Here is a 112,925-nt window from a genome sequence, read left to right as displayed (position 1 = left end):
CCGGTGCCGCGGACGCCACGGTGCTCATCACGGGCGAGACGGCCCAGAACGCCGACATCCGCTCGGCCCTCGACCGCGACACGACCGCCATCGTGCTGCTGGTCCTGGCCATCGTCACGGCGGTCCTGATCCTGCTGCTGCGGTCGCTGCTCGCACCGCTCTACCTGGTGGCGACGCTCGTCCTGTCGTTCCTGGCCACGCTGGGCGTCACCACCTTCCTCACCGTGACCGTCCTGGGCGACGAGGGCATCGGCAACCGCGTCACCGCCTACATCTTCGTCTTCCTCGTCGCGCTCGGCGTGGACTACAACATCTTCCTCATGAGCCGGTTCAAGCAGGAGCTGCGCAACGCGCCACCGGCGCAGGCCATCAGCGCCGCGCTCACCCGCACCGGCGGCGTCGTCTCGTCGGCGGGCCTGATCCTCGCGGCGACGTTCGCCGTGCTGATGACGCAACCGATCCGCGAGCTGTTCCAGTTCGGCTTCGCCATGGCGTTCGGCGTGCTGCTGGACACCTTCCTGATCCGGCCGCTGCTGGTGCCCGCCATCGTGCGCCTCCTCGGCGACCGCGCCCTGTGGCCGGCGCGCCCTACTTCCCGCCGCCCGGCGCGAGGACGCCCAGACCGAACAGGTCGACGACCTGGTCGATCAGCGCATCGGCCCGGGACGCGTCGAGATAGCCGTCCACGAACATCTGCGAAAGGCCGTAGACCAGCGCCTGGGCCGCGATCCTGACCAGCTCGGGATCGGCCTTCCGCAACTCGCCGCGCCGCTGCCCCGCGACGATCAGTTCGGTGACGCGCCCGGTGAACGCGCGGTGCCCCTCCTCCAGCGCGGGCGTGCGATCCGCGCCGAAGACGGTGCCGCGCAGCAGCGCGAACCGGTGCGGGTAGTCCAGCGCGTACTGCACGAACGCCATGCCCAGCGCCCGGAACGGCACGGCGTCGGCCGCCTCCACCGCCGCCATCTGGATCTCGCCGAAGTCCACCGCGACGGCCTCGGCGACGGCGGCCAGCAGCGCCGCCCGGTCCGGAAAGTGCCGGAACGGCGCCGACGGGGACACCCCCGCCCGGCGCGCCACCTCCCGGACGACCACCGCCTCAGGGCCCGCCTCGTCCAGCAACCGGACGGCGTGCGCGACCAGCGTCTCGGGCAGCGAGCCGTGGTGGTAGGGCCGTCGGGTGCTCATTCAGCCAGTCGTACCACACCTTGACAACGGTCCCGCGAGCAGATGTGATCAGTGCTCACATGAATGTGTTCACTGATCACATTGGAGCGCGCATGGATCTGCGTCGCGGCGGCCGGGCCCGGGAGGCCGACGCCGAACTCCGCCCGAGCCAGGGGAGCGTCCCCGCGGACCTGGCCGGAACCCTCTACCGCAACGGTGCGGGCAACCACCTGTCCGACTACGTCATCGACGGGGACGGCCTGGTCAGCGCGGTGACGTTCGAGCCCGGCGCGCCGGTGCGCGTCCGCTCCCGCTACGTCCGCACCCCCTCCTACCGGGCCTCCCGCACCGCCCGGGACGGCGACGGGCCGCCGCTCCGGCTGGGCGGCTCCAACGCGGCGGGCGGCCGGCTCCGCAACATGTTGCTCCGCCCGGCCGCCTCGCAGGCCAACACGTCGGTGACGATGATCGACGGCAGGCTGCTGGCGCTCTGGGAGGGCGACCGGCCCTGGGAGCTGGACCCCGGCACGCTCGACACCCTCGGTCGTTGCGACCTCGGCGGCGCGCTGGAGCCGTCAGGACCCTTCGGCCGCCGGCTCGGCACGCCCTACTCGGCGCACCCGTGCTGGGACCCCGAGGCCGCCGAGTTGTGGAACTTCGGCTGCGTCTACGGCCCGCGCCCCCAGTTGGAGATCTACCGCTCCAGGCGGGGCCGTCCGACCGAGCACCTGCGCACGATCCGGCTGCCGCGCCGCTACATGGTCCACGACTTCGCCATGACGGCCACCCACCTGGTGTTCTGCCTCGGCCCCGTCATCCTCGACATGGCCGCCGTGGCGTCCGGCCGCGTCCCGGCGTTCCAGGCGATGCGCTGGCACGGCGACGAGGCCACGCGCATCCTGCTCGTCCCGCGCGCCGGCGGGCCGTTCCGCGTCGTGGAGACCGACCCGTGGTTCCAGTGGCACTTCGCCGGGGCCTACGACGACGGCGAGGACATCGTGTTCGACCTCGTCCGCTTCCGGTCCTGGACCGTCATGCACGAGGCCATCTCCAGCATGAGCCACCTCACCGACCCGGCCTGCCTCCCCGTCGGCCGCCTGTGGCGCTACCGCGTCGACGCCTCCGGCAAGGTCGAGTCGCACCAGCTCCACGCGCTGCCGCTGGAGTGGCCCACCATCGACCTGCGCCGGTCCACCACGGCGCACCGCAACGTCTACGGCGCGGCCGTCAGCGACGCGACCGGGGGCCTGTTCATGACGGCGGTCGCGCGCTACGACACCGAGCGCGGCGAAGCCGACGTCCACGACTACGGCCCCGGCCACCTGGTCAGCGAACCCCTCTTCGTGCCCCGCGCCGCCCAGCGGCTCGACGACCAGGGCTGGCTCATCGCCTACCAGACCCACCTCGCCACCGCGACGACGAACATCGTCATCTTCGACGCGCAGGCCGTCGCCGACGGCCCCGTCTGCACGCTGCCCGTCCCCGAAAGCCTCGGCCTCACCTTCCACGGGCAATGGATCCAACGCTCGACCGGCCACCCCCTCACCGCGTAGCGCGGCCCTTCCACCGAGGAGACCACGGCGCCCATGACCACCGAACACGACACCGGCCAGCAGCGGATCACCTCCTTCGAGCGCGACGGCCTGGTGTTCGACGTCGCCGACCAAGGACCGATCGGCGGGGACGTCGTCGTGCTGCTGCACGGCTTCCCCCAGACGTCCCGCTCCTGGGAGCGGCTCGCACCGCTGCTCCACGCGTCGGGATACCGCACGCTGGCACCCGACCAGCGTGGATATTCGCCCCGCGCGCGCCCGCGCGGGAGGTTCGCCTACCGCCTGTCCCAGCTCACCGAGGACGTCCTCGCCCTCATCCGGACGGCCGTGCCCGACGGCCGCAAGGTGCACGTCGTCGGGCACGACTGGGGCGCGTCGGTCGCCTGGACGCTCGCCGCCACCCGGCCCGACGTGGTGGCCACCGTGACCGCGCTGTCGGTCCCGCACCCCGCCGCGTTCATGCGCTCGCTGTTCACCAGCCGCCAGTGCCTGCTGTCCTGGTACATGTACCTCTTCCAGATCCCCTGGTTGCCCGAGCTGGTCCTGCGCGGGGTCGTCCGGCGGGCGAGGTCGCGGCTCATCGCCGGGCTGGCCACCGGTGGGCAGAGCGAGGCCAACGCCGCCAGGGACGTCGATCACCTGGTGGGTTCGGGGGCGCTGACCCCGGCGCTGCACTGGTACCGGGCCATGCCGTTCAACTCGCCGAAGCGGTTGGCCAGGGTCACGGTCCCGACCCTGTTCATCCGGAGCGACGAGGACCCGGCGCTGAGCCGTGCCGGGGCCGAGCTGACGCGCAGGTTCGTGACGGGCCCGTACGCCTTCCACACGCTGATCGGCTTCGGGCACTGGATTCCGGAGCAGGCCGCCGACGAGGTGGCCGAACTCCTGCGCGGCCACCTGGCCCGCTGACGGATTCCGCAAACGCTAAGGAGAACGGCTCGTCTCATCGCATCTGCGACCCCATTTAGGCCATAGTGCCGCATATAAGTGTGGAAGCCTTCCGCTCCGGGAACACTGGGCGGGAGGCTTCACATCGTTCGCAGCCTTGAGGCGAGGGGTCATCGATGCCGTCCACGATCGACAGGACCGGACTGCTCATCTCCACCACGGCACACCCCGCCGACCCCGCCCGGTCCACCCGCGCCTTCACCATGGACGACCTGCGGGACATGCCCCAGCGCGAGGCCGCCGTCACCTTCTCCTGCCGCCGGTCAGGAAGCAGACGCCACCACTTCACCGGCCCGCTCCTGGCCGACCTCGCGGCACGGGCCACCGCCATCCCGCCCGACCGCAGGGACCGCCTGCGCACCCTCATCACCGTGCACGGCGGCGACGGCCACAGCACCCTGCTCGCCTGGGCCGAACTCGACCCCGAGTTCGCCGCCACCCGCGTCCTGATCGCGGTGACGCGGGACGGCCGCGTCCTCGACGGCGAAGGACCTCAGCTCGTCGTCCCCGGCGACCACTGCGGCGCTCGCAACATCAGCGGGATCACCACCATCCACCTGTGCCTCGACGCCGCGCGCCCGAGGCGTCCAGGAGATCTCTGACGGCCTGGAGGACGGCGTCGGGGTGCTCCTGGTGAAGCCAGCCGTGCCCGGCGTCGAGCAGGCGGTGCTGCCCGCGCGGCACGGAGGCGGCGAGTCGCGCGTGCAGCTTCGTCTTGAGGTCGTTGATCTGCCGGAGCGTCTGGTCGGCCCACAGGTGCGCCTGGGTGTCGTCATGCCCGAGCGCGGTCAGGACGATCAGCGGCACGTCCGGGAGTTCCGGTCCCTGCCGTAGTTCTGCGGCGACCTGGTCGTAGAGGTTGCGGTCCTCCAGCAGCCCGGCCTTCCACGCGGCGGTGACGTGGTGGTCGATGAGCGGCTGCCGGACGTTCTCCGGCCAGGCGTCGAACATCGGCGCGATCTGGACGCGGGCCTGCTGTTCCTGTTCGGGCGTCAGTTCGGGGATCGGCTGGCGATGCATCTGCGCGAGCTGGTCGCGGGCTTGCTGGGGGCCGAGTTCGTACAGGTCCTCGTGGAAGGGATCCAGGAGAAGCAGCCCGGCCACGTCGTCAGGAAAGCGTTGAGCATAGTGCCGCGCGTAGGCCCCGCCCAGCGAGTGCCCCACCAGGATGTAAGGGGCGTCGATCTGAGCGACGCGCAGCAGGTCGCGTAGCTCGTCGGTGACGTCGGCGGCGGTGCGCGGCAGCTCGACGTGGTCGCTCCAGCCGGTGCCGCCCCGGTCGTAGAGAACGCTGCACGTCAGCTCCGCCACCCGATCGTGGACGGTGAGATAGTCCAAGCCGACCTGCCCGGCACCGGCCAGGAACACCACGGCCGGTCCGCCGGAGCCCGACCGGTGCAGCATCAGCCGCCGGTCCCGCACCTGGTGGCGGCTTCCCAGAGGCGGCGCGTTCCGATCTTCCGAAGCGAGGGACCCCATCACCACTCCTTGACCACGCGACGACCATTCGCAACTCTGCGAACGTTAGCAGATGTGCGATCATTCGGCGTGTGGACACCTTGGAACTGCTCGCCCATCCCGTGCGGCTGCGCATCGTCCAGGCCATGGCGGGCGGGCGGGTCCTCACCACCGCCCAGCTGGCCGACCGCATCCCCGACGTGCACAAGGCCACCGTCTACCGGCACGTCGGCCTGCTCGCCGAGGGCGGTGTCCTGGAGGTGGCGGAGGAGCAGCGCGTGCGCGGAGCCGTGGAGCGCCGCTACCGGTTGCAGCAGGAACGCGCCTCCGTCGGCCCCGACACGATCGCGGCGATGTCGGCGGCCGACCATCGTCGCGCGTTCACCGCCGCCATGGCCGCGCTGCTCGCCGAGTTCACCGGTTACCTGGAGCACGACGGCGTCGATCCCGTCACGGACCTGGTGGGCTACCGGCAGCACGTGCTCTGGCTGAGCCCGCGCGAACGCGCCGAGTTGATCGGCAAGATGCGGGACGCGATCACGGACCACCTGTCGCATCCGCCGTCGCCCGACCGCGCGCCCCACCTGCTCAGCCCCATCCTGTTCCCGCTGGCCGAAACCGACGAACAGCCGCAGTGAACGCCTCGAACCCGCAGACATCGCTGTTTTTCTAGAGTTACCCGCTCTTGCCCCGCCGTGCCGCGCCTCTGTACGTTGCCAGAGAACACTGGCAACGTGAGGAGACGCGGTGCGTGGAGCGAAGCAGGTTCTGCTGTCGGTCGTGCTGGCGGCCGGAGTCGTCGTGGCGCCGATGCCCGCGCACGCCGCACCGCCGGACGGCTGGCGCGAGGTCGAGCCGCCGTTCCTGTGGCCGCGCCGGACGTTGGAGTTCGTGGAGGCGGCCGGGCCCCGGGACGTGTGGGTCGCCGGGGCGCAGGGGAAGGTCGGGATCCCGCAGCCGACCGGCGGGACCTACTGGACGCTCGGCAACCCCGTCGTCCGCCGCATGAAGGACGGTCGCTGGTACGAGTACCCGCTCGACGGCTGGCCCGGGTTCAGCGTGCTGACCGGCCTCTCGCAGTACGGCGACGACGTGTTCGTCACCGGCGCGCCCGACCTGCCGTACGTCGCCAGGTTCGACGGGACGCGCTTCCGGCCCGTCCCGCTGCCCGCCGGTGTGCGGCGCGTGGAGGTGCGGACCGGGCCGGGCGGCACCTGGGCGGTCGCGGGCAAGTGGGCGGACCGTTCCCTGCTGCGTCTGGTCAACGGTGCCTTCCAGAAGGTGGACCTGCCCGCCGACCACCTCCTGCACGACGTCGTGGCCGTCGGGCCGTCCGACGTCTGGGCGGTCGGCCGCCGAACCGTGGGCGAGGAGACGGTGCCGGCGGCGGTGCACTGGGACGGTAAGACGTGGAAGTCGTTCCCGGTGCCCGAACTGTGGCTCAACGACTCGCTCGCGCAGGTCTCCGTCACGACGTCCGGCGAGGTGTGGGCGACCGACGCGAGCCGCGACACCACGGGCGGCATCCAGAACCTGGTGCGCTGGACGGGCTCGGCCTGGGTCAAGGTGACGCCGCCGCCGGACGCCCACGGCTCGCTCACCTCCGACGGCTCCGGCCGCCTCGTGGTCGCGGGCCAGACCCCGACCGACCCGGACCCCGACTCGGGCCTGGGCACCGGCGCCCTGTTCCGCTGGACCGGCTCCGGCTGGCAGACGACCGAGTTCCCGTCCTCGCCCAAAACCCGGATCTGGGACGTCGACGGCGCACCCGGCACCTCCGCCCTGTGGGCGGTCGGCCACCGCGACCTGACGCCGGTGGTGCTGACGAACGCTCCCTAGCCTGGGGCGCTGGGAAGTGAGTACCGATGTGAGTATCTGCGCCCATATCGGATCGTCGCCCGTCCGCGAAGCTGACCGGCGTGACGAACTCGACCTCACCTCCCGTCGCCCCGCCGCACCGCATCGGCGTGGGGTCCGACTTCCTGCTCGCCATCTGCCTGGGCGTCCTTCAGGTGTTGGTGCTCGGGTGGTTCTGGTTCGGGGCGGGCATGGAGGGCTGGGCGCGGAGCTACGGTGACCCGCGCGGCCGGTACGGTCCGGCATGGGACCAGGCGGTCACGGCCACCATCGTCTGCGCGGGTCTTGGCCTGCTGGCGGCCGTGCTGCTGGCGTGGCGGCGGCGAGCCTGGGTGACCGTCGCGACCCAGGCACTGGCGGCGGCCGTGCTGATCGGTGTCGCCATGATGGGACACCACCAGGCGCACCCGCCGACTCCGGCCCCGACGCCTTCACCGAGCAGCGACGGACCGTACACCTCCTGCCGAGCCCCCGCCCACGAAGGCTGCGGCCCACGGCCCTAAGAAGCGGATCAGACCGAGCGTTCTGGGGCTCTTCAACCTGTGGCACGACGTTGTAGAAGTATTTGTCAGCCGACGTGATGCAACAGTGCTGTTTGGACCGTGATTCATTTGGTGGATGGTCGTTGGTCGGGGTGTGACGAGCTTTGAGGAGCGGCTGGTGCCTGACCAGCTGTGGGAGTTGCTCCAGGGCGTGGTGCCGCCTTCGCCGTCCCGACCCTAAGAGGGACGGTGAACGATCGGCGGGTCCTGGCAGACGGCGCATCGCCGTTTCGCCGAGTGGAGTGCTGCGCAAGTGTGGGAGCGGCTGCAGCGGGTGGTGCTGGACGAGTTCGGTGCTCGCGGGGAGCTAGATTGAGCGCGGTGCGTGATCGACTCGGTCAGTGTCCGTGCCGTCAAAGGGGCTTTGAGCGGGCCCAGCCCAGTCGACCGCGGCAAGCCCCGCTCCAAGATCCATTTGATCGTCGACTGCGTCGGACCGCCGTTGGCGGTGGGGATCTCGACGGCCAACGCCCACGACAATCAAGCCCTTCAGCCGTTGGTGCGCAGCATCCCGCCCATCCGCTTGCGCCGCGGTCCGCGTTGGCGCCGCCCTGGAAAACTGCACGGCGACAAGGGCGAAGCTTACGCTCACCTGCGAGGTTTCCTGCGCAAGCGTGGTATCACCGCACGGATTGCCTACCGGGACACCGAGTCCTCGCAGCGGCTGGATCGGCACCGCTGGGGCGTGGAACGCACGGTGTCATGGCTGGGCGGCTTTCGCCGTCGGCACCGCCACTACGAACGCAAACCCAAGCACTTCCTGCAGTACCCCCCGGGGACTACCATGCATGGACGCCGAGATGCGCGCCTTCATGCGCACCTCGATCAAGCTCTGACCGAGGTCTTCCCGGTGGACTCTCATGCCATCCGCGGATCGTACTCTTCGCACCAGCGATAAAGACTCCAGATCCTGCCCATCCATACGGATGGCCGAGCTGCGGGAGCTGGCAAGTCTCCTGCTAGGACACCGCTCAGCCGCTCAGTGTCGATCACATCAGCTAGAGCCCAATCCTGGTCGGCGATGAGGCGGAGCATCTGACGACGCAAGTATGCCTCGTGCGCCACGTTCAAGAGTGTTGGATACGACGCCTTCCTGCGCAACCTGACTCTGTCTGGAAGCGATCCGCAGAGAGCCTCACGCAGGATTCCCTTCTCAATGCCGTCGCAGGACTTCATGGAACCGGGAATGTTCCATGCGTATTCAACGAGGTCCTGGTCGCAGAAAGGCACGCGTGCTTCCACGCTCCTGGCCATGCTGGCCCGGTCCTTCCTTTCCAGTTGGCCAGGGAGGAATCTCGTCAGATCCAAATAGGACATCACCCGGGAGTTATGTTGCCGCAGGTCCTCACCTTCGACCCTCTCGACCTCTCGGACGGAGTCTGCGAAGTTCTGCGCGACGTACTCGTCGAGATCTATTTGCGCGGCGGCATCGGGGCGAATGAAGTTCCTGTTGAAACACAGATAGGGCTGCCAGGGAAAGGATTGGAGGGGGCTCGTGAGCGCCTCACAAAACCACGGATATCCTCCGAACAGCTCGTCGGCGCCCTCACCAGTGATGCACACCGGAAAGTTCTCGCTTATGCGACCAAACAAAAGGATCAACGAAGCATCCATGTCTCCGGTATCCGGCAAATCCCGTGCGGCCAGTGCAGACATTTCTGCGGCATGGATATCTGCAGAATTCAGAACGAACTCCGTATGTGACGTTCCGAGAAACCTGCAAATATCATGCACGTACGGCTTGTCAAGGTCGGGCCTGAAAGGCGTGGAGACAAAATCGCGTTCCGAGTCTTCGTAATCCAGGCTGAACGTATTAACGGGATAGGTCTTCTTCCAGTGCGTCAAGGCGATGGTCACAAGCCCACTTGAGTCGAGACCACCAGAAAGGAGGAAGGCGAGAGGAACATCGGCCGTCAATTGGCTTGAAATTGCTGTGTCAAGCAATTGACCCACCCGCGCCACTGTTTCTTTCGGACCATCTGTGTGACGGAGACTCCGCAAGCCCCAGTAAGCCGTCCGTCTGGTTGTGTCTCTCCGAAACACTATGAGTTCGCCAGGTTTCACCTCCTTGACCCCTCGGTATATGCCATGACCAGGAGACTTGTACGGCCAGAGACCCAGCAACTCGGCTAGGCCTTCTCGGTCTACGGCAGCTTCAACCAGAGGATGACCCAACAAGCCTTTTGGCTCCGATGAGAACAAAACCCCGTTCGAATACTCGTAATAGAAAAGGGGCTTGATTCCCAACGGGTCACGAACTAGTAGAAGCAGCTGTTCTCTGGAGTCCCAGAGCGCGAAGGAGAACATGCCTCTAAGCCTGAGTGGCATGGAGGTTCCCCACTCGATGTATCCTCGTAGGATTACTTCCGTATCGGACTCTGTCCTGAATGAATGGCCCAGTGAAATAAGAGTCCGGCGCAGTTCGCGATAGTTGTATATCTCTCCGCCGAAGGAGAGTGCTATCGGCCGCTCCTCGTCGGGAGACGAGAGCATTGGTTGGCTGGCGTGGCGTGGATCAATAACAGCAAGACGGCAGTGTCCCAATGACATGGTCGCGTCTTCCCAGACGTCGATGCCATCTGGGCCTCTTGACAACATCACCTGAACCATGTCTCTCACTAGAGGGAGTTTTGGTTGATCAGCGACCTGCCAGGTGAGCCAACCGGCTATGCCACACATGCGGCAAGCATAACCCGCTCAGCAATAGTCCGAATAACGGTCTCACCAAAATTACTGTATCGGTGACTGAGCCTTTTTCATCCTCGGTTGGTCGGGCGATCGACTGAGGCGCCGAGGCGGTGACAGGAGGGCATCAGAGCATGAGGAAACCCCTGGTAGAGAGGTTGAACGACCAAGAACCACCATCTCCACCAGAGGTTCCATGTGCAGTTCTACCGTGCCGCGCTGCCGTTGTCGCGTTCGACCCTGGACTACCTGGCCAGTATGGTGCGGCGGCACCGCGCCAAGATCAGCACCCGCTGGCGGCGGCTGCACCCCGGCCGACAGGCATTGCTGGTGCTGATCTACCTGCACAAGGGCGAGACCTACGCCGAGATGGCCGCCCGTGCGCCCAAACTCCGTGCGGTGTTGCGCAAGGCCGCCGCGGACGGGCACCCCTACCTGGTCGTGGACGGCACGCTGATCCTGATCGACCGGGTCAAGGCCGATCGGCCGTTCTACTCGGGCAAGCACAAGAGACACGGCATGAACCTGCAGGTCATCGCCACCCCCGAAGGAGACATCGTATGGGTGTCGGGGGCGCTGCCCGGCAGCACCCACGACCTTGCGGCCGTGCGGATCTGGAGTGTGCTGCGCGAACTGGAGGCCGCCGGGCTAGTGGTGCTGGCTGACAAGGGCTACCACGGCGTCAAGGAGCTGGTCACGCCCTACAAGGGCAAGGGCAAGCCGCCGTCCCAGAAGGACGCCAACCGGGCCCACGCCAGGCTGCGCGGCCCAGGCGAACGTGCCAACGCCCAACTCAAGTCCTGGCGCGTCCTGCGCAAACTGCGCTGCTGCCCCTGGAAGGCCGAGCTGCTGGCCAAAGCCATCCACCTCCTACAGGTCCGCGGGCTTCAGGCCACATGAGGATGAAAAGCGCTCACTGTATGGTGCCTGTGGGGCAGGATGGTGCTTTTGCGGCCAGAGCGACGAGCCAAGTAGGCGTCAACAGCCTTGTGGCTTTTGCTCCGCGACCTTAGCCTGGGGAAGTGTCGACTAACAGCACGGGTCTTACGCCGCCCCGGCAACTGCCAGCGGATGCTGCTGTTTTCGTCGGACGCGAGCGTGAGTTGGGGCAGTTGAGTCGGCTCTTGGATGTAGCGCAAGAGCATAAATCGGCCCGGATGGCTGTCGTCTCGGCGCTCGCTGGCACAGGTGGTATCGGCAAAACGTGCGTGGCCCTCCACTGGGCCCACCAAAATGCTGAAATCTTCCCGGATGGACAGTTATATGTAAATCTCCGGGGATACGGGCCGACAGAATCTCCGCGGGATCCCGGCGATGTGCTCGGTGACTTTCTTCGCGCTCTCGGAATAGGGCCTGCGATGCTTCCGGATTCGGCAGAATCGCGAGCTGCGATGTTCCGTACTCTCGTTTCGGACAGGCGCATGCTCATCGTCCTCGACAATGCTCGCACTGCGGCTCAGGTCCGTCCGCTGCTTCCAGGGGCCGGCAACTGCTTTGTGCTGATCACCAGTAGAGATTCACTGACGAGCCTCGTTGTCCGCGATGACGCGTATCGAATCGATCTCGACGCCTTTGATATGGCAGATTCCATCGACTTGATCAAACGGACGCTGGCCCAATCGGCACATGATGGCGACGAAGAAATTCTGATGAACCTCGCCGATCTCTGCGGCAGATTGCCCTTGGCGCTCCGCATCGCAACGGAGAGGATTTCATCGGATCGTTCGTACAGTCTTGAAGATTTAGTCGAATCCCTGAGTATGGAACGGGACCGACTTGATATCCTTGCCACGCCGGACAACGATTCGACCACCGCGATGAAGAGTGTCTTCGACTGGTCGTACAAGGCGCTTCCCATCGAAATAGCGCGAATATTTCGCATTTGCTCTCTGCATCCAGGTCCGCATTTTAATGTTGGGGCTGCTGCGGCGCTCTCTGGTGTATCCGTGCGCGAAGTGGAGAGATCCCTGGAGGCTCTCATTTCGGCTAGCCTGCTGGAAAGAAATGGGTATGCAAAGACCTATCATTTCCACGACCTCGTACGGATCTTCGCTCAGCACTGCCTTATGAAGGACGAGACAGCGGCGGATCTCGGCGAGAGCCGGAGGCGCGAATGCTTGTGGTACGTCAATGCGACCGATGCTGCCAACCGTAAGCTCTCTCCTCATCGGACTCCCATTGACCTCAGGGGTTTGCCGTCAGCTGTGCCGGTTGAGGGGATCTCCACATTTGAGGATGCCCTCAGGTGGTTCGAATTTGAACGACTGAACCTGATGGGAGTACTCAAATGCGCGGAACTGTCTGAGATGTTCGACGTGGTCTGGAAGATGGCGACCGCCGCGTGGAGCTACTACGACTTGCGGAAGTACCTTCCGGATTGGATCGACAGTCACGAGCTGGGTCTCAACTGCGCCCGGCGAATCGGTGACGTGCGCGGTGAATGTCGCGTCCGTGACAATCTGGGAATAGCCTATCGCGAGGCCGGCCGCCTGGAAGATGCCGCCGAATGCCTTGAACGTGCCCTCGAGCAGTGGCGCTCAACCGGGTTCACCTATGGAGAGGCTGCCACCCTAGACAATCTGGGGTGCGTCTACCTAGAAGTCGGCGATCTCGATCGCGCCCAGGGGTATCTTGAAAGTGCAATTCTCCTAAATCGCCGGATCGATGACCGATGGGGAGAGGCCCGGGTGATGAACAACATCGGACGAGTATTTCTGAAGCGGAGTAACGGTGAGGAAGCCGAGTTGCGTTTTGCGGAGTCTGCAAGTGTGTATCGCCAGCTGAACGACATCGTAGGTGAGGCGCGGGTAGTCTCGAATTGGGGCCGAGCCCTCACCTTGGTTCAAGATCACGAGAGGGCTGCCGCGAAGTTCTCCTACAGTCTTGGTCTGCAGCGACGGGTGGGAGATCGCCACGGAGAAGCAGAAACACTGAGGTGTTTCGCGGAGCTTTCGATGCAACAGGGCGATATTCCGTACGCTATGGAACAGCTTAAGCAGTCGATGATTATTTTTCGAGAACTGGGAGACCCGCAGGAAGAGACCATCAGAAGACGTCTCGATGAGCTGATCGGGATGTATTCCAGCAGCGTGCAGTAGGCGGACTTATGTCCTGTCTCGGAAGATCAGTTTCAGGAGACGCCAAGCGCGGCGACGGCGGTCGGGCTCCTTTGAGAACAGATAGATGGAAGCTAGTCCGAACAGTCCGAGGGAAAGAATGATGGGTATCACTGTATAGACTTGCATCATTGGGTGACCTTTCGACGGTTGAGGTGATCTGATGTGGTCTTAATGCAAGTCTCAGCTTCCGAAGAAGGCCGCTTACAACCTGTTACAGGGACTTACGAATCTTTACGGACAGATACAGTTTCCCGCGTGAAGGTCGGTGGAGACGTTGAAAAGTCCGCTGGAGGAATTGAGGCACCGGATACAACGTCTCTACCGCAAGTCAGGAGAACCGAGCACCAGAGATATATCCGCTCGCACTCACAAGGCGATCAGCCACACGACGGTCGCTTCTGTTCTCAAGTGTCGTACGCTTCCCCGATGGGGTCAGGTAGAACTCGTGGTGGAGGCCCTCGCCGGAGCATCGGGGGTGGAAGAATTCAGGCAGCTCTGGGTGGCGGCGAGAGATGCCACAGATACGAGCGCCGAGGCTTCGTCGGCTGACACCACCTTCGGAGAAGTCGTACTCCGAGGTCACACTGACGCAGTGAACGCGCTCTCGTTCTCGCCTGATTCCACTCTCCTCGCCAGTGCAGGAGAGGACGGCCTGGTCCAACTGTGGGACGTGGTTTTGGGCACTCCGGCCCATCGCCTTCGGGATGGGTCGACTGCCGCAGTGAATGCGGTCGCCTTTTCGCCGGCAGGGGACTTCCTCGCCTGCTCGACGGAGGACGGGTCCATCTTGCTCTGGGATTTACCGGCGGCCACCACACTGGCGCGTGAGCTGACTGGGCATGCGGCCAGCACGTACGGCTTGTCCTTCTCTCCCGATGGGCGGTTGCTGGCCAGTGTCAGCCACGATCAAACACTGCGGCTGTGGCACATGCCCACGGGAACCCAGTTTGGCGAACCCCTCGCGGGTCACGAAGGAACGATCTATGGCGTCGCCTTTTCTCGTAGTGGTGAAATGGTGGCCACCTCCAGCTATGACAACACCATTGGCCTCTGGGATCCAACCTCCGGTGTACTCATCGGAAGCCGGCTGGTAGGACACACGGCGAGCGTTCACACAGTGGCCTTCTCTCCCATTGAGCGCCTTCTGGCCAGCGTCGGCCATGACGGAGCAGTGTGGATCTGGGACCTAATGACGAATCCAGTTGCGGGAACCCTGCTGACTCACCACGTCGGAGGTGCCTACGCGATTGCGTTTTCCCCCAATGGACGCTTGCTGGCAACCGGCGGCTACCACTCAGCGGTTCGGCTATGGGAGATCCGCACGCGAAAGCTCGTCCGCGAGATCTCCATCAGAGAGATGGCCGGGGTCAACGCCTTAGCCTTCTCTCCCGAGGGGCGCCTGCTTGCCTTAGCGTGCGCTGACGGTGCCATCGGCCTTTCGGCCGTTACTGGCTCCCATCTTGGATTATGATCAATTGCTGACGGCCGGTCAGCCTGGGGTATGCTCCAATCGCGCAAGATCGACAAGCACGACTCGTGAGCCAGGACGGTGACCGGCAAAGTCACGCAGCATGCCTGACGGCTCGATGATGTACTTCTAGGTTTGGCTCGATCTCTTCATCGGCGAGGCCAAGAAATTCCACATCGACAAATCCCCCTCTAGGGTCCATCTCCGTGGGCGGCTCTCTCACCAAGGCCTTGGGAACCGATCAAGAGCTGATCGCGAGAACCGAAGCGGGCCATGACGGGCTGGAATCTGCTGCTGCGGAGCCGGCTGGCCCAGCCCGACGAGGACCGGGGCGCGTTCGCCCAGCGGCGGATCCAGCGGACCGACTACCCCCTGATGCGCAGCAAGCCGCTGCGCGACCTGGTCGTCTTCGACGCCTACGCGGGCTCGCAGTACTCCTGCAGCCCGCGGGCGCTCTACGAGAAGATGCAGGAGATCCGTCCCGACCTGGAATTCGCCTGGGCGTCGAAGGACGGCCTCTTCCACGTGCCGGGCAACGCGCAGGTGGTCTACAACAACACGCGCGAGCACTACCAGGCGCTGGCCGACGCGCGTTACATCGTCGGCAACTTCGGCGTCCCGCACTGGTTCGTCAAGCGGCCCGACCAGCGCTACCTGCAGACCTGGCACGGCACGCCGCTCAAGCGCATCGGCCACGACCTGCGGGAGATGTCGTTCCGCCGCACCGAGTCGCTGGACTGGATGGACCACGAGATCCCGGCCTGGGACGCGCTGGTGTCGCCCAACCCGTTCACCAGCGAGGTCCTGCGGCGGGCGTTCCGGTACGACGGCGCCATCCTGGAGACCGGGTATCCGCGCAACGACATCCTCAACAGCCCCGAGCGCGCCGCCATCGCCGAAAGCGTGCGGGCACGGCTGGGCATCCCCCGGGACAAGAAGGTCGTGCTGTACGCGCCGACCTGGCGCGACGACCACCACACCGCACCCGGCAAGCGGGGCTTCTCGCTGGAGCTGGATTTGGCCCGGGCCCGGCAGACGCTGGGGGAGGACTACGTCATCCTGGTCCGCGCCCACTACCTGATCACCGACCGCACCTGGTCCCAGCGGGACGGCTCGGTGATCGACGTGTCCGGCTACCCCGACATCGCCGATCTGTACCTGCTCGCCGACATGCTGGTCACCGACTACTCCTCAGCCATGTTCGACTTCGCCGTCACCGGCAAGCCCCAGCTGTTCTTCACCTACGACCTGGAGGCCTACCGCGACACCGTGCGCGGCTTCTACTTCGACTTCGAGGCACAGGCCCCCGGCCCGCTGCTGCGCACCTCCGAGGAGGTCTTCGACGCGATCCGCCACGTCGACGACCGCGCCCCCGAGCACGCCGCCGCCTACGCGGCGTTCGTCGAGCGCTACTGCCCCTACGACGACGGACACGCTTCCGAACGCGTCATCAAGGCGTTCTTCGAGTCCGCCGAATGACGGGTCCGCAGCCGTCCCACCTTGATCGGGAGACGGCATTGAGCAGGGAAGACCTGTCGCCGGAGCAGCTCCAGCACGAGATCAAGCGGCTCAGGGACAAAGTGGCCGTCTACGAGGACCAGATCGACTCCCTGTACGCCGGTGTGAAGGCGCGCGAACAGCAGATCGACCTGCTGAAGAACTCCGCCTCCTATCGGGTCGAACGGCTGGTCGTCCAGGCCGGTCGGCGTCTGGGCGGCCGCCTGACGGCGCTGCGCTGAGTTCGGGCGAGCGGACGGGTAGCAGTGCGGGCGTCATGCCCGCGTCACCGTCCCGGAAGGCGCCACCGCAGGAAATGCATGATGCGCTTTGGGATGGCCGCGGCCTAGCATGTGGGCGTGTGAGTGGAAGATTGCGGCAGGTCGCGACCGCCAATGCGCAGATCGTCGCCGACGGTGAGTACACGACCGACGATGGCGCGAAAGTCGTCGTGGGCCCGGCGTTGGAAGCAGCGATTTCCAACACCGTGAGCCATCCGCCTTACGGGCCGATCGATGTGCCCCGCGCGGCGATAGTCGACCGGAAGCCGTTCGAGGTGACCGACGAGGACAGCCTCCAGGCCGCGCGGCGGCTGCACCTGGCCGGGGCCGACCGGATCGCCGTTCTGAACTTCGCCTCCGCGCGCAATCCCGGGGGCGGCTATCTCGGCGGTGCCAAGGCCCAGGAAGAGGACCTCTGCCGCAACGCCCTGCTGTATCCCTGCCTCTTGCAGGCCCCCGACTACTACACCGCCCACCGCGACTCTCCCGATCTGCTCTACAGCGACCGCGTCATCTGGTCCCCGGACGTCCCCGTGCACCGCGACGGCGACGGCCGCCTGCTGGCCGAGCCGTACCTCGTCTCGTTCCTGACCTCTCCCGCGCCGAACGCCGGAGAGGTGCTGCGCCGGGACCCGAGCGTGCGGGACCGGATCCCGCGCGTCCTGCACCAACGCGCGGAACGGGTCCTGGCCGTCGCCGCCCACCACGGCGCGCGCCAGCTGGTGCTCGGCGCTTGGGGATGCGGTGTGTTCCGGAACGACCCGGACGACGTCGCCGAGGCGTTCCACGCCCACCTCACCGCAGGCGGGGCGTTCTCAACGCTGTTCGAGCGGGTGGTCTTCGCGGTCTGGGACCGTTCGCCCGACTCCGCCAACCGGAGGGCGTTCGCCGACCGGTTCACCCCGGCGGACGATTCGGCCCCCGGATCGCCCTGAGGGCCGCACGCGCCGTGGATCCACCGGCCTCCGACCAGACCGTTCAGCTCTTCGCGGCCAGGACGATGGCGGCCGTGGTGAACGCCGTCGTCGCTGGCCAGCCGAACCGTTCGACGGCCGTGGCGCCGAAGGCCGTCCCCAGGCTTCCGCCGACGAAGTAGACGAGCATGTACGCGCTGTTGAACCGCGCGGGCGCTGCGGCGTCGAGCGCGAGGACGGTGCTCTGGTTCGCGACCTGCGCGGCGAACAGCCCCGCGTCGAACAGCGCCAGGCAGGTCAGGGCCACGGCGGCGTCCGGGAGGGCGAAGCCGAGGACCACCGTCGAGGCTCCGGCGATGGCCAGGCCGATGAGGATCACGCGGCGTGCGCCCACGCGGTCGGTGTACCTGCCCGCGATCCGGGTGGCGGGAATGCCGAGCAGTCCGGCAAGGGCGTACAGGCCGATGCGTTCTGCCGAGTACGAGTAGGGAGGCTCCGACAGCGCCACCGCCAGCCCGGACCACAGCGCGCAGAACGCGAAGAACCACAGGGCGCCCCGGGTGGCGGCCGACCGCAACGCCGAGTGCCGGACGAACAGCCCCGGAATCGATCGCAGCGTGGCGAGATAGCCGCGCTCGGCTCCCGGCCGGGTGCTCGGGACCACCAGCGGCAGGCCCACCGCGACGGCCGCGCAGACCCCGGCGAACACCATGAGCGTTCCGCGCCAGCCGATCGTTTCCGCGAGCCAGCCGCCGACGATCCGGCCGGCGAGGATGCCCGCCGATATCCCGGCCGTCACGATCCCCAGCGTCGCCGCGCGCCGATGGGGGAGCGCCAGCCGACCGACGACCGAACTGACGCCTGCGCCGACCGTCGAACAGGCCCCGATGACGCCGATCGTGGCACCCAACGCCCAGACATCACCGACGACGGCGCTCAACAACAAGGCGACCGCCAGGACGCCGACCTGAGCCGACAACACCCGCCTCGGCGGAAACCGATCGACCAGCGGAACCAGCAGACCAAGCCCGACGAGATACCCCAACGGCCCGCAGGCCAGCGCCGTCCCGACGGCGGCGAGCGAGGCGTCCAGCGAGTCCGCGACATCGGCGATGGCGGGCTGCAACGGATAGATCGTCGCCGTCCCGAGCGCGGCCGCCAGCGAGAGGAACCAGACGACGGGACCGGCCGGTTCGTGACGCCGATCGACATCAACAAGATCATTTTTCATGCGTGCGTGCGTCGAGGACGTGCAGCGAGTCGCCGTGCTTCCAGTTGGGCCACATCATCGTCACCCGGCCGCCCCCCACGTCCAGCCCGTCGACCGCGGGGCCGTCCAGCGCGGGGCACCGGTCTTCAGATCGACGGCGCTCAGGCGGCGACCGTCAAGGAGGACGCCCAGTCCGCCGCCGGTGGTGACGCCATTGTCCAGGAACGCCGCCGAGACACCGGCGGTGCGCCACAGTTCGCGGCCGTCGACGAGGCCGACCGCCGCGACGTCGGCGCAACTCTTGGCCCGCGTCGGCCTCGCCTGGCGGTAGGCGATCAGGGCGATCCCGACAGCGGCCACGAGCGTCCAGACGAGCACCACACGACCACCCCGACAGACGGCCTCCCACCACAACATGGGGAAGAACGGTGCTTCACTCCACTGCAGCAGCGGCGCGACATCGCCATCCGGTACGGCAAGGAACGCCGTGTGGACGTGATCGCGTCGAGAGCGCGCACGGACGGCCATGGTGTCCCATCTCAGTTTCGTGGCAGTAGGTCGGCCAGCCAGCTCGCGATGGGAATGCCCGGTTCCTCCAGTTCGGCCAGATCGAGAACGTCGCCGTTGTCAATGATCTGAGCCGCGCGAACGTGAGAGTAGCCGTGCGCGGGCCAGTGCCCCATGCCCATGAGCAGGTGCCGCAGATGGTGCGGGATGGTGTGGCTGACACCGACCGGGAACGGCCCTGCCACACCCACCGCAGTGAACGGGCAGATGTGCGCGGCGGCCATGGCCTGGTGGTCGCGGATCTGCTCGGCGAGCCGGTCGGGAGCCGCGCGGAACGGCAGGGACGACACGTTGACGATCATGCGCCCCACGGCGTCCGCGTCGAGCAGCACGATCACCTCGACCAGCCCGCTCTGACCGAGCAACTCCTTGCGGGCGATGTCGAACAGCAGGTCGGTGCGGTAGTCCAGCACCTCTGTAGTGAGCACGGCTCAACCCTGCGCGGTGGCCAGGACGCGGGCGATACGGCGGGTGGCCAGGGCCTTCTCGGTGACCGGGGCGATCGTCTGCCCCCATGGCCACTGGAAGTCCCCGCCCTCGATCCGGACGGTTTCGGTGAGCCGCGCGGCCTCGGGGTTGGTGACCACCAGTTCCAGGCGGTCGGGGGTCTCGGTCATGCGGGTGCGGAGGTGCTCGCTCTCCAACTGGGCTGCCAGTTCGCACAGATGATGCATCACGTCCATGAGCTGGGACTCCTCGGGAGTGTGAACAGGCGATTTCCCAAGAAGTTAGGGAAGTGTCTGTGGTCCAAGCCACAAACTTGCGATGACTTGCGCGCCTATCCGAGCGCCTCGATCGCCGAGGTGATGAGCGAGCGCGCTTCGCTGCCCGAGACCGCCAGGTCCGACATCTTCCCGAACGCCTTGACATAGAGACCGATCTCCGAGGGTGCAGTCACCGTGACCTGGGCTGACAGCAACTCCACGTGCACCCGGTGGTCATCAAAGATGGTGAAGGTCTCGACTGGCCACATCTCTCGCTGGCTGGCCGAGAATGGGATGACCGTCAGCGAGACCGAGGGCAGCGACATCATTGCGAGCAAGTGCCCGAGCTGGCCCGCCATGGCCTCGGCGTCGCCGATCCGGTGCCGCAGGACGCCTTCCTCCAGGACGATCCCGAAGCGGTGGTCTCCCTCGTACAGGACCCGGTTGCGTGCTATGCGCACCTCGACGGCCTGCTCCACCTCGTCAGGCACGCCAAGGAAGCTGGTGATGCTGCCCAGCAAGGCCGTGGCATAGGCAGGGGTCTGGAAGAAGCCCGGCACCACGTTGGAGCTGTAGACCCGGGTCAGCCGGGTCTGTTCATACAGCGGGACACGCGACTCCTGGATGCGACGCAGGCCGCTGCGGTTGAGCCGCTTCCACTCGATGTACGCCCGCTCGGCGGTACGGGAGGCAGCGATCAGATCGGGGATCTGCTCCTCGGCTCCGCAGACCCGGCACCAGGTGCGGATGTCCTCTTCCGTGAGCGCCTGCTTGGCCGACTCGATGCGGCTGGTCTTGGATTCGTGCCAGCCTGCGGCCTCGGACAGCGCCCGTGCGGTGAGCCGAGCGTCCAGCCGGATCTCACGGACCCGTGCCGCCAGCTCACGGCGTGCGCGCTGGACGCCCGACGATGGTGAGACAGCCATGGATGATCAGGCGGGCCGGTAGTCCTCGTGGTCGATGGCCCGATCCCATACCGCCTCGAAGGCTGAGGCGCACAGCTTGGCCAGCTCCGGGTCGTCCGACAGTTCGTCCTGGACGATCTCGCCGTTTCCTGAGAAGTGGTGAATGCGCACCAGGCGATCGTCGAAGAGCCAGAAGTCATGGGCGGGCAGCACCAGCCCCACGGCCTGCCGCCGAGGTAGCCAGCGCACCTGCTCTCCGGCGGCAAGGTTGAGGTCCTCGGTGGACTCATACTCGAACCGGATGAAGTCGCTGAGCGGTTCGGAGACCACACGGGCCCGGCGGAACATCACCCCCCTGGCCGTGTGCCGACGGACGGTCTCGTGCCAGCTCGGTAGCAGTGGCGAAGGCAGCGGCCTGCCCGCCTTCCACTCCAGGAACAGGGGGTCGCTCGGCGTGTAGGCGTCGCGCATCTCCAGGTGCACCGCCGAGCGCTCGGTCTGCGCGATCAGCTCACTGAACGGCGGGATCTTCGATGGCAAGGAGCGCCTCCAGGATCGGGGCTTTCATGCGGGCGGGCAGCCGTAGCACCGTCTCGTCGTCGCCGATCGGACTGTGTGCGCCGACCTGCTCGAGGACCGTGGCGTCGGTGACCGTCCAGCCCTGGAACACCAGGTCGCCGGTCTCCTCGTCCACGAACACCGCCGGGCAGTGGTCGCCATTGGTCTCGGGGTCGATCGTCAGGAAACGTAGCCGCATCACGAGCCTCCAGGATCGGGAGTTGCGACAGCTTGCGAGCACCTTGGCCACCCTCACCCGGACAGGCGACCGCAGTCAAGGAAAAGGGCCCAGAACACCGCAGCGTCCTAGGCTGGTTCTCTCCTTGCAGACTGTCCGTAACTCTCTCAGGGGGCGATGGCCGTCCCGCTGAGTCGGCTTGGCAACTGGCTTGAGCCCCACGAGGACGGGTCTCGGCTCGGGGACGGGCGGGGCGGTTTCAGCCTTGACGGGCTGTAGCCGACGGTATCTGGCGTGGTCAGGTGGGTTGGGTGCTGGCGGCGGTGTGGCCTGCGGGTGTCACCGTTACGGCCAGCAGGCGTTCGTCGCGCAGGTCGCGTTCGCGGCGGATCAGGTCGGCGGCCTCCAGGCGTTTGAGCAGGGGCGACAGCGTGCCCGGCTCCAGTTGGAGCAGGCCGCTCAGCTCCTTGACCGACAGCCGCTGGTGTTCCCACAACGCCAGCATCACCAGGTACTGCGGATGCGTCAGCCCCATCGGCTCACGTTCGCTGCGGTCGTAGGGCCGTCCCTCTCGCCATGCTCGGTAGGGGGTCTCCCATGGAGTAGGCGTCCCGCAGTTCCAGGTGGACGGCGGAGCGTTGGGCGCTGGCGAGCAGGCCCGTGAACTCCTCAAGCGTCGTGGACGCCCTGGTCACCGGTGGCCAGCCTGAAGAACTGCGTCATGCGGTCGGGGAGCTGATCGACATTGTCGTTCGAACTATTGGCTCTCCTGTCCGATGACAGCGAATCGTCCTCTGGCGCAGTCGTGACCTGTGGTGAGAAGTCTTCAGTGGCGGACTGAGCGGTGGCGAGGAGTCCTCATGGTGGGGGGCGGTGGGTGGCTTGCCATTGGATCTTGCCCGGTGTTGGCGGGCATCTGAGGGGCTGGCGCATGGTCGTGAGGCGACGTGTCGGTTGTGTCAATCGGCCGTGCCGGCGTGCACGGCGATGATTCGCCAGCCGTATCTGTCGTCGTGCAGCCACGTGCGGGTGTATCGCATCCTGGCCGCGAAAGGCGTCCCGGAGACGGTCCCCTCGACGGTGCCGAGAAACCAGGTCACCCCGGTACGTCCTTCGGCGAATACGGTCAACTCTTCCTCGGCCACCTTCGTCAGCACCTGCGCCCGAGTGCGGTGCATCTCCAGATCGTCGGCCTTGGTCTGAACGTTGGCGCCGAAGGTGAAGATCAGCCGATCGTCCAGCAGCCGGTCAAGTGCCTCGACATCTCCAGCCAGCTGCGCGGCTTGGAGTCGGCGTTCGGCGTCCCGCAAGTCTTCCATGAGGGTCACCCTCCCAGTCGGCGCCGTAGCCGCACCACAGTGTTCACGTTCGGCTGATCTTCGCAGTCTGTCCCACGGACTCCCGATCGCCGAGGGGACGCTGCGGAAAACGGAGTGGCAGAACCGACAGCGAGAGCAAGATTCACCGGCGCAGAGGAAACCCAACTGGCACGGGACGTCTCCGTCATGGTCGCCTGTCTTGCTGAGGTGTGCGCGGGAATGCTCGGTTCTCGCGTTGTCTCGTGGAGATCTCAGGTGGGTTGGGTGCTGGCGGCGGTGATGACTTGGGTCAGGGTCCGGTGCAGGTCTTGGAGTTCTTCCAGGCTCATGCCCAGGCGTTCCATGATCGTGGCGGGGATCTTCTCCGCCTGTTCGCGTAGGGCTTGGCCTGCGGGTGTCACCGTGACGGCCAGCAGGCGTTCGTCGCGCAGGTCGCGTTCGCGGCGGATCAGGTCGGCGGCCTCCAGGCGTTTGAGCAGGGGGGACAGCGTGCCCGGGTCCAGTTGGAGCAGGCCGCTGAGCTCCTTCACCGACAGCCGCCGGTGTTCCCACAACGCCAGCATCACCAGGTACTGCGGATGCGTCAGGCCCATCGGCTCCAGGATCGGCCGGTAGTGTGCGAGCACGGTGCGCGAGGCGACCACCAGGGCGAAGCACACCTGGTTCTCCAGGGCGAGCGGGTTGGGGGCGTTACTCAGATCACCGGCCACGGGACCTCCAGGCGGGGCGTTTCTCGGCTATAAAGATAGTACGGCAATGATTGGTGCACCAAGTATTGGTGCGCGAATCGATGCCCGGCCGCCGCCCCAGCGAACCGAGGAGACCGGATGCCCCTCCGACGACCGTCCTTCCTGCCGTCCCTGGACGAGCTGGAGGACCAGGCGCTGAAGAACTCGACCCGGCGCACCCGGCCCGGCTCCCAGTTCGATCACCCGGTGGCGAAGAACCTGCTGATCGTCGGGCTGGTGCTCACCGTCGTGGCGCACATCGTCGGCGGCATCCTCTTCGCGATCATCGGATTCTGAGCGCCGGACTCGGCTCGGTGCCGGTGTTGGCGAAGGTGGCCCGGTAGGTGTCGCGGATCCACGCCAGGTGCGGGGCCGGGTCGCCGGGGTCGGTGTCGCTCGGACGGTTCCAGTTGAGGATCGAGTCCCGTTGCGGATCGGCGGTGTCGCGGGGGCGGCCGGTTCACCGCCGGTCCGTAGGAGCCGATCTGGATGAGCGCCTGCTTGTTGACGTAGTCGCGCGAGCCGGTTCAGGTCAACGGTTTCCCGGGGATGATCCTGCGGCTCGGCGGGGAGATCGACGGCGCGGTGGCGGCCTCGTCACCGGGCTCTACTTCGTGCGCAATCCCGAGAAGTCGTCGTGCGCGGAGCAGGAGATGATGCTGAGCCGTTGAGGTTGCTCGGCCTGGCCGGACGGCTTCTGCCTCTTCCGATGCCCCGAACGCTTCGCGGTTCGGTCGGCATCTCAACGGTGGTGGTGCGGTGCGGGCCTCCGCACGCGCGCGAGCGCGTGCGGAGGCCGCGGCGTTCGCCGCCTGCCGGTCAGGCCGTCCAGACGGTCTTGACCGGGCTGCAGATCTCCCAGGTCCAGCTGTTGTCGACGCACTCCTGGACGGTGATCTTCCGCAGGCCCGCGCCGCCCTGGTTCGTCCAGGTGTGGTTGCGGCTGTCGGCCGCCACGTTCAGCTTGGTCTTGGTGATGCGGCCGGCCACGGTGCCGTACTTGATGACCCAGACGTAGGCGCCCTTCTGGTCGGCGGCGGTGTCCTTGGCGGTGACGTGCACCTCGGCCTTGTTCGCGCTGAGGGTGCGGCTCTTGCCGGAGGTCGCCACGCCGGCGGCCCCCGGCTGCAGGGTCCAGCTCTTCCACGGGCCCGCGGCGCGCGCGCCGACGGACGCCTCGGCCTGGGCGGGCGTGGCCAGGCCGACGGCGGTGGCGGCGGTCGCGCCGACGACGAGGGTGGCGAGCATTGCACGGGCCGACTTGTATGAGCGCATCGGGAGCCTCTCGTTGCTTGGGGGGTGGTCGCGGTCCTGATTTTCCGCCGTGCCGGGCACGGTCCGACCGGACCAAGATCATTATTAGCACGGAACTCGTTCTTCACGGAATCCGTAATATTTGGATTCGCTAAGCTTCGGCCCCATGACGTCCGGTGACTCCGACGACCGGCCGGGCCGGGACGAGGCGCTCGCGCAGCTGGCGGTGCAGGGACGGCTGCTGCATCTGGCGATGATGGGGCTGTCGACCGCCGCGGCCGCGCGGTTCGGGCTGCAGGTGATCGACCAGCAGTGCTCCGGGCTGCTGCACCAGACCGGCCCGATCAGCGTGGGCCGCCTGGCCGAACTCGCCGGCCTCACCCCCAGCTCGGTCACCGGCGTGGTCGACCGGCTGGAACGCGCCGACCTCCTGCGCCGCGAACCCGACCCGCACGACCGCCGCAAGGTCATCCTCGTCCCCCTGCGGTCGGTCGAGATCGAGGAGGTCTTCCAGCCGCTCGCCCAGCGGTTCCAGGCCATGTACGCCCGCTACGACGACCAGGAACTGGCGCTGCTGAACGACTTCCTGCTGCATATGACCGACAACATCCGGGCGCACATCACCACCTTGCGCACCCGGCGCTCACCCGACCCGGCCATCGGCTCCTGAGGAGCGCGGCCGGTGCCGGGACGCGCGTAGGGGCGCACGCCGGGCCGCGCGGCGCTCTCCGGGCGTCCGTCAGGGGCGCGGCGCCGGTCCGAGGGCCAACACCGTCGAACGCGCCAGCATTCGCCGCAAGCAGTTCCGCGCCGTCGCCACCCGCTACGACGAGCGCGCCTACACCTTCGCCGTCCTGCTCATCTGGCTCCGCAACTGATCCAAGAAACAGGCTCTAGCTCTGCGGGACGTCCTTGACGAACACGAGCCCGTCGATGCTTCCCAGGTGGGACGGGTCGAACGAGGCGTAACCGAACCAGGGGGAGACGCGGTGCGCGGGTCGCGTGTCGCCGAGGGCGGTGGTCAGCCGCGAGGTGTCGATGACGTAGCGGTCTTCGGGGAGCGCGTACAGGAGACCTTCGACGGTGTCCGACGGCGGGACGTCCACACCCTGGTGCCGGATCGTGCCGAGGGCCATGGCCACGAAGGCGTACTCCTCGCCGAGCCGGACGTTCACCAGCGCACCGGCGCTCCACCACTCCAGCGGCATCCCGCCCATCTGCATGGAACTCTTCTCCCGCTGGAGGTGGGAGTTGTGGGCGTAGACGAACGCCGGACCGTGGGCGGCGACGGCGAGCAGGTTGTGGGCCATCATCTGGTCCCGCACGCTCAGCAGCCAGGTCAGGCGGGCCGGTGAGGTGTCGGCCATCCAGTGGTGGTAGCGCAGCAGGCCGGTGGCGGTGCGCGCGTACAGGTGCGCCCGGTCCAGGTCGTCCTGCGAGGTGACCGCGAGCAGGTGCGGCGTCTGCGCTTCGAGCAGCGCCGCCAGGTCGTCCGCGAGCAGCCGCAGTTGAGCGGCCTCGGCCGACTGGCCGATGGACTGGGACGGGTCCATCATCGCGGCGGGATTGGTCCACCGGTCGTCGTCGCCGAGCAGGTGGTCGAGCTTTCCGGTGGTGCAGGGGAGCAGCGTCGCGTCCATGTGGGTTGCGAGGAAGCCGTGGAGCGCGGTGAGGGCCTGCCGGGGGCTCGCGGCGTGGGTGATCTCCAGCGGGCCGTCGAACCCGGCGAAGCGGACCTGCTCGGACGCAGGCCGGTCGTCGTTGTAGGCGTGCATCCAGCGCACGAGCTCGCGGTTGGCGGGGGAGGAGACGCCCCATTCGTGGCTGAACCCGCGCTCCACGACCTCGTCGAGGGTGCCTGGGCCCGAGGTGACGTAGTCGTCCACGATCAGGCCCGCCAGGCAGTCGCTTTCGAGCGCGATCGTGCGGTAGCCCTCCTGCTCGACGAGCTGGCGGAAGAGTTCGTTGCGCATGTCGAGCAGGCTGTCCTCGCGGTGGGTGGGCTCGCCCAGGGCGAGCAGCCGGGGCCGGTGGGGGAGGAGTCCCATGATGGAGGCGGCTTCGACGGCGTGGGCTGCGTTCTTGATGTCAATAGCCATGCCTTAAACGGTATCGTTGAACCTTCGATTGAAACTTAGACGCAATATCCTCGGGATTATGGCTCTGAACCCTCAAAACGGTGTGCAGCTCAGGCCGGTGGACCTGGCGCGCGAACACGGTCTGTCCACGCAAGCGGTCAGGAACTACGAGGAGGCGGGCATCCTTCCGGCCGCCGGTCGCACGCCCAGCGGCTACCGCACCTACACCCCGCTGCATGCCCTGGCCCTCGCCGCCTTCCTGGCCCTGATCCCCGGCCACGGCCACCAGACGGCGACGTCGATCATGCAGGCCGTGAACCGGGGCGCGGTCGATGAGGCGTTCCATCTGATCGACGAGAGCCACGCCCAGCTCCTCGAAGACCGGCGAACCCTTCAGGCGGTGGAGACCGCCCTTCGTGACCTGGGGTCCACGGCGATGTCTGACGGGACGTCCACCGTGCCCGGCGGCACGTTCGTCGGGCCGCTGGCGCGGAAGCTCGGCATCCAGCCCGCGACGCTGCGCAAGTGGGAGCGCGCCGGGCTGGTGCACCCGCGCCGCGACCCGCAGACCGGATACCGCGTCTACGACGAGGCCGCCGTGCGGGACGCCCGGCTCGCCCACCAGCTCAGGCGGGGCGGCTACCTGCTGGAGCAGATCGCGCCGCTGCTCGCCCAGGTACGGGCGGCCGGTGGGCTGGAGCCGCTGGAGGCCACACTGCGCGACTGGCATGGACGGCTGGCCGATCGTGGGCGCGCGATGTTGTCCGGGGCCGTCGAACTGGAGACGTACCTGCGAGAACACGAATGAACCAAGATGCATAAAGAGTTCATATAAGACTGTTATGCTTCAGTCATGAGTCGCCGAGATGTCACGCACGGCGCTTCCGAGGCCATCGGGTCGGCCCTCTACGGTCTGGCCACCAGGGCCGTGAGACGCCTTCCCCGCGACATGAGCCTGACGTCCGCCGCCACCCTGGCCACCCTGGACAAGACCGGGCCGCGACGGATCACCGATCTGGCGGTGGCCGAGGGCGTCACCCAGCCCGCGATGACCGTCCTGGTCCGGGTGATGGAGGAATCCGGGCTGGTCGAGCGGAAGGGCGACCCGTCCGACAGGCGGGTCACGCTGGTGTGCCTGACCGAGGCCGGCGCGTCGTACGTCCGGACGCGACGCCAGGCGGGCGTCGACGCGTACGCGCGGCTGATCGACGAACTCACCGGTGACGAGATCGAGGCCCTGGCGGCGGCCCTTCCGGCGCTGCTGCATCTGGCGGAACTCGAAAGCCAGGCCCGAGAGGAGCCGGACCGGTGAGCGCGGCCCAGCCGGTGAGCACTGCCCCGATACGTTCCGAGGCACGTCTGCTGGTCCCCGCCCTGATATTCGTCGCCCTGGTCGTGGCGGCGGTCGCCAGCCTCGGGACGCCGCTCATCACCAGCGTGGCGACCACGTTCCACGTCTCCCTCGACAGCGCGCAGTGGACGCTGACCATCGCCCTGCTCAGCGGCGCCGTCGCCACGCCCGTCCTCGGCCGGCTCGGAGCCGGTCCGCACCGGCGGGCCACGATCCTCGCCACGCTGGCGGTCGTCGTCGTCGGCAGCGCGTTCACCGTGCTGCCGCTGCCGTTCGCCTGGCTGCTGGTGGGCAGAGCGGCTCAGGGCGTCGGACTCGGTCTGACGGCGCTGATGATGGGGGTGGCCCGCGACCATCTTCCCGAGGAGCGCAGCGCGGCCACGATCGCCCTGATCTCGGTGGTCTCCATCATCGGAGCCGGTGTCGGCTACCCGCTGGCCGCGCTGCTCGCTGAGTTCGGCGGGCTGCGGGCCGCCTACGGCTTTGGTCTGCTGGTCACCGCCGTCGCCTTCGTGACCGCGTGGCGCTCCATGCCCGCGGCTCCCGAAGGCCGTTCCGCCCACGTGAACGTGGCCGGTGCGCTCCTCCTGGCGGGCGGACTGCTTCTCGTCCTGTTCCTGGCCGGCGAGAGGAACCTGTGGAGCCGGCACCTCGCCGTGGCGGTGGCCCTTGCCGTCGCCGCCGTGCTTCTGCTGTGCGTCTGGACCGTTTTCGAACTGCGGGCCAAGACGCCCCTGGTCGACGTCCGGGCGGTACGGCACCCGGCGGTCGCCGGGGCGAACATCGCCATGTTCGTCGGCGGGAGCGGCATGTACCTCCTGCTCACGCTCATCACCCGCTACGCGCAGACGCCGCACGGCACCGGCTACGGCTTCGGACTGAGCACCTTCGTGGCGGGGCTGGTCCTCATCCCGTTCTCCGTGCTGGGGTTCATCGCGGGCAAGCTCACGCCGCGGGTCCGCGAACGGATCGACGGCCCCCTGCTCCTGGCAGGCAGCGCGGCCATCGTCGGCGGCGGGTTCGTCCTGTTCGCCGCCGCCCGGTCCAACCTGGCCGAACTGCTCGCGGCCATGGGCGTGCTGGGCTTCGGCGTCGGCGGCTTCTCGGCCGCCATGCCCGGCGTCATCCTGGCCGTCACCCCCGAGAGCGAGACGTCGAGCGCCATGGGCTTCAACTACGTCGTCCGCAGCGTCGGGTACTCCCTGGGCAGCGCCATCGGCGGTCTGGTCCTGGCCGCCGGCACCGTCACGGGCCGCCTCTTCCCGAACGACGACGCCTACACGACCGCGGCGCTGGTCGGCGTCGCCGCGATGGCGATCACGGCGATGGCCTGCCTCGCCCTCGCCCGCCGACGCCCACTCGAGACCGAGCCGTCTCCGTCGGCTCGCTGACCCATAGCGCTCCGGCCATACTTCTGAGCATCGATTCCGAACACAGGAGGTAATTGTGGCCAAGGGCTACTGGGTCAGCGCCTACCGCACCATTGCGGACCCCGAGAAGCTGGCCGCCTACAACAAGCTGGCCGGTCCAGCCGTCAGGGCCGCTGGCGGACGGCTGCTCGCCCGCGACGGCCGGGTCGTCGCACACGACGCCGGAATCGCCGAGCGCACCGTCCTGATCGAGTTCGACAGCTTCGAACAGGCGGTCGCCGCACATGAGAGCGCGGCCTACCAGGAGGCGCTGGCGGTGCTTGCCGACGGCGTCGAGCGCGACTTCCGCATCATCGAAGGCTTCGACTGACGACCGAGGCCGTCGTCGCCGTAGGCGGCGGAGTTGGTCAGGCGGGTAGGTGTTCCCAGGCGAAGTCCGGCAGCAGCAGGTCGTGGTTCTCCTCGCCGTCGCCGCCCGGCCAGCCCGGTAGCTGGTTGCTCCAGATCAGGTGGCGGACGGTGCCGGGGCGCTTGATCGAGCCGAGGTGACGGTGGAACTCGCGGATCACCGGGCGGTTCGCCCTGTCGGCCGCCCACGTCTCGAACAGCACCGAGGTTGATGGGGGAGCCGTTCCGTGGACGTGTCGCCACGTCTTCTCGCTGCTCACCACCGTCCCGCGCCGGGGCGCGATCGCCTTCAGCGCCGTGAAGGCGCGTTCCAGGGCCGAGCCCGGCGGCAGCGTGACCAGGCCGTCGGCGATCCCGCCCTCCAGCGAGCGGAAGGTGATCAGCGCGCTGTAGGCCGGGTGGTAGAAGAGCTGCTCGATCACGCCCGCCGACGGGATCAGCGCCGGGTTCTGGGCGACCACCGACAGCCGGTTGCCCAGGCCCAGCGAGTTGCCGCCGGTGGTGCACTTGTAGACGACGATCTTGAGGTTCAGTCCGGCCAGGTCCCGGGCCTTCTTCAGCGCGGCGGCCGTCGGGCCGCTGCTGTTGGTGTACAGGCAGTCGTAGATCACAATGCGTTCGGCCCGGCTGACGTCGACCAAGCCGTGCAGCAACGTCTGGTTGAGGCCGTTGATGCCGGTGCTGTAGGCGGCCAGGACCCGGGTCCGGTAGGTGACCGGACGGCCCACGGCGGTCTCCAGCAGGCGGCGCAGGTCGGTCTCGGCGATGCCGACGCCCCAGCGGCGCGGCTGCTGCCGGTTCGGCTCGACGCCCGGCACCAGGATCAGCGCCGACGGCTCGGTCCGCGCCGCCACCGCCGTCCGCAACCCGTGCCGGTTCATCTCGACGCCGACGCCGTACAGGACCGAGACCTGGATCGGGCGATCCCACGGCTGGTCAGGCCTCAGCGTCGCCGCGTGCGCCGTCGTCGAGGGGGAGAGGAACAGCCAGGACGAGTGCGTGTCGGCCTCGCTCGCCGGGATGTTCGTTTGGAGGTTCGGTTCCCGCAGCAGGGGGTTGAAGCGGGGGTTGGCCTTGTTGCGGATCGGCTGGCGCAACGTCTGCGGCGTCTCGACCACGCCGCCGCCCGGCCCGGTGGTCACGGTGGTGAACCGGCTCTTGGACAGCAGCGGCGTCCCGCGCGGCTGGGCCGGGTCGATGGTGGCGGGCGTGTTCCTGGGGCCGAACTCGTCGGCGGTGTAGGCGTCCAGGATCAGCGAGGCGGGCATGGCGCGTGGTTCCACGAACGCTCCTAGCGGTGGGCCGGGGCCCCGGCCCGGAGGCCGGGGCCGCGCCGGGTCACGCCTGCTGGCCGGTCTTGGGGTCGTACTTGACCTGGACGGCGGCGACCTGGTCGGTCGGCAGGATCTCCACCCACTGGTCGAAGACCTGGTACGGCTCGGCGGGGCGGAACCCGCCCGACAGCGGGTCGAAGCCCGTCTCGAACGCCTCCTCGGTGGCCAGGGTGTTGGCCACGTCGGTGTTGGCGGCCTGCAACCCGCCGCCGACGATCTGGAGCACCTCGCCGACCTTCTTGCCCTGGTACTCGGGCGGGTCGCCGGGCTGGACGGGGTAGGGCAGGCCCAGCGCCGCCTCGCCCTCGACCTCGGCGAGCCAGGCGAGCGCGGCCAGCTCGTGGCCGGGCCGCACCGGCAGCACCGCCTTGACCCACGCGGCGTTGAGGAACTCGTTGCGCCGCTCGTCGCCGTCGTTCTGGACGAGCCAGCCCAGCGAGCTGCCCAGCGGGGCGGGCCGGGTGTCCTCGGTGATGAGGTAGTTCACCCGCCACTCGGGGACGGGCTGGCCCGACGGCCCGGCCGCGAACGTCTTGTCCGTGTGCGAGTACCAGCTCGCCACCGCGTCCCCGGCCAGGGGCGTCGTCTGGTCGGGGCCCCACGCGGGGGCGGGCACCGGGTACTTGCCGACGCTGTCCTGCGTCGGGTGCGCCACCGCGCCGGGCCGCCAGAAGTCGGGCGCGACGAAGTACAACATCTCGTCCACGTCGAAGATCTGCCGGATCAGCTCCGAGCCCAGGTGCGGGTCGTCGCCGAGCGACAACCGGCGGATGAGCTGCCCGAAGACGGTCTGCCGCTCCTCGCTGCGCAGGTCCTCGGCGCGCCGGGGCCGCATCGAGCTGACCAGCTTCAGGCGGTCCCGGACGGCGTTGGCGTACGCCTCGTGCTGGAGCTGGGCGACCTGCTTGGTGTAGGCGGCCTGCGCCTCGGCGTTGGCCTTGTCGATCTCCTGCATCGTCTGCTTGGTGGGCACGTAGACGAAGGAGGCGTCCAGCGGCAGGGACTTCTTGCGCTGCCAGTTGGCGTGCGTCAGGCGCAGCGCGAAGCTGTTCCTGGCCGGGTCGGGGTTGGTGCCGAGGTCGGGCGCGTCGGTGGTGAACTGGACCTGCGCGCCGTGGAAGTCGACGCCGGACAACTTGTGCAGCTCGAAGCCCGACGGCGGGGGCGGCAGCGTGTAGTCGAAGCGGAACTGGACGATGTCCTTCTCGCCGACGTCGGGGTCGAAGTACCCGTGGTTGATGTCGGCGCCCGGGTCGGCCTGGTAGGTGTTCTCCGCCTCGTCGTCGGCGCCCTGGTACAGGATGAACGGCACCGACAGCGTGTGGGTCACCTTCTGGTCGGCCGGGTACGGCACGGCGGCGGGCTTGGGGATCGTGGTCAGGTCCGGCGCGGGCACGACGTGCACCAGGTCGCCGAGCCCCAGGTCGCGGCCGGGGGCGTCGAAGTAGACCTGCCAGCTCAGCCGGGTGCCGATGTGCTGGAGCTGGACGCCGACCTTGCGCATCTTGCGCCGCAGCTCGTAGTTCACCAGCTCGTTGGTGGTGTTCTGCACCAGGTAACGGCGGCTGGAGGTGTCGGTGGTCTCCGACACCGTCCTGAACGTGGTCTTGAAGTTGCGCTTGATCTCGCTGGTGACCTTCGCGCTCTGCGTGCGCGAGTGCTTGTGGGTCTCCTCCGACGAGCGCCGGACCGTGGCCTGCGTGCTGAAGCTGGCGCTGGCGTCGGCGTGGTAGATCCCGGCGTTGACGCCGCCGGTGACGCTGACGCCGAGCTTGGTGTCGTTGGCGTTCTCCTCCTTGACGGCGTCGGCGACGTCGTCCTGCTCGGTCAGGCTCTCCTCGGATTTACGCGAGGACTCCTCCGACTGCTCGGCGGTCCGCTCCACCAGGGTGCGGCGCGTGCTGGTCTCCACGACCTCGACGGTGCCGCCGGGGCTGATCCACAGGTGCCCGGCGGGCGCGCCGAGGAAGGTGTCGAACTCGAAGAAGTACTGCCGGAACAGGTTCACCAGGCCGACGGGCGACAACACGCCCTGGGCGGCGGCGTCGAGACGTTCGGCGAGCGCGGCCAAGGCCTGCTCGTCCAGCGTGCGCGCGGCATGGCCGAAGAACGCGGTCTGGTCCAGCCCTTCGCCCGCGAACGTCCGCAGCGTGTTCTGCGCGCCGAACCACCCGGCCAGCGGCTGGTAGACGCCGAACACCTCGCTCGCGTACGGCAACGTCCCGGTGAAGTCGCTCACCGGACGGCCGTTGAACACCGGCGGCCCGGTGACCGGCGCGGTCAGCACCTGCACGTGGTTGGAGGGTCCGTTGGAGTTGGTGGCGAAGGGCACCGAGGACCACGGCTGGTTCGACGGGCCCTTGACCAGGAACATCTCGCAGGTCGACTCGGCGGCCGGGGCGACGAAGGAGATGGTCTGGGCGTTCTGGGAGGTGATGGTCCGGCCCACGTACTGGCGGCTGGAGGTCGCGTCGCGCTGGAGGAAGGAGTTGGCGAGCTGCGGGACGCCCGCGTAGGCGTCGGGGTTCTGCACGTCGACGTCGCGCGGCAGGCCGAGCGCGATGCGGTGGCCGGGCTGGAGGTCGCCGCCACCGCTCGGCTCGACCCGGTAGGACCAGATCTTGTAGGCCGCGCCCGCGCTGGGCATGGGCAGTGCGGTCTTTCCTGTGAACGTCACGACCAGAGCCATCGAAACCCCCGTTTCGGCCGGTTATCCCCGTGGCCCCCTAAATTCGCATGGAAATGGCTAGATCGGCGGTACCTGTCCGTTAACGGCCGTGCGGTGATTTAATGACGAAGATATAGGCCGGAAAAGGATCAGAAAGCCGCCGGGAAATGCGGGGCCCGGCGCACTTTCTGATCTTCCTCCGATCTCATTCCCCGGCGGCCGGTGTCAGGGAGGCGTTCCAGAAGTCGGCGTAGCGGCCGTTGTGGTGGAGGAGTTCGTCGTGGGTGCCTTGTTCGGTGATGTGGCCGTTGTCGAGGAAGGTGATGTGGTCGGCGTGTTGGATGGTGCGGAGGCGGTGGGCGACCATGACGACGGTTCGGTCGGCCATGAGGTGTTCGATGCCGTGGTGGACGGCGGTTTCGTTGATGGGGTCGAGGGCGGAGGTGACTTCGTCCAGGAGGATGACGGGTGCGTTTTTGAGGAGGGCTCGGGCGATGGAGACGCGTTGGCGTTCGCCGCCTGATAGGAGGGTGCCGCCTTCGCCGACGTTGGTGTCCCAGCCGCCGGGCAGTCGTTCGATCACCTCGTCCAGCCGCGCCGCCGTTGCTGCGGCGCGTACGTCGTCGGCGCTGGCGTCGGGGCAGCCGAGGCGGATGTTGTCTTCGATGGTGCCGTCGAAGAGGTAGACGTCCTGGAAGACGATGGCGATCTGTGCCATCAGTTCTTCGGTGGCGATGTCGCGCACGTCCACGCCGCCGATGCGCACCGCGCCCGCGTCCACGTCGTGGAACCGCGCGAGCAACTGCAGCAGGCTCGTCTTGCCGGAACCTGACGGTCCGACGATGGCGAGCCGCCGCCCCGCCGGGACGGACAACGACAGGCCGTCGATCACCGTGCGGTCATCGCGCCGGAAGGTGACGGAGTCGAACTCCAGGCCGTGGTCGGCCGGACGGAGGGGTTGGCGAGGTTCGGGCAGCGGTTCGGTGTGCAGGAACGCGTCGAGCCTGGCCAGCTCGGACTGCGCGGCGCGCAGCTTGCCGCCGATGTCGGTCAGCGACAGGACCGGATCGGCGCAGCGGGCGGCCAGCACCAGGATCGCCAGCACCTCCGCCGTCCCGACGGTCCCGCCCAGGGCGAGGTAGGCGCCCAGGGCCAGCACGCCGGTGAACACCGCCTGCACGGTGAGCGTCAGGCCCACCATGCCGGGCAGCGCCGACAGGACGGTGCGGCGGGACGCGCGCTGGAGTTCCCGCAGCGAGTCGTCGAGCAGTTCGAAACGTTCGGTGGTCCGGCCACCGGCACGCAGTACCGGCTGGGCCTGGAGGTACTCGATGACCCGTCCGGCGGCCTGCTGGTCGCGTTCGTGCCGCTCGGCGTCGGCTGCGGTCGTCGAACGTCCCGTCCAGACCTGGATCGCCGCCACGACCGGCACGGCGACCAGCGCCGCCAGTCCCATCTGCCAGTTGAAGGCGAACATCACGGCGACGATCGTCAGCGGGGTCACGCTGGCGGAGACGAACGGTGCCAGCAGGTGCGCGATCACGCTCATCGCCTGAAGGAGGCCCCGGCTGGCCAGCACGGACACCTCGCCGATCCGGCCCGCCCCGTACCAGCCGAGGGGCAGCCGGGCCAGGTGGTCGCCGAACCGGTGGTACATGCCGCGCAGGAGCGTGGTCCCGACGCGGAAGCCGGACAGGTCGCTGGCGTAGCGGAGGACGGCGTAGAGGGCGATCGCGGCTCCGAAGGCGGTCAGCCAGGGCCAGGCGTCGTCGGGGTCGTCCCCGAAAAGGGTCCCCAGGACTGGGACCAGGAGCGCGTAGGACAGGCCCTCGATGACGGCGGTCGCGGTCATCAGGGCGACGGTGCGGCGCACCGGCCGGGCGTACTGGTGTCCCAGCACGCGCAGCAGCATGCGGATCATCGGGCTTCCTGTTCTTGGGCGGCGGCGTGGTGGGTGCGCCAGAACGCGGCGAACTTTCCGCTGCGGGCCAGCAGGTCGGCGGGCTTGCCGTGCTCGACGACGGTTCCGTTCTCCAGCAGGACGACGGTGTCGGCGTCGGCGACCGTTTCCAGGCGGTGGGCGATCACCAGGACTGTGCGATCACCCGACAGCGTTGCGAGAGCGCTGCGCACCGCCTGTTCGGTGTGGGGGTCGGCGAAGGCGGTGGCCTCGTCGAGTACCAGAACGGGCGCGTCGGCGAGCAGGGCGCGGGCCAGGGAGACGCGCTGCGTCTCGCCGCCCGACAGGACGGCCTCTCCGCCGATCACGGTGTCGTAGCCGCGCGGTAGCTGGAGGATCCGTTCGTGGATGTTCGCCAGCCGGGCGGCGCGCACGATGTCGTCTCGGCTGGCGTGCGGGACGGCCAGCGCGATGTTGTCGGCGACCGATGCGCGCAGCAGGCGGACGTCCTGGAAGACGAACGAGACCGTGCGGTAGAGGTCGTGGCTGCTGAGTTCGCGCAGGTCGACGCCGCCGAGGGTGATCGAGCCGTGCGTTGGGTCGAAGAAGCGCGGCAGCAGTTGGACGAGCGTGGACTTGCCGCTGCCCGACGGTCCGACGAGTGCGGTGACCGTCCCGGGTTCGAGCACGAGGTTGATCCCGCACAGCACCTCACGATCGTCGTCGTAGCCGAAGCGGACGTCACGCAGCTCTACCCGGTGGCCCTGCGGCACGGCCGGACGGGCGGGCTCCGGCAGAGACGGCACTGCGAGCACGTCGCGGATGCGGCCGACCGCGCGCCGAGCGGCCTGCAAGTCGTCGAAACCGTGGCCCAGGGCCGCCACCGGGGCGGTCAGGCCCAGGCCCAGCAGCAGGAAGGGCAGCAGGTCGGCGGGGGTCAGGCCGCCGCCGGTGATCAGGGCGGTGCCGCCGATCAGCACGACCAGCAGCACGAACGGCGGCGACAACACCAGCTGCATCCCGGCGGCGATCGGGGACAACCCGCGCGCCCAGCGCAGGAAGGTGTCGGCGAACTCGTCGGTGGCGGTGCGGAACCGGCGATGGGCCCGCCCGCCCCCGCCGTACGCCTTGACCACCGCGATGCCCTGGACGAACTCGACGGCGGCGCTGGCGATCCGCTCCATGCCCGCGTCGAAGTCCTGCTGTTCGCGCAGCCGGGTCGGAGTCATCATCAGCGGGACGTGTGCCACCGCCAGCGCCACCGGGATCAGCGTGATCAACGTGAGCCGCCAGTCCACGGTGAACAGGTAGACCAGCGACACCAACGGCACCACGAACGCGGCGACCAACTCCCCGGGCGCATGCGCGATGAACGGGTGCACGGCGCTGACGTCCTCGCCCACCACCTTGGCCAGCCCACCAGTCCGACGCTGCGACAACCAGCCGATCGGCACCCGTCCCAGCCGCACCGCCAACAGCCGCCGGAACGACAACTGCACCCGGCCGTCGAGAACGTGCCCGATCCCGGACGACGCGGCCGTGAACACCAGCCGGACCAGCAGCCCCACCGCGCCCACGATCACCACGGTCCAGACGTGACCACGATCGACGGGCCCGGACGCCAGCAAGGTGCGGCCCAGCTCGACGACCGCCAGCAGCGGCGCGAGACCCGCGACGGCACCGACCACCTGGAGGATCACCACGGCCGCGAAACCGCCGACGTGCGGCCGCAACAGCCCGGCCATGCTCTGCTCCGCCGCAACACCGGCATCCGGCGGCGCGGATCTTTCCCTCGTCTCGGTGACGCTCATCGCGGCTCATCCCATCGCGTCGACCTCGGCCCACCTGGACCGCTAGAGTTTCGGAACATGTTCCGAAAGTACGGTGCACCGCCGCCTCCGGTCAACACGGGGACCACTTTCGCGCCCCGGGGCGAGGGGGCGGCATGATGGGACCGATGCCCCGACCAGACGCACCGAGCGGCCGCACCGGCAGGCCGCCGGTCACCGACCGCGCCCGGATCCTGGCGGCGGCCCGCCGGATCATCGAGCGGGACGGCTGGGAGAAGCTGACCGTCCGCCGCCTGGCGGCCGACCTCGGCATCGGGACGACGACCCTGTACCACCACGTGCGCGACCGCGAGGACCTGCTCGTCCAGCTCATCAACGAGGTCGCCGAGACGACGCTGCACCTCGACCTGCCCGAAGCGCCGCGCGACCGCGTCATCGCGGCGGCCACCGCGATCCACGACGCCCTCGCCGCCCTGCCCTGGGCGGCGGAGATCCTCATCACCGACGGTTTCCTCGGCCGCCTCGGCGAACCGGCCCTCCGGATGGTCGAGGTCATCGTGGCGGGGGCCGTCGAGTGCGGATGCACGCCGGAGCAGGCCGTCGACGTCTTCCGCAGCGTCTGGTACTACCTCGTCGGCGAGATCCTGGTGCGCGTCCACTCCGTCCGCAGGCAGGCGGGGAACGTGCGGCCCGCCGACGACGAGGCCTTCTTCGGCGACGATCTCGACATGTCCCAGATCCCGCACCTGGCCGCCCTCGGCGACCGGTGGGAGGAGTTGGCCGCGCGCGACACCTTTCCGCAGGGGATCGAGGCGTTCGTCGACGGCCTGCTCGCGCGGGCCACCCGCTAGGGCGCGGCGGCCGGAGCGAACTCAAGATCATTTTGAGGCGGGTTGGGTTTCGGTTGGCCCCCTCTTCGCGCGCCGCATGAGTAACTTGCGGCATCGCCGACCGACCACCACCTCAGGAGCAGCCGTGAACCACGGGGACGCTTTGCGCCGCGAGATCCTGACCGAGGGCGTCACCCCTCTCATCGGGGTGTACGACATGTTCTCCGCCTCCCTGGCGGCCCGGCACTACGACGGCATGTTCGTCTCGGGCTTCGGCTTCGCCGCCTCCCACTACGGCCTGCCGGACATCGGGTTCATCGCCTGGCCCGACATGGTGGCCTTCGTGCAGCGGTTGCGGCTCGCCTTCCCGCGCCAGCACCTGCTGGTCGACATCGACGACGGCTACGTGGACCCCGAGGTCGCCTGCCACGTCGTGGAGCACCTGGAGCGGATCGGCGCGTCCGGGGTGATCCTGGAGGACCAGCAGCGGCCGCGCCGTTGCGGGCACGTGGACGGCAAGCGCATCCTGCCGCTGGAGGAGTACCTCGCCAAGCTCGACCTGGTGCTGCGCACCCGCCGCGACCTGGTGGTGGTGGCCCGGACCGACGCGGGCACCGAGGAGGAGATCCTGCGGCGCGCCGCCGCGCTGGCCGAGACCGACGCCGACGTGGTGCTGGTGGACGGCGTCCGCAGCGTCGAGTGGATCCAGCGCGTCCGCGAGGTGCTGGGCGGCAAGCCGCTGCTGTTCAACCAGATCGGCGGCGGGAAGTCGCCGCGCCTGTCCCTGCCGGAGCTGGCCGAGCTGGGCGTGGACGTCGCGATCTACAGCACGCCGTGCCTGTTCGCCGCGCACGACGCCATCGAGGACGCGCTGGTGCGGCTCAAGCGCGAGGACGGGCGGCTGCCCGAGCCGTCGGCGGGCGCGGCGGGCGTCAAGGAGTCCATCGAGCTGCTGGAACGCAACATCAGCAGGCACCACGAGCGGCCCGCGCGCGTGCCCGCCCCTGCGGGCGAGGCCACCGTGTCCGCCGAGCGCGGCTCGCTGGTGTAGCCGCCGTGGCGGCCCGGTTCAAGCTCGACCCCTACGTGGCGTCGATCGCCCTGACGGCGGGCCTGGCCGCGCTGGTCCCGGCGCGCGGCCAGGCGGCGGCCGTCCTGGACGGCGTCGTGACGGTCGCGATCACGCTGGTGTTCTTCCTGTACGGCGCCAAGCTGCCCACGGCCCGCGCGCTGGCGGGATTGCGGCGCTGGCGGCCGCAGGTCGCGATCGTCGTGCTCACGTTCGGCCTGTTCCCGCTGCTGGCGCTGGTGTGCGCGCCGCTGGTCCCGGCCGTGCTGGACGCGCGGTTGTACGCGGGCGTGGTGTTCCTGTGCGCGCTGCCGTCCACGGTGCAGTCGTCGGTCACGCTGACCGGCATCGCGCGGGGCGACGAGGCGACGGCCATCTGCGCGGCCTCGTTGTCGAACGTGCTGGGCGTCGTGCTGACCCCGCTGCTGACGGCGCTGCTGCTCGCCACCGGCGGCGGCGCGGCCGGGTCGCCGCTGGACTCGCTCGGCGGCATCGTGCTGCGCCTGCTGCTGCCGTTCCTGCTCGGGCAGCTCGCCCAGCGCTGGATCGGGGACCGGGTGCGCGCGCACGGCAAGCGGCTGGGCCTGTTCGACCGGGGCGTCATCCTGCTGGTGGTGTACGCGGCGTTCAGCCAGGGGATCGTGGCGGGGGTCTGGCACCGGCTCGAACCGTCGCGGCTGGCGGTGCTGCTCCTGGTCGTCGCGGCGCTGCTCGCGGCGGCGCTGGGAGCCGCCAGGGTGCTGGCGCGCCGCTTGGGCTTGTCGCGAGAGGACCGCGTGGCGGTGCTGTTCTGCGGCTCGCAGAAGAGCCTGGCCAGCGGGCTGCCGATGGCGTCGGTGCTGTTCGCGGGCGGGGACGTCGGTCTGATCGTGCTGCCGCTGATGCTCTACCACCAGCTCCAGCTGCTGGTGTGCGCCTGGATCGCGCAGCGCTCGGCGGCGGCCGTGCCCGCGCCCGCCGCCGAGCCGGTCCCGGCTCCCGCCTGATCTACGTCCGCTTTCCACCGCAATCGGCAAGTACATGCATGTATTTGCCGTTTGGGGCGCGCGTATCCCGCGATCGAGCGGGTAGGCGGCCGGTATGGACCGAAACGAGAAGGACCCCGGAGAGCTCGCCGAGGAGCTGGCCAGCCACGCCGAGGACGACCCGCGCTTTCGGAACCGCCGTCCCGGCGTCCGCGCGACGCGCCACATCTCGCGCGAGGAGGCCGACGCCGACACCGCGGGCATGATCGGCGGAACGGGCACGACGGGTGGGGGCCAGCCCGCGGGCGGCTTCGGCCGCACCGAGGGGCAGCCGGTGCCCGACAACATCGACCCCGCCCTCGCCCGTGGCGGTGACGAGGACGACGACGTTCCGCGCGACTAGCCCGCAGCACCGATTTGCACGACCGGCCCGCCGCCCCAGGACGGGCCGCCAAGGGGGACCAGCATGACCACGCCCGAAGAGAACAACCCGAAGACCCGCGACGCCGACCAGGTCGTGACGCGTCCAGGCGGTGACCCGGACCGCCGGGCCGCCGAGAAGCCCAGGCGCAAGCCCGACACGCGTCCCTCGCTCGGCGCGGAGCTGGAGGACAAGATGGCCGAGCAGGGCATCAGCCGGGAAGAACTCACCGGCTCGTGACTCCGGAGGACCGGCGCGGGGGAGGGATGCGTTCCTCCGCCGCGCCGTCCTACTGATCCTCAGGGAGGTGGTCCCGATGGCCAAGACCAAGCAGGCATCGGTGGCGGCCTCGGGCACCTGGACGGACCCCGACGGCCAGCGCCTCCCCTCCGGCGAAGCCCACGCCTGGCTCCAGGGAACGAACCAGACGCTGTGCGGGCTGGCGCTCAGCCGCAGCCGCCTGCTGCGCTTCCCGCACGTCGCCTGGCAGGACGTCCAGCCGGAGTCGGGCGGCTCGGCCGACTACATCCAGCGCTTGTGCCCGCGCTGCGCCGCCGCGATGGGCCGCCGTCGCGACGAACGTCCCTGGACCCGCGAATCACCACGTCCCTGATCCCGGCGAAACCGCTTCTCCCACAGCGGCGTCCAAGCTCCCATGTCGCTGAGAAGCCTCCTGTTGCTCATGACCGGGGCCCTGGTGGTCGTCGCTGCCTGTGCCTGGCCCTTCTACGAGACCTCCACCTACGTGAAGGACGACCGGGCCGTGGCCCGCGTCGAGGGTTGCAGCAAGGGACGGTCGAGGTCCTGCCAGGTCACGTGGCGGACCGAGGACGGCCGGAGCGGCACTGCGAGCCTGCCCAAGGGCAGCCCCGGTGAGGAGGTCGAGGTCCGGCTCACCCCTCGTGGCGGAGTCCGGCTGGTCGGCGACCACTTCTTCCTGGTGAGCTTCGTCTTCCCGGTGGCCACGCTGGCGGCGATCGGCGGGATCGCCGTGGGCATGCGGCGGATCGGCGGTCGGGCACGTCGGCTCGCCGAACAGCTCCTGGCCGCCGAGGGCGGGACGACGCTGCGCATCCAGGGCGACGTCGTCACGCGGAAGGACGGCCGGCCGGTGCTGCGGTCCGGCTGGTCGGAGCGGCCGTCCGGGCACCGGCCTGCGGAACTGCCCGAGCGGCGGGCGCTCAAGGAGGACGCCAGACCCACCCGGGCCCCGCGCGCCGACCGCGAGTTCATGACGGTCGCCGACAGCGCGGGCACGCCGGTCTTCGTCGTGCGGCGGCGCGGCGGTGACGGCCGCGCCGCCGACCTGTGCCTGCTGGCCCCCGACGGCTCGGCTCGCGCGGTGCTGCACCGGCCGTCCGGGGACCTGCCCGGGGGAGACGTGGTCGACGCGACCGGCCGTCCCGCCGGTGCCCTCGTCGCCGAGTCCTTGTCGTCGTTCTGGGCGTTCGGCATCCGGAACGAGCACGGCAAGCGGGTGGGCGCGCTGGCCCGGCGCGGACGCCGCGACTGGGTGCTGCACCTGGAGGACGGCAGTCCGGAGATCCTGCACCACGTCGGCCTCGCCGCCGCGCTGAACGTCTCCTGGGTCCAGAACATGCAGTGAGGCGATCTGGCGTCAGCCCGCCGGTTCGAGCTCCCGCACGATGGCCTGACCGGCCGCGCGGTGCTCGGCGGCGGTGGCCGGGTCCGTCTCGTCGAGGACGGCGGCGATGCCCTCGTGGGCCAGCGCCTCCGCGTACCGATAGCCCAGCCTGGGGGCCAGCTCCAGCGCGTGCCGGTGCAGCCGCAGGGCCTCGTCGGGCAGGCCCGCCAGGCGGCAGGTCTCGGCGTAGCCGTCGAGGAAATGGATCTTCCAGTGCTCCTCGAACAGCTCGTCCAGCAGCGCGAACGCCCGGCGGTGGGCGGCGAGCGCCTCCTCGAAGCTGCCCGCCCGCCGCAGCGCGACGCCCAGGCAGTTCAGGCACCACGCCTCGTTGTGCTTGTGCCCGTCCTCGCGGGCCAGCGCGAGCGCCTGCTCCAGGTGCTCCATCGCCGCGTCGGGCTCCTCGTCGGCGATGGCGACGCCGAGGGTGATCCGGGCCGTCAGCGTGGGCGGCCAGGCGGGGTCGGTGGACGGGACGTCCAGCGCCGCGCGCGCCAGTTGCGCGGCCTGCTCGCGCTGGCCCAGTTGCAGCATCGCCCAGGCTTCGTACGCCTTCGCGTGCGCCGCGCCCGTCGGGCAGCCCGCGGACGCGTACAGTTCGCCCGCCATCCGGAACAGGTCGAGCGGCTCTTCGACGTTGCCCTCGTCCCAGCGCAGGTAGCCCCGGCGCATGGTCAGTTCGGCCTCTGACCTGGTGTTCCCGGCCTCCGACACCAGCGGCGCCGCGGCCTCGTAGGCGGCGCCCGCCTCCGCCATCCGGCCCGCGTTGTAGCGCGCGAAGCCCAGGTCGCTGTGCGCCTCGGCCAGTTGCAGCGGATCGCCCAAGCGCTGCGCGGCCACCAGCGAGTGCTCGAACAGGACGTTCAGGTGCGTGGTGCCGCAGCGTCGCGCGAAGAAGGCCCGCATGAAGCGCGGCAGTTCGCAGACGTGCGTGTCGGCCCCGGCGGCGACCGCCGCCCCGAAGACGGACATCAGGTTGCCGTACTCGGTGCCGAACCAGAACAGCGCCGCGTGCTTGTCGGCGAACGTCGGCAGCTCGGCCGGAGGCGGGCCCGCCGTGACCTCCTGGCTGGGCGGCAGGTACGACATCGCGGCGTCACCGGCCGCCGCCGCGTGCACGTAGTAGTCGAGCACCCGGCGCAGCGCCTGCTCCAGCTCGGCGGGGGAGTCCTGCTCGGCGGCGGCCCGGCGCGCGTGCTGGCGGACCAGGTCGTGCAGCCGGTAGCGGCCTGCGGCGGGCTGCTGGACGAGGTGCGCGTCGAGCAGGTCCTCCAGCATCATCCGGGCGTCGCGCAGCGGGACACCCGCCAGCGCCGCCGCCACGTGCTCGTCGAAGGTCGAGCCGGGCACCAGGCCCAGCAGCCGGAAGAAGCGCTGCCGCGCCCGGTCGAGCTGCCGCACGGACATGGCGAACGCGGTGTCGAACTCGGTCGCGCCCTCGGCCATCCGCTCGACCAGGATGCCGACCGTCCAGCCCGGCCGGTGCCGCAGCCGCGCGGCGGCCAGCCGCAACGCCAGCGGCAGGTGCCCGCACAACCGCAACACCTCGGCGGTCGCGTCGGGGTCGCGGGCCAGCCGCCCTTCGGGGCCGCCCGGGTCGCCGCTGGCGCGGGCCAGCAGCTCGGCGCTCTCCTGCGGGGTCAGCGCCTCCAACGACACCGGCGGCACCTCGTCCAGACCCAGCAGCCGGTTGCGGCTGGTGACCACCGCGACGGACGGGCCCGCGCCGGGGAGCAGCGGGCGGACCTGGTCGGCGTCGGCGGCGTTGTCGAGCACCACCACGGCCCGCCGGTGCGCCAGCTCCGACCGCCAGCAGGCGGCCAGCGGCTCGATGCCGCCCTCCTGCGGGATGCGCTCCGACGGCACGTCGAGCGCGGCGAGCAGGGTGCGCAGCGCGGGGTCGGCGCCGAGCGGTTCCCGCCCGGCGGTGAAGCCGTGCAGGTCGACGTAGAGCTGGGCGTCGGGGTAGTCGGCGGCGAGCTGATGCGCGGCGTGCACCGCCAGGCAGGTCTTGCCGACGCCCGCCATGCCGTCGATCGCCACCACGCGGTCGCTTCGCACCGCGTCGAGCACGGCGGCGAGCTGCTCCTCGCGGCCGGTGAAGTCGGGCGCGTCGCGCGGCAGGTCGTTGCGCGGCGGGCGCGGCACCCCGGCGGGCGGCGACGGGGGATGGATCTGGCGGCTGGTCTTGGGCGGCGCGGGCAGGGCGTTGGAGGCTTGTTCCCACAGGGGGCGCAGCGGGCGGGGGTCGCGCTTGACCATGCGGCAGAGCGCCAGCACGGCGGGCCAGGGCGGCAACGTCTGGCCGCTGAGGTAGCGCGACAACGACGACGAGCTGAGGCCCGTGTCCCGCGCGAGGGCGCGCACGCCGAGTCCCGACAGCTCTTGGAGCAGACGGAGCCGGGCCGCCAGCTCCTCCTGCGGGTCGCCCTTGCCCGTCGGCTGTTGCACCGCCATCGTCCCCCGCCTCTCCGTCCCACGGCGGCGGAAGTTCCGGGGACGGGATAACCGCTGCTCAGAGCCGTCTCGTCTGTCCCACTCTGTCCCACCGCCGTCGTCATCGTAGGCCCTGGCGGCTGTGATGGGGTCATGCCCCGGAGGGAACGGGGCACCGACAGAGAAGAGACCGAAAATGCAGGCTCGGATGCAGAACCCCGCCGTCGTCCTCTCCGGCGCGATGCAGCCCATCCAGGAACTCTTCAAGGCCGTGCACTCCGGCGGCGTGACCGGGGAGATCCTGGAGCTGGTGCACCTGCGGGTCAGCCAGATCAACGGGTGCGCCGCCTGCGTGGACGGCGGCGTCAAGACCGCCCGCAAGGCCGGGGTGGGCGAGGAGCGGCTGGCCACCGTCGTCGCCTGGCGCGAGACCCCCTACTTCACCGACGAGGAGCGCGCGGCCCTCGCGCTGGCCGAGGCCGCCACCCGGCTGGCCGACCGCACCGACGCCGTGGACGACGCGACCTGGGACGCCGCCGCCACCTACTTCGACGAGAAGCAGCTTGCCGCGATCCTGCTGATGATCGGCGTCACCAACTTGTTCAACCGCCTCAACGCCCCCACCCGCCAGATCGCCGGCGCCTGGGGCTGAGCCGCCCCGCACCCGCCCCGACCCCATCGAACGACGGAACACAAGGAGAGCACCATCATGAGCGCAGCGCCGAAGACCACCGCGACCGACAAGAAGTTCGACGGCTTCACCGACGACGAGCGCGCCGCGATGAAGGAGCACGCGAAGGAGCTGAAGGCGGCCGCGCGCCGCGACACCCGGGCGGGCAAGGCAGCGGAGAAGGCCGCCGAGGCGGAGCGCGACGTGCTCGCCAAGATCGCCGAGATGGAGGACGGGGACCGCGTGCTCGCCGAGCGCCTGCACGAGATCGTCCGGGCCGCCGCCCCCGCCCTGCAGCCGAAGCTCTGGTACGGGATGCCCTCCTACACCAAGGACGGCAAGGTGCTCTGCTTCTTCCAGAGCGCGCAGAAGTTCAAGACCCGCTACGCCACGTTCGGCTTCAACGACGTGGCCACCCTCGACGACGGCACGATGTGGCCGACGACCTTCGCCCTGACGGAGCTGACCGCCGACAACGAGGCGCGGATCAGCGCCCTGGTGAAGCAGGCGGCGGGCTGAAGAGCCCGGATGGCCGCGGATGCCCGGGACACGGTTCCCGGGCATCCGGCCGTCGTACCGTCGTTATTCGCCTTGAAGCAGGATCTCCAAGAACGCCTGCGGCGCTTCCCGCCAGACGTCGTGGCCGCTGTTCACCGCGCTCGCGCGGTGTGGGCTGCGAAGTCCCCGAGGAGTCCGGCGGTCCGCGCCGGGTCCTCCAGCATGGGGGAGTGCCCGACGCCGGGCAGCAGCTCGACCCGCGCCCCGGGCACGGCGCGGTAGTCGGCGGCGGACGAGGCACGCCAGCGCCGGTCCTCCACGCCGAAGAGCACCAGCAGCGGCTTGCCGAGGCCCGCCAGGCGACGCGGCAGCGGGCGTTGCTTCAGGTAGCGGTCAGACGCCTGCGAGGTCGCGGTGAGCGCGTGGTAGGTCATGCCGCGCACGTCCTCGACGAGCTGCTGAGGGATCGTGTAACCGCTGCGGCTGACCGCCGTGCTCAACCCCCGGCGGACGATCCCGTCACTCCGGAGCCGCCACAACAGTTGCCCGACGACGGGCACGAACAAGAGCCGCCCGACGAACCCGTCCGAGATGAAGGCGTCGCTGCGGGGCCCGGAGTCGAGGAGCGCGAGCGCCGCCACCAGATCACCGCGCTGCTCCGCGAGAGCGGTGGCGACCGATCCGCCCGTGGAGTGCCCGACCACCACGGCCTGCTTGACGCCGAGCCGGTCCAGCACCGCGCCGACGCGACGTCCCTGCTCCGGGATCGTGTAACCCCCGCCGCCCGGTTTCGCCGACCGGCCGTGCCCGAGCAGATCGACCCGGATGACGCGGTGCGACTTCGCCAGCAGCGGGACCAGCGAGTCCCACCAGCGCGTCGACCCGGCGAGCCCGTGGATCAACACGAGCACCGGCCCGTCGGCGGGACCGTCCTGACGAACGTGGACCCGCCCGCCGTCAACGAACAGCAGCGAGTCCCCCGTGGCGTCGGCCTCCTGCCGCGACACGACCACCGCGTTCACCACGAGCAGCCCGGCGACCAGCAGGAGACCGACCGGAACGATGACGCGACGCTTCCGGCGGACGGACCCGCCGGTTCCCCATGAAGTGACCATGCGGCCACCGTCGCCCGCCCCGCACACCGGCGGCTTGGACAAATGTTCCGGTGCGTTAATTCGGTGGCACCGGATGATCTCGACGGCGTTGGATGGGCGGACCGTCCATCCTGAGGAGCGTCATGATCGTTGTCTCGGCCGCCTCCGGAGCGCTCGGCCGCCTGGCCGTCGCCGCGCTGTCCGACCGGGCCGAGGTGGTCGCGGCCGTCCGGGACCCCGCCCGCGCCCCGGACGGCGTGCCGGTGCGGCGGGGCGACTACGACGATCCGGCGAGCCTGCGCGAAGCGTTCGCGGGGGCGGACCGGCTCCTGCTGATCTCCTCGCCGGAGCTGGACCCGGCCGTCCGGATCCGCCACCACCAGAACGCGATCACCGCCGCCGAGCAGGCCGGAGCCGGCGCGGTCGTCTACACCAGCCTCCTCGGCGCGGGCACCCAGGCCGCCGGTGCCACCGAGGCGCACCACGTCACCGAGAAGGCCCTGGCCGCCAGCGGCCTGCCGCACACCATCCTGCGCCACTCCTACTACGGCGACGCCTTCGTGCCCCAGGTCACCGACGGTGAGCTGACGAGCAGCACCGGCGGCCGGGGCCTGAACACCGCGTTCCGATCCGACCTGGCCCAGGCGGCGGCGAACGTCCTGACGGGTGAGGGGCACATCGGCCGCGCTTACGACTTCACCGGACCTCTGTGGACCTACCCCGCCGTCGCGGAGGCGCTGGGCGTGCCCTACCGAGAGGTCCCCGACGCCGGACCGGGCGCGATGGCCTGGCTCAACGCCCAGGTGCGCGCGGGCAGCATGGAGTACCAGAGCCCTGACCTGGAGAAGGTGCTCGGACGCCCCGCCGTGTCGATGCTGGAGCACCTGCGGGGCCGTCTCCCGTAGCACGGGCCACGGTTCTAAAATGTGGCGATGCGGTCCACTGCGTGGGACGTCGCCCGTCCGGGACGGCCCAGCCGGTTGCCAGGCGTCAGCATGGCGGGCTTCCGCGACCGTGGCGTGGCCCCCGCTGGCCATCGGGTCATCCCGCATCCGGGCGTGACCCTGGCTCTGGAGTTCGGCGCTGGCCCTCTCATCGTGGCGGACGCCGCCGGACGGCAGCAGCAGGGCAGCCTCGCCGCCGGACTCGGCTTCGGATCCGGCGCGCACTGGGTGCGAGGCGAACACTTCGAGGCCGTGCAGATACGCCTGTCCCCGGTGATCGCCCATACCGTCCTGGGCGTCTCACCAGCCGATCTGGACGGCGCGGTGGTGCCTCTCGACGCCCTCTGGGGCCGGACGGCGGCGCAGCTCCGCGAACGACTGAACGCTACGTCTGCCTGGGAAGACCGCTTCGCATTGACGGACGAGTTCCTCGCCCGCCGCAGCGACGCCAGCCCGTCCGTGGACCCGGAAGTGGCCTGGGCCTGGAACCGCATCGTCGCCAGCCGCGGCCTGGCCCGGATCGACCGGCTGGCGACCGAACTCGGCTGGAGCCGCAAACGCCTGTGGTCCCGGTTCCGGGCACAGATCGGCCTGCCGCCCAAACGCGCCGCGAAGCTGGTCCGCTTCGACCACGCCGCGCACCGCCTGGTCGTGGGCGAGGCCGCGGCCCGCGTGGCGGCGGAGAGCGGCTACGTCGACCAGTCCCACCTGCATCGCGACGTCATGGCGTTCACCGGGACGACCCCGGCGACCGTGGTCGGCATGCCCTGGCTGGCGATCGACGACTTCGCCTGGCCCGATCCTCGGCGGCCGGGGCGGCGATGAGGCGGCCAGGCGCCCGACCGCGGCGCGACGCGCGGCGCCGATCTGGCCGCCTGGTCGCCGCACCTCGCGGCGGACGGATCAACCGGCGGTCTGGTCCTCGACCGCGGCGTTGGGCGCGTTCTTCTTCACCGACTCGATCCCGTTCAGCGCCGCGGCCTTGCTCTCGTAGCTCTCGCTGCTGGCGATCACCTGGCCGTTGGTCGCGAGCAGGTTGAAGTGGAACTTGCCGGTAGTGCCCTTCTTGACCACGAACTTGCCCGCCATCGTCATCTCCTCGGACTCCGGGCGGCGCGCCTGCCGCGCCGCCGACGTCTGAGGTGCTTGCCCCGGCGAAGAATCTTCATTCCCCGCAGAGCGCCCATACTGGCTGGTATTGCCGCAAAGGCCTCCAAAGCCGGGAGCCGCGGACCATCCGTCAGCCGAAATCGGCGGTCGGCGGTCGTCCACCTGGACGACGAGGTGGTTGATCGCGCTGGTGTCCGTGACCGGCCTGGCGGGGTCGTGCACGAGCTCCAGGCTGACGAACGGATCGCCGGTCAGTGGGTCACGGAAGGTCCGCGGGCACGAGTGCCTGCTGCGGTTCCGGGTCCGACAGCTGCGCGGGGATGACCGGGACCGGCTGCGCGGCGTCGGGCAGGGCGCGGGTGGTCGCGGGCTTCGGTTCGGCGGTCGTCAGGCCCAGGCGGGTGAGGATGATGCGGGACAGCTCGGTGATCGTGCCCGCGCTGCGGACCAGTTCCATGGGCGGGATCTCCAGGCCGAACTGCTCGCGCAACATCACCAGCAGTTCGGCGCCCATGAGGGAGTCCATGCCGTACTCGTCCAGCCGCCGGTCATGGTCGAGCTGCTCGGAGGGCATCTGGAACACCTCGGCCAGGAACGCCGCCAGGTACCCGGCGACCCGCTCCAGCGCCTCGGCGGCGGGCAACCCGGCCAGCTCCCGCACCAGGTCCTCGCGCGTCCGGCCGCTCACCCGCGACAGCGGCGGCATCAGCCGGCCGTACCGGGGCCCGACCAGGCCGCTGACCAGTTCGCGGAGGCGGCCCCAGTCGTAGCGGCCGAACCCGGTCACCTCGTGGTCGTCGGCGAGCAGCCGACCGGCGGCGGTGAACGCCTCGTCGTTGGAGATCGCCTCGATGCCCAGCCGGGCCATGTTGTCGGCCATGTCGTGGCGGACGATGTACCCGGTCTCGCCCAGCATCCCCCAGGCGATGGCCAGGCCGGGCAGTCCCGCCTGGCGGCGCTGGCGCACCAGCGCTTCCAGGTAGAGGTTGCCTGCGACGTAGTTGGCCTGGCGCACCTGGCCGACGAAGGCGGCCGAGGAGGAGTACATCAGGAAGAACTCCAGCTCGCGGTCGCGCGTCAGGACGTCCAGGACGGCCGCCGCCGCCATCTTGGGGGCCAGGGAGGCGGCTAGCCGGTCGTCGGACAGGTCGACCAGCAGATCGTCGTCGACGAGCATCGCCGAGTGCACGACGCCGCGTAGCGGGTGCCCGTCGGCGTCGATGCCGTCGAGCACCGCGCGCATGGCGTCGAGGTCGGTGGCGTCGACGGCGTGGACGGCGACCGCGACGCCGCGGGCCTCCAACCCGTCCAGCAGGTCCCCCGCGCCTGGCGTCGTGGTGCCGCGGCGGCCGACCAGCGCCAGGTGGCGGGCGCCGAGGTCGGCCAGCCAGTGGGCGGTGGCGGCCCCGAAGCCGCTTAGCCCGCCGACCACCAGGTAGGTGGCGTCGGGGTTCAGCTCTGGCCGCCGGTGCCGCCGCTCGACCTGCGGGGCCTCGTCCAGCGGGTCGAAGGCGATGACGACCTTGCCGGTGTGGCGGGAGTGCTGGAGCAGCTGGAACGCCTCCTGCACGCGCGCCGCCGGGAACACCCGGTGCGGCAGGGGCCGGTAGGCCCCGGCCGCCGTCCGGGCGGCGATCTCCTGGTAGCAGGGGCCCATGAGCTCGGGATCGTCGGTGAGGGTGCTGAGGTCCATCGCGGCGAAGGTGATGTTGCGGTCGAAGGCCCGCAGCGGCAGGTGCCGGTTCTCGTAGATGTCGCGCTTGCCCATCTCGACGAACCGGCCGCCGGGCCGCAACGTCTCCAGTCCGCGGGCGATGGCCTCGCCGGACAACGAGTTGAGGACGACGTCGACGCCGCCGGTCAGCGCCATGATCTGATGCTGGAAGTCCAGGCCGCGGGAGTCGAGGACGTGCTCCACGCCCATGGCGCGCAGCAGGTCCCGCTTGGCGGGCGTCCCGGCGGTGGCGATGACGCGGACCCCGGTGTGCTCGGCGTATTGCAGGGCCGCCATGCCGACCCCTCCGGCGGCCCCGTGCACCAGGACCGTCTCGCCGGGCCGGACGCGCGCCAGCCGGTCCAGCGCGTGGTGGACGGTGAGGAAGGCGACCGGCATGGTCACCGCCTCGGTGAAGGACATCGTGTCCGGAATGGGGGAGACCGTGTGCTCGCTGGTGGACACCTGGGTGCCCATGGTGACCGGGGACAGGGCGACCACGCGGTCACCCGGCTTCACCGTGGTCACCCCCGGTCCCACGCCGGCGACCGTCCCGGCGTACTCCATGCCGATGCCCTGCCCGAAGAAGCTGTCCTCGGTCGCCTCGGCGGGCAGCAGCCCGGTCACGTTCATGATGTCGCGGTAGTTCAGCGCGGCGGCGGCCACGTCGACGACGACCTCGCCGGGGCCGAGCCGCAGCGGGTCCGACTCGACCCAGGCCAGCCGGTGGAACAGGCCGGGGTCGCGGACCTCCAGGCGGTAGGCCGGTGCGTTCCGCTGGCCGCTTGCACGGGTCTGCGCACCGGCCGCCAGGCTCACCGCGCGCGGCACGAAACGTCCGCCGGTGGTCAGCAGGACCTCGTCGTCCTCGTCGGGCGCGGTCAGCTCGGAGATGAGGCGGCGGGCGTCGGCGTCGGGCTCGCCGGTGCGGTCGAACGACACGCACCGCACCTGTAGGCCCGGCTCCTCGTTGCCGAGCGTGCGGGCCACGCCCCACGCCGCGGCGTCGGCTGGCTCCAGCGCCTTCTCGGGCGGGGGCTGCACCCCGCTGGGCCGGGTGACCAGCCAGAACCGCGTCACTTCGCCGGTGCGGTGGTGGGCACTGGCCAGCGCGACGGTGCGCATGATCGCTGCGCGGCGGGTGGTCCGTGGAACGAGGTCGTCAAGATCCGAGTCGCCGGTGCCCAGGATGAGCACGATGGAGGCGTCATCGCCGCCGCCGGCCAGGTGGTCGTCCAGGGCGGCGGCGTCGATGCCGGTACCGGCATCGCTGACGACCGCGTGCTGGCCTGCGGTCCGGAAGCACGCGGCGACCTGCCGAGCCAGCGACTCCTCCTGGTCTGATTCGGTGATGACGAGCCAGCGCGCGTCGCCGGGTGCATCTGCCGCCGCCGGTGGCACGGCGGGGCGCTCGGCAGCCATGGTGGCCAGGATGACCGAGTAGTCGTCGCGGCACGGCTCGCGGTCGTCGCCGGTCTGCTCGACGTCGGTGAAGCCGCATTGCCGGAGCAGCGGCGTCCACTGGTCGCGGGCCAGCAGGGCGGACCCGGGACGCAGCTCCGGGTCGTCGATCTTCCAGAAGCTGTCGAGCACGCCGAAGGGCAGCGCCAGCATCTGCGGGTCGTGGGGCTCCACGGCCAGCAACCGGCCGCCAGGTGCCAGCAGCCCGGCAACGCGCCGCAGCGCCGAGGTGAGGTCCCCGGCCGTGTGCAGGGCGTGGCCGGCCACCACGACGTCGAAGGTTCCTGGCGCGAAGTCCTGCTCGTCGGGATCGGTGTCCAGGTCCAGCGTGCGGTAGTCGACGAAGTCGTAGGCGTCGAACCGTTTCTGGGCGCGCTTGAAGAAGAAGGGGGAGACGTCGGTGTAGGTGTAGCGGGTACGTTCGTCCGGCAGGACGGGGAGCAGGGCGGCGGTGAGGGCACCGGTGCCCGCGCCGATCTCCAGGACGCGCAGCGGCCGGTCGTGCGGCCATCGCGCGACGATCTGGCGCAGCAGTTCCTGGGCGATGCGGTTGTGGAACCGCAGGATCAGGGACAGGTCGTAGAACTGTTCGAGTCCCTCCATCGCCCCCTCGGGGGCCAGCAGGTCCAGGGGATCGCACTCGCCGCGCAGGATCTGGGGAAGGTGCTGGGCGGCGCGGGAGGACAGCGCCGACTCGCTGATGTTCGCCGGATGTTCCGAGATCATCTCGCGCAGCAGCTCGCGCGTCCGCGGCCGGTCGCCGGTCAGCCGCCACCGGCCCGGCCCCTCGGTCGCCACCAGGCCGTGGTGCTCCATCACCGGGACCGCGGTCTCGATCAACCGGCGGTAGACGGGGCGCATCCCCGCGTCGATGAGGTCCTGGACGCCGAACGGTTCGTCCGGCGTGCCGAGGATGCCGCCGATGGCCTCGGCGGTGCAGTGCGCGTTCATCTGGAGGAGCGTGGCTGCGCCCCGGCCGTAGTCGTACCGGTGCCAGTCGGCGCGCAGGTCGGCGATCCGGTCACCGGCCTCGGCCAGAAGTCGGCCCGACGAAGGGAGCGGGCTGGGCGCGGCCGGTTCGGCGGGACGGGGCGCGGCGCGGAGTTCGAGATGGTTGTGTGTCAGCGGCGTGTGCCGCCTGCCGTCGTAGCGGCGCAACCGGCAACCCTGGATCTCCACGGCGACGGCGCCGTCCTCGTCGGTGACGGTGATGTCCCAGCACACCTCGGTCTGGGTGCGGCTGCGATGGTGCACGTGGACCAGTCCCCGCGCCTGGGGGCTGCTCCAGACGCGCACCGCGTCGATCCGGGCGGGGAGATATCCTCGCCCGTCGCCCGACAGGTCGGCCAGCATCGGAAATCCGGCTTGCAGCGCCCCGTCCAGCAGCGCCGGGTGCACTTCGTACCGGTCGTCGTGACGGTCGGTGCCGGGCTGGTGGTGGTAGGCGGCCAGCGTCTCGCCGTCGCCGAGGCACAGTTCGGTCAGCACCTGGAAGGCGGGGCCGTACTGCAAGCCGAGCCGTTCGGTGCGGGAGTAGAAGTCCGCGGCGTCGTTCGCCTCGCCCATGCGGGCTCGCAGCACCGCCGGGTCCAGGGGTTGTGGCCGGTCCCCGAGCAACCGCCGGACCCGGGCCCGCGCATACTGCGTCAGGCCACGGCCGCCCGCCTCACCGCCCGCGACGCTTCCCACGCCGTCCTCGGCCGACAGGGAGACCTGGAGGTGGACGCCGCCTTCGTCGCCCCAGGGGACGATCAGGGGCCGCGTGATCTCCAGGTGTCGTACTTCGGCGGGTGCGTCGAACGCGCGGCGGCCTGCGGCCAGCAACATCTCGACGTGGCCGGTGGCGGGCATGACGACCGCGCCGTCGATGCGGTGGCCGGACAGCCAGGGCACCAGCACCGGCTCGACGCGGCCGTACCAGGTGGGGTCCAGGATCGGCAGTCGTTCGCCCAGCAGGGGATGGTCGATGCGGCCGTCGCCGAGGGAGCGTACCCAGGAGTCGGGCCCGCCGCTCCAGTGGCGTTCGCGTTGCCAGGGGTAGGCGGGCAGTTCCGCCACGCGCCCGGGGCGTGGGAAGTAGTGGTGCCAGTCCACGTCGGCACCGGCGGCGATCAGTGTCGTGACGGCGGTGGTCACCGCGTGGACGCCTTCGATCCCGTCCTCGCCGTGGCGCAGCGTCGGCAGCGTGAGCGCGCCGGTGCCCTTGCCGCCCTTGGTGCGGGCGGCGATGACGCGGCGCAGATAGGGGCGCAGGACGGGGTGCGGACCGATCTCGACCAGCAGCTCGATGCCCTGGTCCAGCAGGGTGTCGATGGCGGGGGCGAACAGGACGGGTTCGCGGACGGTGCGGGCCCAGTAGTCGGCGTCCAGGGCGGTCCCGCTCATCGGGCCGCCGGTCAGGGTGGAGACGAACGGGGTGTGCCCGGCCGCCGGTGCCAGTCCTGCGAGCCTGTCCACCAGGGTGTCGCAGGCCCCGTCCATGGCGGCGCTGTGGAAGGCGTAGTCCAGGTCCAGTTCCCGGAACACCACCTGGCGGCGGGCCATCTCGTCGGCCAGCGCCTTCAACTGGTCGGCGGGACCGGACACCGTGATGTGCCCGGCGGTGTTGACGGCGGCGATCTCGATCCCGGGGTGGGCGGCCAGCACCTCCTCCGCCTCCTGACGGGGCAGGCCGAGCGCGGCCATCCGGCCGTTTCCGGCGGTGGGGGCCTGGGCGCGGCTGCGTTCGGCCAGGACGCGCGCGGCGTCGGCGAGCGTCAGGATTCCGGCGGCGTAGGCGGCGGCGACCTCACCGACGCTGTGACCGACCACCACGGCCGGGGTGATGCCGCGCGCCTTCAACATGTGCACCAGGCCGACCTGGACGGCGAACAACATCGGCTGGGCCACCTCGGTGGCCGACAACCGCCACCCGGCGGGCGGCAGGGCCATCTCTTCGGCCACCGACCAGCCCAGATACGGGGCCAGCTCGGCGTCCACCGCCTCGACCGCCGACCGGAACACCGCATCATGCAGCAGGTCGGCGCCCATGCCCGCCCACTGCGCGCCGTTGCCGGAGAACACCAACGCCACCCGGCCGTCACCCATCGCCTTGATGGCGGTGCCGTCGGCCGCAGCGGCGCGCAACCGGTCGGCGGACTCGGCTGCGGTGGTGGCCAGGACGGCGGCGCGGTAGGGGTGCTTGGCGCGTCGTCGGCACGCGGTGTAGGCGATGTCGTAGAAGTCGTCCTGCGACGCGTCGGCCAGCCGGTCGGCCATCTGCGCGGCGGCCTGGGCCAGCGCCGCTTCAGATCGTGCCGTCACCAGGACCGGCAGGGCCTCGCCCGCTGCCTCGGAGCCGGTGCTTTCGATGGTCGGCTGCTGCGCGGAAGGCGGCGTGGCCACCAGCACATGGGCGTTGGTGCCGCCGAAGCCGAAGGAGTTGACGCCCACGACCGGACGCGCGACCGGGGCCACCGGTGTGGGCTCGGCGGCCAGGGCCAGGTTCAGCCCGGCGAAGTCGATGTCGGGGCTGGGCGTCTCGGCGTGTAGAGACGCCGGGATCAGGCCGTGCCGCAGCACCAGCAGGGCCTTGAACAGCCCCGCCATGCCCGAGGCCGGTTCCAGGTGTCCCAGGTTGGTCTTCACCGAGCCGATCGGCAGCGCGCCGGTGCGGCGGTTCACGCCCAGGGCGCGGCCGATGGCGTGGGCCTCGATCGGGTCGCCGACCGGGGTGCCGGTGCCGTGCGCCTCCAGATACACCAGCTCGTCGGGGTGCACGCCCGCTCGCCCGTAGGCGTTCCGCAGCAGTTCCTCTTGAGCGTCGGCATTGGGGAGTGCCAGGCCCATGGTGCGGCCGTCGCTGTTGGCGGCGCTGCCCAGGATGACGCCGTGCACGCGGTCACCATCGGCCAGCGCGTCGGCCAGCCGCTTGAGCACTACCAGGCCCGCGCCCTCGGACCGCACGTAGCCGTCAGCGTTGGCCGAGAACGAATGGCAATGCCCGGTTGGCGACAACATCGACGCCTGCGAGAACCCGATGTAGTGGTAGGGACTCAGCAGCGCGTTGGCCCCGCCGCACAGTGCCGTGCGGCTCGTGCCCTCCAGGAGCGTCTTGCAGGCGCGGTCCAGGGCGACCAGCGCCGAGGAGCAAGCGGTGTCCACCGCCATGCTCGGGCCGCGCAGGTCCAGGAAGTGCGACAACCGGTTGGCCGCGATCGACGAGGCCGCACCCGCCATGGTGTAAGGGTTGACGACGTCGGTGGACAACATCTGCATCGCCCCGTAGGAGGCGTCGGAGATGCCGATGTACACGGCCGCGTCGGTCCCGGCCAGCGTGGCCGGATCGACGCCTGCGTCGTCCAGCGCCTCGACCGCGACCTCCAGCAGCAGCCGGTGCTGCGGGTCCATCTGCGCGGCCTCGCGCGGTGAGATCCCGAAGTAACCGGCGTCGAATCCGGCCAGGTCCTCCAGGAAACCACCGGCGGCGGTGTAGCTCTTGCCCCGACGCGGCATCGACTCGTCCACGAACCGGTCGACGTCGAACCGGTCGGCCGGAACCCGCCCGACCATGTCGCGGCCGTCGCGCAACGCCTCCCACAGCTGGTCCAGGTCGTTGACGCCGCCGGGCAACCGGCACGCCACTCCCACGATCGCCACCGCCTCCTGGTGCGGGGCCGTGCCGTGCGGGGCCGTGTCGTGCGCGGTCATGTCGTGTCCTCCAGCTCGTGTCCGCCGGGGACGGGCCGCGTGCTGGCGAGACTCCCGGGCTCTCACTCAGGGTGAGTGCATGATCACGTTCGGGGTGGGCTGATCATGTGTCAATCGGCCACGCCGCAGGCCTCCGCCCCCGCCGCGGACCACCGGCCACCAGGCTCTTCGCCGACTCTCGGCCGGAGGTGGTAGGCGCGCAGGTCCATCCGGGCCATCTGGCGTTCGTACTGGGTCGCGAAGCCGGGATACATGGTCGCGTTGAAACCGTCGTCGGTCAGGTACCAGCTCCGGCAGCCCGAGTTCCAGGTGGTCCTGGCCAGGCATCGCTGGATGCGCCGGTTGTAGGTGTCCTGAGCGTGGGGCTTGACGTCCAGGTGGAGCAGGTCACGACGGAGGATCATGCGAATGGCCCGGGTGATGTAGCCGATCTGGGCCTCGGCGTAGACGAGCAGGGAGTTGTGGCCGGGGCCGGAGTTGGGGCCGCAGGTGAAGAACAGGTTCGGATAGCCCGCGACGTTGACGCTCTTGTACGCCCGCGCGCCCCGCGTCCACTCGTCGGCGAGCACGCGGCCGTCGCAGCCGATGATCGGGAAGGGCGTCCCGGTCTTGTGCACGTCGAACCCGGTGGCGAACACGATGCGGTCGAAGTGGCGCTCGACGCCGTCGGTGGTGCGGATGCCGTCGGGGGACAGAGCGGCGATGGACTCGGTGACGAGCGTGCAGTTGGACGCCTGTAGGGCCGGGTAGTAGGCGTTGGACATGAGGATGCGTTTGCAGCCCGCCCGGAAGTCGGGGGTGAGACGGCGGCGCAGCCGGGGATCCCGGACGGCGCAGCGCAGGTGCAGCCGGGCGGCGGCCTCGACGAGCAGCGTGAACGGCGAGACCCACACCAGGGCCAGCGCCACCGACTCGTGCAGCCAGTACCAGGCGTTGCGCGCGGCGCGCTGGACGGCGGGGAGCGCGCGGAAGACCTTCCTGCTCGCTGCGGAGCGGCGGTGCCGCAACCGGGGCAGGACCCAGCCGGGGGTGCGCTGGAAGACCGTGACCCCGGCGGCCGCGCCGACGAGTTCGGGGATGATCTGCACGGCGCTGGCCCCGGTGCCGACCACCGCGACCTGCTCGGCGGTCATGTCATGGTCGTGGTCCCAGCGAGCGCTGTGCACGAGGTGGCCGGTGTAGTCGTCGACGCCGGGCAGGCGCGGGAGGTGGACGTCGGCGAGCGGTCCGGTGGCCATGACGACGGTGCGGGCGGTGAAGTCGCGGCCGTCGGCGGTGGTCGCGGTCCAGCTCCCGGCGGCCTCGTCGAAGGCGAGGCCGGTGACCTCGGCGTCGAAGGTGACGTGTTTGCCCAGCCCGTGGGAGTCAGCGACCTCCTGGAGGTAGGCGAGGATCTCCGCGCCGCCCGCGTAGGTGTGCGACCAGTCGGGGTTCGGGGCGAAGGAGTAGGAGTACAGCAGGGACGGGATGTCGCAGGCCGCGCCGGGATAGGTGTTGTCCCGCCAGGTCCCGCCGATCCGGTCGGCGCGCTCCAGGACGACGATGTCGTCGATCCCGGCCTGGAGCAGGCGGATGGCGGTGCCCAGACCGGAGAACCCGGCACCGATGATCAGAACGGACGCCGGAGTCATGTGTGCTCTCCCTTGACGACGGCGGTGGGGACGCCGCCGGGACCGGCGCACGATGTCCTGCGCTCAGCCCTCATCGCCTCCCCGCCCGCCGTCCCACCTCGAAAGATCCCGCGTGTGCCCGCACGCCGGTGTCCGGCCCTTACGAGAAGGTCATCTTTCCCTTGCCGTGGATCGCGGACTGGCCGAGCAGGGCGCAGCGGCTGGTGTCGCTGGTCGGCGTGGCGGTGCCGCGGACGTTCTTCCCGGTCAGCGGGCCGGAGGTGGCGGTGCCGCTCAGCAGGGCGTCGCCGGGGTTGTAGCCGACGACCTGCCCGGTGTTGGGCTTGATGGTGGTGATGCCCAGGTCGCGGCCCCTGGCGTCGTACCAGGTGATGGCCGCCTGCCCGGTGATGTCGCGCGCCTTGGTGCAGGAGGCGAGGGCGGTCCCACGGCCGATCAGGCGGCCGTGGTCGATGTTTTGGTGCCGTCCGCTGGGAGAGGAGCAGTCGTCCAGGACCGCCCTGCCGCTGACGGTGACCCTGCGGGGGAGCAGGCCCACGGCGGGCGAGAACGTCACCGGGTGGCCGGGCTCGGTCGTCACGTCGCAGGTCAGGGACGCGGCGTCGATCGCCGTCACCGTCCCGGGCGTGGGGACGGCCGCCGGTTCCGCCGCCGAGGGAAGCGCCATGGCCGTGGTCAGGGCGGCGGCGAGGCCGGTGGCGGCGGCGAGGCGGCGGAAGCGTCCCCGGGCGGTGCCGCCGGGGGCGGGATGGTCGGTGCCGGACTGGGTGGACATGGGCTCCCTCTTTCAAGGTGATCACTGTCAGGAGTAGCTTAGGCACTCCCTGTGACAATGCGAGAAGAGGGGTTGTGGCCGAGTCGTCTCCGCCGGGCCGCCGCTGGTTCGTCATCATCGGGTGGCTGGTGCTGGCGGCGGGCTCGCTGGCGCTGGTCCCGGCGTTGCTCGGCGCTCTGGGCGCGCCGTCGCTGCGCGTGGCGGGATCGCCCTCCGCGCAGGCCGCCGAACTGCTGGGCCGGGGGTTCCCGCAGTGGGGCGACGAGCAGGTGGTGGTCGCCTTCGACTCGCCGGTGCTGGACGCCGACGACCCGGACTACCTGCGGGCGGTGGCGGCCGGGCTGACCGCGCTGGCCGCCCGGCCCGGCGTCGGCGGCGTGCAGGCGCTTCCGCCCACGTCCCGGCAGAACTCGCACCACCTGTACGTGTTGGCCGGGCTGCACGGCGACGAGGCGGCGCGCTACCGGCGGCTGCCGGAACAGCAGGCCGCGCTGCGCGACCGCGTGGCCCAGGCGTCGCAGGGCCGGGTGCGGGCCGGTCTGGTCGGCGTCTCGCCGGTGTTCACCGAGGTCAAGGACGCCGACCTCGCCGACGTTCAGCGCGCGGAACTCATCGCGGCACCGCTGGCGCTGCTGGTGTTGTGGGCCGGGTTGCGCAGGTTGCGGCTCGCATTGGTGCCGCTGGTGATGGCCGGGGTGGCGACCGTGGTCGCCGTGGGCGTGCTGACCGTGGCGCACCTGGTGTGGGGACTGCGCCTGGACACGTTGATGCTGACGGTGGCGTGCTCGGCGAGCCTGGGGCTGGGGCTGGACTACGCCCTGCTGGTGCTGCTGCGTTTCCGCCGGGCCGTCGAAGCGGGCGCGGACCGTCGCCGGGCGGTGCGTCTGGCGATGGCCACGGCGGGGCGCACGGTGTTGTGGTGCGGGCTGGCGGTGATCTGCACGGCGTGCTGCATGTTCACGGTCCGCGCCGACCTGATCAAGACGCTGGCCGTGCCCGCCGTCGTCGCGGCCCTGGTCGCGGCGGCGGTCGCGGTGACGCTGCTGCCCGCCCTGCTGGCGGCCTTCGGTGACCGGATCGTCGCCGGGTACGGGAGCACGGCGTCCGCCGGGGACGACGAGGGCGGCTGGGCACGATGGGCGCGGCATCTGATGCGCCACCCCTGGCGTTACCTCGCGGCGGGCACCGCCGTGCTGGCGCTGGCGGCCCTTCCGGCGCTAGGGATGCGCTTCGGCATGGACTACGACCGGCCTTCCTTCGCCCACACCGAGGCCGGGCGGTTCCTGGCCCAGATGGAAGGCGACGGCATGGCCTCCCTGGAGTACCTGCTGCTCCCGCACGCCGCCGACGCGGGCCCGGTCGACACCTTCGGCCTGACCGCGAAGCTGGAGGCCGACCCTCGCTTCACGCTGACGGCGGCCCTGGACAACGGCCGCGACCTGACGATGGTGCTCTTCGCGACCGCGCAACCTCCCGACCGGCCGGACTCGGCCCTCCTCCTGGACGACCTCCGCCGGGACGGCGCGGCGTCGCTGCCCGCCGGGCAGCCGCTGCTGGTCAGCGGGCCCACCGCCATGCTGGCCGACCTGACCGGCGAGAGCATGGAGCGGCTGTGGCGGCTCGGCGTCCTCGTGCTGGGCTGCTCGCTGGTGCTGCTGGTGGCGGCGCTGCGCAGCGTGCTGCTGCCGGTCAAGGCGGTGCTGCTGAACGTGCTGGCCGTCGCCGCGGCCCTCGGCCTGACCTCGCTGGCGTTCGACGGCGCGCCGGTCAACGCGCTGCTGCCGGTGGCGGTGTTCACCATCGTGTTCGGCCTGTCGATGGACTACGAGGTGTTCCTGGTCCACCGCATCGCCGAGCACCACCGCGAGCACGGGGACAACACCGCCGCCGTCGCCCACGGCCTGCGGCACACCGCCCGCACCATCACGCTGGCCGCCGCCGTCATGATCGTCACGTTCGCCGCCCTGCTGACCAGCCACCGCCTGGAGTTGCGGCAGATCGCGTTCGCGACCGCCGTCGCGGTGGCGATCGACGTGACCGTCATCCGGCTGGTGCTGGTCCCGGCGCTGATGCAGCTCCTGGGGCGGCGCAACTGGTGGCTGCCCGCCGTGCTGGTCCGGGTGTTGCCGCAACCCACGCGGTGAGCGGGCCGGGGCGCGCCGGGCGGCGGGGAGCGTGGTTGTTCAGTCGGGTGCCGACGGCCATTCCCACAGGCCCTCGCAGGCCGTCCCCAGACGTAGCAGGCGTCGGTCGGAGTGCGGCGGACCGCACAGCTCCAGCCCGACGGGCAGGCCGTCGTCGCCCAGCCCGGCGGGTAGGGCCAGGGCGGGCCAGCCGATGACGCTGGCGAGATCGGTGTTGCGGATGTAGGTGGCGAAGGTGGGAGCGTCGCGTCCGTTCAGCCGCACCGTCTCGTCGTGCCCCACCGGCTGCGCCGCAACCGGGCAGGTGGGGTACACCAGGGCGTCCAGTCGATGGGCGCGGACGTAGTCGGTCAGCGTGGCCTCGAACAGCGGCACGGCCGAGCGGCATGCCGTCTGGTAGGCCGACGGCGGGGTGTTCGCCGCGCCGCCGAGCGGGGCGTGCACGTCGGGATCGGCGATCTGGTCGACCAACTCGTCATAGGTCGGCGAGGGAGGCGTCTGGGCGAGGTAGTACGGCAGTTCGCGGCGGGCCTCGTACTCCGCGATGGCCATCCCGGCTTCCGGCACCTGCTCCATCACCTGGTCGGGGAGGTCCGCCTCCACCAGGACGGCACCGGCCCGGCTCAGGTCGTCGAGCCTTCGTTCGGCCACGGCGGCGGTGGCCGGGTCCAGATCCCGCCAGAAGGGGCGGCGCGGGACGCCGAGCCGGACGCCGGGCCAGGGGAGCGCCGGAGCGGTCCGACCGGCGTGCCCCGGCGAAGGGGCGATGACCGAGTCCAGCAACGCGATGTCCACGACCGAACGCGCGATGACGCCGACCGTGTCGCGCGTGCGGGACAGCAGCAGCACGCCGTGCTGCCCGTAGCGGCCACGGCTCGGGCGCAGGCCCGCCGTGGCGCAGTGGGCGGCGGGGATGCGGACGGAACCGCCGGTGTCGGTGCCGAGACCGGCGGGTGCCAGACGGGCCGCCACTGCGGCGGCGGTGCCGCTGCTGCTTCCACCGGCGGTCCGGTCGGCCGCCCACGGGTTGAGCGTCGGGCCGAACGCCCGGTTGTTGCCCGTGACGCCGAAGGCCAGTTCGTGCATGTTCGTCTTGCCCAGCAGAAGGGCTCCCGCCACGCGCAGGCGCCGCCACGTCTCCGCGTCCCGGTTCACCACGTGGTCGCGGAGGGCGGGCGTCCCGCCCGTGGTGACCTGACCGGCGACGTCGATGTTGTCCTTGACGGCCAGCGGCACTCCGTAAAGGGGGCCCGGTTCACCGTCGCGGCGGCGGTCCGCTTCCCGTGCCCGCGCGAGCAGCGCGTCGGGATCGAGTGTGATGAAGGCGTTCAGCGCCTCCCGCCGTCGGCACCGGCGCAGGAGTTCCTGGGTGTATTCGGAGGAGGAGATCACTCCACGGCGAATATAGGCAGCCGTTTCGGCCACTCCCCAAAGTGCAGGATCGTTGCCCATGCCGACCCCTTCCGTCGCGTTTTCCTTTCCACGCCGTCACCTTTCAAACTTGATCTCCGGTGATGCGGAAGTGGCGCGAGAGAAACCGTGCATACGGGCGGGCAGGTGAGGTCATCGTGCTGTGACGCCATTTGAACGCCGTGTTACGCTTGGCATTCGCTGGCGGACCCGCATAACGCGGAGGTCGGACATGTCATCGATCCTCGCCGAGGTGACCGAAGACGCTGGTGTGCGGCGCCGTTTCGAGGACGCCGCATGGATCGACGATTACCTCCGCGACGGTTCACCGCACGGCGAGCCGATTTACCTCAGTGTCGGCGAGACCTGGTCGCAGGCCCCGACCGGATTGGCGCGACTGCTCGGCGAAGAAATGCCCAGCCACGTCCACGGCTACATTATCTCGCAGTACGGCCTGCCCGCGCTCCAGCGCGTCCTGCGCTCCTACGTTCCGCAGACGGCACGAATTCCCGACGCGCTCACCGTCGGCGAAGACTACGAAGTCGCCGTCGCCTGCTCCGGCACCCGCAACAGCATGTACGACTTCGGCTGCCTGATCCGGGAGAACGCGCGCGGCCGTCCCCTCGTCATCACCTACGCGCCCGGCTGGGACTACCACGGCGTCTTCAGCGGCCTGGACTTCCAGTTCAAGTACCTGCCGCTGCGTGCGGAAGAGGCCTTCCAGCCCGACCCCGCCCACCTCGAACGGGCCCTGCGGGATCTTGACGCACCGGCCGACGCCATCGTGGTCGTCAACGCCCAGCACAATCCGACCGGGATCAACTGGAGCGCGGACCGCGTCCGCCGCATCCTCAGCGCCGCCGCCGATGCCGGCGCCAACATCCTGATCGACGACGCCTACTTCGGCGTGACCGACACCGGCACCCAGGCCACCTCCGCCCTGCGCCTGCTGCTGGAGGACCACCCGCGCCCGCCGGGCCGCTGGCTCGCCGTCCGCTCGCTGGGCAAGCAGTTCAACTGCAACGGCTGGGGCATCGGAGCCATCACCGCCTCCCCGGACACGGTCGACCGGCTCGTCAACGACCACATGGCGCACCGCTCGTTCACCTGCGCCGTGCCGCTGCAATACGCCATGGCGGAATGGCTGAAGAGCGCCGAGTCAGCGTCCTACCTGGAGCAGTTCCGCCGCACCTGCACCGAGCACCGCGCCCTGGTCGCCGACTTCCTCACCCGCGAACTGCACTACCCCGCCGAGTCGTTCCACGCGGGCGACTGCACCAGCTACCTGGTCTTCCCCGTCCCGCCCGCCTACCAGGAACACGCCGACGGCGTCGACCGCTACCGCCGCGACTGCTTCACCGAGACCGGCGTGCTGCTGGGAGCCGGGACCATGACCCCCGAAGACCCCGCCGACCAGGACGTGCCCGACCCGTTCCCCTTCGTGCGCATGTTCCTCGCGCCCCCGCGCGACACCGTCGAGACGGCCCTCCACCGCCTGCGCGACGCCGGGTTCTCCTGGAGCCGCACATGCTGAAACGTTCACGCGGCGAGAAGCGTGACGACGACCTGACCTACGAGAGCTACCTCGGCCTGGACCGCCTGCTGGACGCCCAGCACCCCATCGCCGACCCGCCCCACGACGACGAGCTGCTGTTCATCATCCAGCACCAGACCGCCGAGTTGTGGGCCCGGCTGATGCTGCACGAGCTGTCCCGCGTCCTGCGCCTGCTCCGCGACGGCGACCTGCCCGGCACCTTCCGCGTGCTCGACAGGATCTACGCCGTCCAGGCCCAGATGATCAGCCAGTGGACGGTGATCGCGACTCTCACCCCGGACGCCTTCACCGAGTTCCGGCCCGTCCTCGGCGGAGCCAGCGGGTTCCAGTCGGCGCAGTTGCGGGCCCTGGAGTTCAGGCTCGGCAACAAGCGCCCGGAGTACCTCGACGAATACGACTGGTCGATGCAACGCGAACTCCTCGAACGCGCGCTGGCCGAACCCACGCTCTACGACGAGTTCCTGCGTCTCCTGCTGCGCACAGGCCACCCCGTCCCGGAAAGTTGCCTCGACCGCCAGCACACCGGCGACCAGGAGGCCGACCAGGACGTCGTGACGGCCCTGCGGCGTATCTACGAGCACCGCGACGAGCACACCGCCGAGTACGAGATGGCCGAGCGGCTGGTCGAGCTGGAGGAGCGGCACCAGCTCTGGCGCTTCCGGCACATGCGGACGGTGCGCCGCATCATCGGCGAACGCCCCGGCACCGGCGGCTCCCGGGGCGTCCCCTACCTCGCCGAGATGGTCAATCAGCCGCTGTTCCCGGAGATCTTCGCGGCCCGGAACGTGATCGGCCCGGAGACGTGACCACCCGACGAGGGAGCCCGCGATGACCGCCGACCCGAGCGACCGCTACCGGCGCGGCCTGGAGACGATGCGCCAGGTCAACGAGGCCGACGGCGAGCGGATGCGCGAGGAGCTCGCCAAGGTGGCCCCCGACCTGGAGCGGTACCTGCTGGAGTTCGTGTTCGGCGACGTCTACAGCCGCCCTCGGCTCCCGATGCGCGAACGCCAGCTGGTCCGCCTGGCGGCGCTGGCGGCCCTCGGCGTCGAGTACGAGCCCATGAAGGCCAACGTCGACTCGGCGCTCAACACCGGCGTCGAGCAGGCCGACATCATCGAGGTGTTCGTCCAGTGCCTGCCCTACATCGGCTTCCCGCGCGTCCTCGCGGCCGTCCAGCAGACCAAGCGGGTGCTCGACGAACGATCCGCGGCGCAGTGAGCACGGGGAGAGGACGCCGGTGACGGACACGGTGATCGTCGCGGAGAACTGCTGGGACGGGACGGCGGGCGGCCTGCTCGGACGCCGCGAGGTCCTGGTGCGGGACGGCCGGATCCACCAGATCGGCGCCCGCGTGCGCCGGCCCACCGGCGCGAACGTCCTCGACCTCGGCGACGCCGTCCTGCTCCCCGGGCTCATCGACTGCCACGTGCACCTCGCCAAGGCGCAGTCGGCGGCGCAGGAGGCGATGGCGGCGGTGCCCGTCCTGCGGACGCTGCTCGACCACGGCTTCACCACCGTCCGCGACCTCGGCGGCCAGAGCCCCGGCCACGCCATGGTCGCCGTCCGCGACGCCGTGGCCTCCGGCGACGTCGCGGGACCGCGGATGTTCGTCGCGCCCCGCATGATCTCCGCGCGCGGCGGGCACGGCGACGACACCGGGTACGGCTCCTGCTGCGAGCGGGGCGCGCTCGCCGACGGCGTCGACGAGATCGTGCGCACCGTGCGCGAGCAGGCCCGCGACGGCGCGGACTGGATCAAGTTCGCCGGCACCGGCGGCATGATCAACAAGCTGGACCGCCCCCAGCACGTCGGCTACGGCGAGCGCGAGATGGCGGCGCTGGTGGCCGCCGCCCGCGACCGCGGCCTGCCCACCGCCGTGCACGCCTTCACCGACGAGAGCGTGCGCCGCGCCCTGCGCGCGGGCGTGACCACGATCGAGCACGCCCAGCTGTGCTCCGACGCCACCCTCGCCGAGATCGCCGCGAGCGGCCGACCCGTCGTCCCGACCCTGTACGTGTGCCACAGGCACCTGGAGCGCCTGGACGACGACGATTTCTGGACGGGCAAGCCGCCCGGCGCGCGCGAGCTGGTCGCCCGCAACGCCGACGACCTCCGCGCCGGAATGACCCGGATCGGCCGCAGCGCCCTCACCCTCGCGTTCGGCACCGACGCGGGCATGTTCGACCACGCCGAGAGCTGGCGGGAGTTCCCCACCATGGTCCGGTCGGGCGTCGCACCGCTGCGCGCCTTGCGCGCGGCGACGACGGTGGCCGCCGAACTCCTCGGCCGCCCTGATCTCGGACGCATCGAGGCCGGGGCCACCGCCGACCTGATCGCGGTCCCCGGCGACCCGTTCGCCGACGTCGAGGTGCTCGGCGAGGTCTGCTTCGTCATGAAGGAGGGCCGGGTCCACCGCCGTCCGAAGTAGCGGCCCGAGGGCGAATCTTTGCCGCCCGAGGGAGATTTCCGGCGATATCCCCGGGTAGCTCCCCAGCGCAGTGCGCCAACCGTCGCGTTTCAGGGGGGACCATGACGCTGTTCGGCTATTTCCTGAGCTGCGAGGAGCACGACCCGGACGAGCTCCTCCGGCAGGCCGAGCTGGCCGAGCGGGCGGGGTTCGAGGGGCTCTGGATCTCCGACCACTTCCACCCCTGGCTGGACGAGCAGGGCCACAGCCCGTTCGTCTGGTCGGTGATCGGCGGGTTGTCGCAGCGCGTGTCCATCCCGGTCACCACGGCGGTGACCTGCCCGACCACGCGCGTCCATCCCGCGATCATCGCGCAGGCCGCCGCGACCAGCCAGGTCATGCTGAAGGGCCGGTTCCGGCTCGGCGTGGGCAGCGGCGAGGCCCTCAACGAGCACATCCTCGGCGGGCCGTGGCCGCCCACCAGCGTCCGCCTGGAGATGCTGGAGGAGTCCATCGAGGTGCTCCGCGAGTTGTGGAGCGGCAAGATGGTCACCCATCGCGGCCGGCACTACACGGTGGACACCGCGCGCATCTACACGCTGCCCGACACCCCGCCGCCCATCCACGTCTCGGCGTACGGTCCCAAGAGCGCCGGGCTCGCGGCCCGCGTCGGCGACGGCCTCGTCACCACCAAGCCCGACAAGGACGTCCTGGACCGGTTCCGCGAGGCCGGGGGAGAGGGCAAGCCCACCCTCGGCGGTTTCAAGGTGTGCTGGGGGCCCGACGAGGACGAGGCGGTCAAGACCGTCCACCACCGGTGGCGCAACGAGCAGATCCCGGGCGAGGCCGGGCAGGTGCTCCAGGTGCCGCGCCACTTCGCCGGGGCGGCGGAGCTGGTCACCGAGGACACCGTCCGCCAGAACGTGGCGTGCGGCCCGGACGTCGACCGCCACGTGCAGATGGTGAAGACCTACGTGGACGCGGGCTTCGACGAGGTCTACATCAACCAGGTGGGGCCGACCTCGCCGGAGTTCTTCGACTTCTACAAGAACGAGATCCTGCCCCGCGTGCGCGGCTGACGCGCACCCTGCGGAGAAACGCCGCATCCCGTGAGCGCCGGGCGGTGCTCACGGGACGGAAGGCGGCCGGGCTATTTCTTGCTGGCGAGAGTGTGGGCGACCAGGGCGTTGGCGTGGCCGTGGCCAAGGCCGTGCTCGGTCTTCAGCCAGCCGACGAGCTCCATGTGCTTGGTCAGGGGCGAGGAGCCGATGAGGTCGATCCACTCCTGCACGGGGCGGCCGTACTTCTTCTCGATCGCGGGGAAGTAGCTGGTGGGGTCGCCCTTGGCCGGTGCGGTCATGTCGGGGCCTCTCTGCTGGCGGGGGTGGGGTCAGGCGAAGGCGGCGTGGACCAGCTCGGCGCTGGTGGCGACGTCGATCGCCAGGCCCTGGTGGTCGCCGGGGAAGGCTACCGGCCGGACGCCGAGCCGCTCGGCCAGCACCCGGGCCGACAGGGCGGGAACGCCGTCGCCCGAGGCGTCCCCGACACCGACGGTCACCGGCACCGGGCCGGAGCGCAGCGCCGCGACGTCGGGGACGAAGCGCAACACGGGCAGCAGCACGTGCGCCAGGAAGTAGTCCATATTGCCCTGGATGCGACCCATCATCTCCAGCGCCTCGGGCGGCATCTGGGACGGGTCGGGCATCGCCGGGGGCGCGCTGCCGGGACCGTCCACGGTGACGATGAACTTGCCCATCGCCGCGCCCGCGCCGTGCTCGCGGTAGGTGTCGTGGACGTCCTGGAACGCCGCCCGCCAGCGGTCGCGGTCGGGCAGCAGCTCGGGGAGCGGCGGCTCGTGCACGACCAGGGCGCGCACCTGCTCGGGGTGGCGGGCCGCCAGGTCCAGGGCGGTGAGCGCGCCGCCGCTGTTGCCCAGCACGTAGGCGGGCTCGTCGCCCAGGGCGGCCAGCAGCCGGGAGGCGTCGTCGGCGAAGACCGGCACGCCGGTGTCGGCGGGCGGCTCCGACAGGGGGCTGCGCGACAGGCCGCGCTGGTCGTAGGTGACCACGGTGTAGCGGTCGGACAGGCACGCCGCCAGTCCGGCCAGCGCCCCGGCGTCGGCGGGCGCGCCGGGGATCATCAGCAGCAGCGGTCCCGTGCCGCGGACCTCGTAGTGCAGGCGTGCGCCGGGCACCTGGAGGGTGTTGGTCTGGACGTCGTTCATCATGCCGTGCATTGGTTGGTTTCCGTTCTTGCGCAGGGGAGGACGAGGCGGGGCGATGGTCCGGGGGTTACCGCTGGACCGACGGCGCGGTGGCGAGCCGGGTGATCGTCGCGCTGAGCCACACCAGGCCCAGCGCCGCCCCGGCGGTGAAGAACAGCACGCCGGCGGCGGAACCGGCGAAACCGGCCACGACCGCCGCCGGGACGATCCGCGAGGCCAGCGCCCAGCCGCGCTGGCCCTGGGCCGAGAAGCGCCGGGCCAGCACGAGGAACGTCGCGCACAGCGCCAGGTAGCCGACCATGCCGCCGACCATGTGGACGGCGCCGCTCGTGCTGAGCGTGGCGGTCGGGCCATCGGGCGTCCCGGCGGGGAAGCCCGCGCCGGGGTCGGCGGCGAACACCGCGCTGACCAGGAACGACGCGCCGAACACGGCGATCAGCCGGGGCGCCCAGGTGCCGCCGGGCCCACCGGCCAGCGCCCGCCGCGTCCCGACCGCGCCGACGATGACCAGCACGCCGGTGAGCACGAAGCTGGTCTCCTGGATCCAGCCCAGGTCGCCGAGGCTGAGCTGGCTGATGGCGTTGCGGGTGAAGTCGTAGCCGTCGCGCAGCAGGCCCTGGATCACGCCGACCGCCAGGAACAGCGGTCCGGCGGCGATGCCGCAGGCGAGCAGGGGCCGGACCGCCGGGCGGGCGGCGTGCGCGGGGCGGGAGGTGGTGGCCGGGGCGTCGATGGTGTGCGTCATGAGAAGGCTCCTTGGTCTGCGGATTCCGGTCGGGAGGGGTGGGGGAACCAGTATGTGGACGGCGTCCACATTTGGGCGTGGCAGGATCATGGCATACTCATGTGGACGCTGTCCACTTGAAAGGTTCCCGGCCATGCCCGAGCGTTCCGGCAAGCCCGCACGCGACACCTACCGCCACGGCAACCTGCATCAAGCCCTGCTGGACGCCGGAACCGAACTGGCCCGCGCCGGAGGGCCCGACATGATCGCCCTGCGTGAGGCCACCCGACGGGCGGGCGTCTCGCCCAACGCCGCCTACCGGCACTTCCCCAGCCGTGACGCCCTGGTGCAGGCGGTCTCCCTCCAGGCCATGGCCGAGCTGGCGCACGCCATGGAGGAAGATCTCGCCGCCCTCCCACCCAGCGACGACCCAGCTCAGACGGCCCTCGCCCGCTTCCGCGCGGTCGGCACCGGCTACCTGCGCTTCGCCCGGACCGAACCCGGGCTGTTCCGCGCCGCCTTCTACGTCCCCGACGACATGGCCCAGGCCCAGGCCACCGCTTCTGCCGGGCAGGGCGGAATGACCCCGTTCCAGCTGCTCGGCGCGGCTCTGGACGACCTGGTCGCCTGCGACCTCATGTCCCCCGAGCGCCGGCCGGGGGCGGAGTTCCTGGTGTGGTCGTGCGTGCACGGCCTGGCGGTCCTGCTCATCGACGGCCCTCTACGCGGGCTCCCGGACGAGCTGACCGACCCCGCCGTCCACGACCTGATCGACCTGATCGAGCGAGGTCTCCGGCCGACCTCGTAGCCGGGCCTCGTGGTTGGGCTTTGCGGCCGGGCCTCCTGGCCGGGCTCAGCCGCCGATGGCCATGCGCACGACGGCACCCGGGTCGTCCGTTCCGTCGCCGCGCCAGGCGACGTGTTGGTCCGGGCGCACCAGCACCAGTGCGGCACCGAACAGGTCATGCCACTGGGATCCGCGCAGGTCGAAGGTGTCCAGGGGGACGCCCTCGGCCTGCGCCGCCTTGACGAGTCCTTCGGCGGCCGGTGACGACAGGTCGCCGAGCAGCGTGAAGTCCCGGCCGAGGTGGTCGTAGAGCGAGTCGCCGGGAGCCAGCCAGCGGTGCGGCAGCCGGTGGCCCGGTGCGGCGGTCGGCCGGTACTCCCGCTCGTCCTCGCTGGCGTCCCTGCCCGCACCCCCGGCTTCACCTGCGACGACGGGGGAGGCCGCGTAGTCGTAGCCCAGCGTCAGCGGCAGGCTGTGGAACTCCCTGGCCTTGGCCGCCTGCACGGCGGCAGCCACGGCCGGGCGGGCCAGCTCGAACCCTTCGCTTTCGACGAGACGGGGATCGGACAACTCCGGAGCCAGGGTGCTCATGTTCCGCACCGCTTCGTCGATGGTCCGCGCGGCCACCGGCCTGCGCTCGGCCTCGTAGGTCGCCAGCAGGGCGGGCGGCGCCCAGCCCTTGATGACGGCCGCCAGCTTCCAGCCGAGATTGACCGCGTCGCCGATGCCGGTGTTGAAGCCGTGCCCGCCCCAGGGCGGGTTCTGGTGCGCGGCGTCGCCCGCGATGAACATGCGCCGGTCGCCGTACCGGTCGGCCAGGAGCATGCGCGCGTGCCAGGAGTCGGTGGCCAGGATCTCCACCGGCACCCGGACGCCGAGGACGTTGTGCAGGAGTTGCTCTGGAGTGAACGGAGTGGTGGCGGCATCAACCCCCTGCGCGATGCACCACCAGGTGTCCTCCAGATCGAGACGGCCCACCAAGCCGGGCTGCTCCGGGTTGAGCACCCAGTAGTGGACGGCGGGACCGAAAGGAACCTGGGCCGCGAGGCCGGGGGAACGGAAGGCGATGCTGAGGTTGGGGCGGCTCGTGTCCACGCCCTCGTAGCGGGCTCCGAGAGCGTCCCGGACCACGCTGCGCGCCCCCTCGCACCCGACCACGTAACCGGCGTGCACGCGCTGGACGTTCCCGTCCCGGTCCGCGACGTCCACCAGCACACCGTCGGCGACCGGTTCGACGGCGACCACGCGCCGCCCCGTGACCAGGCGCGACCCGGCCGCCCGCCGCAGCAGGTCCTCCACCACGGGCTGCGGCACCTGCTGCCCCGCCTCCGCGACCAGGTCGGAGCCGGTGAGGTCCAGCCCGAGGCAACCGGTGAAACGGGTGATCTCCCGGCCCGCCAGCCCGGTGCAGAACACCGCCTCGTGCGACCAGGACACCGGCAGCGGCGCGCGCTCGCGCAGCTCACCGGCCAGGCCCCAGCGGCGGAAGTGCTCCATCGTCCGCGCGGAGGTGGTCTTGGCGCGCGGGCGCAACCAGGAGACCTCCTCCCGGGGCTCCACGACGACGCAGGGCACGCCGTGGTGGCCGAGTTCCACGGCGACCGCGAGCCCGACCGGCCCGCCACCGGCGACCAGGACCGGAACGCTGTCCGGTACGACCTGGGATGTGAGCACGAGACCTCGATCCCTAGCTGTTATCAAATATATTCGCTAGCTTATAGCAGAGTGATGCGGGTCACCAGCGCCCGCCCGATCCGCCAGGTCAGGAGTGCTCCGTGAAAAACCGCAGGGAAGACCGCATCGTCGTCGGCGACGTCACCGTGGCGACCAGGTACCGTCCCCCCGGCGTCGAGGTCGAGGGCGTCCCGCTTCTGGTCGGCCTGCACGGCGGGACCTACACCAGCGCGTACTTCGACGTGCCCGGCGGGCCGCTCGGTTCGTTCGCCGACCTCGCGGCCCGCAACGGCTTCCCGTTCCTGACGGTCGACCGCCCCGGCTACGGAGACAGCGGGACGCTGCCGGAAGAGGAGAACGACTTCGCCCGCCAGGCCGAGATCCTGGACGAGGTGATCGCCCGCAGCGTCGCGGATCTTCCGGCCCGCGAGGTGGTGCTCGTCGGCCACTCGATCGGCGGGATGATCTGCCTGGAGGTCGCGGCCCGCCGCCCCGCGTGGCCGCTGGCGGGCGTCGCCGTCACCGGGATGGGCGCGCGCATCCCGGCGGGCGGCGCGTCGGAGCAGCTCGCGGCCATCCCGGCGGGCGACATGATCGACCTGCCGGTGCCCCAGCGGGACGCGGTGATGTTCGGGCCCGAGGGCAGCTTCACCGAGGCGGCCCGGGAGGCGGCCCACGGCTCCTACGCGCCGACGCCCATGGTCGAGTTGAGGCGCGCGCCGGTCTGGGCGCGGGAGCGGCTGGCGAAGGTCGCCGCCCAGGTGGCGGTGCCGGTGCACAACGTGCTGGCCGAGCACGACGCGCTCTGGGACACCTCGCCCGAGGCGCTGGCCGAGTTCGTGGCGTGCTTCGCGGCCGGGGCGGGGGCCACGGCAGAGATCGCTCCGGGGGTCGGCCACTCGCTCGACCACCACCTTCTCGGCGCGAGGCTGCACCTCCAGCAGCTCGCCTTCGCCTACACCTGCTCCACGACCCGGCGGGTCCGGGCCGCCTGAACGGGCGCGGCCGTGGCGACGGAGCCCGTCGCCACGGCCGCGCGCCGTCAACGCACGAAGGTCAGCCGACGAACGTCTGCCGCAACTCGCCGATGCCCTCGATCCGGCTGACCAGCTCGTCCCCGTCGGCCAGCCAGCGCTGCGGGTCGCGGCCGAGGCCGACCCCGGCGGGCGTGCCGGTGAACAGCACGTCGCCGGGCAGCAGCGACAGCACGGCCGACAGCCGCGCGACCAGCTGCGGAACCGAGAAGATCAGGTTGCCGGTGCGGCTCTTCTGCACCTGCTCGCCGTTGATCGCGCAGCTCAGTTCGAGGTCGTCGGGGTCGGCGAGGCCGTCCGGCGTCACCAGCCACGGGCCGATCGGCGCGAACCCGGGGAAGGACTTGCCCAGGCCGAACTGGGGCGCGGGCCCCTGGAGCTGGGTGATCCGCTCCGAGATGTCCTGGCCCACCGCTAGCCCGGCCACGTGCCCCCACGCCTCGTCCGCCGAGACGTCGCGCGCCTCGACGCCGATGACCGCGACGAGCTCCACCTCCCAGTCGGTGTGGCCGCCCTCGGGCAGCCGCACCTCGGTCACGGGCCCGGTGATGCTGCTGGCGAACTTGGTGAAGACCGGCGGCAGCCCTTCCGGCGCGTCAAAGCCGGACTCGCTCGCGTGGTCCCGGTAGTTGAGCCCGGCCGCCAGCACTTGGCGGGGAGCCGGGGCGGGCGCGCCCAGGTCGCGGGCGTCGAAGGGCTCGCCCGGCGGCAGCTCGGCGCTCTCCGCCCAGGCGCGGAACCGCGTCCACTCGTCGTAGACCGCCTGCGGCGAGGAGGAGAACCGGCCTCCGCTCGCCCGCTCCACGTCGACGGCCGCGCCCTGATCGTCGATCAGGGCGAGCCGGCCCGACACGTTGGCAACACGCATGAACTTCTCCTTGCTGATGGAAGGGAGCGGCGGGCACGCCGGGGGAGGGGGACGTGCCAGGGGCCGCCGTCAGGCGGGGGTCTGCTCGACGCCGCCGCACCACACGCGCACGATCTTCCGGGTGGCGCTGATGTCGGCCAGCGGATCGCCGTCGATCAGCAGCAGGTCGGCCCGCAGTCCGGACTCGACGGCCCCACGATCGGTCAACTGGAAATGCCGCGCGGGCAGGACGGTGGCCGCGCGAAGGGCGTCGGCCTCGCTGAGCCCCGCCCGCACCAGCAGTTCCAGCTCGTGGTGGAGGGAAGCGCCGTGCGCGGGCTGGAACGGCACCCCCTGCTGGTGATTGGCGTCGGTCCCGGCCAGGACCGGCACGCCCGCCCGGTGCAGGGCGGCGACGCTCGCCAGCGACGCGGTGAAGGCGTCGGCCATCCCGAGCCCCGACGCGATCCCCTCCATCATCGTCAGGGTGGGGACCGCGATCTGCCCGGCCGACGCCATCCGCTCCACGATCTCCGCGTCCAGGGGCTGCCCCAGCGGAATGTGGGTGACGACGTCGACGCCCGCCTCCACCGCCCACCGGTACGCGCCGGGCCAGGCGGCGTGCGCGACGATCAGCCTGCCGTGTTCGTGCACGGCGGCGACCAGGGCGTCCAGCGAGGGCCGGTCCGGGCCGCCCTGCCCCGGTTCCTCCAGGACGACCTTGATGTAGTCCGAGCCCTGCGCGATCCGGGCGGCGACGAAATCCGCCGCCTGCTCGGGCCCGTGGATGACGGCGTCCTCGGCCATGCCGGGGATCCGCGCGTGCGGGCCGCCCGGTCCGATGACGGGCGTCCCGGCGCTGCGGAAATCGCTCAGCCCGGACACCTCGCGCAGCGAGGCCAGCAGGTCGGGCGGCCAGGTGGCCATGTCCAGGCCGGTGGTGACGCCGTGCGCGGCGAGCCCGCGCAGGTCGTCGGGGCCGTGCAGGTGGACATGGGCGTCGATCAGGCCGGGCAGCAGCACCGCGCCGGACGCGTCGACCGTGCGCGCGCCGGACACGTCGGTCCCGATGACCGCTCCGTCGATGACCACCGTGCCCGGTTCCGAGAGCCCGTGGCCGTCGAACACCCGGACGCCGGTGAGCGCCGTTCTCGTCATGTTTCCTCCTGGTCGGGGCCGTGTCGGCGGCCCCGCCGGTCCCACCCGGACGGCCGGACCAGCGGGGCGGCGCGCGTCTCGCGGCCTGGCGGCGTCCGGCTCAGCCCGCGCCGAGCAGCACGCCCATCGGATCGGGCAGGCCCGCGCGGAGCGCCCAGGACCGGTCGGTGAGCTCCTCCGCCGACGCGCCGGACGCGCGCGCCCGCACCATCTCCTCGGGGTCGAACGCCGGGCCCACCGAGTCGGCGGCGTACTCCGGCCCGTGCATGTACGCGGTGGCCTGGTCGGGCTCGGCGAAGTTGTCGATCTGCATCTCGACGAAGTTGCCGTCGGGGTCCTGGTAGTACAACGACGTCGTCACGCCGTGGGCGATGCAGACGGCGGGCGTGACGCCCTTGTCGCGCAGCAGGACGTACCGCTCCAGCAGCTCGTCGAGATCGCCGAAGGTGTAGGCGACGTGGTGCATGCACGCGGTGGTCGGGGTCTTGCGCTCGTGCGCCACCGGCGGGCTGAGCAGCGCGATCCGGTGGTGCTCCTCGTCGAAGGTGATGAAGGTCAGCGCGTCGTCGGCGTAGACGACGTGCCCGTCGAGGACCGTGCAGTACCAGTCCCGCAGCGCCGCGGGCTGGCCGGTCTGGAGCACGACGTGGGCGAACTTCGGGGTGGGCATCGGGAGACCTCCTAGGTGGGCGGCCGGGCGAGCTGATCTCCGTGTGAGCTACCGCACACGGTAGTAACTATATTTGATAACAGCAAGGACGGGGCGGACCGCCGGGGCGCTCCGCTTGGTTCGGCCTCCGTTTCCGACGGTTCAGACGGGCGCGCACCGCTCGTACGCGCGCCGCACGGCGGGCAGCAGCCGGGCCGCCGCGCCGGGGTCGGCGTGCGTCTCGCGCAGCTTGAGGATGTCGCCGCCGCGCCGGTCGGGCGGGACGTCGGCGCCGCGGGCGACGATCAGGGCGTGGAAGTGCGCGTGGTTCTCGCCGAAGGAGAGCAGGTAGGTCGCGGGCGCGCCGGTCGCCTCGGTGACGGCGGCCGTCAGGTCCCGCGCCCGGCTCGCGAACGTGGCCAGCTCGGCGTCGTTGAGCCCGGTCAGGCGCTCGGCGTGCCGCCGCGCCCGCAGGACGAACCAGCCGGGCACGTCGTAGCCGGGCACGATCTCCGCCGCCCACAGCGGGTCGCGGAAGACGCGGGCCGCCTCGCCCGCGTCCTCCAGCCCGCACATCAGGCATCCGTCGGCGTCCATGGTCTCCTTCTCTCTCGCGCTCAGCGCAGGTCGAGCGCGGCCCCGACGATGGTGTCGGTGTCGAGGCCGTGGTAGCGGTAGACCTCGTCGAGGTCGCCGGACTGCCCGAACCGGGTGACGCCCAGGTGGCGCGCCCTGACCCGGTGGATCCCCGCGAGGAAGGCCAGCGTGTGCGGGTGGCCGTCCAGGACGGTGACCAGCGGGGCCGCCCGGTGCGCGGGGAACGCGGTCTCCAGGACGCGGCCGGTGCCGTCCTGGAACGCCTCGAACAGGAGCCCCGGGCTGGTCACGCACACCACGTCGGCGGGCATGCCGAGGGCGGTGAGCCGTTCGGCGGCCGCCAGCGCCTCGGGCAGGACCGCGCCCATGGCCGCGATCGTCACCGCGGGCGCGCCCTCGCAGCGCCGGATCGGGTACGCGCCCGCCACCACCTGGCGGCGGCGGTGCTCGCGGGCGGCCGGGTCGTCGGGCACCGCGGCCAGGGTCTGGTCGACGGGGCGGGTGGACAGCCGCAGGTAGGCCGAGCCGCCGTCGGGACGGCCGAGCCGGGCGAGCGAGGCCAGCAGCGTCCACTCCACGTCGATGGCGAAGGCGGGCTCGTAGGTGACGCAGCCGGGCTGCTCCAGGCCGACCGACGGAGTGGAGATCGACTGGTGCGCGCCGCCCTCGGGAGCGAGCGTCACGCCGGACGGAGTGCCGACCAGGATCGACTGGCCGCCCGCGTAGATGCCGAACGACCAGGGCTCCAGCGCGCGTTCGACGAACGGGTCGTACAACACGCCGATGGGCAGCAGCGGCTCGCCCCACCGGCTCCAGGTCGCGCCCAGCTCGCCGAGCAGGCCGACCAGGTTCGTCTCGGCGATCCCCAACTCCACGTGCTGGCCGCTGGGCCGCTCGCGCCAGTGCAGGATCGTCTCGGGGTCGTCGGAGAACCAGTCCTGCCGCTCGGTGGCCGACCAGACGCCGACCTTGTTCACCCAGCCGCCGAGGTTGGTCGAGGAGCTGACGTCGGGGCAGAGCGTGACCACCCGCCGCGCCACCTCCGGGGCCGAGCGGGTGAGGTCCAGCAGGGCGCGGCCGAGCGCGGCCTGCGTGGTGGTGCGGCCGTTCGGCGTGCGGCCGATGTCCTCGGGGACCGGCCCGACCGGGACGGGCTCGACGGGCGCGCGCCGCAGCCGGGCCGCGGCCTGCGCGCAGAGTTCACCGGGGGCCGAGGCGGGATCGAACCGCGCCCACGGCTCCTGCGGGGACACCCCGACGCGGTCGGCCAGCACGGCGAGCTGCTCGGCCGTCAGCAGGGAGGAGTGGTTCTGCGGGTGCCCCTCGCTGGCCAGCCCGTAGCCCTTCACCGTGTAGGCGAAGATCACGGTCGGGCGGGTGTCGTCGATGGCGTCCAGCGTCCGGCGCAGCGTGACCAGGTCGTGCCCGCCGAGGTCGCGGACGGCCGCGTGCACCGTCGCGTCGTCGAGGGTGTCGAGCAGCTCCTCCACCCGCTCGGCCTCGGGACCGGTGCCGGGGAGCCGGTCGCGCACCTGCTGCGGCGTGCAGCGCAGCAGGCGCTGGAACTCGGGGTTCGGCATCGTGTCCAGCCGGACCCGCAGGGCCTCACCGCCCGGCCGCGCGAACAGGTCGTGCAGCAGCCGCCCGTACTTGGCGGTGAGCACCTGCCAGCCCGCCGCCTCGAACATCGCCTGGAGCCGGGTCGCGCCGATATTGGGGACGACGCGGTCGAGCGACTGCCGGTTCAGGTCCACGATCCAGCAGACCTCGCCCAGCTCGGCGACCATCGGGTCGAGGACGGCCTCCCAGACGGCCCCCTCGTCCAGCTCGGCGTCGCCCACCAGGGAGTACTGCCGTCCCGTGCCCGCGCCGCCGGTCTTGGAGTCGACGTAGCGGCGGGCGAGCGCGCCCCAGATGGGGGCCGTCGCGCCGATGCCCACCGAACCCGTCGAGTAGTCCACCGGGTCGGGGTCCTTGGCGCGGCTCGGGTAGCTCTGGAGGCCGCCGAACGAGCGCAGCGTCGTGAGGTACTCCTCCGCCAGCTCGCCCAGCAGGTAGTTGATGGCGTGCAGCACGGGGGAGGCGTGCGGCTTGACCGACACCCGGTCGGCCGCGGTGAGGCGCTCGAACCACAGCGCCGTCATGATCGTCACCATCGACGCCGACGACGCCTGGTGACCGCCCACCTTCAGCCCCGAGGGGTTGGGGCGCACCCGGTTGGCGTGGTCCACGATCGCCGTGGCCAGCCACAGGACGCGCTCCTCCACCGCCCGCAGCGCCGCGAGCCGTGCCGCGTCGCCGGCGGGCGTGGTCACCGTCGTGCTCGTCATGACCGCCTCCTTCTGGTAAGTGTTATCACATATATCAAACGCCCGGGAGGGTCGTCCGCCGCTATACTTGATATCTCCAGCCGACACCGACGAGCGGGGCAGCGACCGTGGCATCCACCCGACCGGCCGTCCGTCCCATCGCGTCGCGCTCGGTCGTCGAGCAGGTCACCGACGAGCTGCGCCGCTCGATCCTGTCGGGCGCACTGGCCCCGGGCCAGGAGTACTCGCTGCGCGAGCTGGCCGGGATGCTGGACGTCAGCTTCATCCCGGTCCGCGAGGCGCTGCGCAGCCTGGAGAGCGAGGGCCTGGTCCACACCAGGCCGGGCCGCAGCGTCCGCGTCGCCCCGCTCGGCCTCGCCGACCTCCAGGGCATCTACCGGCTGCGCCGCACCATCGAGCCCGAGGTCGCCCGCCGCTCGTGCGCGCTGCTCGCCGACGAGACGCTCGACGCGCTCGACGCCGAGGCCGCCGGCTTCGGCGACGCGGCCCACGGCATGGCCGACATCTACGAGGACCACCACGCCTTCCACCTCGCGCTCCTGGCGCCCGCCGCGACGGCGTGGGACATCCGCGTCCTCACCACGTTGTGGCACGCCAGTGAACGCTACATCCGGATCGGCTTCGGGCAGCTCGACCCCGACCCGGACGAGCACCGGCGGCGGGGGCAGGCGCACGTCGACCTCGTCGCGGCGTTCCGCACCCGCGACCCCGACACGGTGGCCGCGGCGATCGAACAGCACCTGGCCCGCAACGAGCAGATCGCCCTCGCCGCCCTGACCCCTGACGAACAGGACGCGCAGGCGCGGCCCGGCGCGTAGCCGCCGCAGGCTTCTCGGCTCCACTTCCACAGCGCAGGACTCCTGACGGCGCGCACGACCAAGGGGCGCTCAGGGCGCGCCCCTCTCCGAACGTTTCTCCTCCGGCCCCGGGCCGTCACCGCCCGGCCGCTTCGCCCGATTCATACCCGGTCGCCCCGCACCCTTGACGGCCCGCTGAACTACGTCTTAAATCATGTCTTAAATTTAGTCGGGGGCAAACCACCCACCCCTGAGAGGGGCCACCGATCATGCGCATTCCCCACCTCAGCGCGCCGCTCCGCGCCACCGGCGCGGCCACCGCCGCCGTCCTCGCGCTCGGCCTGCTCGCCGCCTGCGGCGGCGGGGACGACGACGCGGGCGGCGGCGGCAAGACCATCACCTACTGGGCCAGCAACCAGGGCGCCGACCTGTCGGTGGACCGCAAGGTGCTGGCGCCCGAGATCGCCAAGTTCGAGCAGCAGACCGGCATCAAGGTCAAGTGGGAGGTCGTGCCCTGGACCGACCTGCTCAAGCGCATCCTCGGCGCGGCGACCTCCGGCCAGGGCCCCGACGTCCTCAACATCGGCAACACCTGGTCGGCCTCGCTCCAGGCGACCGGCGCGCTCCAGGAGTGGGACGACGCCACCTTCGCCAAGATCGGCGGCAGGGAGCGTTTCCTGCCCTCCGCGCTCGGCTCCACCGGCGCGCAGGGCAAGCCGCCCGCCGCCGTGCCGCTCTACTCGCTCGCCTACGGCCTCTACTACAACAAGAAGCGCTTCGCCGACGCCGGGATCAAGAAGCCCCCGGCGACCTGGTCGGAGCTGGTCGAGGTCAGCCGCAAGCTCACCACCGGCGGCAAGTACGGCCTGGCCGTCGAGGGCGCCAACAACGCCGAGAACGCCCACCACGCGTTCGTGTTCACCAAGCAGCACGGCGGCGACTTCTTCGACGCCGCCGGCAAGCCGACGCTGGACTCCCCGCAGGCGGTGGCCGGGGTCAAGCAGTACGTGGACTTCCTGGCGAGCCAGAAGATCGCCGCGCCCGGCAACGCCGAGTACGTGCAGAACGAGACGATCCGCGACGTCGCCACCGGCAAGGCCGCCATGATGGTCTGGCAGGCCGCCGGGCGCGCCCTCCAGGAGCGCGGCATGAAGCCCGACGAGTACGGCGTCGCGCCGGTGCCCGTCCAGTCCGGCGCCCCCGGCTCCGGCGCCAACGTCAACTCCATCGTCGCGGGCATCAACATCGCGGTGTTCAAGAACACCCGCAACCTCGACGGCGCGCTGAAGTTCGTGCAGTTCATGACCGGCGACGCCGAGCAGAAGGCGCTGAACACCGCCTACGGCTCGATGCCGCCGGTCAAGGCCGTCAGCGAGGACCCGTCGTTCGGCACCCCCGAGCAGGCGGTGCTGCGCAAGACCCTCGCCGAGAGCGCCGCGCCGATGCCGCAGGTGCCCAACGAGTCGCAGTTCGAGGAGCTGGTCGGCACCGCGATGAAGAAGTTGTTCGCCGACGCCGCGGCGGGCCGCCAGGTCACCGAGGAGACGGTCCGCCAGCGCCTCACCGAGGCCCAGCAGCAGATGCCCAAGTGAGCCGGCGGCGATGACGACCACCACCACGCCGAGCGGCGTGCGGCGGGACGGCCCCGGGTCCGCCCCGCCGCCGCGCCGCCGCCGCTTCCGGCTCCCCGACCGGATCCGCCGCGGCGGGCTGCCCTACCTGTTCCTGCTGCCCGCGCTGCTGCTGGAACTGCTGGTGCACATCGGGCCGATGCTCGTCGGCATCCTGATGAGCTTCAAGGAGCTCACGCAGTTCTACATCCGCGACTGGGGCCGGGCGCCCTGGGTCGGGCTGGACAACTTCCGGCTCACCGTGGACGTGAACGCCCCGGTCGGGGCGGCGCTGCTGCGCTCGTTCGCGGTCACCTGCGCCTTCACCGTCCTCGCCGTCGGCCTGTCGTGGCTGCTGGGCGCGGCGGCGGCGATCCTGACCCAGGACTCCTTCCGGGGCCGGGGCTGGTTGCGGGCGTTGTTCCTGACGCCGTACGCGCTGCCCGCCTACGCCTCGGTCATCGTCTGGGCGTTCATGTTCCAGCACGACAACGGGCTGGTGAACCACGTCGTGCACGACCAGCTCGGGCTGACCGGGCAGCGGCCGTTCTGGCTGATCGGCGACAACAGCTTCGTCGCGCTGGTCACGGTGTCGGTGTGGCGGACCTGGCCGTTCGCGTTCCTCATCCTGACCGCCGGGCTCCAGAACATCCCGCGCGACCTGTACGAGGCGTCGGCGATCGACGGCGCGGGCGTGTGGCGGCAGATCCGCGCCATCACCCTGCCGTCGCTGGCCCCGATCAACCAGGTGCTGGTCCTGGTGTTGTTCCTGTGGACCTTCAACGACTTCAACGTGCCGTACGTGCTGTTCGGCAAGTCCGCGCCCGAGGCCGGGGACCTGATCGCCGTGCACATCTACCAGTCCTCGTTCGTCACCTGGAACTTCGGCACCGGCTCGGCCATGTCGGTCCTGCTGCTGCTGTTCCTGCTGCTGGTGACGGCCGTCTACCTGCCGGTCACCGCGAAGTGGAGGGGCCGCGATGCCTGAGACCCGCCGGTCGCCGACCGCGCCGCCCCGCTCGTTCGTGTGGACGCGCCGGGTCGTGCTCACCCTGCTGACGGTGTTCACCGGCCTGCCGATCTACGTCATGGTGACCAGCTCGCTGAAGCCGCTGCGCGAGGTGGCGGGGGAGTTCCGCTGGATCCCGCACGGCCTCACCGTGCGGCCCTACGTGGACATCTGGCGCACCATCCCGCTCGGCCGCTACTTCGCCAACTCGCTGATCGTGGCGGGCACGGCGACGGCCTGCTCGGTGGTGGTGGCGCTGTTCGCCGCCTACGCCGTCAGCCGCTACCGGTTCCGGGGGCGGCGGGCGTTCACCGTCTCGGTGCTGGCGACCCAGATGTTCCCCGGCATCCTGTTCCTGCTGCCGCTGTTCCTGCTGTTCGTCAACATCGGCAACACGACCGGGGTGATGTTGTACGGCTCGCGCACCGGCCTCATCCTCACCTACCTCACCTTCTCCCTGCCCTTCTCCATCTGGATGCTGGTCGGCTACTTCGACTCCATCCCCCGGGACCTGGACCAGGCCGCGATGGTGGACGGTTGCGGGCCGGTCGGCGCGCTGTTCCGCGTCGTCATCCCGGCCGCCGTCCCCGGCATCGTCGCGGTGGCCATCTACGCCTTCATGACGGCGTGGAGCGAGGTGTTGTTCGCCTCGGTGATGACCGACGACCGGACCCGCACGGTGTCGGTCGGCCTCCAGAGCTACGCCACCCTCAACGACGTCTACTGGAACCAGGTCATGGCCGCCTCGCTGGTCGTCAGCGTCCCGGTGGTCGCCGGATTCCTGCTCCTCCAGCGCTACCTGGTCGCCGGCCTCACCGCCGGGGCCGTCAAGTGACCACCGAAAGGCTGCCGATGAACGAGACCGACCCCCTCTCCGACCTGCCCGGCGACCTGCCCGATGACTTCGTGTGGGGCGTGGCGACGTCCTCCTACCAGATCGAGGGGGCGGTGGCCGAGGACGGCCGCTCGCCCTCGATCTGGGACACCTTCGCCCACACCCCCGGCCGGGTCGACGGCGGCCACCACGGCGACGTGGCCTGCGACCACTACCACCGCTGGCCCGAGGACATCGAGATCATGAAGCGGCTCGGCGTGACCGGCTATCGCTTCTCGGTCGCCTGGCCGCGCGTGGTGCCCGGCGGCGACGGCCCGGTCAACCCCGCCGGGCTCGCCTTCTACGACCGGCTGACCGACGCGCTGCTGGAGGCGGGGATCACCCCGTACCCGACCCTCTACCACTGGGACCTGCCGCAGGCGCTCCAGGACCGGGGCGGCTGGGCGTCCCGCGACACCGCCGAGCACTTCGCCGCCTACGCCCACCACGTCACCGCCGCCCTCGGCGACCGGATCACCGACTGGTCCACCCTGAACGAGCCGATGTGCTCGGCCTGGATCGGCCACATCGAGGGACGGCACGCCCCGGGCGTCAGCGACCTGGCGGTGGCCGTCCCCGCCTCCTACCACCTGCTGCTCGCCCACGGCCTCGGCGCGCAGGCGATCCGCGCCGCCGCGTCGGACGCCCGCGTCGGTCTGGTCAACCTCGTCAACCCGGTCGAGCCCGCCACCGACTCGGACGCCGACGCGGCGGCGGCGCGGCGCATGGACGGGCACGTCAACCGCTGGTGGCTCGACCCGGTCTTCGGCCGAGGCTTCCCCGCCGACATGGTCGAGCTCTACGGCGTCGACCTGCCCGAGAAGCCGGGCGACCTGGACGCCATGGCCGCGCCGCTGGACTGGCTCGGCGTCAACTTCTACAACCCGAGCGTGGTGGCCGACGACCCCGGCGGGCCGGTGCCGTTCGCCGCGCAGGTCGGCACGCCCGGCTCCCGCCGCACCATGCTCGACTGGGAGATCCGCGCGCAGGGCCTGGAGGACACCCTCGTGCGGGTCGCGCAGGACTACGCGCCCGCGCGCGTCCTGGTCACCGAGAACGGCTCGGCGTGGGCCGACGTCGTGGGGCCCGACGGGCGGGTCGACGACCCCGAGCGCGTCCGCTATCTAGAGGAGCACCTGGCCGCCTGTGGCCGGGCGGCCCGCCGGGGCGTGCCGCTGGCGGGATACTTCGCCTGGTCGCTGATGGACAACTTCGAGTGGGCCTTCGGGTACGACGCCCGGTTCGGACTGGTCCACGTCGACTACGCCACCCAGCGGCGCACGGTGAAGGCCAGCGGGCACCGCTACGCCGACCTGATCCGGGAGCACCGGACCCACAAGGTCGCCTGACGGCGGGGGCCCGGCCGCCGGGCCGGGCCCTCTCCTGTTCAGCCTTTGTTATAAGGTGTGAATAAAAGGGGGACAGGAATGGCGGAACGCAGGAGGGCCACCGTCCGGGACCTGCGCCGGGACAACCGGTCGGTGTTGTTGTGGTCGCTCTACTTCGACCAGCCGCGCAGCCGCCAGGACCTCAGCCGGACCACCGGGCTCAGCCCCGCCTCGGTCAGCAACGTCATGCGCGAGCTGATCGACGAGGGCATCGTGGTCGAGGCGGGCCTGGTGGAGTCCGAGGGCGGCCGGCCGCGCGTGCTGCTGCGGATCGACCCCGAGCACGGCTACGTCGTCGGCGTGGACGTCGGCGAGACCCGCGTCCGCGTCGAGCTGTTCGACCTGATGATGACCGAGCGGGCCAAGGCCGAGTACCCGCTCGACCCCCGCGAGCACGCCGCCGAGGTGGTCGTCGCGCACATCCTGGAGGGCCTGTCGGCGGTGCTCGCCGACAGCGGCGTGGACCCCGCGGCCGTGCTCGGCGTCGGCGTCGGCGTGCCCGGCGTCGTCCTGCGCGACCCCGAACTCCTCGTGCACGGCCCCACCTACGGCTGGGACGCGGTCCCGCTGGAACGGATGCTCCGCACGGGCACCGACCTGCCGCTGTACATCGACAACGGCGCCAAGACCATGGGCCAGGCCGAGCTGTGGTTCGGCGCGGGCCGGGGCGCGCAGCACGCGGTCATCGGCCTGATCGGCTCCGGCGTCGGCGCGAGCATCATCAGCAACGGCGTCACCCACCGCGGCTCCACCTCCAGCGCGGGGGAGTGGGGGCACGTCACCGTCATGGTCGGCGGCCGCGACTGCCGCTGCGGCTCGGCGGGCTGCCTGGAGGCGTACGCCGGGGCCGAGGCGATTTTGGAACGCTACGGCCGCCCGCTGCCCGGCAGGGACCAGGAGTCGGCGCTCGCCGCCCTGCTCGACCGCGCCGACTCCGACGAGCACGCCGCCCGGGTGCTGGAGGAGACCGCCCTCTACCTCGGCGCGGGCATCGCCGACCTGATCAACCTGTTCGACCCCGAGCGCGTCATCCTCGGCGGCTGGGCGGGCCTGCTGCTCGGCGAGCGGCTGCTGCCCGCGATCCGCGAGGCGGCGCGGCGGCACTCGCGCGTGCACCCGTTCGCGACGGTGTCGATCGAGCTGTGCCGGATGGGCCCCGACGCGGTCGCGCTCGGCGCGGCGACGCTGCCGGTCGAACGTTTCCTGAACGGCGCGCTCGCCCCGTCCGAACCGCACCCGCGCTCGGCCTGACCGCCACACTGGTCACATGGACGAGGAGATCATTCCCATTCTGCGCGTCGCGGACGCCGCGGTGGCGATCGGTTGGTACGAGCGGCTGGGCTTCACGAAACAGTGGGAACACCGCTTCGAGCCGGGCTTCCCGGCGTTCGTCGAGGTCGCCCGGGATCAGCTGCGGTTGTTCCTGTCGGAGCACGAGGGCGACGCCCGCCCCGATACGTTGCTCTACCTGCGCGTTCGCGATGTCGATGCGGTCGCTTCCGAGTTCGGGGTGCAGCCGCAGGACGCTCCGTGGGCGCGCGAGATCGAGCTGCGCGACCCGGACGGCAACCGGCTCCGGATCGGCACACCGAAGGAATGAGCATCTGACACGGACTCAACCACTTTTGCGGCGGCGGTAGGCGGCGGCCTTGGCCTTGTTGCCACAGGACGTCATGCCGCACCAGCGACGGCGGCCCGCGTGCGAGGCGTCCAGGAACAGGCGGCTGCAATCGGAGTGGGCGCACTCGCGGATGCGTTCGCTGTAGGGGCCCGACAGCAGGTCGATGGCGTCTCGGGCCAGCGTGGACAACACCTGGCCGAGATCGCCGCAGTGCCCCTTGGTGCCCTCCGCCGTCAGACGAGGCACCAGCGGCGGAACGCCGGCGGCGTCGTTGAGCGCCGCGAGATCGGCCGCACCGAACGGAACACCTTCCAGCACGGCGCGGCAGAGCCGATGCACGACCTCGCGTAGCCGCCGGGTGCGCTCCAACCCACCGGCATCGACGGCCAGCCCGTCGGCCAAGCCCGCCTCCTTGCTCCAAAGGGCGACGTCCGCCGGGGTGAGGAGGGTCTCGCGAGGCGTGGCGTGATGGCGCACCTGCAAGGTGGTGGTCAGATCCAGGCACGGGCGGCCGCTGAGAAACAGGAACACGTCACCATATTGACCGGTGACGTGCCGACCTGGCAATGTCGTCACCGGTCAATAGGGTGACGATAGGGGAGGAGCCCCCACGATGGCCGCTCCCGGACTGGTCCGGTACGTGACGACGGCGATGCTGGTGCGCGCGGCCGACAGCGGCGCGGCGGTGGGCCTGGTGCTGCTGGCGTTGCAGGCCCAGGCGGGCGCGGCGGCGGGCGGCTTCCTGGCGGCGGCGCTGAGCGCGCCGCACCTGGCGGGCCCGTGGGCGGCGCGGCGGCTGGACCGGGCGCGTGACCAGCGCCGACCGTTGAGCGTGGCCTACCTGCTCTACGGCCTGGCACTGGCCTGCGGAGCACTCGCCGTGGGCCGGGTCCCATTGGCTGCGGCCCTGCTGCCGATCGCGATCGCCGGACTCTGCGGCCCCCTGCTCACCGGCGGCCTGAGCAGCCAGCTGGCCGCGCTGACGGAGCGCGGCGGACGGGCACAACGCCGCGCCCAGGGCTGGGACGCGCTGACCTACGGCGTCGGCGGAACAGCAGGCCCGGCGATCGTCGCGGCCGTGACATGGCTGGCCGGTCCCTTGGCAGCACTACTGACGCTCAGCGGAGCGGCTGCCGCCGCAGGCTTGATCGTCTTAACCCTGCCAAGAGCCCACACCGAGAACACCCGCCCACCCGCCATCCGAGCCGCCCTGCGTCTACTGGCCAGCCACGGCCCCCTTCGCCGCGTGACCACGATGACCATGCTCAACGCGCTGCAACTGGGCGCGCTACCGGTCGTCGCCGCGACCTACGGCAAGGAACTGCACGGTTCCGGGGCGACGCTGGTCCTGGTCTACGGCCTAGGCAACCTTGCGGGCTCAGCGCTGGTCATCGTCTTCCCGCTGCGCGGCGACCCCGAGAACGCGGCCCACTGGCGCTTCACCGCGCTGGCCGCCGCCACCGCCCTGTGCGCCGCTGCGCCCGCCCTGCCCTACGCGCTCGCCGGTTTCGCGCTGATCGGCATGATGACCGCGACCGCCTTCACCGCGACACTGGCGGCTCGCGCCACCTACACGCCACCCGAGCTGCACGCCCAGGTGTTCATCATCAGCGCAGGAACGAAGGTGGCCTTCTCTTCCCTGGGCGCAGCCGCAGCGGGCCTGCTGGCCACAACGGGCGCCCGTCCGCTGCTGATCCTGGCCGCCCTGGTCACAGCCCTACCGGTGGCCACCGGCCTGGCCGATCGAGCCCTGACGAACTCCAGCGAAGCCGAGTTCCCAAGCGAGGGGACACCTCAGGACAGCAGAGGCTTTGAGGACGAGCGCCCCGGGCTCGAAACACGATGATCACTGCGTAGATCCGGAAGGCGACCCAGCCTGGTCACCCTATGCATTCTTACTATGTAAAGGACCAGGGTTAAGAAGTTTCTCTCCCCTCTCCAAACAACAACCCCCTCAACGAGGGCAACGCACTCCTCGATTGAACGGCTCATACACTGACAAAGATGGAGGACTACACGGCCACCGGGATCGCCGCACGTCCGGCGCCCGCCCTGCGGGAGTACGTCGACTCGTATGTCGGCTTCGATCTCCGCGGGCTCCCGGCGGGGGTGCACTGCGGCCCGCCGAGCCGCGCGCTCACCGCGGTGATCAGCCTGTCAGATCCTCTGGAGGTGGCGGCGGGTGTTGACGACGGGTCGCCGGTCGCCCGGTTCGGCAGCGTGGCCAGCGGTCTGATGTGCCGGTCCGTCGCGATTCACCACGATGGACGCCAGCACGGTGTTCAGGTGTCGCTGACACCGCTCGGGGCTCGGGCCATTTACGGCGTGCCGTCCGCCGAGCTCGCCCACCGCCTGGTTCCACTTGACGAGCTTCTCGGAGCGCTTGCCGTCGAGCTGGTCGACCGGCTCCGATCGGCGACGACATGGGCGGCGCGGTTCACCGCGCTGGACGAGTTGCTGCTCCGAGCCGTTGGCCGTGGCGCTTGCGGCGACCATGTGCGCTGGGCGCGTCCCGAGGTGGCCGAGGCGTGGCGCCGCCTCGTCGCCGCGCGGGGTCGCGTCCAGGTTGGTGCGGTCGCCGCGGAACTCGGCTGGAGCCGTCGTTACCTCACCGAGCGGTTTCGCGGTGAGGTGGGCCTGTCGCCGAAGACCTTCGCCCGAGTCCTGCGCTTCGAGCACGCGCACGAACTGGCGGCGGCGCGGGACCCGCTCCCGTGGGGTGATGTGGCAGCCGTCTCCGGCTATGCCGACCAGGCCCATCTGGTTCGGGACTGGCGCGAGTTCACGGGCCGGTCGCCGACGGCCTGGCGTCGCAGTGAAGTCCTCCTCGGAGCCGGGTAGCCGCCGGCCGTCTGCCCTTGGCGTCGGCTTCTCTTCCCTTTTCTTCAAGACCGTCCGATCGTTGCCGTGGACGATCGTCGGTATGAGACTCGTCAACCACGAACGCGATGCCATGGACTTGCGGGCCGCCCCCGTCGAGGGCTTCACCTGGGCCCCGGAGGTGCTCCAGGCCCACAGCGCCCCGGCCATCACTGCGGTCCTCGGCACCGACCACCGTCCTCGGACCGGACGCGTCAGCACGCTCAGCCCGGAGGAAGCGCCGTGACGACCCGCATCGCGTGCCTCGGCGACAGCCTCACCCGCGCGCAGTTCAGCTTCGACTACCTGGATCTTCTCGGACGACGCCACCCGTCCAGCGACGTGCAGTTCGCCCGTTTCGGCGTCAACGGCGACTTCGCCTACAACCTCTTGCAGCGCCTCGATGCCGTCGTCACGAACCCGCCCGATGTGATCACCGTGTTGATCGGGACCAACGACGCCCGAGCGAGCCTTGCCGACTACCCCGTCGAGCAGGTCATGAAGCGCAAACGGCTCCCCGAGCGCCCGTCGGCCGGCTGGTTCCAGCAGTGCCTGGAAGCCGTCGTCGCACGGCTGCGAGCGGAGACCGACGCGACGATCGGTCTGCTGTCGATACCGATGCTCGGTCAGCAACTCGACGGGCCGGCGGCGCAGGCGTCGCAGGCGTACAGCCGGATGATCGCCGAGGTCGCCGCCGCCAACGAGGTGGCCTACCTTCCGCTCCACGAACGCCAGGTCGAGGAACTGCGCCGAGCGGACCCGCCGCCGACTCCCTACCGGCAGGTGAAGCCCGCGGAGACCATCGGCGTCCTCGTCCAGCACGGGGTGCTGCGCCGTAGCCTCGACTCGATCTCGCGGCGGCGAGGTCTCGTGCTCACGACCGACCAGGTCCACCAGAACAGCCGGGGCGCCGGCCTTATCGCCGAGGTCATCGACGCCGGTCTGGTGGCCCAGAGCGCGTAGCCGGTTCCGTCGCGCGGCCAGTCGGATGCCATCTACCGCGCGGAGGTGGCATCCGATCCAGGCGGACGACGCCTACGGCATCGATCGACTCCACTTGAGGGGAACACCGACGGCGTGGACCCCTCCTGTCCTGAACGACCTCATATCCATCAGATACTTAAATAAGTTGCTGATACAGTTTCGGCATGGCAGGGGAGGGCGCGCCCGAGCTGGATCCGGGCGAGATGGCGGCGGCGGTCGAGGAGTTCAACGGGTTCTACATCCGGCTGTCCTCGGTCCAGCGGCTCAGCTTCACCACGCTGTCGGTCCTGCACACGCTGGCCCGGCGCAGTCCGTTGCGGCTCGGTGAGCTCACCGCGACCGAGCAGGTCACGCAGTCGGCCATCACGCAGATGGTGACCCGGCTCGAAGGCGACGGACTGGTCGAGCGGCGGCCCGATCCCCGTGACGGCCGGGCCGTGCTCGTGCACATCACTCCCGCGGGCGCCGAGATCGTCGCCGCTCGCCGCGCCGACCGGATCGCCCGGCTCGCGCCGGTTCTCGACCGGCTCTCGGCCGAGGAACGCTCCGCGATCGCCGCCGCGCTGCCCGCCCTGCGTCGTATCGCCGAGCTGGGCGGTTCCCGGGACGAGCAGTGAGGACGAGCATGGCCGACTTCCCCCTGACGCCGACGCCCATCCAGGTCCCCGACGACGTGCTCGCCGACCTGCGTCAGCGGCTCGCCCTCACCCGCTGGCCGGTCGACGCGGGCAACGACGACTCCTACTACGGCGTCAACCGCGCCTACCTGCAAGAACTCGTGGAGTACTGGCGCAACGGGTACGACTGGCGCAAGGCCGAGGCGGCGATCAACGCCTACGAGCACTACCGCGTCGAGGTGGACGGCGTGCCGGTGCACTTCATGCGCCGGCCCGGTGTGGGGCCGGACCCGACGCCGCTGATCCTCACGCACGGCTGGCCGTGGACCTTCTGGCACTGGTCCAGGGTCGTCGATCCGCTAGCGGATCCGGGCGCCTACGGGGGAGACCCGGCCGAGGCGTTCGAGGTGATCGTGCCTTCCTTCCCGGGGTTCGGGTTCTCGGCCCCGTTGCCGGACCGTCCGGACATGAACTTCTGGAAGGTCGCGGATCTGTGGCACACCCTGATGACCGGGACGCTCGGCTACGAGCGGTACGCTGCCGTCGGTTGCGACGTCGGGGCACTCGTCACCGGCCAGCTCGGGCACAAGTACGCCGATGAGCTGTATGCGATCCACATCGGCTCCGGTCTGAGGCTCGACTTCTTCAACGGCGATCGGGCCTGGGATTTCAGTGGTGGCCGTCCCATCCCCGAGGGGTTGCCTGCGGACGTCCATGCGCAGGTCGTGGCGTTGGACAAGCGGTTCGCCGTCCATCTGGCCGCGCACGTGCTGGACTCCAGCACTCTGTCGTACGGGCTGTCGGACTCGCCCGTGGGAATGCTCGCGTGGATACTCCAGCGCTGGATGAGCTGGAGCGACGACGGCGGTGACATCGAGACGGTGTTCGGCAAGGACGACCTGCTCACCCACGCCATGATCTTCTGGGTGAACAACACGATCGGCACCTCGATCCGCACCTACGCGAACAACAACCGCTACCCGTGGACTCCGTCGCATGACCGGTGGCCGGTCGTGGAGGCTCCCACCGGCATCACGTTCGTCGGGTACGAGAACCCGCCGGGCGTGACCACCGAGCAGCGGGTCCGCCACTTCGTCGACAGCGATCGGGCCGCCTGGTACAACCACGTCAACCTCACCGCGCACGACCGGGGCGGCCACTTCATCCCGTGGGAGGTCCCTGCGGAGTGGATCGAGGACCTACGCCGCACCTTCCGCGGTCGCCGCTGAGGGCCCCAGATGGGCACACTGAACAGGTGACCAACGACCTGACCACGGGAAAGCAGACGCAGGCGGCCGCCTGTCCTAACGCTGTGGTGTCTGCGGCAGGTCGGTCTGTGGGTCCCTTGGGGTTGAAGCATCAACCGGTGGCGTGTCGACGCCAGGTGGTGCTCTTTCCGCTGGTTCGAATCGAGCATGAAAGCGCGAGTCCGAACCAGCGGAAGGAAAGACATGGAAGAGACCAGCAAGAGGACGTCGTTCCTGTGGTCCCTGTGGGCGGCCGTGGCGCTGCTGGTGGCACCTCTGGCCGTCGTGCCCGAGGCTTCCGCGGCGCCCGCGCCGGCGTCGGCCCGTCTCGCCGGTTATGGCCGTTGGCCCACGCCCAACGGGTTGATGGAGGCGTGGGTGGAGGCGCAGCCCAACATCGTCACCGTCCGCTACACCAGGCACGGGGGGCCGGTGGAGGTGGGGGTCGGGTTCATCGACGACAACGGGCGGGAGAGATGGACGAACTTCCGGCGCATCGTCACCAACGAGATGATCACGGAGTCGTGGAACCGCGACTGGAACGCTCAGGGGTGCCCCACGGTCTACACCCAGTTCCGCAACGATCGTGAAGAGCACGAACTGTGTCCTTGACGAGGACGCTGCTCCGACGCGGCGTCGGTGCGCGTCACGCCCGGCCGGTGTGGTGCAGGAGGGCGGGAACGACGTCGTCCCAGGTCCGGCGGGGGAGTTCGTTGCCCGTGCCGGGCAGGACGAGCAGTTCCGCGGCGGGGATCTCGGCGGCGAGGGCGCGGGCGTTGCCGAGGGGGAAGAACGGGTCGTCCTCGCCGTGGATCACGAGGGTGGGCGCGGTGACGCCGCCGAGGCGCTCGCGCCAGCGGGGGCCGCTGTCGAGGGCGGCGAACACGGTCGCCATCTGGTTGGCGCGGTGCGCCTTGCCGGGGTCGGGGGCGGCGGGGGTGCGGTCGTGGACCCGTTCGATGTTCTGGCGTGCCTCGGACTCGTCGAAGGCGGGGCCCGCCAGGTGGCGTGCGTGTTCGAGCATGAAGGCGACGACGGACGTCCGGTCCGTCCAGTCGACGGCGGGCCGGTTCCCGAAGTGGGCCATCAGCTCGGGCGCGTGCTCGGGCAGGTCGGGGTCGGCGGGGCCGGGCGCGGTGGGCCGGGTCGCGATGAGGGTGAGGGTCGCGACCCGGGCGGGGTGGTCGAGCGCGAGGAGCTGGGCGGTCCAGCCGCCGACGCCGAAGCCCGCGACGTGCGCGCGCGGCAGGTCGTGGGCGTCCAGGACACCGGCGGCGTCGGTGACGAGGTCCCGCAGCGTGTAGTCGGGGGCGTCCGGATCGGCGGAGGTGGAGCGTCCGGTGTCGCGCAGGTCGTAGCGGAGGAGGAAGCGGCGCTGGGCCGCCAGGCGTGCGCACAGGTCGTCGGGCCAGGTGAGCATCGTGTTGCCCACTAGCAGGATCGGTGTGTCGGCCGGGTCGCCGAAGCGCTCGACGCACAGCCGCACCCCGTTGGTTTCGATCAAGGTGTCCATGACAGGTTGGACCGTCCGGACGCCGGAAAATCATCTCCGGCAGGCCGCCGGTCCGCCCTGGGGCGAGGCGGACCGGCGCGCGGGGGCGGGGATCAGCAGCGGTAGGGGTTGACCTCCCACCTCTCGAACGACCGGCCGAGGTCGGGACGCCACGACTGCCCGGCCAGGACGGTGTCGTGGTGGACCCAGCGGCCCCTGGAGTCGGTGGTCCTGATCTCGGCGCAGTATCCGGAGCCGATGTAGTAGCCGTCGGCGTAGCTCCAGCCGAAGCCGGAGGCGCAGTCCGTGCGCTGGCCGACCGGCAGGACCCTGTCGTGGTACCCCTCGGCGTAGATCCTGCCGTAGCCGCGCCAGTCGTTCATCACTCCGAGGCCGACGGTGCCCTGGTTGCTGATGTAGCTGGTCCCGGGCACGCACGCCCTGGCGTTCGAAGCCGGGCCCGCGACCGGTGCGGCGTTGGCCGTCGTGCTCAGCGGGAGCGCGGCGAGCACTGGCAGGGCCAGCACCGCCAACCTTCTCGAAAACGTCATCATGCCCTTCCCGTCAGCCCGCTCATCGGCGGGTTCCCGTGGCGCTCCGTGGCGACGCCGAGAACGACGATCTCCGTGTTCCGGTGACGCGGCCAGCGCCCGGCGACCGCCGGTCCCGATGCCTGCGAAAGCTGTCCGAATCCACGGGGGAGGGAGATCCTCCGTGCCGCTCCACAAAGATCACCGAATCTGGTAGGCATCGGGAATGGCGATCGGTCTGCTGTCCGCCCCCTCCAACCTCGGCCTGCGGCCTCCCGCGCCGACCAGCGTGCCCGGCTGCGCCAAGGCCCCCGAGGCGCTGCGCGAGGCGGGTCTCCACCGGCGCCTGGCCGAACTCGGCGCGCGGGAACGGGGCGTCGTGCTGCCGGGGCGGTACGCCGACGACGCCGCACCCGGCGCGCTCCGCAACCAGGCCGCGATCGTCGACCACGCGCGGCGCCTGGCCGAGCGCATCGACCTGCTGCGGGCCGACGGCCTGGCCCCGCTGGTGCTCGGCGGGGACTGCGGCATCCTGGTGGCGGCCGGTCTCGCGCTGCGGCGGGCGCCGGGCCGCTACGGGCTGGTCCACCTCGACGGGCACACCGACTTCCGCAACCCGGACAACTCCGACAAGTGCGCGAGCCTGGCGGGGGAGGACCTCGCCGCCGCGGTGGGACGGCACTGGCCCGCGATCGCCGACATCGACGGGCTCGGCCCCTACTTCGCGCCGGAGGACACCGTCCACGCGGGTTGCCGGGACGACGACGAGCTCCTCGACGAGACCACGACGTTGCTGGCCGCCGTCCTGCCCGCCTCGCGGATCCGGCACCAGGGCGTCGAACGAACCGCCCGCGAGATCCTCGACGCCGTCGACCGCAGCGACCTCGACGGCTACTGGCTCCACCTGGACGTGGACATCCTCGACCCGGCCCTGATGCCCGCCGTGGACAGCCCCGACCCCGGCGGCCTCGACGCGGCCGAGCTGACCGAGCTGCTCGCCGCCCTCGCCCCACGCGCGGTCGGCGCGCAGGTCACCGTCTTCGATCCCGACCTCGACCCCGACGGGACCCACGCCCGCCTCCTCACCGACATCCTCGTCCCGGGCCTCGCCTCGCTCGGCCGCGACCGCCGCTGACACCGAACAGCAGACACGCGAGACGCGTAGGGAGCAGCACCTTCAGGCGGACCGCCCACCTGGAGCGATGCGGCGGTTTTGAACGTTTGTGCTGGGTAGGTCGCTGTGGGGGAGGGGACGCATGAGCGGCTGGCAGGCACAGGTGGAACGACGTTTCGGTGAGGTGGCCGCTGAGCCGCCACCACTCCCCGGATCAGGTGAGACGCGCCGCCGCTGGGCCGCGCTCGCCGATCTGGGCGAGGAGGACCTGTCGCTGGCGCGGCTGGCCGAGGGGCATTTCGACGCGCTGGCCATCCTCGCCGAGCTGGACGGCCCGGCGCCGCCGCCCGGCAGCCGCTGGGCGGTCTGGGCCGCCAAACCGGACGCGCTCACCATCGACGGCGGCCTGATCAGCGGGACCCGTCCCTTCTGCTCGGGCGCGTGGACCTGCACGCACGCGCTGGTCACCGTCGGCTCCGACCTGTACGCCGTCGAGCCCGGCGAACCGGTGCCCGGCACCTGGCCCGCGACGGGCATGGCCGCCAGCGACAGCCTCGACATGCGCTTCGACGGCGTCCCCGGCGAGTACGTCGGCCCCTATGTGGACCGGCCCGGCTTCCACCACGGCGGCGTCGGCGTCGCGGCCGTCTGGTACGGCGGGGCGCGCGGCACGGCTCGCAAGCTGCTCGGCGCGACCGGCCCGCACGCCCTCGCCCACCTGGGCGCCGTGGACGTCCTGCTGCGCAGCGCGCGGTCGGCGCTGGACGCGGCCGCCGACGAGATCGACGCCGACCCGCTCGACCACCGCAAACAGGCGGCGCTGCGGGCCCTGCGCGTCCGGTCCCTGGTCGCCGACGCGTCGGCCCAGGTCATGGACCGCGTCGGCCGGGCCCTCGGCGCGGGACCGCTCGCGCACGACGAGGCGCACGGCCGCCGCGTCGCCGACCTGACGGTTTACCTGCGCCAGCACCACGCCGAACGCGACCTCGCCGCGCTCGGCGAGCGGGTGAACGGGCGGGACTGGTGAACCGGATCGACGCGCCGGGCACGTCCGAGGGGGAGTGGCGCGCCTGGCCCGGCCTGGCCGGGCTGCCGCTGCTGGACGTCTCCCGCTGGCGCAATGCGGTCGTCGTCGCCGCGCACCCCGACGACGAGGTGCTCGGCGTGGGCGGGCTGCTCGCCCAGCTCGACATCCCCGTCCGCCTGATCGCGGTCACCGACGGCGAGAAGTCCCACCCGCACCTGCCCCCGGCGGAGATCACGGCCGTCCGGCGCGCCGAGACCGAAGCGGCCCTGGCCCACCTCGGCGACTGCGAGGTGCACCGGCTCGGGATGCCCGACGCCGACGTCCGCGACGACGAGCTGACCCCCGTCCTGAAGGAGCTGGTGCGCGGGTTCGACGTGTGCCTGGCCCCCTGGGAGTACGACGCGCACTGCGACCACGAGGCGGCGGGCCGCTCCGCGCTCGCCGCCGGAGCCGCAGGCGGCGTCGAGGTCCTGCGCTTCCCGATCTGGGCCTGGCACTGGGCCAAGCCCGCCGACCCCGCGATGCCCTGGGCCGACGCGCTGCGCGTCCCGCTGACGCCCGACGCCGCCGCCCGCAAACGCGCCGCGATCGGCTGCTTCACCAGCCAACTCGGGACGATCCTGCCGCCCGCGATCGTCGAGCACTTCGAACGCGACCAGGAGGTGCTCTTCCGATGACGCTGGACACCGGCTACTTCGACGGCATGTACGAGGAGTCCGCCGACCCGTGGGGCTTCCAGTCCCGCTGGTACGAGCAGCGCAAATACGCCCTCACCCTGGCCGCCCTGCCCCGCCGCCGCTACGCCGACGCCTTCGAACCCGGCTGCTCCATCGGCGTGCTCACCGCCCTGCTCGCCGAGCGCTGCGACCGGCTCTTCGCCTGCGACACCTCCACGGCAGCCGTCGAACAGGCCCGCCGCCGCGCACCCGGCGCCCGCGTCGAACGCCGCACGATGCCGCAGGACTGGCCCGACGGCCGCTTCGACCTGATCGTCCTGTCCGAACTGCTGTACTACTTCGACGACCACGACCTCGCCACGATGCTGGACCGCGCCGTGAACGCCCTCAACCCCGGCGGCACGCTCCTGGCCGTCCACTGGCGGCACCCCGTCCCCGATTACCCGCACACCGGCGACGACGTCCACCGCGCTCTCGCCCGCACACCCCTGAACTGCCTGGTCAGCCACACCGAACCCGACTTCCTGTGCGAGGTGTTCGTCCAGGGCGAGCCGACCTCCGTCGCCACCGCCGAGGGACTGGTGTGAAGGCGGGCGTCGTCGTCCCCGCCCACGACGAGGAACAACACCTCGGAGCCTGCCTGGCCGCCCTCAGCCTCACCGGCGCGCCCGTCGTGGTCGTCGCGGACGCTTGCCACGACGCGACGGCCGCCGTGGCCCGCGCCCACGGCGCGACGGTCATCGAGATCGACGCCCGCAGCGTCGGCCTGGCCCGGGACGCGGGCGTCACCGAACTGATCCGCGGCGGCGTCCGCTGGATCGCGACGACCGACGCCGACACCCTCGTCCCGCCCCACTGGCTGCGGGCCCAGCTCCGCCACGCGGAACAGGGCTGGGACGCCGTCGCGGGCACGGTCGGCGTGACCGACTGGAGCGAACACCCCGCGTGGCTGCCCCGTCTGTACCACCGCCGCTACCCGGGCCCCGGCCTGCACGGCGCGAACCTGGGCTTCACCGCCGACGCCTACCGAGCAGCGGGCGGCTTCCCACCCCTACCGACCGGAGAGGACCACGCCCTCGTCGCCGCCCTGGAAGCCACCGGCCAACGGGTGCTGCGCACGACGTCGGTCAAGGTGGTGACCTCGGCACGCCGCCAATACCGCGCACCACACGGCTTCGGCCACCTACTGGAATCCCTGACCCCAGAAGCCGTCCCGGTCCCACCCCAAGAAGACCCCCAACCCTGCTAAGCGGCCGCACGTGCCCGAACCAGGGCTTGACGCCCTGGAATCGCCGCCGCACCCTATTCTTAATTAAACAAGTAGGGAAAAGTGGAAAGGGGACGTGATGCGCAAACTCCTCCTGCTCGGACTGGTCGGCCTGGCCGCCCAGCTCGTCGACGGCGGCCTGGGCATGGCCTACGGCGTCACCTCGACCACGCTGCTGCTGGCCGTCGGCACCAACGCCGCCGCCGCGTCGGCGACCGTGCACCTGGCCGAGATCGGCACCACGCTGGCCTCGGGCGTCTCGCACTGGCGCTTCGACAACGTCGACTGGAAGGTCGTCGCCAGGATCGGCGTTCCCGGCGCCGTCGGCGCGTTCGCCGGGGCCACGTTCCTGTCGCGCCTGTCCACCGAGACCGCCGCGCCGATCATGTCGCTGATCCTGCTGGCGCTCGGCGTCTACCTCCTGGCCCGCTTCACCGCCTTCGGCCTGCCGCGCGGCAACCTGGGCAAGCCGCTGCGCCGCCGCTTCCTGACCCCGCTGGGAGTGTTCGGCGGATTCGTGGACGCCACCGGCGGAGGCGGCTGGGGCCCGGTCGGCACCCCCGCGCTGCTGGCCAGCGGACGCATCCCGCCGCGCAAGGTGATCGGCTCCATCGACACCAGCGAGTTCCTGGTGGCCGTCGCCGCCAGCATCGGCTTCCTCGTCGGGATCGGCTCGGAGAACATCGACTTCGCCTGGGTCGCGGTGCTGCTGGCCGGCGGCGTGATCGCCGCGCCGGTCGCCGCCTGGCTGGTACGCCACATCCCGCCGCGCATCCTCGGCTCGGCCGTCGGCGGCCTGATCATCCTCACCAACGCGCGCACCCTGCTGCGCAGCGACTGGCTCGACGCCCCGCCGTCTGTACGGACGGCCTCCTACATCGCCATCTCGGCGCTGTGGGCGGCAGCGGTGGCCTACTCAGTGCACCAGTACCGCCGCCACCAGCACGAAGAGACCGTCGAGGCGCTCGACGAACACCAGCGCCGCGCCGCCAAGGAAGAACCCGCCCCCGCCTGACACCGCCCTACAGAGCCGCCACAGCACGGACGGCCCAGTCCCGCGGGGCAGTGAGGTCAGGGGATGATGTCGGCGACGATCGTGGCGGTGCCCTTCCGGCAGGAGGTCAGGCGGCCGGTCGTGGACGCCTCGGCGGCGGAGTTGCTGGCGCAGAGCCAGCCGTTGACGGTCGCGATGCCCGCCGACCCCTGCTTGGGCGTGCTCTTGCGGTAGTAGGTCTGGAAGACCTGGATGGCCTGCGCGCAGTTGGCCCGGCCCTTCCAGACCGCCACCACGGCCATGGGGCCGTTGCTCGGTGGTGGCTGGATCTCCCCGCAGTTCGTGTGCGGACCGGAGAGCACCGGCTTGCGCGGGGGCGTCGCCTTGACGGTCGTCTTCTTGGCACGCGGCTTGGCCGGCGTCGGAGCGGCCGAGGGTGTGCTGGGCGCCGGGACCGGCGTGCTCGGTGCGGCCGTGGTGGGGGACGGCTTGGGGGCGGCCGCGGGTTCCTGGGCGCAGGCGCTCGCGGCCAGGATCAGCGCGGGAACGACGAGTGCGAGGGAGCGCGTGCGCACGATCGTGTCTCCGTGGGTCGGGGGGTCAAGATCGTCATAGTGTGGCACGCGCTGGAGGGGCCGGCGGCCCTCAGGTGCAGCCCAGGGCCCGGTCCGAGGTGGAGTGGCCCGGACGCTGGACGGTGAGGCCGCGCTACGGCTGCGGCCGGGGAGGGCCGGTGGGGCGTGCGCGGGTGAAGGCGGCGGCGACGGCCACGGCGCTCACCGCCGCGACCGTCCACGCGATCACCGGTGTCCCCCCGCCCGCGTCGAGGGGTTGCCCGGCGGCCGCCGTGGTCAGCAGCAGGGCCGCCGTGCCGATCGCGCTGCCGAGTTGCGCGCTGGTGTTGACGATCCCGGACGCGGTGGCGCGCGGGCCCTCGGGGACGTCGGTGGCCATCGACGTCGAGGCCACCGACGACAGGCCCAGCCCGAACCCGGCGACCGCCATGCCCCCGCCCAGCAGCGGCAGCGACCCCGGGTCCGGCAGCGGCAACGCCAGGCCGAGACCGACGAACAGCAGGCCGAGCGCGCTGACGCGCTCGCCCGCCCGGCGCGCCATGAGCCGGGCCGCCGCGGCCGAGCCCACGACGACCAGCACGCTCAGCGGCAGGAACGCCGCGGCCGACTCCAGCGGCGACCAGCCGAGGGAGCCCTGCAGGTACAGGGTGATCAGCGTGGCGGCGCCGGTGGTGGTGGCGGTGTTGACGAAGGCCGCGACGGTTCCGTGCCGCACCTGGGGCAGGCCCAGCACCGGGCCGGGCAGCAGCGGCGCGCCGGAGCGCCGGTCGGCCAGCACGAACAGCGCCAGGGCCGCCACCGCCGCCGCCAGCAGCAGCGCGCCCGTGGCGCGGTGCGCCGGTTCGCCCAGCAGCGTGGCCCCGACCACGACGAGCATGACCCCGGTGGTGAGCAGCGCCGTGCCGGCCAGGTTCAGCGCCTTGGCGCCCTCGCCGGCGACCGGCGGCGCGAAGGCGACGACCAGCGCGGCCAGGAGCGCGGCGACGGCGGTCAGCCCCCAGAAGACGGGCCGCCAGCCGACCGTCCCGCCGACCGTCCCGCCGACCGCGAACCCGGCCGCGCTCGCGGCCGCCCCGGCGGCGCTCCAGCCGGCGAGCGCGCGGGCGCGGGCCCGCTCGTCGCCGCCGGTCACCGAGGTCAGCAGGCTGAGGGCCGACGGGACCGCCGTGGCGGCCGCCGCCCCCTGGACGCAGCGGGCGGCGGCCAGGACCAGCGTGGACCCGGCCACGGCCGCCAGCGCCGAACCGGCGGCGAACACCGCCAGGCTCGCCAGGATGCACCGCCGGTGCCCGATCCGGTCGCCGAGCCTGGCGCCGAACATCAGCAGCCCGCCGAAGAACATGGCGTAGCTGGTGGCCACCAGCGTGCCGCCCGCGGGTCCGGCGCCGACGTCGGCCAGCATGCGCGGCAGCACCGTCAGCACGACCGTGACGCCCATGACGTCGACGAACTGGATGAGGCACAACGCCACGACCGCGCCCCACACCCGTGCGCCCGCCCGCGCGGGCGCGGCCACCCCGGAAGGCTCGGCCATCTGCGCGTCCTCCGTCCCCGGGAGCCCCATGGCACCCCTACGCTACAGGCCGCTCACTGTGCGGCAGGGCGTTGAGATGCGCCACCCGCGTGCCGTCCGGGTCGGGCCCGGCCACCCCGAGGCAGACGTGGGCCGAGCCCGCGTGCGGCCGCCAGGGCCCGGTGTCCCGGCTCGACGCCGGAGCGCGCCAGAGGCCGGGGGCGAAGGGCGCCAGCGTGCGGCTGCGGCCGTCGAGCGTGACCTCCAGGCGCGGGCCGTCGGCCTCCAGGCGCAGGTCGGGGGAGCCGGTCCGGTGGTAGCGGCCCGCCGCTTCGGCGGCAGCGGCGGCGGCCTCCGGGACGGGCTCCGGGTCGGCGGCGGGCGGCAGGATGCCGGGCATCAGTTTCTCGATCACCTCGTACCGGGCCTGGCGCACCTCGTCGCCGCGGTTGTCCATCCAGACCAGGCCGCGGTCCAGGGCCGGGTCCACCACGAGCTTGACCCACATCCCGTCGAAGAAGCCCTCGTGGCCGACGACGGTCGAGCCCGCCCCGCCCCGCGTCAGGTAGCACCCCAGCCCGTACCGGGTGCCGACGTCCAGCCGCAGGTCGGCGACGGGACGCGCGACCAGGCCGGGCACGTCGGCGCCCTCGCGCAGGCCCCGCAGCAGCCAGACCCCGAACCGCGCCATCTCCACCGGCGTCGAGTAGCACTGCGACCCGGCCAGCCACTTGCTGCCCGCCAGGGGCCGGTGGTCGACCGTCGCGTCCGGGTGGTGGTGCTGGGCCAGCGGGTGGGTCATCGCGACGGCCGGGTCGTGGGTGGTGCGCGGCATGTCGAGCGGGTCGTACAGCAACGACCGCATGGCCGCGCCGAACGGCAGGCCGGTGGCCTGCTCGACCAGCACGGCCGCGAGGTTGAACCCGGCGTTGCTGTAGCCGTAGTGGCGTCCCGGCTCGGCGAAGCTGAACGCGCGGGCGTAGTCGCGGACGATGTCGGCCCGCAGGTCGGCGTCGTTGCGTCCCAGCGGCGCCCAGGTCAGCGCGTCGGGCAGGGTCCCGCCGGTGTGGCTGAGCGCCTGCCGGGCGGTCGCCGCCCGCGCGGGCCCGCCGGTGCGGCGGGTCAGGCCGTCGATGACCGCGTCCAGCGGCTCGTCGAGGTCCACGTCGCCGCGCCGGGCGAGCCCGGCGACCGCGCAGGCGGTCATGAGCTTGGTCAGCGAGTAGATGCGGAACAGGGTGGTGGGGCGCACCGGGGTGCCGCTCTCGGTGTCGGCGACGCCGGCGCAGACCGGCTCGACGCGCCCGGCGCTGTCGAAGGTGCACACGGCCGCGCCCGGGACGCGGGCGCGGGCGAGGTAGCGGCGCAGGAGATCGTTCATGGTGTCCGGTCCAGTTCACGCACGCAACGGGCGACGGCCTCGACCATGTACCGCATGTCGGCCGCCTCCAGCTGCGGGCTGATGGGCAGGTTGACCAGTTCCTCGAACCAGATCCGCTCGGTCACCGGCAGGTCGCCGAACCCGTTGCCCTGCGCACGCCACTCCGGCAGCAGGTGCAGCGGGAAGTAACGCAGCACGACCTCGACGCCCCGGTCGGTGAGCCTGCTGACCAGGTCGTCGCGGCGCACGTCAGGGCGCACCAGGCGGAAGGCGTACAGGTGCCGGGCGTGGTCGTGGCCGGGTGGCGTGGGCAGTGTTCGCACGCCCGGGACCTGCGCGAGGCCCTCGTCCAGGATGTCGGCGAGCATGCGGCGGCGCTCCACCAGCTCCGGCAGCCGGGCCAGCTGGGACCGTCCGACGGCGGCGGCGGGATCGCTGAGCTGGGCGTTGAGGCCCGGTCCCCGGAGGGTGGCGCAGTCGTGGGTGTAGGCGTTCTTCTCGTGGGTCACCCGGCGCGGGTCGGTGGGCGCGGCGTACCGGCCGAAGGCGCTGGGGCTGCCAGCACCGGTCGGGGCGAAGTCGGCGTCGGGTTCCATGCAGCGCATCCGCCGCAGCCGTTCGGCGATCCCGGCGTCGCGGACGGTCAGCATGCCGCCCTGCCCCAGCGTCGAGATGTTCTTCAGGCTGTGGAAGCTCCAGCAGCCGATGTCGCCCCAGGTCCCGGCGGCGCGGCCGTCGGCGGCGGCGCCCAGGGCGTGCGCGCAGTCCTCGACGAGGAACAGCCCGTTGGCGTCGGCCAGCTTGCGCAGCCGGGCGATGTCGCCGCAGGCCCCGCCGTAGTTGACGGTGTAGACGGCCCGGGTGCGGGGCGTGATCAGCCGGGCGGCGTCGTCGGCGTCCAGGCACAGGGTCTCGGGATCGACCTCGGCGAAGCGCACCCGCACCCCGGTGCCCAGCAGCGACGACACCGTGGCCTGGAAGGTCAGCGAGGGGGCGATCACCTCGTCGCCCGGCCGCAGGCCCAGCGCCCGGCCCGCCAGCTCCAGGGCCATGGTGCAGCTGGACACCGCGACCGCGTGGGCCGCCCCGGTGGCGCGGCGGAAGTCCGCCTCGAACCGGGCGACGTCGACGCCGTCGGACAGGTGGCCCGAGCGGCGCGCCGACTCCCGCAGGGCGTCGAGGTCGGCGTCGGTGAGGCCGCTGCCCTGCCCGTGCTGCGGCACGGTCCGCGGCGCCGTCACGACGCCCTCGGCGTGCCGGCCATCGTGAACACCGTCGGCAGCGTGGGCACCTGCGGGGCGGGGCCGAGCGCCGTCACCATCGACCGGATGCCCGCCTCGATACCGATCGACGGCCGGTGGCCGAGCGCGCGCAGGCGGCCGATGTCGGCGACGTGCCGGTAGGTGTCGTCGGTGGTGCCGGCGTCCACGACGGCGCGCGGCGCGCGGCCGGTCGCGCTCTCGATGATCTCCAGCAGGCCGGTGAGCGTCGTCTCCCGCCCGGTGCCCACGTTGTAGGCGGCGCCGGCCGCGCCCCGGTCCATGATGGCGCGCAGCGCCGCGACGGCGTCGTCGACGTGGGTGAAGTCGCGGCTCTTCAGGTCGGGGTCGCCGGTGACCGGGACCGGCAGGTCGTTGAGGTGCCAGCGCAGGAACCGCGACACCTCGCCGCCGCTGGTGGCGGGGTCCTCGCCCGGCCCGTACAGGGTGAAGGGGCGCGCGACGCTGGCGTCCAGCCCGTAGGTCGAGGCCGCCGCCAGGACCGACTGCTCGGCGCTGAGCTTGGAGGCGGCGTAGGGGATGAACGGCGTCAGGGGGTGGTCCTCCCCGATCGGGGTGGTCAGCGGGACGCCGTAGACCATCCCCGACGACACGTACACCATCCGGCGCACCGACGCCGAGACGGCGGCCTGGCACAGGTTGGTGGTGGCCAGCGCGTTGACGCGGAAGTCCCACAGCGGATCGGTGACCGACCGGGTCCCGCTGGGGTTGCCGGCCAGGTGGAAGATGTGCGTCACGCCCGCGCACGCCGCGGCGACCTGGTCCACCTCGCACAGGTCGCAGGCGGCGAACTCGGCCCCGGGCGGCGTGCCGCCGGCGGGCGGCCGGATGTCGGCGACGCGCACCGCGTGGCCGGCGGCCAGCAGCGCGGCGGTCAGGTGGCCGCCGAAGAAGCCGCTGCCGCCGGTCACCAGGATCAGCGAGCGCTCGTCGAGGGATCTGCTGTCACTTTTCATGGCACTCCGTTCGGTGGGTCAGTTCGGTGGGTCAGTGCGAACCGGTCTGGTGCGTCAGGCGTTGCTGGTCGACCTTGCCGTTGGGTCCCTTGGGCAGGTGCGGCAGGTGGACGACCCGGGCGGGGCGCATGTAGGGCGGCAGCGCCGCGCACCACCGCCGCCACCCGGCGCCGTCGTCGCCGGGGTCGGCGTCGGGGCCGCCGACGAAGGCGACCAGGGTGACGTCCGGACCGCCGGTGTCGGCCACGACGCGGGCCTCCTCCACGCCCGGGGCCCGGCAGAGCGCCGCCTCGATCTCGGCCAGCTCGACGCGGTTGCCGCCGACCTTGACCTGGCGGTCGCGGCGGCCGTCGAAGCGCAGGCGGCCGTCGGCGGCGCGGTGCGCGTAGTCGCCGGTGAGCAGGGTCGGCGTTCCGGCGGCGTCGCGCCCGACCGCGGGCGGCGGGTGCACGGCCCCGTCGGCCTGCCAGTACCCGGCGAACACCGACGGGCCGGTGAACCTCAGCTGGCCGGAGCGGCCGGGCTCGCCGATGACGACGCCGTCGTCGTCGACGATGTCGAGGGCCGCGCCGGGGTAGGCGCCGTCGACGGGCAGGCCACCGGCCGAGCCGTCGGCGTACGCGGTGACGTCGGTGAACGAGCAGGCCATGCATTCGGTCGGGCCGTAGCAGTTCACCACGCGCGTGTCCGGCAGCGCCCGGTGCAGGATGCGCAGCTCGTCGGGCGGGAACGGCTCGCCGCTGAACATCACCGCGTCCAGCGGGGGCAGTTCGGCCAGCAGCCGGGGCTGGCGGCGCAGCAGGGGCCGCCACACCGAGGGGACGGCGTGGACGCGGGTGCAGCCGGTGGCGGACAGGACGTCCACGATCCGCCGGGGCCAGCGCAGCAGGTCGCGGGGGACCGGCACGATGGCGCACCGGTTGGCCAGGCACATCCCGATGTCCAGCAGGCAGAAGTCGAACTGCAGCGGCGCGGTGGAGGCGACCCGGTCGTCAGGGCGGAGCATTCCCCGGGTGGCGTCGAAGAACGCGCAGGTGGCGTGCTGGGGCATCGCCACGCCTTTGGGGACGCCGGTGCTGCCGGAGGTGAAGAAGAGGTAGGCCAGGTCCCCGGTGCCCGCCGCCGGGGCGGGCGGGACGGTGGACGAGACGGCGGGCGGGGCGTCCCAGCCGTAGGTCACGACGGCGAGCCCGCCGGGGCCGCCGATCCGGTCCAGCCTGCCGGTGGTGGTCAGGTGGGCGTAGCCGCGCGCCCGGCTGAGGGCGAGGATCTGCCGCGCCCGCTCGTCGGGGACCTCGGGGGTCAGCGGCACGAACGCCGCGCCCGCCATCGAGCACGCCATCAGCATCGCGATGGTGGCGGCGCTGTTGGGCGCGTCCACCACGACGTGGTCGCCGCGCGTGATGCCGCCCGAGCGCAGCGCGTCGGCGTAGCGCTCGGCGTGGGCGAGCAGCTGGGCGTAGGTGCGCACGGCGGGCGGGCCACTGTCGGCCGAACTGTCGGCCGGTTCGATGACGGCGGGCGCGTGCGGGGACGTCCGCGCCGCCTCGACGAGCAGGTGGTGCAGCCCGGGACGCGGCCGTGCCGTCGCCGCCGTCACCGCTCCTCCAGCCCGCAGGGACCGGTGGCGGCGTGCAGCACGTCACCGACGACCAGGGTGTGGTCGTGCGCGGGCAGCCGCGCCGCGACCGTGCAGGCGAACGCGGCCGGGACGCCTGCCAGCAGCGGCACGCCGTGCACGATCTCGAAGTCGGCGGCGCGGAACCGGTCGGCGCGCGGGCCGCTGGAGAAGAGCCGGACGAGCCGGTCGTGCCGCTCGGTGAGCAGGCTCAGCCCGAAGCGGCCGCTGGAGCCGATGCCGCCCAGGGTCGCCGAGTCGTTCTGCAGGGAGACCAGCAGGCTCGGCGGGTTCACCGACAGCGCCAGGAACGCGTTGACCGCGCACCCGGCCGGACGGCCGCCGTCGACGGTGGCGACGATGCCGACGGGCGGGGGACAGGAGCGCATCGCGGCTCGGAAGGCGTCGGCGGTCGCGGGCTCGGGGGCCGCCGGGGCCCGCGCGGGCGGTGCGGTGAGCTGGCCGGGTGTCATGACGGATGTGCCTCCGTTCTGGACGGCGGATGGCCGGTGGGGACGTGCGAGCGCCAGGCGACGCTCAGCGGGGCCGGTGCGACGGCGCGCAACGACCGCCAGCGCAGCTCCCGCCACGTGCCGCTGTGGACGCCGTTCACGGGGATGCGCCAGGGCCTGCCGGACAGCCCGGCGCCGGTCGCCTTGACGCAGGCTTCGCGCACCGTCCACGCCCACAGGCGCTCGGGCGGCCACGCCGAGCCGCCGGGAGTGGGGGCGGGCGGCAGCTGCACGTCCACCCCGACGTCCCATCCGACGCCGACCGCGACCGCGACCAGCGGGTGGGAGTGGGAAATGCTGACGCCGACGTGCGGCGCGTCCCGCAGGACGGGTTTGCCGTTGGCGGCGGTCTCGATCGTTCCGTTCACCGGGTGGGGGAGGACGGCGTCCAGGAGACCGGCCAGCAGCCGCCGCCCCGCGCGGTGCTCGCGTTCGCGCCAGGGCGGGGCGTCGGCGGGCAGGCGGCCGGTCCCGCCGGTGGCGGGCGGCTCGTCGAGCGGCTCGTCGAGCGGCCGGTCAAGCGGTCCGTCGAGCACCTCGTCGAGCGCCATGTCGAGTGTCTCGTCGAGCGGCCGGTCGAGTGCCTCGGTGAGCGGCTCGTCGAGCGGTCCGCCGAGTGGCCCGTCGAGCGGCCCGTCGGATGGTCCGTTGAGCGCCTCGTCCTGGGTGCTCCAGCGGCACCACAGGCCGTCGGCGGCGCGGTAGGTGTTCATGCCGGGGCGTCCAGCAGCCGGTCGGTGTGGTCGGCGATGGTCGAGAGCATCACCTCGTAGGTACCGCCCCCCACGCTCCACAGCCCGGCCTGGGCGCGCAGCGTCTGGAGGCCGCCCGCGGCGAAGGCCCGCGCGCCCTGCAGGTGCGCGGCCACCGCCACCACCTGCTCGACGGTCCGCGCCGCGCTCGCCTTGAGCAGCGCCGCGGCGAGCTGGTCGTGCCGTCCGGTGACCGCGTCCGCGTGGGCGTCGATCAGCGCGCCGAGCCCGGCGGTCGCCGTCAGGCATTCGGCGACGCGCCGCCGGACCTCCTCCCGCGCCCACAGGCCCGCCGGGCCCTCCCCGCGTCCGCGCAGGTAGGCGACCGTCTCCCGCAGTACCCGGCGGCACATCGCGTGCCCCCACGCGGCGCTGGCCAGGCGTTCGACGGCGATGTGCCGGGAGAAGTCGATGAGCCCGCGGCCCACCGCGCCGCCGAGGTGGTCCGGCGGCAGGGTCACCTCGCGGAAGGAGGCGTGCCCGGTGCCCGAGCCGTCGAACAGCGGGGTGTCGGCGGCCTCCACGGTGACGCCGGGCGCGTCGGCGGGCACCACGACCCAGGTGAAGTCGCCGATGCCCCGGCCCCGCCCGTGGCGCGCCAGCACCAGCAGGTGGGAGGCGAACCCGGCGTTGGCGATCCACTCCTTGCGGCCGGTGACGGTGAGGCGGTCCTCGGCGAGGGTCACGGTCGTGGTGAGGGCGGCCAGGTCCGAGCCGGGGGTGACGTCGGTGGCGGCCAGCCCGATCGTGCGGCGGCCGGCCAGCGCGTCCCGGACGAGCTCCGCGAGCGGGTGCGCGGGGTCCCCGGCGCGGCGGGCGGCGGCGGCCAGCAGGGGCAGCGCGGTGGTCGACTGGACGCAGACGCCGAGGGTCGCGCCGACCGTCTCTTCGGCGTCGAGTTCGGTGAACAGCGCGCGCAGCGCCGCCGCGTCCAGGCCCTGGGCCGGGTCGCCGTCGCGGTAGAGTCCGCGCAGCCGGCCCGACCCGGCCAGCCGTTCCCACAGCGCGTCGGCGCGGGCGGTCTCCAGCAGCAGGTCAGCCATAGCGGCCGCCGTTCCCGGCGGGGGAGGCCGCGCCCCGCACCGTGCCGTCGACGGCGGCCCACAGGCTGCCGGCGGTGTCGAAGGTCTCGTCGTTGAGCAGGTGGGCGGGGAACTCGATGCCGTAGGCGTCCTCGATGGCCAGCAGCAGGTCGATCGAGTGCACCGAGTCCAGGCCCGCGTCGCGCAGCCGCACCTGCTCGGTGATCGGCCGCGGCGCCTCGGGCAGGTGGTCGGCCAGCAGGTCGGCGAAGCCCTGTTCGATCATGTCTCACTCCAGTTCGGCGGTGGGGGCGGGTTCGGTGAGCAGGCGTTCGAGGTCGTCGAGCGCGCCGCGCGGCTCGGGGCGGCCCCGGCGCACCCGCCGGCAGCCCAGGAAGACGTCGGCGGCCAGCCGCTGCCACCGGTCCTGGGCGTCGCCTGCGGCGGGCAGGTGGTCGTGGGCGCGGGCGAACAGCGCGTGCCGCCGGGCCAGCAGCCAGGTCTCCACGGTGAGCTGCTCCCAGGCCCGGCCGCGGTCGGGGTGGTCGCGGAACGCCGCCAGGTAGGGGCCGATCCCGTGGCGTTCGACCCGCGTCGGGGGCGGTGGCCCCTCCGGGGGGACGTGCCAGCGCCACACCCGCAGCGAGGAGGGCAGGTCGGCCCAGGGGATCCGCCACGCGCCGGGCTCGGCGGGCCCCCATTCGGTCTGGTTGTCGTAGGCGTCCACGACCAGGGCCGTCGCCCGGTCGTTGCGGGCGACCAGGAAGCTGTGCGGCATGTGGGCCTGCCCCGCGTAGGGCAGCCACGGCATGTCGTGGGCGTCGCCGATCGCGTAGCAGACGGTCTCGGCCGCCAGCGCGGGCAGCGCGTCCGCCCGCACGGTCCCGTCCGCCGCCTCGCCGGTGAGGGACAGCAGCCGCGCGCAGCGGGCGACCTCGTCCTCCGGCGCGGGGTCCACCGTCGCCAGGCCGTCGGGCAGGGCGCGCGGGACGATGCTCAGCTCGCGGCCGAGCCGCACGGACGCGCCGGGGCCGCGGGCGGCGTTGGCGAGCAGGGCGAGGTTGGACTGGACGCAGTCGTAGGTCTTCGGCTCCAGGGTTCCCAGGGCCTCGACGCAGGAGGACGCCGTCAGGGGCGCGGTGGCGGTGTCGGGTGTCGGCACGGTCTCTCCTTTGCGGATCGGCTGCGGATCGGCGGGTCAGCGGGTCTGGAGAACGCGGCGGTCGATCTTGCCGTTGGCGTTGAGCGGCAACGACGGCTCGTGCCAGATGCGGCTGGGCACCATGTAGGGCGGCAGCCGCCGCGCGACGGCGTCCAGGATCGTCCCGGTCTCGCCCGGCGTCCCGGTGTGCACCGCGACCAGCTCGCCGTCGGCCAGGAACGCCACGGCCTCGTCGACGGCCGGGTGGCCGCGCAGGGCCCCTTCGACCTCCGACAGCTCCACCCGGTACCCGTTGACCTGCACCTGCTGGTCGAGCCGGCCCAGGTGGAGCAGGCCGTCGGGGGTGTCGGCGACGTTGTCGCCGGTCCGGTAGAACGCCTCGGCGTCCGGTGCCCGGCCGGAGGGTGCGCCGGGGGAGAACCGTCCGGTGTTGTCGGCCGGATCGAGGTATCCGGCGAAGCGCTGCGGACCGGCCAGCCACAACTCCCCGCTCGACTCGGACGGGTCGGCGGCCGGTTCGATGCGCCACCGCACGTCCGGGTAGGGCGTGCCGATCGGCACGGTGCCGTTCCTGGTCTCGGGCCAGTCGGCCACGTTGTCGGGCAGCCGGTACGCCGAGCAGGTGATGGTGACCTCGGTGGGGCCGTAGGCGTTCCAGACGCGGCAGCCCGGGGCGGCCGCGCGCCAGGCGCGCGCCTGCGAGAGCGTCAGCGCCTCGCCCGCGAAGCAGGCGGTCCTCAGCCGCGGCATCGCGCCGGGGGACAGCCGCCGCATCCGCCGGGCGAGCGAGGCGACCGAGGGGACCGACGACCAGTGGTCGACGCCGAAGTCGTTGACGAAGGCCACCGGGTCGCGCAGCTGGTCGCCGGTGGGGACCACCAGCGTGGCCCCCGCGCCCCAGGTGGCGAACATGTCGGAGACCGACGGGTCGAAGGTCAGGTCGAAGCACTGGCTGGCCCGCTCCCCGGGCCCGACCGGCCGGACCGCCGCGAACCGCTCCAGGTAGGCCGACACGTTGGCGTGGCCGATGGGGATGCCCTTGGGCTTGCCGGTCGTCCCCGAGGTGAACAGCACGTAGGCGGGGGCGTCGTCGCCTGCGGGCGCGGGCCGCGCCGGGTCGACGCGCAGCGGCCACGACGTCCCGGGCAGGCGGCCGGCGTCGCGCCACGGCAGCCGCAGCCGCTCCAGTCCTCCGGGGTCGCCGACCACAGCGTGCACCGACGCGGAGTCGAGCGTCTGGAGGGTGCGGGCGGCCGGGAACGACGGGTGGAGCGGCACGACGGTGCGCCCGGCCCGCAGCACCGCCAGGTAGGCCACGTAGGCGTCGGCGGTCCGGGTCGCCAGGACGCCGACGCGGGCCGCCGGTGGCAGCGAGCGCGCCAGGTGCTCCGCCGCGTCCGCCACGGCGGCGGCGAGCCGGTCGTAGGTCATCTCGTGGCCGTCCGCCACCAGCGCGACGGCGCGGGGGTGGGCGGCGGCCGCGCGGTCGAACCAGGCGAACAGGTCGCGGGGCTCAGACATGGCTGGTCTCCGGGTCCATGAGCACGAGCGAGCCGCCCGCCTCCTCCAACCGGTCGTTGCCGTAGTTCAGCGGGGCCGACCTCAGGTCGCGCCAGGCCCGTTCCAGGGCCAGCGGGGAGTCGTTCATGTAGCCGTCCTTCATCCCGGCCAGCTCGATCAGCTCGTCGGCCATCCGCAGGGTCTGCTCGGAGGCGAAGACCTTCAGGCCGTTGACCAGGAGCTGCCCGGCCGCCGTGGTGAGGGCGCGCGGGCTGCGGTCGTACTCCCCGGCGGCCTGGCGCAGCATCGCGTGGACGGCGTCCGAGCGCATCCGGACGCGCGCCAGCCGCCGCCGCGCGAGTTCGGGCAGGCCGCTGCCCCGGCGGCGCAGCCGCTGCGCCACGCGGGCCAGCGCGCCGTCGGCGCAGCCCAGCCAGCACGCGGCCCAGCCGATGTGGCCCAGCGGGGCGAAGGTGTCCACCACGATCCGGCGGAACCCGCCGTCGGCCCCCACCGTCTGCTCCACGGGCACCCAGCCGGTCAGCTGCAGCGGCCGGCTGTCGGTGGCCCGCATGCCCAGCGGGTTCCAGCCGCCCTTCGGCAGCACCTCCAGCTGGGACCGGTCGGCGTAGACCAGGGAGGTGTCGGTCTCGCGCGTCGCCGTCGGCGACAACATCGAGATGAGGAAGCCGTCGGCGACCGAGCCGCCGGTGCAGACCGGCGCGAAGCGGTCGATCCGCAGCCGCCCCCCGGCCTGCGACGACTCGGCGGCGGAGCTGAGCAGGTGCCCGCCGGTCTTCAGCTCGGTGGTGACCGACGCCAGGTACAGCTCGCCCGCGGCGACGCGCGGCAGCAGGTCCCGGCGCAGCTCCGGCGACGCGTGGCCGGTGATCGCCGCGGTCTGCTGGCAGTGCATCGCGAAGATCATGGCGGTGGAGGTGCAGTGGCGCGCCAGCCGGTGGGCGGCGTCGGCCATCTCGCGGGCCGACCGGCCGGGCCCGCCGTACTCGGGCGGCACCAGGCAGCCCAGCAGGCCGGTGGCGCGCATCTCCTCCAGCGCCTCGACGGGGAAGCGGGCCTCGGCGTCGTTGCGGTCGGCGTGCAGCGCGGCGGCGCGGGCGACGGTCTCGACCGGGTTCTCGGTCTGCGTGGTGACGGTCATGGGCTGCTCACCGCCCGCCGTTCCGACAACGACTGTGCGAACAGGTCGGTGAGCGCTACCACCGAGCACAGTCGTTCGG

The 112,925-nt window shown here is 71.4% G+C and carries 109 protein-coding genes and 3 pseudogenes (2 of these 112 cut by a window edge); 59 read left to right on the top strand and 53 right to left on the bottom strand.

Annotated elements, in window-relative coordinates; genetic code table 11:
- Window positions 1-554: pseudogene (locus tag AH6_RS45230) on the top strand (MMPL family transporter) (its annotated part extends 1,537 nt beyond the left edge of the window); the annotation flags it as partial.
- Window positions 555-588: 34 nt separating this feature from the next.
- On the opposite strand, the gene AH6_RS45720 reads toward AH6_RS45230, so the two are convergent.
- Window positions 589-1,188, bottom strand: coding sequence for a TetR/AcrR family transcriptional regulator (locus tag AH6_RS45720; protein ID WP_067474568.1), 600 nt, complete (start codon window positions 1,186-1,188; stop codon window positions 589-591).
- A 92-nt stretch (window positions 1,189-1,280) separates the two neighbouring features.
- On the opposite strand from AH6_RS45720, the gene AH6_RS05595 reads away from it, so the two are divergent.
- The 3 genes from AH6_RS05595 to AH6_RS05585 all read left to right on the top strand — a co-directional run bounded on the left by AH6_RS05595 (window position 1,281) and on the right by AH6_RS05585 (window position 4,270).
- A complete protein-coding gene (locus tag AH6_RS05595; RefSeq protein WP_067474565.1) occupies window positions 1,281-2,720 on the top strand; it encodes a carotenoid oxygenase family protein in 1,440 nt (479 codons plus the stop codon).
- Between the two features lie 33 nt (window positions 2,721-2,753).
- Complete coding sequence (locus tag AH6_RS05590; RefSeq protein ID WP_067474562.1) at window positions 2,754-3,629, top strand: alpha/beta fold hydrolase; 876 nt, start codon at window positions 2,754-2,756, stop codon at window positions 3,627-3,629.
- A 155-nt stretch (window positions 3,630-3,784) separates the two neighbouring features.
- Window positions 3,785-4,270: a molybdopterin-binding protein gene (locus AH6_RS05585; protein WP_067474559.1), complete on the top strand. Its 486-nt coding sequence runs from the start codon at window positions 3,785-3,787 to the stop codon at window positions 4,268-4,270.
- Here AH6_RS05585 and AH6_RS05580 read toward each other — a convergent pair.
- On the bottom strand, window positions 4,212-5,147 hold the full coding sequence (locus tag AH6_RS05580; RefSeq protein ID WP_067474556.1) for an alpha/beta fold hydrolase: 936 nt from the start codon (window positions 5,145-5,147) through the stop codon (window positions 4,212-4,214). The genes AH6_RS05585 and AH6_RS05580 overlap by 59 nt on opposite strands.
- 71 nt (window positions 5,148-5,218) lie before the next feature.
- Here AH6_RS05580 and AH6_RS05575 point away from each other — a divergent pair, with 71 nt between their 5' ends.
- The 4 genes and pseudogenes from AH6_RS05575 to AH6_RS43455 all read left to right on the top strand — a co-directional run.
- Window positions 5,219-5,764: a helix-turn-helix domain-containing protein gene (locus AH6_RS05575; protein ID WP_067474553.1), complete on the top strand. Its 546-nt coding sequence runs from the start codon at window positions 5,219-5,221 to the stop codon at window positions 5,762-5,764.
- A 109-nt stretch (window positions 5,765-5,873) separates the two neighbouring features.
- The gene (locus AH6_RS05570; protein ID WP_067474550.1) at window positions 5,874-6,965 is read left to right on the top strand and encodes a hypothetical protein; all 1,092 of its coding nucleotides are present in this window, start codon (window positions 5,874-5,876) and stop codon (window positions 6,963-6,965) included.
- An 80-nt stretch (window positions 6,966-7,045) separates the two neighbouring features.
- Entirely contained in the window at window positions 7,046-7,486 is a 441-nt protein-coding gene (locus tag AH6_RS05565; RefSeq protein WP_157431285.1) for a DUF6234 family protein, read from the top strand.
- 115 nt (window positions 7,487-7,601) lie between these two features.
- Window positions 7,602-8,294, top strand: a pseudogene (locus tag AH6_RS43455) (IS5 family transposase); the annotation flags it as partial.
- Window positions 8,295-8,383: 89 nt separating this feature from the next.
- On the opposite strand, the gene asnB reads toward AH6_RS43455, so the two are convergent.
- On the bottom strand, window positions 8,384-10,204 hold the full coding sequence (asnB, locus tag AH6_RS05560) for an asparagine synthase (glutamine-hydrolyzing) (RefSeq protein ID WP_067474544.1): 1,821 nt from the start codon (window positions 10,202-10,204) through the stop codon (window positions 8,384-8,386).
- A 264-nt stretch (window positions 10,205-10,468) separates the two neighbouring features.
- Here asnB and AH6_RS05555 point away from each other — a divergent pair, with 264 nt between their 5' ends.
- The 6 genes from AH6_RS05555 to AH6_RS05540 all read left to right on the top strand — a co-directional run bounded on the left by AH6_RS05555 (window position 10,469) and on the right by AH6_RS05540 (window position 17,510).
- Entirely contained in the window at window positions 10,469-11,110 is a 642-nt protein-coding gene (locus AH6_RS05555; RefSeq protein ID WP_373861739.1) for an HARBI1 family protein, read from the top strand.
- 122 nt (window positions 11,111-11,232) lie between these two features.
- Window positions 11,233-13,308 (top strand): ATP-binding protein, encoded by a 2,076-nt coding sequence (locus AH6_RS42145; protein WP_157431284.1) that lies wholly within the window; start codon window positions 11,233-11,235, stop codon window positions 13,306-13,308.
- 286 nt (window positions 13,309-13,594) lie between these two features.
- Window positions 13,595-14,800, top strand: coding sequence for a WD40 repeat domain-containing protein (locus AH6_RS42140; RefSeq protein WP_083982246.1), 1,206 nt, complete (start codon window positions 13,595-13,597; stop codon window positions 14,798-14,800).
- Between the two features lie 270 nt (window positions 14,801-15,070).
- Window positions 15,071-16,276 carry a CDP-glycerol glycerophosphotransferase family protein gene (locus tag AH6_RS05550; RefSeq protein WP_067474537.1) on the top strand — a complete coding sequence of 402 codons (1,206 nt, stop codon included), beginning with the start codon at window positions 15,071-15,073 and terminating at the stop codon, window positions 16,274-16,276.
- A 38-nt stretch (window positions 16,277-16,314) separates the two neighbouring features.
- Window positions 16,315-16,536, top strand: a complete 222-nt coding sequence (locus AH6_RS05545) for a hypothetical protein (protein WP_067474535.1) — start codon at window positions 16,315-16,317, stop codon at window positions 16,534-16,536.
- Between the two features lie 119 nt (window positions 16,537-16,655).
- Complete coding sequence (locus AH6_RS05540) at window positions 16,656-17,510, top strand: TIGR02452 family protein (RefSeq protein ID WP_067474532.1); 855 nt, start codon at window positions 16,656-16,658, stop codon at window positions 17,508-17,510.
- Window positions 17,511-17,553: 43 nt separating this feature from the next.
- Here the strand turns inward: AH6_RS05540 and AH6_RS05535 are convergent, their stop codons facing one another.
- The 11 genes and pseudogenes from AH6_RS05535 to AH6_RS05490 form a co-directional block, all read right to left on the bottom strand.
- Window positions 17,554-18,720 (bottom strand): MFS transporter, encoded by a 1,167-nt coding sequence (locus AH6_RS05535; protein WP_067474529.1) that lies wholly within the window; start codon window positions 18,718-18,720, stop codon window positions 17,554-17,556.
- Window positions 18,721-18,780: 60 nt separating this feature from the next.
- Window positions 18,781-19,227, bottom strand: coding sequence for a hypothetical protein (locus AH6_RS05530; RefSeq protein ID WP_157431282.1), 447 nt, complete (start codon window positions 19,225-19,227; stop codon window positions 18,781-18,783).
- A gap of 11 nt (window positions 19,228-19,238) precedes the next feature.
- Window positions 19,239-19,694: a hypothetical protein gene (locus tag AH6_RS05525; protein ID WP_157431281.1), complete on the bottom strand. Its 456-nt coding sequence runs from the start codon at window positions 19,692-19,694 to the stop codon at window positions 19,239-19,241.
- Between the two features lie 3 nt (window positions 19,695-19,697).
- Entirely contained in the window at window positions 19,698-19,949 is a 252-nt protein-coding gene (locus AH6_RS05520; RefSeq protein WP_083982245.1) for a hypothetical protein, read from the bottom strand.
- Window positions 19,950-20,044: 95 nt separating this feature from the next.
- A complete protein-coding gene (locus AH6_RS05515) occupies window positions 20,045-20,896 on the bottom strand; it encodes a helix-turn-helix domain-containing protein (protein ID WP_067474521.1) in 852 nt (283 codons plus the stop codon).
- A gap of 6 nt (window positions 20,897-20,902) precedes the next feature.
- Complete coding sequence (locus AH6_RS05510) at window positions 20,903-21,415, bottom strand: DUF6879 family protein (protein ID WP_067474509.1); 513 nt, start codon at window positions 21,413-21,415, stop codon at window positions 20,903-20,905.
- Window positions 21,387-21,632 (bottom strand): hypothetical protein, encoded by a 246-nt coding sequence (locus tag AH6_RS05505; protein WP_067474506.1) that lies wholly within the window; start codon window positions 21,630-21,632, stop codon window positions 21,387-21,389. The genes AH6_RS05510 and AH6_RS05505 overlap by 29 nt, the downstream gene beginning before the upstream one ends.
- A gap of 307 nt (window positions 21,633-21,939) precedes the next feature.
- Window positions 21,940-22,152, bottom strand: a pseudogene (locus AH6_RS05500) (MarR family winged helix-turn-helix transcriptional regulator); the annotation flags it as partial.
- Entirely contained in the window at window positions 22,151-22,306 is a 156-nt protein-coding gene (locus AH6_RS43450; protein WP_157431280.1) for a hypothetical protein, read from the bottom strand. The pseudogene AH6_RS05500 and the gene AH6_RS43450, both read right to left, overlap by 2 nt.
- Window positions 22,307-22,570: 264 nt before the next feature.
- Window positions 22,571-22,930, bottom strand: coding sequence for a nuclear transport factor 2 family protein (locus AH6_RS05495; protein ID WP_067474972.1), 360 nt, complete (start codon window positions 22,928-22,930; stop codon window positions 22,571-22,573).
- Between the two features lie 251 nt (window positions 22,931-23,181).
- The gene (locus tag AH6_RS05490) at window positions 23,182-23,640 is read right to left on the bottom strand and encodes a MarR family winged helix-turn-helix transcriptional regulator (RefSeq protein ID WP_245679189.1); all 459 of its coding nucleotides are present in this window, start codon (window positions 23,638-23,640) and stop codon (window positions 23,182-23,184) included.
- Window positions 23,641-23,757: 117 nt separating this feature from the next.
- On the opposite strand from AH6_RS05490, the gene AH6_RS05485 reads away from it, so the two are divergent.
- Window positions 23,758-23,955 (top strand): hypothetical protein, encoded by a 198-nt coding sequence (locus AH6_RS05485; protein ID WP_067474503.1) that lies wholly within the window; start codon window positions 23,758-23,760, stop codon window positions 23,953-23,955.
- A 522-nt stretch (window positions 23,956-24,477) separates the two neighbouring features.
- On the opposite strand, the gene AH6_RS05480 is transcribed toward AH6_RS05485, so the two are convergent.
- Window positions 24,478-24,933 carry a hypothetical protein gene (locus tag AH6_RS05480; protein ID WP_157431279.1) on the bottom strand — a complete coding sequence of 152 codons (456 nt, stop codon included), beginning with the start codon at window positions 24,931-24,933 and terminating at the stop codon, window positions 24,478-24,480.
- Window positions 24,934-25,078: 145 nt separating this feature from the next.
- Between AH6_RS05480 and AH6_RS05475 the strand changes: the two genes are divergently transcribed.
- Window positions 25,079-25,582: a MarR family winged helix-turn-helix transcriptional regulator gene (locus AH6_RS05475; protein WP_067474497.1), complete on the top strand. Its 504-nt coding sequence runs from the start codon at window positions 25,079-25,081 to the stop codon at window positions 25,580-25,582.
- 223 nt (window positions 25,583-25,805) lie between these two features.
- Here AH6_RS05475 and AH6_RS05470 read toward each other — a convergent pair whose 3' ends face one another.
- Window positions 25,806-27,011 (bottom strand): erythromycin esterase family protein, encoded by a 1,206-nt coding sequence (locus AH6_RS05470; RefSeq protein ID WP_067474494.1) that lies wholly within the window; start codon window positions 27,009-27,011, stop codon window positions 25,806-25,808.
- Window positions 27,012-27,069: 58 nt separating this feature from the next.
- Here AH6_RS05470 and AH6_RS05465 point away from each other — a divergent pair, with 58 nt between their 5' ends.
- The 4 genes from AH6_RS05465 to AH6_RS05450 are packed head-to-tail and all read left to right on the top strand — an operon-like array spanning window position 27,070 to window position 30,081.
- Complete coding sequence (locus AH6_RS05465) at window positions 27,070-27,798, top strand: TioE family transcriptional regulator (protein WP_067474491.1); 729 nt, start codon at window positions 27,070-27,072, stop codon at window positions 27,796-27,798.
- A 45-nt stretch (window positions 27,799-27,843) separates the two neighbouring features.
- Window positions 27,844-28,302, top strand: a complete 459-nt coding sequence (locus AH6_RS05460) for a MarR family winged helix-turn-helix transcriptional regulator (protein WP_245679188.1) — start codon at window positions 27,844-27,846, stop codon at window positions 28,300-28,302.
- Window positions 28,299-29,732, top strand: a complete 1,434-nt coding sequence (locus tag AH6_RS05455; protein WP_218005719.1) for an MFS transporter — start codon at window positions 28,299-28,301, stop codon at window positions 29,730-29,732. The genes AH6_RS05460 and AH6_RS05455 overlap by 4 nt, the downstream gene beginning before the upstream one ends.
- 55 nt (window positions 29,733-29,787) lie before the next feature.
- Window positions 29,788-30,081 (top strand): DUF1330 domain-containing protein, encoded by a 294-nt coding sequence (locus AH6_RS05450; protein WP_067474485.1) that lies wholly within the window; start codon window positions 29,788-29,790, stop codon window positions 30,079-30,081.
- Between the two features lie 37 nt (window positions 30,082-30,118).
- On the opposite strand, the gene AH6_RS05445 is transcribed toward AH6_RS05450, so the two are convergent.
- The 4 genes from AH6_RS05445 to AH6_RS05430 all read right to left on the bottom strand — a co-directional run bounded on the left by AH6_RS05445 (window position 30,119) and on the right by AH6_RS05430 (window position 37,832).
- Window positions 30,119-31,402, bottom strand: coding sequence for a hypothetical protein (locus AH6_RS05445; protein WP_157431278.1), 1,284 nt, complete (start codon window positions 31,400-31,402; stop codon window positions 30,119-30,121).
- A gap of 55 nt (window positions 31,403-31,457) precedes the next feature.
- Window positions 31,458-34,142, bottom strand: a complete 2,685-nt coding sequence (locus AH6_RS05440) for a hypothetical protein (protein WP_218005718.1) — start codon at window positions 34,140-34,142, stop codon at window positions 31,458-31,460.
- Between the two features lie 184 nt (window positions 34,143-34,326).
- Window positions 34,327-36,042 (bottom strand): ABC transporter ATP-binding protein, encoded by a 1,716-nt coding sequence (locus tag AH6_RS05435; RefSeq protein WP_067474479.1) that lies wholly within the window; start codon window positions 36,040-36,042, stop codon window positions 34,327-34,329.
- Complete coding sequence (locus AH6_RS05430) at window positions 36,039-37,832, bottom strand: ABC transporter ATP-binding protein (RefSeq protein WP_067474476.1); 1,794 nt, start codon at window positions 37,830-37,832, stop codon at window positions 36,039-36,041. Before AH6_RS05430 ends, AH6_RS05435 begins: the two co-directional genes overlap by 4 nt.
- A gap of 146 nt (window positions 37,833-37,978) precedes the next feature.
- Here AH6_RS05430 and AH6_RS05425 point away from each other — a divergent pair, with 146 nt between their 5' ends.
- From AH6_RS05425 to AH6_RS05395, 7 genes are all read left to right on the top strand, one after another.
- Window positions 37,979-38,662 carry a TetR/AcrR family transcriptional regulator gene (locus AH6_RS05425; RefSeq protein ID WP_067474473.1) on the top strand — a complete coding sequence of 228 codons (684 nt, stop codon included), beginning with the start codon at window positions 37,979-37,981 and terminating at the stop codon, window positions 38,660-38,662.
- Between the two features lie 124 nt (window positions 38,663-38,786).
- Complete coding sequence (locus AH6_RS05420) at window positions 38,787-39,692, top strand: isocitrate lyase/PEP mutase family protein (protein WP_067474470.1); 906 nt, start codon at window positions 38,787-38,789, stop codon at window positions 39,690-39,692.
- A 5-nt stretch (window positions 39,693-39,697) separates the two neighbouring features.
- The gene (locus AH6_RS05415; RefSeq protein ID WP_067474467.1) at window positions 39,698-40,696 is read left to right on the top strand and encodes a bile acid:sodium symporter family protein; all 999 of its coding nucleotides are present in this window, start codon (window positions 39,698-39,700) and stop codon (window positions 40,694-40,696) included.
- 94 nt (window positions 40,697-40,790) lie between these two features.
- On the top strand, window positions 40,791-41,078 hold the full coding sequence (locus AH6_RS05410) for a hypothetical protein (RefSeq protein ID WP_067474465.1): 288 nt from the start codon (window positions 40,791-40,793) through the stop codon (window positions 41,076-41,078).
- 63 nt (window positions 41,079-41,141) lie between these two features.
- Window positions 41,142-41,336 (top strand): hypothetical protein, encoded by a 195-nt coding sequence (locus AH6_RS05405; protein WP_067474462.1) that lies wholly within the window; start codon window positions 41,142-41,144, stop codon window positions 41,334-41,336.
- 76 nt (window positions 41,337-41,412) lie between these two features.
- A complete protein-coding gene (locus AH6_RS05400) occupies window positions 41,413-41,709 on the top strand; it encodes a hypothetical protein (protein ID WP_067474459.1) in 297 nt (98 codons plus the stop codon).
- 69 nt (window positions 41,710-41,778) lie between these two features.
- Window positions 41,779-42,702 (top strand): hypothetical protein, encoded by a 924-nt coding sequence (locus AH6_RS05395; RefSeq protein ID WP_067474456.1) that lies wholly within the window; start codon window positions 41,779-41,781, stop codon window positions 42,700-42,702.
- 12 nt (window positions 42,703-42,714) lie between these two features.
- Here AH6_RS05395 and AH6_RS05390 read toward each other — a convergent pair whose 3' ends face one another.
- Window positions 42,715-45,198 carry a tetratricopeptide repeat protein gene (locus tag AH6_RS05390; protein WP_067474453.1) on the bottom strand — a complete coding sequence of 828 codons (2,484 nt, stop codon included), beginning with the start codon at window positions 45,196-45,198 and terminating at the stop codon, window positions 42,715-42,717.
- Window positions 45,199-45,373: 175 nt separating this feature from the next.
- Here AH6_RS05390 and AH6_RS05385 point away from each other — a divergent pair, with 175 nt between their 5' ends.
- Window positions 45,374-45,829: a carboxymuconolactone decarboxylase family protein gene (locus AH6_RS05385; protein WP_067474450.1), complete on the top strand. Its 456-nt coding sequence runs from the start codon at window positions 45,374-45,376 to the stop codon at window positions 45,827-45,829.
- A 57-nt stretch (window positions 45,830-45,886) separates the two neighbouring features.
- Window positions 45,887-46,366, top strand: a complete 480-nt coding sequence (locus tag AH6_RS05380) for an iron chaperone (protein WP_067474447.1) — start codon at window positions 45,887-45,889, stop codon at window positions 46,364-46,366.
- Window positions 46,367-46,497: 131 nt separating this feature from the next.
- Here AH6_RS05380 and AH6_RS05375 read toward each other — a convergent pair whose 3' ends face one another.
- The gene (locus tag AH6_RS05375; protein WP_083982243.1) at window positions 46,498-47,460 is read right to left on the bottom strand and encodes an alpha/beta fold hydrolase; all 963 of its coding nucleotides are present in this window, start codon (window positions 47,458-47,460) and stop codon (window positions 46,498-46,500) included.
- Between the two features lie 122 nt (window positions 47,461-47,582).
- On the opposite strand from AH6_RS05375, the gene AH6_RS05370 reads away from it, so the two are divergent.
- Window positions 47,583-48,344, top strand: a complete 762-nt coding sequence (locus tag AH6_RS05370; RefSeq protein ID WP_067474444.1) for an NAD(P)H-binding protein — start codon at window positions 47,583-47,585, stop codon at window positions 48,342-48,344.
- A gap of 27 nt (window positions 48,345-48,371) precedes the next feature.
- Window positions 48,372-49,208: a helix-turn-helix domain-containing protein gene (locus AH6_RS05365; protein WP_067474441.1), complete on the top strand. Its 837-nt coding sequence runs from the start codon at window positions 48,372-48,374 to the stop codon at window positions 49,206-49,208.
- A gap of 78 nt (window positions 49,209-49,286) precedes the next feature.
- Here the strand turns inward: AH6_RS05365 and AH6_RS05360 are convergent, their stop codons facing one another.
- The 4 genes from AH6_RS05360 to AH6_RS05345 all read right to left on the bottom strand — a co-directional run bounded on the left by AH6_RS05360 (window position 49,287) and on the right by AH6_RS05345 (window position 59,763).
- Window positions 49,287-49,472 (bottom strand): YegP family protein, encoded by a 186-nt coding sequence (locus tag AH6_RS05360; protein WP_067474438.1) that lies wholly within the window; start codon window positions 49,470-49,472, stop codon window positions 49,287-49,289.
- Window positions 49,473-49,752: 280 nt separating this feature from the next.
- Window positions 49,753-57,357: a type I polyketide synthase gene (locus AH6_RS05355; protein WP_067474434.1), complete on the bottom strand. Its 7,605-nt coding sequence runs from the start codon at window positions 57,355-57,357 to the stop codon at window positions 49,753-49,755.
- A 110-nt stretch (window positions 57,358-57,467) separates the two neighbouring features.
- Entirely contained in the window at window positions 57,468-58,988 is a 1,521-nt protein-coding gene (locus AH6_RS05350) for a flavin-containing monooxygenase (RefSeq protein ID WP_067474432.1), read from the bottom strand.
- 139 nt (window positions 58,989-59,127) lie between these two features.
- Window positions 59,128-59,763, bottom strand: coding sequence for a hypothetical protein (locus AH6_RS05345; protein ID WP_067474429.1), 636 nt, complete (start codon window positions 59,761-59,763; stop codon window positions 59,128-59,130).
- A 74-nt stretch (window positions 59,764-59,837) separates the two neighbouring features.
- On the opposite strand from AH6_RS05345, the gene AH6_RS05340 reads away from it, so the two are divergent.
- A complete protein-coding gene (locus AH6_RS05340; protein WP_067474426.1) occupies window positions 59,838-61,907 on the top strand; it encodes an MMPL family transporter in 2,070 nt (689 codons plus the stop codon).
- Between the two features lie 39 nt (window positions 61,908-61,946).
- Here the strand turns inward: AH6_RS05340 and AH6_RS05335 are convergent, their stop codons facing one another.
- Window positions 61,947-63,299, bottom strand: coding sequence for an amidase family protein (locus AH6_RS05335; RefSeq protein WP_169807800.1), 1,353 nt, complete (start codon window positions 63,297-63,299; stop codon window positions 61,947-61,949).
- A gap of 250 nt (window positions 63,300-63,549) precedes the next feature.
- Here AH6_RS05335 and AH6_RS05330 point away from each other — a divergent pair, with 250 nt between their 5' ends.
- From AH6_RS05330 to AH6_RS05310, 5 genes are all read left to right on the top strand, one after another.
- Entirely contained in the window at window positions 63,550-64,851 is a 1,302-nt protein-coding gene (locus AH6_RS05330; RefSeq protein WP_067474419.1) for a pyridoxal phosphate-dependent aminotransferase, read from the top strand.
- Window positions 64,845-65,678 carry a tryptophan 2,3-dioxygenase gene (locus tag AH6_RS05325; RefSeq protein ID WP_067474416.1) on the top strand — a complete coding sequence of 278 codons (834 nt, stop codon included), beginning with the start codon at window positions 64,845-64,847 and terminating at the stop codon, window positions 65,676-65,678. The genes AH6_RS05330 and AH6_RS05325 overlap by 7 nt, the downstream gene beginning before the upstream one ends.
- A 22-nt stretch (window positions 65,679-65,700) precedes the next feature.
- Entirely contained in the window at window positions 65,701-66,093 is a 393-nt protein-coding gene (locus tag AH6_RS05320) for a carboxymuconolactone decarboxylase family protein (RefSeq protein WP_067474413.1), read from the top strand.
- Window positions 66,094-66,112: 19 nt separating this feature from the next.
- Window positions 66,113-67,303, top strand: coding sequence for a metal-dependent hydrolase family protein (locus tag AH6_RS05315; RefSeq protein WP_067474410.1), 1,191 nt, complete (start codon window positions 66,113-66,115; stop codon window positions 67,301-67,303).
- Between the two features lie 101 nt (window positions 67,304-67,404).
- Complete coding sequence (locus AH6_RS05310) at window positions 67,405-68,361, top strand: LLM class F420-dependent oxidoreductase (protein WP_067474407.1); 957 nt, start codon at window positions 67,405-67,407, stop codon at window positions 68,359-68,361.
- 71 nt (window positions 68,362-68,432) lie between these two features.
- On the opposite strand, the gene AH6_RS05305 is transcribed toward AH6_RS05310, so the two are convergent.
- The 3 genes from AH6_RS05305 to AH6_RS05295 all read right to left on the bottom strand — a co-directional run bounded on the left by AH6_RS05305 (window position 68,433) and on the right by AH6_RS05295 (window position 70,251).
- Window positions 68,433-68,642: a DUF4287 domain-containing protein gene (locus AH6_RS05305; RefSeq protein ID WP_067474403.1), complete on the bottom strand. Its 210-nt coding sequence runs from the start codon at window positions 68,640-68,642 to the stop codon at window positions 68,433-68,435.
- 30 nt (window positions 68,643-68,672) lie between these two features.
- Complete coding sequence (locus tag AH6_RS05300) at window positions 68,673-69,509, bottom strand: alpha/beta fold hydrolase (protein WP_245679187.1); 837 nt, start codon at window positions 69,507-69,509, stop codon at window positions 68,673-68,675.
- A 64-nt stretch (window positions 69,510-69,573) separates the two neighbouring features.
- Window positions 69,574-70,251 carry a DUF998 domain-containing protein gene (locus tag AH6_RS05295; protein WP_067474397.1) on the bottom strand — a complete coding sequence of 226 codons (678 nt, stop codon included), beginning with the start codon at window positions 70,249-70,251 and terminating at the stop codon, window positions 69,574-69,576.
- Between the two features lie 133 nt (window positions 70,252-70,384).
- Here AH6_RS05295 and AH6_RS05290 point away from each other — a divergent pair, with 133 nt between their 5' ends.
- Entirely contained in the window at window positions 70,385-71,038 is a 654-nt protein-coding gene (locus AH6_RS05290) for a TetR/AcrR family transcriptional regulator (protein WP_067474394.1), read from the top strand.
- A gap of 45 nt (window positions 71,039-71,083) precedes the next feature.
- Here AH6_RS05290 and AH6_RS05285 read toward each other — a convergent pair whose 3' ends face one another.
- Window positions 71,084-72,691, bottom strand: coding sequence for an FAD-dependent monooxygenase (locus AH6_RS05285; protein WP_067474391.1), 1,608 nt, complete (start codon window positions 72,689-72,691; stop codon window positions 71,084-71,086).
- Between the two features lie 101 nt (window positions 72,692-72,792).
- Between AH6_RS05285 and AH6_RS05280 the strand changes: the two genes are divergently transcribed.
- A complete protein-coding gene (locus tag AH6_RS05280) occupies window positions 72,793-73,686 on the top strand; it encodes an alpha/beta hydrolase (protein ID WP_067474388.1) in 894 nt (297 codons plus the stop codon).
- Window positions 73,687-73,747: 61 nt separating this feature from the next.
- Here AH6_RS05280 and AH6_RS05275 read toward each other — a convergent pair whose 3' ends face one another.
- The 5 genes from AH6_RS05275 to AH6_RS05255 all read right to left on the bottom strand — a co-directional run bounded on the left by AH6_RS05275 (window position 73,748) and on the right by AH6_RS05255 (window position 79,306).
- On the bottom strand, window positions 73,748-74,593 hold the full coding sequence (locus tag AH6_RS05275; protein ID WP_067474386.1) for a fumarylacetoacetate hydrolase family protein: 846 nt from the start codon (window positions 74,591-74,593) through the stop codon (window positions 73,748-73,750).
- Between the two features lie 69 nt (window positions 74,594-74,662).
- The gene (locus AH6_RS05270) at window positions 74,663-75,730 is read right to left on the bottom strand and encodes an amidohydrolase family protein (RefSeq protein ID WP_067474383.1); all 1,068 of its coding nucleotides are present in this window, start codon (window positions 75,728-75,730) and stop codon (window positions 74,663-74,665) included.
- 100 nt (window positions 75,731-75,830) lie between these two features.
- Window positions 75,831-76,400: a VOC family protein gene (locus AH6_RS05265; protein ID WP_067474380.1), complete on the bottom strand. Its 570-nt coding sequence runs from the start codon at window positions 76,398-76,400 to the stop codon at window positions 75,831-75,833.
- Window positions 76,401-76,541: 141 nt separating this feature from the next.
- Entirely contained in the window at window positions 76,542-76,976 is a 435-nt protein-coding gene (locus tag AH6_RS05260) for an HIT family protein (protein WP_218005717.1), read from the bottom strand.
- Window positions 76,977-76,996: 20 nt separating this feature from the next.
- Entirely contained in the window at window positions 76,997-79,306 is a 2,310-nt protein-coding gene (locus tag AH6_RS05255; protein ID WP_067474377.1) for a thiamine pyrophosphate-binding protein, read from the bottom strand.
- Window positions 79,307-79,413: 107 nt separating this feature from the next.
- On the opposite strand from AH6_RS05255, the gene AH6_RS05250 reads away from it, so the two are divergent.
- From AH6_RS05250 to AH6_RS43445, 7 genes are all read left to right on the top strand, one after another.
- A complete protein-coding gene (locus tag AH6_RS05250; RefSeq protein ID WP_245679186.1) occupies window positions 79,414-80,124 on the top strand; it encodes a GntR family transcriptional regulator in 711 nt (236 codons plus the stop codon).
- A gap of 248 nt (window positions 80,125-80,372) precedes the next feature.
- Complete coding sequence (locus AH6_RS05245) at window positions 80,373-81,695, top strand: ABC transporter substrate-binding protein (RefSeq protein ID WP_067474374.1); 1,323 nt, start codon at window positions 80,373-80,375, stop codon at window positions 81,693-81,695.
- Between the two features lie 10 nt (window positions 81,696-81,705).
- On the top strand, window positions 81,706-82,701 hold the full coding sequence (locus AH6_RS05240; protein WP_067474363.1) for a carbohydrate ABC transporter permease: 996 nt from the start codon (window positions 81,706-81,708) through the stop codon (window positions 82,699-82,701).
- Complete coding sequence (locus tag AH6_RS05235; RefSeq protein WP_067474360.1) at window positions 82,694-83,557, top strand: carbohydrate ABC transporter permease; 864 nt, start codon at window positions 82,694-82,696, stop codon at window positions 83,555-83,557. Before AH6_RS05240 ends, AH6_RS05235 begins: the two co-directional genes overlap by 8 nt.
- A gap of 17 nt (window positions 83,558-83,574) precedes the next feature.
- Entirely contained in the window at window positions 83,575-84,945 is a 1,371-nt protein-coding gene (locus AH6_RS05230) for a GH1 family beta-glucosidase (protein ID WP_067474358.1), read from the top strand.
- A gap of 78 nt (window positions 84,946-85,023) precedes the next feature.
- Window positions 85,024-86,235 carry an ROK family transcriptional regulator gene (locus tag AH6_RS05225; RefSeq protein ID WP_067474356.1) on the top strand — a complete coding sequence of 404 codons (1,212 nt, stop codon included), beginning with the start codon at window positions 85,024-85,026 and terminating at the stop codon, window positions 86,233-86,235.
- Window positions 86,236-86,251: 16 nt separating this feature from the next.
- On the top strand, window positions 86,252-86,584 hold the full coding sequence (locus tag AH6_RS43445; protein ID WP_067474353.1) for a glyoxalase superfamily protein: 333 nt from the start codon (window positions 86,252-86,254) through the stop codon (window positions 86,582-86,584).
- A gap of 15 nt (window positions 86,585-86,599) precedes the next feature.
- Here AH6_RS43445 and AH6_RS05215 read toward each other — a convergent pair whose 3' ends face one another.
- Complete coding sequence (locus AH6_RS05215; RefSeq protein WP_218005716.1) at window positions 86,600-87,181, bottom strand: CGNR zinc finger domain-containing protein; 582 nt, start codon at window positions 87,179-87,181, stop codon at window positions 86,600-86,602.
- 37 nt (window positions 87,182-87,218) lie between these two features.
- On the opposite strand from AH6_RS05215, the gene AH6_RS05210 reads away from it, so the two are divergent.
- The 7 genes from AH6_RS05210 to AH6_RS05180 all read left to right on the top strand — a co-directional run bounded on the left by AH6_RS05210 (window position 87,219) and on the right by AH6_RS05180 (window position 92,924).
- On the top strand, window positions 87,219-88,451 hold the full coding sequence (locus AH6_RS05210) for an MFS transporter (protein ID WP_067474347.1): 1,233 nt from the start codon (window positions 87,219-87,221) through the stop codon (window positions 88,449-88,451).
- A gap of 158 nt (window positions 88,452-88,609) precedes the next feature.
- A complete protein-coding gene (locus AH6_RS05205; RefSeq protein ID WP_067474344.1) occupies window positions 88,610-89,446 on the top strand; it encodes an AraC family transcriptional regulator in 837 nt (278 codons plus the stop codon).
- Between the two features lie 82 nt (window positions 89,447-89,528).
- A complete protein-coding gene (locus tag AH6_RS43440; RefSeq protein ID WP_067474341.1) occupies window positions 89,529-89,711 on the top strand; it encodes a hypothetical protein in 183 nt (60 codons plus the stop codon).
- Window positions 89,708-90,427, top strand: a complete 720-nt coding sequence (locus tag AH6_RS05195) for an SGNH/GDSL hydrolase family protein (protein ID WP_067474338.1) — start codon at window positions 89,708-89,710, stop codon at window positions 90,425-90,427. The genes AH6_RS43440 and AH6_RS05195 overlap by 4 nt, the downstream gene beginning before the upstream one ends.
- A 185-nt stretch (window positions 90,428-90,612) precedes the next feature.
- The gene (locus tag AH6_RS05190) at window positions 90,613-91,065 is read left to right on the top strand and encodes a MarR family winged helix-turn-helix transcriptional regulator (RefSeq protein WP_067474335.1); all 453 of its coding nucleotides are present in this window, start codon (window positions 90,613-90,615) and stop codon (window positions 91,063-91,065) included.
- 8 nt (window positions 91,066-91,073) lie between these two features.
- On the top strand, window positions 91,074-92,294 hold the full coding sequence (locus AH6_RS05185; protein ID WP_067474333.1) for an epoxide hydrolase family protein: 1,221 nt from the start codon (window positions 91,074-91,076) through the stop codon (window positions 92,292-92,294).
- Window positions 92,295-92,516: 222 nt separating this feature from the next.
- The gene (locus tag AH6_RS05180) at window positions 92,517-92,924 is read left to right on the top strand and encodes a hypothetical protein (protein ID WP_067474331.1); all 408 of its coding nucleotides are present in this window, start codon (window positions 92,517-92,519) and stop codon (window positions 92,922-92,924) included.
- A gap of 34 nt (window positions 92,925-92,958) precedes the next feature.
- Here AH6_RS05180 and AH6_RS05175 read toward each other — a convergent pair whose 3' ends face one another.
- A complete protein-coding gene (locus tag AH6_RS05175; protein ID WP_067474329.1) occupies window positions 92,959-93,825 on the bottom strand; it encodes an alpha/beta fold hydrolase in 867 nt (288 codons plus the stop codon).
- A gap of 92 nt (window positions 93,826-93,917) precedes the next feature.
- Window positions 93,918-94,331, bottom strand: a complete 414-nt coding sequence (locus AH6_RS05170; protein ID WP_067474327.1) for a hypothetical protein — start codon at window positions 94,329-94,331, stop codon at window positions 93,918-93,920.
- A gap of 229 nt (window positions 94,332-94,560) precedes the next feature.
- On the opposite strand from AH6_RS05170, the gene AH6_RS05165 reads away from it, so the two are divergent.
- From AH6_RS05165 to AH6_RS05140, 6 genes are all read left to right on the top strand, one after another.
- Window positions 94,561-95,469 carry an arginase family protein gene (locus AH6_RS05165; RefSeq protein ID WP_083982240.1) on the top strand — a complete coding sequence of 303 codons (909 nt, stop codon included), beginning with the start codon at window positions 94,561-94,563 and terminating at the stop codon, window positions 95,467-95,469.
- A gap of 121 nt (window positions 95,470-95,590) precedes the next feature.
- Window positions 95,591-96,475: an acyl-CoA dehydrogenase gene (locus AH6_RS05160; protein ID WP_067474325.1), complete on the top strand. Its 885-nt coding sequence runs from the start codon at window positions 95,591-95,593 to the stop codon at window positions 96,473-96,475.
- The gene (locus AH6_RS05155; RefSeq protein WP_245679185.1) at window positions 96,472-97,152 is read left to right on the top strand and encodes a PIG-L deacetylase family protein; all 681 of its coding nucleotides are present in this window, start codon (window positions 96,472-96,474) and stop codon (window positions 97,150-97,152) included. Before AH6_RS05160 ends, AH6_RS05155 begins: the two co-directional genes overlap by 4 nt.
- Window positions 97,149-97,739, top strand: a complete 591-nt coding sequence (locus AH6_RS05150; protein ID WP_067474322.1) for a class I SAM-dependent DNA methyltransferase — start codon at window positions 97,149-97,151, stop codon at window positions 97,737-97,739. Before AH6_RS05155 ends, AH6_RS05150 begins: the two co-directional genes overlap by 4 nt.
- Entirely contained in the window at window positions 97,736-98,401 is a 666-nt protein-coding gene (locus AH6_RS05145) for a glycosyltransferase family 2 protein (RefSeq protein WP_067474320.1), read from the top strand. The genes AH6_RS05150 and AH6_RS05145 overlap by 4 nt, the downstream gene beginning before the upstream one ends.
- A gap of 97 nt (window positions 98,402-98,498) precedes the next feature.
- Window positions 98,499-99,434: a sulfite exporter TauE/SafE family protein gene (locus AH6_RS05140; protein WP_067474317.1), complete on the top strand. Its 936-nt coding sequence runs from the start codon at window positions 98,499-98,501 to the stop codon at window positions 99,432-99,434.
- A gap of 56 nt (window positions 99,435-99,490) precedes the next feature.
- Here the strand turns inward: AH6_RS05140 and AH6_RS05135 are convergent, their stop codons facing one another.
- The 14 genes from AH6_RS05135 to AH6_RS05070 form a co-directional block, all read right to left on the bottom strand.
- Complete coding sequence (locus AH6_RS05135) at window positions 99,491-99,988, bottom strand: hypothetical protein (protein ID WP_067474314.1); 498 nt, start codon at window positions 99,986-99,988, stop codon at window positions 99,491-99,493.
- A gap of 133 nt (window positions 99,989-100,121) precedes the next feature.
- The gene (locus tag AH6_RS05130; protein ID WP_169807799.1) at window positions 100,122-101,522 is read right to left on the bottom strand and encodes an MFS transporter; all 1,401 of its coding nucleotides are present in this window, start codon (window positions 101,520-101,522) and stop codon (window positions 100,122-100,124) included.
- A gap of 37 nt (window positions 101,523-101,559) precedes the next feature.
- Window positions 101,560-102,882: a serine hydrolase domain-containing protein gene (locus tag AH6_RS05125; RefSeq protein ID WP_067474308.1), complete on the bottom strand. Its 1,323-nt coding sequence runs from the start codon at window positions 102,880-102,882 to the stop codon at window positions 101,560-101,562.
- On the bottom strand, window positions 102,879-104,123 hold the full coding sequence (locus AH6_RS05120) for a DegT/DnrJ/EryC1/StrS family aminotransferase (RefSeq protein ID WP_067474305.1): 1,245 nt from the start codon (window positions 104,121-104,123) through the stop codon (window positions 102,879-102,881). Before AH6_RS05120 ends, AH6_RS05125 begins: the two co-directional genes overlap by 4 nt.
- On the bottom strand, window positions 104,120-105,118 hold the full coding sequence (locus AH6_RS05115) for an NAD-dependent epimerase/dehydratase family protein (protein WP_067474302.1): 999 nt from the start codon (window positions 105,116-105,118) through the stop codon (window positions 104,120-104,122). Before AH6_RS05115 ends, AH6_RS05120 begins: the two co-directional genes overlap by 4 nt.
- Before the next feature lie 31 nt (window positions 105,119-105,149).
- The gene (locus AH6_RS05110) at window positions 105,150-106,718 is read right to left on the bottom strand and encodes an AMP-binding protein (protein ID WP_067474299.1); all 1,569 of its coding nucleotides are present in this window, start codon (window positions 106,716-106,718) and stop codon (window positions 105,150-105,152) included.
- A complete protein-coding gene (locus tag AH6_RS44570) occupies window positions 106,715-107,209 on the bottom strand; it encodes a flavin reductase family protein (protein ID WP_067474296.1) in 495 nt (164 codons plus the stop codon). The genes AH6_RS05110 and AH6_RS44570 overlap by 4 nt, the downstream gene beginning before the upstream one ends.
- Window positions 107,206-107,961, bottom strand: coding sequence for a 4'-phosphopantetheinyl transferase family protein (locus tag AH6_RS44565; RefSeq protein ID WP_067474293.1), 756 nt, complete (start codon window positions 107,959-107,961; stop codon window positions 107,206-107,208). Before AH6_RS44565 ends, AH6_RS44570 begins: the two co-directional genes overlap by 4 nt.
- Window positions 107,958-109,043 carry an acyl-CoA dehydrogenase family protein gene (locus tag AH6_RS05095; RefSeq protein ID WP_067474290.1) on the bottom strand — a complete coding sequence of 362 codons (1,086 nt, stop codon included), beginning with the start codon at window positions 109,041-109,043 and terminating at the stop codon, window positions 107,958-107,960. The genes AH6_RS44565 and AH6_RS05095 overlap by 4 nt, the downstream gene beginning before the upstream one ends.
- Window positions 109,036-109,308, bottom strand: coding sequence for a phosphopantetheine-binding protein (locus AH6_RS05090; protein WP_083982237.1), 273 nt, complete (start codon window positions 109,306-109,308; stop codon window positions 109,036-109,038). The genes AH6_RS05095 and AH6_RS05090 overlap by 8 nt, the downstream gene beginning before the upstream one ends.
- Before the next feature lie 3 nt (window positions 109,309-109,311).
- On the bottom strand, window positions 109,312-110,184 hold the full coding sequence (locus tag AH6_RS05085) for a hypothetical protein (protein ID WP_067474287.1): 873 nt from the start codon (window positions 110,182-110,184) through the stop codon (window positions 109,312-109,314).
- Between the two features lie 36 nt (window positions 110,185-110,220).
- Entirely contained in the window at window positions 110,221-111,705 is a 1,485-nt protein-coding gene (locus tag AH6_RS05080; protein WP_067474284.1) for an AMP-binding protein, read from the bottom strand.
- Complete coding sequence (locus AH6_RS05075) at window positions 111,698-112,846, bottom strand: acyl-CoA dehydrogenase family protein (protein WP_067474281.1); 1,149 nt, start codon at window positions 112,844-112,846, stop codon at window positions 111,698-111,700. The genes AH6_RS05080 and AH6_RS05075 overlap by 8 nt, the downstream gene beginning before the upstream one ends.
- On the bottom strand, window positions 112,843-112,925 hold the end of the coding sequence (locus tag AH6_RS05070) for an acyl carrier protein (RefSeq protein WP_083982236.1). Its footprint extends 202 nt past the window's final position; 83 of the gene's 285 nt are visible here — the last part of the coding sequence; its start codon lies beyond the right edge, outside the window — the gene reads right to left on this strand; the stop codon is at window positions 112,843-112,845. The genes AH6_RS05075 and AH6_RS05070 overlap by 4 nt, the downstream gene beginning before the upstream one ends.

Origin of the sequence: Actinomadura hibisca NBRC 15177 (assembly GCF_001552635.1) — a bacterium.
Classification (GTDB): Bacteria; Actinomycetota; Actinomycetes; order Streptosporangiales; family Streptosporangiaceae; genus Spirillospora; species Spirillospora hibisca.
Note: the sequence above shows the minus strand (reverse complement) of the source record. Positions and strands in the feature narration are given on the sequence as shown.

Coding starts and splice junctions, on each gene's coding strand:
- AH6_RS45720 (WP_067474568.1), bottom strand. CDS start 1,188: ATGAGCACCCGACGGCCCTACCACCACGGCTCGCTGCCCGAGACGCTG.
- AH6_RS05595 (WP_067474565.1), top strand. CDS start 1,281: ATGGATCTGCGTCGCGGCGGCCGGGCCCGGGAGGCCGACGCCGAACTC.
- AH6_RS05590 (WP_067474562.1), top strand. CDS start 2,754: ATGACCACCGAACACGACACCGGCCAGCAGCGGATCACCTCCTTCGAG.
- AH6_RS05585 (WP_067474559.1), top strand. CDS start 3,785: ATGCCGTCCACGATCGACAGGACCGGACTGCTCATCTCCACCACGGCA.
- AH6_RS05580 (WP_067474556.1), bottom strand. CDS start 5,147: ATGGGGTCCCTCGCTTCGGAAGATCGGAACGCGCCGCCTCTGGGAAGC.
- asnB (WP_067474544.1), bottom strand. CDS start 10,204: ATGTGTGGCATAGCCGGTTGGCTCACCTGGCAGGTCGCTGATCAACCA.
- AH6_RS05555 (WP_373861739.1), top strand. CDS start 10,469: ATGGTGCGGCGGCACCGCGCCAAGATCAGCACCCGCTGGCGGCGGCTG.
- AH6_RS05550 (WP_067474537.1), top strand. CDS start 15,071: ATGACGGGCTGGAATCTGCTGCTGCGGAGCCGGCTGGCCCAGCCCGAC.
- AH6_RS05535 (WP_067474529.1), bottom strand. CDS start 18,720: ATGAAAAATGATCTTGTTGATGTCGATCGGCGTCACGAACCGGCCGGT.
- AH6_RS05530 (WP_157431282.1), bottom strand. CDS start 19,227: ATGGCCGTCCGTGCGCGCTCTCGACGCGATCACGTCCACACGGCGTTC.
- AH6_RS05520 (WP_083982245.1), bottom strand. CDS start 19,949: ATGGACGTGATGCATCATCTGTGCGAACTGGCAGCCCAGTTGGAGAGC.
- AH6_RS05515 (WP_067474521.1), bottom strand. CDS start 20,896: ATGGCTGTCTCACCATCGTCGGGCGTCCAGCGCGCACGCCGTGAGCTG.
- AH6_RS05505 (WP_067474506.1), bottom strand. CDS start 21,632: ATGCGGCTACGTTTCCTGACGATCGACCCCGAGACCAATGGCGACCAC.
- AH6_RS05495 (WP_067474972.1), bottom strand. CDS start 22,930: ATGGAAGACTTGCGGGACGCCGAACGCCGACTCCAAGCCGCGCAGCTG.
- AH6_RS05485 (WP_067474503.1), top strand. CDS start 23,758: ATGCCCCTCCGACGACCGTCCTTCCTGCCGTCCCTGGACGAGCTGGAG.
- AH6_RS05480 (WP_157431279.1), bottom strand. CDS start 24,933: ATGCGCTCATACAAGTCGGCCCGTGCAATGCTCGCCACCCTCGTCGTC.
- AH6_RS05475 (WP_067474497.1), top strand. CDS start 25,079: ATGACGTCCGGTGACTCCGACGACCGGCCGGGCCGGGACGAGGCGCTC.
- AH6_RS05470 (WP_067474494.1), bottom strand. CDS start 27,011: ATGGCTATTGACATCAAGAACGCAGCCCACGCCGTCGAAGCCGCCTCC.
- AH6_RS05465 (WP_067474491.1), top strand. CDS start 27,070: ATGGCTCTGAACCCTCAAAACGGTGTGCAGCTCAGGCCGGTGGACCTG.
- AH6_RS05460 (WP_245679188.1), top strand. CDS start 27,844: ATGAGTCGCCGAGATGTCACGCACGGCGCTTCCGAGGCCATCGGGTCG.
- AH6_RS05440 (WP_218005718.1), bottom strand. CDS start 34,142: ATGGCTCTGGTCGTGACGTTCACAGGAAAGACCGCACTGCCCATGCCC.
- AH6_RS05435 (WP_067474479.1), bottom strand. CDS start 36,042: ATGATCCGCATGCTGCTGCGCGTGCTGGGACACCAGTACGCCCGGCCG.
- AH6_RS05430 (WP_067474476.1), bottom strand. CDS start 37,832: ATGAGCGTCACCGAGACGAGGGAAAGATCCGCGCCGCCGGATGCCGGT.
- AH6_RS05425 (WP_067474473.1), top strand. CDS start 37,979: ATGCCCCGACCAGACGCACCGAGCGGCCGCACCGGCAGGCCGCCGGTC.
- AH6_RS05410 (WP_067474465.1), top strand. CDS start 40,791: ATGGACCGAAACGAGAAGGACCCCGGAGAGCTCGCCGAGGAGCTGGCC.
- AH6_RS05405 (WP_067474462.1), top strand. CDS start 41,142: ATGACCACGCCCGAAGAGAACAACCCGAAGACCCGCGACGCCGACCAG.
- AH6_RS05400 (WP_067474459.1), top strand. CDS start 41,413: ATGGCCAAGACCAAGCAGGCATCGGTGGCGGCCTCGGGCACCTGGACG.
- AH6_RS05395 (WP_067474456.1), top strand. CDS start 41,779: ATGACCGGGGCCCTGGTGGTCGTCGCTGCCTGTGCCTGGCCCTTCTAC.
- AH6_RS05390 (WP_067474453.1), bottom strand. CDS start 45,198: ATGGCGGTGCAACAGCCGACGGGCAAGGGCGACCCGCAGGAGGAGCTG.
- AH6_RS05385 (WP_067474450.1), top strand. CDS start 45,374: ATGCAGGCTCGGATGCAGAACCCCGCCGTCGTCCTCTCCGGCGCGATG.
- AH6_RS05380 (WP_067474447.1), top strand. CDS start 45,887: ATGAGCGCAGCGCCGAAGACCACCGCGACCGACAAGAAGTTCGACGGC.
- AH6_RS05375 (WP_083982243.1), bottom strand. CDS start 47,460: ATGGTCACTTCATGGGGAACCGGCGGGTCCGTCCGCCGGAAGCGTCGC.
- AH6_RS05370 (WP_067474444.1), top strand. CDS start 47,583: ATGATCGTTGTCTCGGCCGCCTCCGGAGCGCTCGGCCGCCTGGCCGTC.
- AH6_RS05365 (WP_067474441.1), top strand. CDS start 48,372: ATGCGGTCCACTGCGTGGGACGTCGCCCGTCCGGGACGGCCCAGCCGG.
- AH6_RS05360 (WP_067474438.1), bottom strand. CDS start 49,472: ATGGCGGGCAAGTTCGTGGTCAAGAAGGGCACTACCGGCAAGTTCCAC.
- AH6_RS05355 (WP_067474434.1), bottom strand. CDS start 57,357: ATGACCGCGCACGACACGGCCCCGCACGGCACGGCCCCGCACCAGGAG.
- AH6_RS05350 (WP_067474432.1), bottom strand. CDS start 58,988: ATGACTCCGGCGTCCGTTCTGATCATCGGTGCCGGGTTCTCCGGTCTG.
- AH6_RS05345 (WP_067474429.1), bottom strand. CDS start 59,763: ATGTCCACCCAGTCCGGCACCGACCATCCCGCCCCCGGCGGCACCGCC.
- AH6_RS05330 (WP_067474419.1), top strand. CDS start 63,550: ATGTCATCGATCCTCGCCGAGGTGACCGAAGACGCTGGTGTGCGGCGC.
- AH6_RS05325 (WP_067474416.1), top strand. CDS start 64,845: ATGCTGAAACGTTCACGCGGCGAGAAGCGTGACGACGACCTGACCTAC.
- AH6_RS05320 (WP_067474413.1), top strand. CDS start 65,701: ATGACCGCCGACCCGAGCGACCGCTACCGGCGCGGCCTGGAGACGATG.
- AH6_RS05310 (WP_067474407.1), top strand. CDS start 67,405: ATGACGCTGTTCGGCTATTTCCTGAGCTGCGAGGAGCACGACCCGGAC.
- AH6_RS05305 (WP_067474403.1), bottom strand. CDS start 68,642: ATGACCGCACCGGCCAAGGGCGACCCCACCAGCTACTTCCCCGCGATC.
- AH6_RS05300 (WP_245679187.1), bottom strand. CDS start 69,509: ATGATGAACGACGTCCAGACCAACACCCTCCAGGTGCCCGGCGCACGC.
- AH6_RS05295 (WP_067474397.1), bottom strand. CDS start 70,251: ATGACGCACACCATCGACGCCCCGGCCACCACCTCCCGCCCCGCGCAC.
- AH6_RS05290 (WP_067474394.1), top strand. CDS start 70,385: ATGCCCGAGCGTTCCGGCAAGCCCGCACGCGACACCTACCGCCACGGC.
- AH6_RS05275 (WP_067474386.1), bottom strand. CDS start 74,593: ATGCGTGTTGCCAACGTGTCGGGCCGGCTCGCCCTGATCGACGATCAG.
- AH6_RS05270 (WP_067474383.1), bottom strand. CDS start 75,730: ATGACGAGAACGGCGCTCACCGGCGTCCGGGTGTTCGACGGCCACGGG.
- AH6_RS05265 (WP_067474380.1), bottom strand. CDS start 76,400: ATGCCCACCCCGAAGTTCGCCCACGTCGTGCTCCAGACCGGCCAGCCC.
- AH6_RS05260 (WP_218005717.1), bottom strand. CDS start 76,976: ATGGACGCCGACGGATGCCTGATGTGCGGGCTGGAGGACGCGGGCGAG.
- AH6_RS05255 (WP_067474377.1), bottom strand. CDS start 79,306: ATGACGAGCACGACGGTGACCACGCCCGCCGGCGACGCGGCACGGCTC.
- AH6_RS05245 (WP_067474374.1), top strand. CDS start 80,373: ATGCGCATTCCCCACCTCAGCGCGCCGCTCCGCGCCACCGGCGCGGCC.
- AH6_RS05240 (WP_067474363.1), top strand. CDS start 81,706: ATGACGACCACCACCACGCCGAGCGGCGTGCGGCGGGACGGCCCCGGG.
- AH6_RS05235 (WP_067474360.1), top strand. CDS start 82,694: ATGCCTGAGACCCGCCGGTCGCCGACCGCGCCGCCCCGCTCGTTCGTG.
- AH6_RS05230 (WP_067474358.1), top strand. CDS start 83,575: ATGAACGAGACCGACCCCCTCTCCGACCTGCCCGGCGACCTGCCCGAT.
- AH6_RS05225 (WP_067474356.1), top strand. CDS start 85,024: ATGGCGGAACGCAGGAGGGCCACCGTCCGGGACCTGCGCCGGGACAAC.
- AH6_RS43445 (WP_067474353.1), top strand. CDS start 86,252: ATGGACGAGGAGATCATTCCCATTCTGCGCGTCGCGGACGCCGCGGTG.
- AH6_RS05210 (WP_067474347.1), top strand. CDS start 87,219: ATGGCCGCTCCCGGACTGGTCCGGTACGTGACGACGGCGATGCTGGTG.
- AH6_RS05205 (WP_067474344.1), top strand. CDS start 88,610: ATGGAGGACTACACGGCCACCGGGATCGCCGCACGTCCGGCGCCCGCC.
- AH6_RS43440 (WP_067474341.1), top strand. CDS start 89,529: ATGAGACTCGTCAACCACGAACGCGATGCCATGGACTTGCGGGCCGCC.
- AH6_RS05190 (WP_067474335.1), top strand. CDS start 90,613: ATGGCAGGGGAGGGCGCGCCCGAGCTGGATCCGGGCGAGATGGCGGCG.
- AH6_RS05185 (WP_067474333.1), top strand. CDS start 91,074: ATGGCCGACTTCCCCCTGACGCCGACGCCCATCCAGGTCCCCGACGAC.
- AH6_RS05180 (WP_067474331.1), top strand. CDS start 92,517: ATGGAAGAGACCAGCAAGAGGACGTCGTTCCTGTGGTCCCTGTGGGCG.
- AH6_RS05175 (WP_067474329.1), bottom strand. CDS start 93,825: ATGGACACCTTGATCGAAACCAACGGGGTGCGGCTGTGCGTCGAGCGC.
- AH6_RS05165 (WP_083982240.1), top strand. CDS start 94,561: ATGGCGATCGGTCTGCTGTCCGCCCCCTCCAACCTCGGCCTGCGGCCT.
- AH6_RS05160 (WP_067474325.1), top strand. CDS start 95,591: ATGAGCGGCTGGCAGGCACAGGTGGAACGACGTTTCGGTGAGGTGGCC.
- AH6_RS05150 (WP_067474322.1), top strand. CDS start 97,149: ATGACGCTGGACACCGGCTACTTCGACGGCATGTACGAGGAGTCCGCC.
- AH6_RS05140 (WP_067474317.1), top strand. CDS start 98,499: ATGCGCAAACTCCTCCTGCTCGGACTGGTCGGCCTGGCCGCCCAGCTC.
- AH6_RS05130 (WP_169807799.1), bottom strand. CDS start 101,522: ATGGCCGAGCCTTCCGGGGTGGCCGCGCCCGCGCGGGCGGGCGCACGG.
- AH6_RS05125 (WP_067474308.1), bottom strand. CDS start 102,882: ATGAACGATCTCCTGCGCCGCTACCTCGCCCGCGCCCGCGTCCCGGGC.
- AH6_RS05115 (WP_067474302.1), bottom strand. CDS start 105,118: ATGAAAAGTGACAGCAGATCCCTCGACGAGCGCTCGCTGATCCTGGTG.
- AH6_RS44570 (WP_067474296.1), bottom strand. CDS start 107,209: ATGACACCCGGCCAGCTCACCGCACCGCCCGCGCGGGCCCCGGCGGCC.
- AH6_RS44565 (WP_067474293.1), bottom strand. CDS start 107,961: ATGAACACCTACCGCGCCGCCGACGGCCTGTGGTGCCGCTGGAGCACC.
- AH6_RS05095 (WP_067474290.1), bottom strand. CDS start 109,043: ATGGCTGACCTGCTGCTGGAGACCGCCCGCGCCGACGCGCTGTGGGAA.
- AH6_RS05090 (WP_083982237.1), bottom strand. CDS start 109,308: ATGATCGAACAGGGCTTCGCCGACCTGCTGGCCGACCACCTGCCCGAG.
- AH6_RS05080 (WP_067474284.1), bottom strand. CDS start 111,705: ATGTCTGAGCCCCGCGACCTGTTCGCCTGGTTCGACCGCGCGGCCGCC.
- AH6_RS05075 (WP_067474281.1), bottom strand. CDS start 112,846: ATGACCGTCACCACGCAGACCGAGAACCCGGTCGAGACCGTCGCCCGC.